We start from the raw sequence: 112,856 nt of genomic DNA, 5'->3' as shown, positions 1-112,856 counted from the left end.
AGCGTGAGCACGAATCCAGAGAGCACGAAGAACACCAGCACCGCCTCGTGCCCGGCGAACAGCAGGCGGAGCGGCGTGTGGAACAGCCACCATTCGAGGCTGAACGCCGCCGGGTTCACCTTGTCGACATACAGGGCCGAGATCGCGGGCACCACGAGGAGTGCGTGGTAGCCGATGACTACGAGGGATGCGACCCCTCTGAGTCCATCCAGCGACGCATATCGCTGTCCCTGAGTATTACTCACTTTGTCAGGATATCCCGCGCGCGGCCGAAACGCGCACCCCGAATCGGAGCCCGCGAATGTATTTTCTTGGAGCGTGTCGACCTTTTCGTCCACCGTTCGACACGATGGTAGGAGGGTGCGAGAGAAGCACCCCGGGACTGAGGGAGACACCCGTGAAGTACATGCTGATCATGCGCTCGAACGACGCCGCCAAGGAGGCCTACGAGGAGATGGACTTCAACGAGGTCATCGCCCGCATGGGCCAGTACAACGAGCAGCTCATCTCGGCGGGCGTCCTGCTCGCAGGTGATGGTCTCGCGGACGACGTGGCCACCACCGGTTTCGTCGTGGACTTCTCGACAACGCCGCCCGCGATCACCGACGGCCCCTACGGGGAGACGCACGAGCTGTTCAACGGCTTCTGGATTATCGAGGTCAGCTCGAAGGAGGAAGCGGCGGAGTGGGCCAGTCGCTGCCCGCTCGGGCCCGGATCCAAGCTCGAGGTGCGGCGCGTGACCGACGAGAGCGACTTCGCGGCCTACGCCGACAACGAGTGGATTCAGAAGGAGAACGAGTGGCGAGCCGCCGCAGACAAGGCGTGAGCGCGGCCAGGCTCGAGGCCAGAACACCGTGAACGGGATCCCGGCGCGGGTCGACGCCGTCTGGCGCATCGACGGGGCGCGCGTTATCGCGACCCTGGCGAAGGTGACGGGCGACGTCGTCCTGGCCGAGGATCTCGCTCAGGAGGCGCTGGTCGAAGCGTTGAGGCAGTGGCCGAGGGATGGGGTGCCCGACAATCCGGGCGGCTGGCTGACCGCCGTCGCCAAGCGCCGCGCGATCGACCACTGGCGCCGGCGGGAAGGCCTCGACGACCGCTACCGCGCGATCGCGGCGACGCTGGAGGAAGCGGCCGATGACCGGTGGGAGCCGATCGACGACGACGTGCTTCGCCTCGTCTTCACCGCGTGCCATCCGGCCCTCTCCCGGGAGGGGCAGGTGGCCCTGACGCTGCGCATCGTCGCGGGGCTGAGCACAGCAGAGATCGCGCGGATGTACTTCGTCCCGGTCGCAACGATCCAGCAGAGGATCGTGCGGGCCAAGAAGACCATCGCGGCGGCGCGCATCCCGTTCGCCTCCCCCGAGCCGTCCGAGTGGAAGGCGCGGCTCGCGGGTGCGCTCAGCGTCGTCTATCTGGTGTTCACGGAAGGCTACGCGGCGACCACCGGACGGGAGTGGATGCGGAGCGAGCTGGCGAACGAAGCCCTCCGCCTCGGCCGCACAGTGACGGCCCTGCTCCCCCGCGAGCCGGAGGCGCACGCCTTGGTGGCCCTGATGGAATTGCAGGCCGCGCGCTTTCCCGCACGTACCCGTGCCGACGGGACGCCTGTCCTCCTGACCGAGCAGGACAGGACGCGCTGGGATCGGGCGCAGATCGTCCGCGGTCGTGCCGCACTGGCCCGCGCCGACAGTCTCGGTCGCGGGCGTGGCCCGTACGCTCTGCAGGCGGCCATCGCGGAATGCCACGCGGTGGCCACGACGGCGGAGGACACCGACTGGGACCGGATCGTGGTGCTCTACGAGGCGCTCGGCCGGATCGCGCCGAGCGCGGTGGTCGAGCTCAACCGGGCGGCGGCCGTCTCGATGGCGACCGGGCCTGCGAGCGCGTTACGGATCGTGGATGCGCTGGTCGCGCAGGACGCGCTGCGCGGCTCGCACCTTCTCCCGAGCGTGCGGGGAGAGCTGCTGGCGCAGTTGGGACGAACCGACGAGGCGGTGTCGGAGCTGACCACGGCCGCCGGGCTCACCGCGAACGAGCGCGAGCGCGACGTCCTGCTCGCCAAGGCCGCCCACCTGCGCGACGCCTGACTCCGCGCGCCACGAACTCAGCCGGTGGGTGCGGGGCGTGGCTGGATGCCGTAGAAGGAGCGCTCGAAGACCTGGCGGGCGCGGCGCGTCACCGCGAGGTAGTCCTCCTCGAGGCGGCTCGCCGACCCGGGCGGGTACTCCATGAGCCGGGCGACCCCGTCGAGGGCGACACGGTCGGAGGGCAGCACGTCGGCCGTCTTGTCCGCCCACAGGGTCATGGCCGAGCGCGTCCGGGAGGCGAACAGCCAGGCATCGCGGAGGCGCGCCGCATCCTCCTCCGACACGAAGCCGTGCTCGGCGGCCGCAGCCAGCGCATCCAGAGTCGAGGTGGTGCGCAGCCCCGGGATGCCGGCGGCGTGCTCCAACTGGATGAGCTGGACGAACCACTCCACATCGCTCAGGGAACCGCGACCGAGCTTCAGGTGGCGGGACGGGTCGGCGCCCTGGGGCAGGCGCTCGTTCTCGACGCGAGCCTTGATGCGCTTGACCTCGCGCACCGCCTGCTCGCCGATGCTCTCCGGGTAGCGGACCTCGTCGGCGAGCTGCTCGAAGTCGGCGAGCAGCCCCGCATCGCCGGCCACACCGCGGGCGCGCAGCAGCGCCTGCGCCTCCCAGGTGAGCGACCAGCGGCGGTAGTAAGCGCGGTAGGAGTCGAGGGAGCGGACCGGCGGACCGTTCTTCCCCTCCGGGCGCAGCCCGATGTCGAGGTCGAGCGGGAGGCGATTGTCTTCGGTGAGGCGGTTCAGCTCCGACACGATCGCGAGCGCGGCACGGTTGGCCGCCTCCTGCTCAGCTGCGAGCGGTCGGAACACGTACATCACGTCCGCGTCGGAACCGAAGCCGAGCTCCCTGCCGCCGAACCGGCCCATCCCGATGACCGCGAACTCCAGCTCGTCGCCGTCGCCGCGGGCCAAGCGGATCGCCTGCAGCACGCCGGCGATGATGTTCTCGGTCACGTCGGTCAGACCGTGCGCCAGTTCCGTGATGGTGGCGAAGCCCAGGATGCCCGACAGCGCCAGCCGCAGCACCTCACGCCGGCGCATGGCCCGCAGCGCAGCGGCAGCCGTGTCGACCGACTCGTGCCGGCCGAGGATCGCCGCGGTCTCCTCCCGCAGCAGCGCCGCGGGGCGCGGGCGCAGGTCGTCCTCCGACTCGAGCCACGCGGCGGACTCGGGGATGCGACCCAAGAGCTCGCCCGCGAACCGGGAGCCCGACAGCACACGCGTCAGCCGCTCGGCAGCTCCGGTCGAGTCCCGCAGCATCCGCAGATACCAGTGCGTGCCGCCGAGCTCCTCGCTCAGCCGCCGGAAGGTCAGGAGGCCGTAGTCCGGGTCGGGACCGGCTGCGAACCACTGCAGCATCACCGGAAGCAGGTGCCGCTGGATGGTGGCGCGCCGGGACACACCGGAGGTGAGCGCCGCGATGTGGGCGAGCGCGCCGCGCGGATCGCGGAACCCGATCGCCGCGAGCCGCGCCTCCGCCTGCTCGCTGGTGAGGCCCGCTCCCCCGGCCAGCCGGGCGTCGTCCGCGGGCGCCGCGGCGACGGCGCTCAGGAGCGGACGGTAGAACAGCCGCTCGTGCAGGCCGCGGACGCGGTGCTTGATCGCGTTCCACTGGACCAGGAGCTGGTCGGCGTTCGCTGCAAGACCGGTCGACCGGGCGAGGATGCGCACGTCCGCCTCGTCGCGCGGCATCAGGTGCGTGCGGGTCAGCCGCCGCAGCTGGAGGCGGTGCTCCATCAGCCGCAGCGAACGGTAGTCGCGCGAGAAGGTGGCCGACTCCTCGCGGCCGATGTAGCCCTGGGCGGCCAGTGCCGCCAGCGCCGACAGGGTGTCGCGCTGACGGACCTGTTCGTCGGTCTGCCCGTGGACGAGCTGCAGCAGCTGCACGGTGAACTCGACATCGCGCAGGCCGCCCGGGCCGAGTTTCACCTGGTAGTGCACTTCGTCGTCAGGGATGTTGTCGGTGACGCGCTCGCGCATCCGCTGCACCGACTCGACGAAGTTCTCTCGGGAGGCGCTGCTCCAGACCTTGGGCGCGAGGGCGGCGACGTAACGCTCACCGAGGTCGAGGTCGCCCGCGAGGGGCCGCGCCTTGAGGAGCGCCTGGAACTCCCACCCCTTCGCCCAGCGGTCGTAGTAGGCGACGTGCGACTCAAGTGTGCGAACCAGCGCCCCGGCCTTGCCCTCCGGCCGCAGATTCGGATCGACCTCCCAGAGGCCCGGCTCGATCGCCGGCTCGTGGATGCCGCGCATCGTCAGCATCGCCAGTCGCGTCGCGATGTCGACCGCACGGCCCGGCTCGACGCCGGCCTCGGCGTCCCCCTCGGTGACGAAGATGACGTCGACATCGCTGAGGTAGTTGAGTTCGCGGGCGCCGGCCTTGCCCATCCCGATCACGGCGAATCGGGTCGCCCGCACCTGCTCCTCGGGGAAACGGCCGGGGCCGGTGCCGATAGTCATTCGCCGGGCGACGGCGAGTGAGGCTTCCAGGGCCGCGGCGGCGAGATCGGAGAGAGCGGCGGCGACCGCGTCGAAGCCCTCGACCGGATCCGGCTGCTCGAGGTCGAAGCTCGCCAGCTGCACGAGACGGCGCCGGTAGTGGATGCGCAGAGCGGCCCAGGCGGACTCCTCGCCGTTCACCGCGACGCCGTCCACCGCCCCGACCGCATCGAGGAGGTCTGCGCGAAACTCGTCGGCGGTGGGGAGGCCCTCGATCGGCGCCGCGAGCGCGTCCAGCTGCGCCGGCTGGCGGAGGAAGAACTCCCCCACACCCTCCGACGCGCCGATGACGCGGAACAGGCGCCGGGCCTCCTCCTCAGAGCCGAGCGCGGCCCGGGCATGCTCGGGCGCCTGGCGCAGTAGACGGAGGGAGAGCGCGAGCGCGGTGTCCGGGTCGGCCGCCGCCGACAGCGCTCCGATGAGCGCATCGGTCGATAGGCCGCTGAGCTCGGCCAGCTCATCCAGCTCGTCACGGACAGAGCTCAACCCCACGAACCCGGCACGCGCCAGGGCGGTGAGGGAGAGCTGCTGTCGGGTCACGACGAACGGGTCAGAGGATCTCGAGGTTGGTCCGCAGCTCGTACGGGGTGACCTGCGCGCGGTACTCGGCCCACTCCTTGCGCTTATTGAGCAGGACGTAGTTGAAGACCTGCTCACCCAGCGTTTCGGCGACGAGCTCGGAGTCCTCCATCAGCGAGATGGCGTGATCGAGGCTCGCCGGCAGCTGGTTGTAGCCGAGCGCGCGACGCTCGGCGTCGGAGAGCGCCCACACGTTGTCCTCCGCCTCCGGCGGCAGGTCGTACTGGCCTTCGATGCCCTTCAGACCCGCGGCGAGCAGCAGCGAGAAAGCGAGGTACGGGTTCGCCGCCGAGTCGATCGCACGGTACTCGACGCGCGAACTCTGGCCCTTGCTGGGCTTGTACAGCGGGACGCGGACCAGGGCCGAGCGGTTGTTGTGGCCCCAGCTCACGAAGCTGGGCGCCTCGTCGCCGCCCCACAGGCGCTTGTAGGAGTTGACGAACTGGTTCGTCACCGCGGTGATCTCGGGCGCGTGGCGCAGCAGACCGGCGATGAAGTGACGGCCGATCTTGGAGAGCTGGTACTGGGCTCCCGGCTCGAAGAAGGCATTGGTGTCGCCCTCGAACAGCGACATGTGGGTGTGCATCCCCGAACCCGGGTGGTCCGAGAGGGGCTTCGGCATGAAGGTCGCGTACACGCCCTGCTCGATCGCCACCTCCTTGATCACCGTGCGGAACGTCATGATGTTGTCGGCGGTGGTGAGCGCGTCGGCGTAGCGGAGGTCGATCTCGTTCTGGCCGGGGCCCGCCTCATGGTGGCTGAACTCCACCGAGATGCCGAGGTCCTCGAGCATCCGCACCGAGCGGCGGCGGAAGTCGTGGGCGGTGCCGCCGGGGACGTTGTCGAAGTAGCCGGCCGAGTCCACGGGCTCCGGGCCCTCTGCGCCGAACTGCGACGACTTGAGCAGGTAGAACTCGATCTCGGGGTGCGTGTAGAAGGTGAAGCCGCGGTCGGCCGCCTTCTCCAGCGTCCGTTTGAGCACGTTGCGCGGGTCGGAGACCGACGGCTGGCCGTCGGGCGTGGTGATGTCGCAGAACATGCGTGCGGTCGGGTCGATCTCGCCGCGCCACGGCAGGATCTGGAACGTCGTCGCGTCCGGCAGGGCCAGCAGGTCGGACTCGTAGGCCCGGGTGAGGCCCTCGATGGCGGAGCCGTCGAAGCCGAGGCCCTCGGAGAAGGCCCCCTCGACCTCGGCCGGGGCGATCGCGACGGACTTCAGGGTGCCGACGACATCGGTGAACCACAGCCTCACGAACTTGACGCCACGCTCCTCGATCGTACGAAGAACGAAGTCGCGCTGCTTGTCCATCCTGCCCCTTTCCTCGGCCGTTCCCAGACTAGTGGTTCACTAGACTGAGCCGCATGAGCGACCAGTCACCGGTGCCCTCCGTCCACCCCACGACCTCGTCGATGCAGGGGCTGAAGCGCGTGCGCACCCGCCACTTCCAGGCGGCGAAGGAGGAGGGGGCTCCGTTCACGGGCCTCACCAGCTACGACATGCTCACCGCGCAAATCTTCGACGAGGCGGGCATCGACTTCCTGCTCGTCGGCGATTCGGCCGGCAACAACGTTCTCGGCTACGACACCACGCTGCCCGTCACGGTTGACGATCTCATCCCGCTGACGCGCGCCGTCGCGAAGGCCGTCAAGCGCGCGTTCGTCGTCGCGGACATGCCGTTCGGCTCATACGAGACCGGTCCACTGGAGGCGCTGCACACCGCCGTGCGCTTCATGAAGGAGACCGGCGCCCACGCGGTGAAGCTCGAGGGCGGCCGGCGGAGCGCCGAGCAGATCCGGCGGATCGTCGATGCGGGCATCCCCGTCATGGCGCACATCGGCTTCACCCCGCAGAGCGAGCACGGCCTCGGCGGCCACCTCGTGCAGGGCCGGGGAGACTCGGCCGACGAACTCCTCGCCGACGCGCACGCGGTAGAGGAGGCCGGAGCCTTCGCGGTGGTGCTGGAGATGGTGCCGGCCGAGGTCGCCAAGCGCGTCACAGCCGAACTGCGCATCCCGACCGTCGGTGTCGGCGCGGGTCCGCACGTCGACGGCCAGCTGCTGGTGTGGACGGACTGGGCCGGCTTCACCACCGGCCGCGTGCCGCGATTCGTGAAGCAGTATGCCGACCTCAAGACCGTGCTGTCGGATGCGGCCCGCGCCTACAAGGCGGACGTGCAGGGCGGTTCGTTCCCGACCGACGAGCACAGCTTCTAGCGGTTGTCGGCGGCGTCCTCTTCGGCCCACTTGGCGGAGTTCGCGCGCAGCTTCTCGAGCGCGTGCTCGGCCTCGGCGCGGGTGTCGAATGGTCCGACGCGGTTCGGCGCCGGTGACAGGAAGCCCTGCTCGACCTCGCCGGTCTTCATGTTGTACCAGTACTTGTGCTCGGCGTCCTGCGTGATGCCGTGGTCATCGGTCGTCATAAGGTTGATGGTATGCCCAAGGATTCCGCCGGTCACCTGATCCCGGGCCGTGTCAGCCCCATGCGCACCGTGCCGAGCCGCATCGCCCGGCCCGAGTACGTTGGACGTCCGGGCCCGGCTCCCTATACCCGCGGCGACGTGTACACGCCCGACGAGGTGCAGCGCATCCGGGAGGCGGGGCGCATCGCCGCCCAGGCCATAGAGCGTGTCGGCCAGGCGGTCCGCCCGGGCATAACGACGGAAGAGCTGGATGCGATCGGCCACGAGTTCCTGCTCGCCAACGACGCCTACCCGTCCACCCTCGGCTACCGCGGCTATCCGAAGTCCATCTGCAGCTCGGTCAACGAGGTGATCTGCCACGGCATCCCGGACGACACGGTGCTGCAGGACGGCGACATCGTCAACATCGACATCACCGCCTACAAGGACGGCTTCCACGGCGACAGCAACCAGACCTTCATCGCGGGCACGGCGTCCGACGAGGTCACGCAGCTGGTCGACCGCACGCGCGAGGCGCTGAACCGCGGGATCAAGGCGGTCGCGCCGGGGCGCCAGGTCAACGTGATCGGCCGCGCGATCGAGTCGTACGCGAAGCGCTTCGGCTACGGCGTCGTGCGCGACTTCACCGGGCACGGCGTCGGCGCCGCCTTCCACTCGGGCCTCATCATCCCGCACTACGACGCCGCGCCCGCCTACGACGACGTGATGGAGCCCGGGATGGTGTTCACGATCGAGCCGATGCTCACCCTCGGCACGCACGAGTGGGAGATGTGGGCCGACGACTGGACGGTCGTCACCCGCGACCGCAGCATCACCGCCCAGTTCGAGCACACCCTGGTGGTCACCGAGCGCGGCGCCGAGGTGCTCACGCTCCCCTGACCCTTTCCGGTTGCGCGGCCGGGACGACCGGCGCAGGCGCGGCCTCCGCCGCCTTCGACCGGCCGGACGGGAGCACGAACGAGATCCCGACTCCCAGCACGGTCGCGCCGACCGCCACCCAGAAGGCGGTGTCGAAGGCGCTCGACAGGCTTGAGCCGCCCTGCACCGCGGCCTGCAGGAGCACGGCGAACAGCGCCGTGCCGAACGATCCGCCCAGTTGCTGCGCCGTCCTCGTCAGGATGCTGGAGTGGGCGATCTGTTCGCGCTCGAGCCCCTGGTACGAGGCGACCATCAGCGGCATGGTGATCGCGCCGAGGCCGAAGCCGCGCACGAACAGGGCGACCAGCAGGAGCGGGTCTGCGGCCGCCGTGGGGCCGAGCGCGAAGGGAATCGTGGAGACGGCGACGATCGCGAAACCGACGACCGTGATCCAGCGCGCACCGATGCGGTCGATCAGCCGCCCGGCGAGGGGACGACAGGCGAGCGTGCCGAGCCCCTGCGGGACCAGCAGGAGGCCTGCGCCGAGCGCATCCGTACCGCGCTGCTCTTGCCAGAAGAGCGGAAGCAGCAGCATCGCCCCGTAGAGCGCGACACCGGAGAGGAACAGCAGGATCGAGGCCGACCAGACGGTCCTGACCTTCAGGAGCCGGACATCCACCAGCGCGTCGCCGCGCTTCCGGAGCGCCCACAGCACGAACGCGGCGACGAGGACGGCGCCGACGACGAGCGGCAGCCACGCGTCGAGGCGGGCGAAGCCGCCGTTCAGCACGGAGTCGGACAGACCGAGCAGGAGGCCGGCGAGACCGGGAACGAGCAGCAGCACCCCGACGACGTCGAGGCGGCGGCGCGGGTCACGTCCGCGGTCGGAGGGCAGCATCCGCCACGCCAGGATCAGCCCCAGCACCGAGAAGGGGATGTTGACCCAGAACACCCAGCGCCAGTCGCCGAGGGCGAGGATGAGTCCCCCGACCACCGGTCCGAGAATGGGGCCCGCCATCGCAGGCAGTCCGACGACCGCTGAGACGCGGCCGAGCTGCCTCCCGCCGGCGACCTCCATCATCATCGTCATCATCACGGGCAGCATGAGGCCGCCCCCGACGCCCTGAATCACCCGGAACGCGATCAGCGACTCCGCGTTCCAGGCCAGCCCGGAGAGGATCGAGCCGGCGAGGAAGATCGCGAGGGCGACCATCCACACGCGTTTCCCGCCCCAGCGGGCCAGGCACCAGGCCGAGAGCGGGACGGTGGCGGCCAGCGCCAGCAGGTACCCGGTGGTCACCCACTGGATCTGCGCGACGCTCGTGTGCAGATCGGTCGCGAGCGTATGCAACGCGACGCTGAGGATGGTCGTGTCGAACACGACCGCCAGCGCTCCGATGACCAGCGCGGTCGCGGTGCGCACCACGGTCCGGTCGAGCTTCTCCGCCATGTCGACTCCTTAAGATGCGGGGATGTATCTAACAGGACGATACGCCGACCCGATAAGATGCGCAAATGGACTCTAATGAGACTCCAGCCCGCCGCCGACGAGGCGCCGAGCTCGAGAGCGCGCTGCTCGATGCGGCATGGGAAGAGCTCGACACCAACGGCTACGCGGCCCTGACGATGGAGGCGGTCGCCGCCCGCGCCGGCACCAGCCGGCCAGTGCTCGCCCGGCGCTGGGCCAGCCGCAGCGACCTCGCCCTTGCCGCCATCCGTCACCACTTCGCCGCCGACCCGCTACAGGTCCCCGACCACGGAAGCCTCCGCGAGGACACCCTCGACCTGCTCCGGCAGATGAGCACTCGGCGGCGCATCCTTGTCACCGAGGTGCTCATGCGCTTCTCGGGGATCATGACGGAGGCGGAGGGCGGTATCGCCGGCCTCCGCGACCGCATCATCGGACGGCAGCCCTCGCAGCTGCGCACCATCCTGGAACGCGCCGACCGCCGCGGGGAGATCGACCTCGAGCGGCTGCCCCCGGTCGTCGCCGAACTGCCCCTCACCCTGGTACGGCACGACATGCTGATGCGGCTGGTCCCCGCCGACGAGGAGACGCTGGTCTCGTTCGTCGACGACGTCTTCCTGCCGCTCGCTCTGGCGACCGCGAGGTGGACCGACGCCGATGCGCGGTAGATTCGTGGCATGACTTCGCAGAACCACGCGATCGGGATCGACATCGGCGGCACGGGCATCAAGGGAGGGCTGGTCGACCTGTCGACCGGCGAACTCATCAGTGACCGGGTGAAGCTGCCCACACCGGACGGCGGAAAGCCCGACGACATCGTCGAGACGACGAAGGAGATCGTCGACCGGCTGGCCACAGAAGAGCCGGATGCGCCGGTGGGCGTCTGCTTCCCCGCCATCGTCAGCCACGGAGTCACTCTGTCCGCCGCCAACGTCGCGAAGGACTGGATCGGGCTGCACGCCGAGGACCTGTTCGAAGCGGCACTCGGCCGCGACATCCACTTCGTCAACGACGCGGACGCAGCCGGCTACGCCGAGACGCGCTTCGGGGCCGCGGCGGGCAAGGACGGGCTGGTCATCATGACCACCCTCGGTACGGGGATCGGCTCCGCACTCATCTACGACGGCGTCCTCATCCCGAACGCCGAGCTCGGCCACCTGGAGGTCGACGGGCACGACGCCGAGTCCCGGGCCGCGTACTCGGCGAAGGAGCGCGAAGACCTCAGCTGGGAGAAGTGGGCGAAGCGCCTGCAGAAGTACTACTCGACGGTCGAGTTCCTCTTCACTCCCGACCTCTTCATCGTCGGCGGCGGCGTCTCCAAGCACTACGAGGAGTTCCTCCCGCTGCTGAAGCTGAAGACCCCGATCGTGCCGGCCGTGCACCGCAACAACGCGGGCATCCTGGGCGCGGCCGCCCTCGCGGTCCGCGGCGAGCGCCGCGACGCCGGCGAGCGTGGGCGCACCGCCGAGGTGCGCACGCCCGACGAAGCGCCGGCCACGACTGCCGGGTAGCGCCGCCTCCGGCGTCAGCGTCCCGCAAGGATTTCGCGGGCGCGCGTTAGGGACCCGTTAGGACGCGTCTCCCGCGCCTTCCACGGGTGTGGACTCTCTCCTGCCGTGACCGATCGGTCGCGGCGTCCTGAAGGATGGAGAGAGTCGTGCTCGACGTCGTCTACCTTCTCGTCGTGGCCGTGCTCGCGCTCTGCGTGGGTCTGGTCGCGCGGGGGGTCGAGAAGCTGTGATCGTGCTGACCGTGATCGCCGCGGTGCTGGCCATCGCCGCGATCGGCTACCTGCTGGTCGCCCTCGTGAAGCCGGAGCGGTTCTAGATGGCCGGCTGGGGTGACGGCGCCTGGTTCGCCGTCGCGCAGGTCGCCACGCTCGTCCTCCTCCTCGGGGTCGCGTACCGTCCGCTGGGCGACTACATGGCCCGCGTTTTCACCTCCGACCGCGACCTCGGGGTCGAGCGCGGCGTCTACCGCCTGATCGGTGTGGACCCGCGTTCCGGGCAGTCCTGGCCGGCATACCTCCGGGGCGTACTCGCCTTCTCGGTGGTCGGCATCGTGATCGTCTACGGTCTGCAGCGGCTGCAGCAGTTCCTCCCCTATGCGCTCGGACTGCCCGCAGTGCCCGAGGGGACCGCGTTCAACACCGCCGTCTCGTTCGTCACCAACACGAACTGGCAGTCGTACTCGCCGGAGGTGACCCTCGGCTACAGCGTCCAGGCGCTGGGACTCGTCGTGCAGAACTTCGTGTCGGCCGCGGTCGGCATCGCCGTCGCGATCGCCCTGGTTCGCGGCTTCGCGTCACGTTCCACCGGGACGATCGGCAACTTCTGGGTGGACCTGCTGCGCGCGACCGTGCGCATCCTGCTCCCCCTCTCCCTGATCGCTGCGGTCGTGCTGATCGCGGGCGGCGTCATCCAGAACCTCAACGGGTTTCAGGATGTGCACACCCTCGCCGGTGCCACGCAGAGCCTTCCGGGCGGTCCGGTCGCGTCGCAGGAGGCGATCAAGCTGCTCGGGACGAACGGCGGCGGCTTCTTCAACGTCAACTCGGCGCATCCGTTCGAGAACCCGACCGCGTGGACGAACCTGGTCGAGGTGCTGCTCATGCTCCTCATCCCGTTCTCGCTTCCGCGCACGTTCGGAACGATGGTCGGCGACCGGAGGCAGGGCTACGCGATCCTCGGGACGATGGCGCTGCTGTTCACCGTGTCGCTGGTCGCCATGACGCTGTTGGAGGCGTCGGCCGGGACGATGGAGGGCAAGGAGACGGTGTTCGGCCTCTTCGGCTCGACGCTGTTCGACACGACCAGCACCACCACCTCGACCGGTGCGGTCAACTCGATGCTCGACAGCTACAGTCCGCTCGGCGGGATGATGGCGCTGATCAACATGATGCTGGGCGAGCTCGTCCCCGGCGGTGTCGGGTCGGGGCTCTACGGCATCCTCGTCATCGCGGTCATCGCGGTGTTCATCGCCGGGCTGATGGTCGGACGGACACCGGAGTACCTGGGCAAGAAGCTCGGGACGCGGGAGATCAAGCTCGCGAGCCTCTACATCCTCACCACGCCCGCCATCGTGCTGCTCGGCACCGGGCTGACCTTCGCCATCCCGGCGATTCGGGCGGACGTCGAGAAGACCTCGATCCTGAACCCAGGGCTGCACGGCTTCACCGAGGTGCTCTACGCCTTCACCTCGGCGGGCAACAACAACGGCTCGGCCTTCGCGGGGCTCACCGCGGCAACGCCCTGGCTGAACACGGCGCTCGGTGCGGCGATGTTCCTCGGGCGGTTCGTGCCGATCGTGTTCGTACTGGCACTGGCGGGCTCGCTGGCGGCACAGGGCCACGTACCGGCCACCGCAGGAACGTTGCCCACCCATCGCCCGCAGTTCGTCGGGCTCCTCGCCGGCACGATCATCCTCGTCTCGGCTCTCACCTACTTCCCCGTTCTCGCGCTGGGTCCCCTCGCAGAAGGACTGAACTGACATGACCACCACCACTCTCCCGTCCACTCACCGGCCCTCGTCCGCGCCGAAGAGCGCTTTCTCGCCGGCGCAGCTGGGCGCCGCCCTCCCGGGCGCGCTCCGTAAGCTCGACCCCCGCTCGATGTGGCGGAACCCGGTCATGTTCATCGTGGAGGTCGGCGCGGCACTGACCACGGTGATCGCGATCGTGCAGCCGTTCGTCGGCGCGGGCAGCGCCGGCGGCGGTGCAGGCACCGCGACCCTCGCGTTCACCTGGAGCATCGCCGTCTGGCTCTGGCTGACCGTCGTCTTCGCCAACCTCGCCGAGTCCGTCGCCGAGGGGCGCGGGAAGGCACAGGCGGCGAGCCTTCGGCAGACCCGGTCCACCACTCTGGCGAACCGCGTCACCGGGTACGACGAGGGCGACCCGGATGCGCTTCACAGCACGATCGCCCCGGTCGCCTCGAGCGACCTCCGGCTGGGCGACGTGGTCGTGGTGACCGCGGGCGAGCTGATCCCCGGAGACGGGGATGTCATCCACGGCATCGCGACCGTGGACGAGTCGGCGATCACCGGAGAGTCGGCACCCGTGGTCCGCGAATCCGGTGGCGACCGCAGCGCCGTCACCGGGGGCACCCGCGTGCTCTCCGACCGCATCGTGGTGCGCATCACCAGCAAGCCGGGCGAGACGTTCGTCGACCGGATGATCGCCCTGGTCGAAGGAGCATCCCGCCAGAAGACGCCCAACGAGATCGCGCTGAACATCCTGCTCGCGAGCCTCTCCATCGTGTTCGTGATCGTCGTGCTGGTGCTGCCCCCGGTCGCCGGATACTCGAATGCCTCCCCCGCCGTCCCGGTGCTGGTCGCCCTGCTGGTGTGCCTCATCCCGACGACCATCGGCGCGCTCATCTCGGCCATCGGCATCGCCGGGATGGACCGGCTCGTGCAGTACAACGTGCTCGCGATGTCGGGCCGGGCCGTGGAAGCTGCGGGCGACGTCACCACGCTGCTGCTGGATAAGACGGGCACCATCACCTACGGCAACCGCCGGGCGACGGAGTTCACGGCGGTCGGCGCGACCACCGACGAGGCGCTGGTGAGGGCGGCCGCACTCTCGTCGCTCAGCGACCCGACTCCCGAGGGCGTCTCGGTGGTCGACCTGGCCTCGACCCTCGGCTACGACAGGCCGGAAGAAACCGAGGGCGTCATCGTGCCGTTCACCGCCCAGACGCGGATGAGCGGCCTCGACCTCCCCGACGGCTCGCAGCTGCGCAAGGGTGCGGCGAGCGCCGTCGTCGCCTGGGTGCGCGAGTCCACAGCGCCGTCCCCCACCGACCTCGAACAGCTGGATGCGGAGGTCGAGCGCATCTCGCGCTCCGGCGGCACCCCGCTCGCCGTGGCGCAGCGGTCGCCGGAGGGCGTCGCTTCGCTGCTGGGCGTCATCCACCTGCGGGATGTGGTCAAGACCGGGCTGGCGGACCGCTTCGCCGACCTCCGCCGGATGGGTATCCGGACCGTCATGGTCACCGGCGACAACCCGCTCACCGCGCAGGCCATCGCCACAGAGGCCGGCGTAGACGACTTCCTCGCCGAGGCGCGGCCCGAGGACAAGCTGGCCCTGATCCGGCGGGAGCAGGAGGGCGGCCGGCTGGTCGCCATGACCGGGGACGGGACGAATGACGCTCCCGCCCTCGCCCAGGCCGACGTCGGCGTGGCCATGAACACCGGCACCTCGGCTGCCAAGGAGGCCGGAAACATGGTCGACCTCGACTCCGACCCGACGAAGCTCATCGACATCGTCCGGATCGGCAAGCAGCTGCTGATCACTCGCGGCGCACTGACCACGTTCTCCATCGCGAACGATGTGGCCAAGTATTTCGCGATCATCCCGGCGATGTTCGTGGCGTCCTTTCCCGGCCTCGCCGCGCTCAACGTGATGGGGCTTCACTCTCCGGCCTCGGCCATCCTCTCGGCGGTGATCTTCAACGCCCTGGTGATCGTGCTCCTTATCCCGCTGGCGCTGCGCGGGGTGCGCTACCGACCGGTGTCGGCGTCGTCGTTGCTCAGCCGCAACCTCCTCATCTACGGGCTCGGCGGGATCATCGCCCCCTTCATCGGCATCAAGCTGATCGACCTCGTCGTGTCGCTGATCCCGGGCTTCTGAAGCCCGGCCCCGATTCTCTCCGACCCCTGAAAGGCACATCATGAACCCCCTCCGCGGCGCTTGGCGCCAGTACTGGGTGGCCCTCCGCGCGATGATCGTCCTCACCGTCGCGCTCGGCGCCGGCTACACCCTCGTCGTCACCGGAATCGGGCAGCTCGCGCTGAACGCGCCCGCCAACGGATCGACCCTCTCGCAGAACGGGCGGACGGTCGGGTCCTCCCTCATCGGACAGTCGTTCACCGACGCGAAAGGCGTGCCGCTCCCCCAGTGGTTCCAGTCGCGCCCGTCGGCTGCGACGGCGAACGCGCCGGCCGGCTACGACGCAGGCGCCTCGTCCGGCAGCAATCTCGCCGCGTCCAACCCGGAGCAGCAGAAGGCGATCGAGGAGCGGACGAAGACCATCGAGAAGACCGACGGCGTCACGGCCTCGCAGATCCCCGGGGATGCCCTCACGGCCTCCGGCTCAGGGCTCGACCCGCACATCTCCCCCGCCTACGCCCTGCTGCAGGTGAAGCGCGTCGCCGACGCGCGGGGCCTGCCGGAGGACGCCGTCCGATCGCTCGTCACGTCTAGGATTCAGGGACGGGACCTCGGCTACCTCGGGGAACCGACCGTGAACGTGCTCGAGCTGAACCTCGCCCTGGCGAAGCTCCAGCACTGACAGCAGATGGGCCGATAGATGCCTCGTGGTCACCTGCGTGTGATGCTCGGTGCCGCTCCGGGCGTCGGGAAGACCTACGCGATGCTCGAAGAGGGCAAGCGTCTGCAGTCGCTCGGCACCGATGTGGTGGTCGCGGTCGCGGAGACCCACGGCCGCGCCGCCACCGCGGCGATGCTGGACGGCCTCGAGGTCGTCCCGCGTCGTGAGGTCGAGCACCGCGGGGTCACGCTGACGGAGCTCGACCTGGATGCGGTCCTCCGCCGGGCGCCGCAGGTCGCCCTCGTCGACGAGCTGGCCCACACCAACGCCCCCGGCACCGAGCACGCGAAGCGGTGGGAGGACGTCGAGGCGATGCTGGAGGCCGGCATCGACGTGATGTCGACGGTCAACATCCAGCACATCCAGTCGCTGAACGATGTCGTGGAGCAGATCACCGGCGTGCATCAGCGGGAGACCATCCCGGATGCGGTGCTTCGGCGGGCGGACCAGATCGAGGTAGTCGACCTGGCACCGCAGGCGCTGCGCGACCGCCTCGCGGAGGGCGTCGTCTATCCCGAGGCCCGGATCGACGCGGCGCTCTCGAACTACTTCCGGCTCGGCAACCTCACCGCGCTGCGGGAGCTCGCGCTGCTGTGGCTCGCCGACGAGGTCGACAGCGCGCTGCAGCGGTACCGCGCCGAGCACGGGATCGCCGGATCCTGGGAGGCGCGCGAGCGCGTCGTCGTCGCGCTCACCGGCGGCCCCGAGGGCGATACGCTCCTGCGCCGCGGCGCGCGGATCGCGGCGCGCAGTTCGGGCGGAGAGCTGCTGGCGGTCCACGTCACCAGCGAGGACGGCCTGCGCGAGGCCGCGCCCGGCGCGCTGGCAGCCCAGCGCTCGCTCGTGGAGCAGCTGGGCGGGAGCTACCACCAGGTCGTGGGCAGTGACATCCCGAAGGCCCTCGTCGACTTCGCCCGCGGTGCCAACGCGACGCAACTGGTCATCGGCGTCTCACGGAGGAGCCGACTGGCCGCGCTGCTGACCGGGCCAGGGATCGGCGCGACCGTCATCCGCGAGTCCGGCGCCATCGATGTCCACATCGTGTCCCATGCCCGCGCCGGCGGCCGGTTCGCGCTTCCCCGGCCGACCGGCGGCCTCACCGTGCGCCGGCGCGTCTACGGGTTCGTCCTCGCGCTCATCGGCGGTCCCCTCCTGACGCTGCTCCTGACCAGCTTCCGCTCGCACGAGTCGATGACGGCGGATGTGCTCAGCTACCAGCTGCTCGTCGTCGTCGTGGCGCTGGTCGGCGGCATCTGGCCGGCATTATTCGCGGCGCTCCTGTCAGGTCTCACCCTCGACTACTTCTTCGTCGAGCCGCTGTACACGATCACGGTCGGCGAACCCCTGCACCTCCTCGCGCTCGTGCTCTACGTCGTCATCGCCGTGCTCGTCAGTCTCGTCGTCGACCAGGCGGCGCGCCGATCGCGCGCTGCGCAGCGGGCGGGTGCGGAGGCCGAGCTGCTAGCGACCGTCGCCGGCGGGGTGATCCGCGGCGAGGATGCGCTGCACGAGCTGGTCTCGCGGACCCGTGAGGCGTTCGGGCTCAGCGGCGTCCGGCTTCTGGTGCCCGTGCCCGGATCCCCCGAGCCCGAGGTGGTCGCGTCCTCCGGTGAGGCGGCGGACCCGCCGCGCATCCAGAACCTCCCGGTCGGGACGCGCGGCACGCTGGAGCTGTCCGGCCGCGACCTCGCCGCGGGCGACCGCCGGCTGCTCGCCGCGATCGTGGCCCAGCTGGATGCGGCGCTCGAGCACCGCGACCTGGCCGCCACGGCCTCCGAACTCGGTCCCCTCGCCGAGGCAGATCGTGTACGCAGCGCGCTGCTCGCCGCCGTCGGCCACGACCTGCGACGGCCGCTCGCGGCAGCGACCGCAGCGGTCACGACGCTGCGGCAGACCGACCTGCGCCTCAGCGACGACGACAGCGAGGCGCTGCTGGAGACCGCCGAGGAGAGCCTCGGCACCCTCGCCACGTTGGTCACCAACCTGCTCGACGTCAGCCGTGTACAGGCGGGTGTCCTCGGCGTCTCGCTCGCCCCGACCGGGGTCGACGACGTAGTGCTGCCGGCGCTCGACGAGCTGGGACTGGGACCGGCCGAGATCGAACTCGACCTGCCGCCGGACGTCCCTTCCCTGCTCGCCGATGGCGTCCTCCTCCAGCGGGTGCTGGTCAACCTGCTCGGAAACGCCCTCCGCTACAGTCCGCCGGGCGCTCGGCCGGTCGTCGCCGCCAGCACCTTCGCGGGCATGGTGCAGCTGCGCGTGATCGACCACGGCCCCGGCATCCCGAACGAGCGCCGCGAAGCCGTCTTCGTGCCGTTCCAGCGCCTCGGCGACACGGACAACGACACAGGGATCGGTCTCGGCCTCGCGCTCTCGAAGGGCTTCGTCGAGGGCATGGGCGGCACGCTCGACGCCGAGGACACTCCCGGCGGCGGCCTGACGATGGTGGTCTCCCTTCCGGCCGCCGGGGAGGAGAGGGCGTGAGGGTGCTCATTGCGGACGACGACCAGCAGATCCTGCGCGCGCTGCGCATCCTGCTGACCGCCCGGGGCTACGACGTGCTCACCGCGCGCACCGGCGCCGAAGCCGTGTCGCAGGCGGTGGAGCACCACCCGGACCTCGTCATGCTCGACCTGGGGATGCCGGAGCTGAACGGCATCGAGGTGATCGAGGGGCTGCGCGGCTGGTCGAGCGTCCCCATCCTCGTCGTCTCCGGTCGCACGGGCTCCGCCGACAAGGTGGATGCGCTCGACGCGGGCGCCGACGACTACGTCACCAAGCCGTTCGCCGCCGACGAGTTGCTCGCGCGCATTCGCGCCCTCACCCGCCGCCAGGCGCCGGTCACGGACGAGCCGGTCGTCACCTTCGGCGACGTCTCAGTCGACCTCGCCGCGCGTCAGGTCACCCGGCGCACCGGCGACACCACGGAGACCGTGCGCCTGACGCCGACCGAATGGGCCATCGTCGAGGTGCTGCTGCGCAACCCCCGCCGGCTCGTCACCCGCCAGGCCCTCCTGACGCAGGTGTGGGGCCCGCAATACACGAGCGACACCGGCTACCTGCGCCTCTACCTGGCGCAGCTGCGGAAGAAGCTGGAGCCGGTGCCCTCGCACCCGCGCTACCTGCTGACCGAGCCGGGGATGGGATACCGCTTCGTGCCCGACGGCGACAGCGCCGGCGAAGAAAGGGAATGGGCCGGCTGATACGCCGGGTTCTGTCGCGGTGCGTGCACCGCGGACGGCCATCTATCTCGGGACGACGTTGCCGCCGCCCTCCAGCGGTCTACCCGGGGACGAGACGAGCAGCCTCATGGTCCCCTGTGCGACCTTGCTCCGGGCGAGGTTTACCCAGCCGGCCGGGTCACCCCGGCCGCTGGTGGTCTCTTACACCACCGTTTCACCCTTACCGGCGGCCTTGCGGCCGCAGGCGGTCTGCTTTCTGTTGCACTTTCTCGCGGGTTGCCCCGGGTGGGTGTTACCCACCGCCTTGCTCTGCGGAGCCCGGACGTTCCTCGGCGGCCCGCTCTCGCGGACCGACGCGACCGTCTTGCCGACCCATTCCGGGCTCCACGATAGCGCAGCGGGAGGTGACGACAGGATGCCGGACGGGATGTGCGGCAGGCGTCAGAGCCCGGAGTCCTCGCCGCGCACCAGGATGGCGCCGCTGTCCGGGCACATCACGACATCGTCCAGCGCGGCGCGCCGGATGTCGGACAGGTCCGACTCGGTCAGCTTCACGTTGGAGCCCATCGACACACCACGGATGAGGGCGGCCGCTCCGATGCCGTAGCGGGCCCGCTGGCGCTCGTACAGGTCGACGAGATCCGCAGGGAGGGCCTCCGCGATGGTGGCGCGGTCGGTGGCGAGAGCCTTCCGCTGCGCCTCCAGCTTGCCCGCCTCCTCGTCGCGCTGCGCTTCGAGCACCTGGACGCGGTCATTCAGCTCGCCGCGCTCCGCCTCGACGGCGGCGAGCGCCTGCTCCAGACCCTCGACGCGCTCCATGACGGTCAGCTCGATCTCTTCGAGGTCGTCCTTGCGCTTCTTGAGGGAGGCGAGTTCCGCCTCCAGCGCCTGCACGTCCTTGACGGAGGCCGAGTGCTGCACGCGCTCGTTGTCACGTTTCGCGCGCGCATCCACGATCGCGACGTCCGACTCGACGCGCTTCAGCTCGGTGCGGGCGTCCTCCAGCTCACCGGTGGCGGCGATCCAGCGGGCGCGCAGCGCATCCACCTCCGGCTGGAGTTTCGTGAGTTCGACCGACTGCGGCAGGTTCTTCGCGGCATGACCGAGCTGGGCGATTCGGTTGTCGGCGGCCTGCAGGCGCAGGAGCTCGTTCTGGTCGGCGGGGCTGGCTTTCACGATGCGGTGCTTCCTTACGTACAGGGTCGGGTCATTGGAGGATGGCGAAATCCCAGGGGTCCGTGCGCAGCTCGCTCACCCGCACGTCCACCCCGGGAAGGGCCGCGCGTAGCTGCTCGGCCGCGGTGTCGAGCCACAGCCACTCGCTGGCCCAGTGGGAGACGTCGAGCAGCGCCGGGCCGCCGCCGAGCGTCGCCTGTTCGCGGGCTTCGGAGGCGGGATGGTGGCGCAGGTCGGCGGTGATGTAGACGTCGGCGCCGCGGACGGCGTCACTTCCGAGCAGCGAATCGCCGGCGCCGCCGCAGACCGCGACGCGGGTGACCGGCTGGTGGTACTCGCCCGCCGCCCGGACACCACCGGCCGTCGGAGGCAGGAGGTCGGCGAGCGCACGCGCGAGCTGGCCGAGCGTCGTGGGCTGCGGAAGGTCGCCCACCCGGCCGATGCCCGTCACGCCGTCCGGCGCCGGAGCGATCGGTGTGGTTTCGCGAAGTCCCAGTCGGGCGGCGAGCACGGCGCTGGTGCCGTCTTCGACCACGTCCGCGGTGGTGTGCGCGGCGTACAGCGCCACGCCGCCGCGGATGAGGCGTGCCAGCAGCGCGCCCTTGTAGCGGTCCTCCGCGACGCTCGTCACGCCGCGCAGCAGCAGTGGGTGGTGAGCGATCAGCAGGTCGGCGCGCTGCTCGACGGCCTCGTCGACGGTGGCGGCGACCGCATCCACGGAGAGCAGGATGCGCTCCACGTTCGCGGCGGGATCGCCGGTGACGAGACCCGGGGCATCCCAGCTCTCCGCGCCCGCGAGCGGCCAGAGGCGCTCGATGGTGTCACGGACGGAAGCGAGGGTGTGCGGCACGTCATTCAGCCTACGGGATGGGCCTCGACGCTCACCCGCTCGGCCGTCGCCACTTCCTGCCGGCGGACGGCGGGCACGCCGCTGACGAGCACGCCGACCAACCCGATGGCGAGCGCGACCAGCACTCCGATGTTGCTCGCCCCGATGCCGGCGTGCGGATCGATCCCGACAAGGCGGAAGAGGTACCCCTCCCAGGCCAGCCAAGGCAGCGGCGAGCTGACCGTCCCGAGCCCCACGATCGTCCCCGCCAGCAGCAGCCCGACATTCGTCCACCGCCAGTCCGGGTATACGCCGCCGCGAGCGACGAGCGACGGCTGGTGGAACCGCCGGGTGCGCAGCATCATCTCGCCCGAGAAGACGCCTACCCACGCGGCAACGGGCACGGACAGGGCGGTGGGGACACCGCGGATCACCGTGGAGAGGTCGGTCACGGTCGCCGCGAGCACTGCGCCGACGACGGCGATGGCCGCGCCCGCCACGAGCGTGCTCCACCGACGGCCGAGCCGCACGCCCGCCGCATCCAGCGTGAACCCGGCCGAGTACACCGTCAGCACAAGGGCGGAGATGAGGGACAGGCCGACGGCCAGCAGCAGCGGCACGGGATACCAGGCCGGCAGCCCGAGGCGCACGAGCCCTGCGACCGGGTCCCGGGCCAACTCGGCGGCGACGCCCGGGTCGGATGCGGCCAGCAGTCCCCCGTACGAGACCAGCACGAACGGTGGCACGCCTGCCCCGAAGGTCGCCCACAGCATCGCCGCCCCGCCGGAGGAAAGCGGCTGTTGGTACCGCGCGACCTCTGCGCTGCTCATTGCCCAGGCGAGGCCCACGTAGCTGAACACCAGCACGGCGCCCGTGACGACGTGCGTCCACAGCGCGTCAGGCACGGCGAGCGCCCGCGCCATGTCCACATGCCTCCAGGTCGCTGCGATCATCAGCCCGATCAGCACGGCGGAGGCGATGGTCAGCACGAGCTGGACGCGCGTCACCAGCGCGTACCCGAAGTACGCCACCGCGACAGCGACCAGCACCGTCACGCCGAGAGCCGCCGAGGTCGCGGCGGCGGCGCTGCCCGGCCAGTGCTCCGCAGTCGTCAGCGAGCCCGCCGCGGAGCCTGCCAGCCAGAGCAGCACCGCACCCCAGAACAGCTTGACGATCAGGGCGATCGCCGTCGGGAGGAGGTTGCCGAGCATCCCGAACGACGCCCGGGACACCACCAGGGTCGGCTGTCCGCTCCACTTGCCGGCGAGCGTGCCCAGCCCGAGCGGAAGGAAGGACAGGGCCACACCCACCAGCGTCGCCACGAGCAGCTGGCGGAGGCTCAGGCCCAGCACGAACAGGGTCGCGCCGACGCCGACGCTGATCAGGGACGAGGTTCCCGCGAACCAGAGCCAGAACATCCGGGAGGCACGCCCGACGCGAAGGTCGACCCGGGTCGGCTCGAGATCGGCGGCCTCCGGGACGAACAGGGGCTGCGCCCCGGGCCGGGAGCCGAGGAGGCCGGACACCACGCCGGTGCGCGGGGTGGCCAGGGGCGCCATCCCGGCGGCAGGGTCGTCGGACTCCTGAGTGTCGTCTGCATCGTCGGGCACGTCACGATCGATGGACGAGGGCGTCGAGGGTTCAGCACCGGCGCCGGTGATCGGCGCCGCTGTGCTCGGAACCGGCTCGACGGCCGCGGCCGCGAGGATCGGCACCGGCTCGGAGTCACGGGGCGCCAACTCCGCCGGCACGAGCCCGAGCGGTTCGGCGCGCGCGACCGGCCGGAACGCCGGCGGCGCGACGGGCTGCTCGGGTGCTTCCGGCTCATCGACGACCGGATCGCGGAGTGATTCGGGGGCGAGCGCGTGCCGAGGCCCGCGGCCGCGCCCCGGCTCGGGCTCCGGCTCTCGGCTCTCCTCCGGCTCCGCCCGCTGGATGGGGATCGCCGACGTCGCCACCCACGGGCTGAAGGTCGGCTCCAGCCCGGTCGGCTCGCGCCTCACCGGCAGGTCATCGAAGCTGATGACCTGCGTCGGAGGGCCGACCCAGTCGTCGTCCTCGTCCTGCTCCGGTTCCCCTTCGTGCACCTCTGCCACAGCATCCGGCTGCACCGCGTCCCGCTTCGGTTCGTCTTCGTGCACCTCTGCGACAGCGGCCGGGCGCACCGCATCCTGCACGGCGACCTGCCGGGGGGCGACGATCGGGATGGCGGAGGTGATGCGCGCGACCTCCTCCTCGAGAGCAGTCGCGAGCTCGTCGTCGCTGTGCCTCTCGGCGTCCGCTCCCCGCTCCATGACGCCAGACTACGACGCGCCGGTCCCCCACAGCAGAGGCTTCCGGACATGTGCGCCCGCGGGCAAGTAGCATCGAGGGTGTGAGCGAGATTGCGACCCCGTACGAGGACCTCCTGCGCGACGTCTTGGCGAACGGCGCCCACAAATCTGACCGCACCGGCACGGGGACGCGCAGCGTCTTCGGCCGTCAGCTGCGGTTCGATCTGGCCGACGGCTTCCCGCTCATCACGACCAAGCGCGTCCACTTCAAGTCGATCGCGTACGAGCTGCTGTGGTTCCTCCGCGGCGAGAGCAACGTGGGCTGGTTGCGCGAGAACGGCGTCACCATCTGGGACGAATGGGCCGACCAGGATGGCGAGCTCGGCCCGGTCTACGGGGTGCAGTGGCGGTCGTGGCCGACGCCCGACGGGCAGCACATCGATCAGATCCAGCAGGTCATCGACACGCTCCGGTCCGACCCGGACTCCCGCCGCATCATCGTCTCCGCATGGAACGTGGCCGACATCCCGAACATGGCGCTCGCCCCCTGTCACGCCTTCTTCCAGTTCTACGTCGCCGACGGCAAGCTGTCCTGCCAGCTGTACCAGCGGAGTGCCGACATGTTCCTCGGCGTCCCGTTCAACATCGCCAGCTACGCGCTGCTCACCCTCATGGTGGCTCAGCAGGTGGGCCTGGAGCCCGGCGAGTTCGTCTGGACGGGCGGCGACGTGCACATCTACGACAACCACGTGGAGCAGGTGACCGAGCAGCTGACGCGCGACCCGTACCCGGCGCCGCAGCTGCGCTTCGCCCGGAAGCCCGACAGCATCTTCGACTACCGCTTCGAGGACTTCGTGGTGGAGGACTACCAGCACCATCCCGCGATCCGCGCCGCGGTCGCCGTATGACCGTCGCACTGATCTGGGCCCAGGCCCACGACCGGGTGATCGGCGCCGGCGGGGTCATGCCCTGGCATCTGACGGAAGACCTACGTCACTTCCGCGCCCTCACCGGTACCGACCCGGTGATCATGGGACGACGCACCTGGGAGTCCCTACCCGAGCGGTACCGGCCGCTGCCGGGCCGCGACAACATCGTCGTCACCCGCCAGGCCGACTGGAGTTCGCCCGGCGCGCTCGTCGTGCACTCGGTCGACGAGGCGCTGGCGGCGGTGGCCGACGCATCCACGGCCTGGGTGATCGGCGGCGCCGAACTCTACCGGCAGACGCTCGCGGTGGCCGACCGGCTCGAGATCACCGAGATCGACCTGGAGGTCGACGGCGACACGCAGGCACCGGATCCCGGCACGGGATGGTCGGTCGAGGCCGGCGAGTGGCTCACGGGCGGCAACGGGATGCGCTACCGCTTCGTGACATACACCCGCTGACCTGGACTGGTGAGGGCCGCGTTCAGGTGAGCCCGGCCACCAGGTTCACCGTCGCCGCCACGATCACCGTGCCGAACAGGTACGACAGCAGCGTGTGCCGCAGCACTGTCGCACGGATGTACGCGTTCTGGATGTTCGTGTCCGACACCTGGAACGTCATCCCGAGCGTGAAGGCCAGGTAGGCGAAGTCGCTGTACTGCGGCTTCTCCTCCTGGTTGAAGTCGATGCCGCCGCCGGTGCGGTAGTAGATGCGCGCGTACCGGAGTGTGTAGACGGTGTGCACCAGCGTCCAGGAGAGGGCGACGCTCACGATGGCGAGCAGGGCGACGCTGAGCTGCGCTCCGCCCTTGAGAGATTTCGCATCCACCAGGATGAACACGACCGCGACGACGCTCGCCACGGACGCCAGGATGAGCACCAGATCGGTCGTGCGCCGTCCCGGATCCTCCAGCGTCGCATGACTCTTCGTGGCCGCGCCGTCGAGGCGCCAGACCGACGCCCACACCCACACGATGTACACGATGCAGGCAGCCGCCCATCCTGCGATGAGCGCGTAGTGCCAGGCGTTCAGGAGGCCGACGCCCACCGAGACGATCACCCCGGCTCCGATCGCGGTCGCCATCTTCGCGCGGGTCCGGCCGCGGCCGTGCTCCAGTTCGTCGGTCACACTCCGGATGTTCGCACACGACGCCTGAGCACGCCGTCCAGCACGCCGCTACGATCGATGACGTGACCCCCGCACCGATCTCGCCCTCCCCCCTGGCCGACTTCGACACCGCCTCCCTACGGGAGGCCCACGCGTCGTTCGCGCGCGCGTACGACGAGCTGAAGGCCGCGGGCCTGAAGCTCGACCTGACCCGCGGAAAGCCGTCGGCCGAGCAGCTGGACCTCTCCAACGACCTGCTCCACCTGCCCGACGGCCGCTACCGCGACGCCGCGGGCACCGACCTCCGCAACTACGGCGGAGCGACGGGCCTGCCCGAGCTGCGCGCGATCTTCTCCGACGCCCTGCGCGTCCCGGTGGAGCAGCTCCTCGCCCTGGGCAACTCGAGCCTGACGCTCATGCACGACACGATCGTGTTCGCGCTGCTGCACGGCGTGCCCGGCGGCGAGCTGCCGTGGAGCAGCCGGCCGATCAGCTTCCTTGCGCCCGTGCCCGGCTACGACCGGCACTTCACCATCGCCGAGCGGCTCGGCATCCGCCTCATCCCAGTCCCCTCCGACGAGAACGGGCCGGACATCGAGGCGGTGAAGACGCTCCTCGAGACGGACGACAGCATCCGCGGGATGTTCTGCGTGCCGGTGTACTCCAACCCGACCGGGGCGGTCTACACCGAGGAGGTCGTGCGCGCCCTGGTGTCGCTTCCCGCGGCGGACGACTTCCGCCTCATCTGGGACAACGCGTACGCGGTCCATCACCTCACCGACGAGCACCCCGAGCCGATCGACGTGCTCGCCCTCGCGGCCGAGGCCGGCAACCCGGACCGCCCGCTGGTGTTCGCCTCCACCTCCAAGGTCACCTACCCCGGGTCGGGCGTCTCGTTCTTCGGCGGCTCCCCCGCGAACATCGAGTGGATGCTGCACAACCTCTCCGCGCAGAGCATCGGCCCCGACAAGCTCAACCAGCTGCGTCACGTCGAGCTGCTGAAGGACCCCGACGGGCTCGCGGCGCACATGGAGAAGCACCGCGCCATCCTGGAGCCGAAGTTCGCCGCCGTCGACGCGGCATTCCGCGAGCGCCTGGTGCCGTGGGGCGGCGGGTCGTGGACGGCACCGGCAGGCGGCTACTTCGTCAGCCTCGACATCGCCGACGGCGCGGCCAAGCGCGCCGTCCAGCTCGCGAAGGAGGCCGGCATCGCGGTCACGCCGGCCGGCGCCACCTTCCCGTACGGCGACGACCCGCGCGACGCGAACATCCGGATCGCCCCGACCTTCCCGCCGCTCGACGAGCTGACGACGGCGCTCGACGGCCTCTGCACGGCGATCCTGCTCGCCTCGGCGGAGACCCTGCTGTCCGCGCGGGACTGACCGGATGACCGGCTGGGTCGTCCGCGCCAGCACCGAGGACGACTGGCAGGAGTACCGCGCGCTGCGGTTCGAGATGCTCCAGGATGCGCCGATCGCGTTCCTGGAGACGCTCGAGCAGGCGCGCGCGCATCCCGACGAGCACTGGCGGCGGCGCGCATCCAACATCGTGCCGACGAGCCGCCTCTTCGCCGCGGTGGCGGAGGACGGGCGCTGGCTCGGCAGCATGGGCGGGTACCAGTCCGCGGCCTCCCACGACCCGTTCCTCGTCGGCGTGTACGTCTCGCCACCGTGGCGCGGGCGGGAGCACGGGATGACGGACGCCCTCCTCGACGCGGTCATCGACTGGGCGCGCGGGCGCGGCGAGCGGCTGATGCTGGACGTCCACGAGGACAACGACCCCGCCATCCGCACATACCTGCGGCGAGGCTTCACGTTCACTGGCCGCACGCAGCCGTATCCGCTCGACCGGACCGCCGAGGAGCGCGAAATGTCGCTCCCGCTCCTCCCGCCCCTCCCGCCCCTCCCCTGATGCCCCAAGCCGACAGCTCCTGAGTTTTTCGCCTCGACGACGGCGTGTCGCGCGAAAAAGTCAGGAGCTGTCGGACGGGGTACGTGACCTCAGATCTCGTTGAAGCCGGAGTCGACGAGGGCGGCGAGCGCGTCGACGGCGGCGCGGCCGTCCGGGTCGTCGGAGACGATTCGTGCGGTCGAGCCGGCGGTGAGCCCGAGGGACATGATGCCCAGGAGGCTCTTCGCGTCCTTGCCGTTGACGGTCACCTTCACGGGGAACGTGTTCGCCAGCTTGACGAACTCGGCGGCGGGACGCGCGTGCAGCCCCTCCGGGTTGCGGACGAGCACCTCGCGTTCGTAAGGGCCGCCTGCGTCGGCGGCCTCCGCGGGCGCAGGCCCGGCGTCCGCTGCCGGAGCACCACCGCCTCCCGCACTCGACCCGGCCCAGGCGTCGACGGCGCCTTCGGCCGCGGCCACGACCGCGTCGAGGTCGCCGCCCGACTCCGCCGCCACCGCAGCCGCGACGCCGCCCTCCACGAACGGGACATCCACGACCCGGACCCGGGAGCGCTGATCCTCGTCGAGCATGTCGAGCACCGTCTCCGCGGTCAGCAGCGCAGAGCCGAGGTCGCTGACGACCACGACTCCGTCGCCGCTGTCCGCCTCCGACACACCCGACATGACCTTGGTGAAGCTGGTGCCGATCCCATCGTCGTCCGTGCCGCCGGCGGCGACGAGCCGCACGGAGCCCGCCATCTGACCGGCGAGCTGCACCATCCCCGCGGCGATCTGCGAGCTGTGCGAGACGAAGACGATGCCGATCTTCCCGGTCATCCCGCCGCCTCTGCCGTGCTTGCCGCTGCACGCAGCAGCAGCGCCGTCGACTGCGCCCCCGGATCGCGGTGCCCGGCCGAACGCTCGCCGAGGTAGCTCGCGCGTCCCTTCCGGGCGACGAGCGGCTCTGTGGCCTCCGCCCCCTTCTCCGCGGCGTCCGCCGCAGCGTCCAGGATGCCCGAGACCGAGGCCCCGGACTCCTGGGCCGCAGCGGCGGCATCCACGGCCGGCGTCCACGCGTCGATCATCGTCTTATCGCCCGGCGCCGCCTTCCCGCGGGACACGATCCCGTCGCGCGCAGCGCCAAGCGCCGCCACGACCGCCTTCTCGTCGATCGCGTCCCCGTCGCCGACGGGGTCCGCCATCTTGAGGAAGGCGGTCCCGTACAGCGGACCGGAGGCGCCGCCGACCGTCGAGATCAGGGTCATGGCGACGGACCGCAGGGCGGCGTTCGGCGTCGTCTCGCCGGGGAGCTTCCCCAGCGCTTCGACGGAGGCACGCAGGCCGCGGTCCATATTCTCGCCGTGGTCGCCGTCGCCGATCTCGCGGTCGAGCGTGTTGAGCTCGTGCTTGTGCTCGGCGATGGATGCGGCGGCCGCGGTGATCCACGACGTCACCCAGTTCGTGTCCAGCGTCATCGACGCCTCCTTCCTAGTCGTTCCGGTGTTCTACAGGCCCCAGCGGAGCGCAGCGGTGTGGACGGGTGCATCCCAGAGCTGGGTGAACTCGTCGTCGAGCTTCAGGACCGTGATGGAGGCGCCCTGCATCTCCAGCGAGGTCACGAAGTTGCCGACCAGCGACCGGCTCAGCGTGATGCCCCGCTCGTCGAGGATCTCGGCGGCGCGCCGGAACAGGATGTAGAGCTCCGACAGCGGTGTGCCGCCCATCCCGTTCACGAACAGCAGCACCGGCGAGCCGTCGAACGACAGGTCGCTGAGGATGGCGTCCATCATCCGGTCGACCAGGCGGTCGGCGGGCTCGAGCTTGATGCGCTCGCGTCCGGGCTCGCCGTGGATGCCCACGCCGAACTCGATCTCGTCCTCCGGCAGCACGAACCCGGGCTCCCCGGCGTGCGGGACGGTGCCGTCGGTCAGCGCGAGGCCGATCGAGCGGACGTTCGCGTTGACGCGCTCCGCCACGGCGGTGACCGCATCGAGGTCGTCGCCTCGGTCGGCCGCAGCACCCGCGATCTTCTCGACCAGGACGGTTCCGGCGACGCCGCGGCGACCCGCGGTGTAGAGGGAGTCCTGCACCGCCACGTCGTCGTTGATGACGACGGAGCGGACACTGATGCCCTCGGCGCCGACCAGGTCGGCCGCCGTCTCGAAGTTGAGCACGTCGCCCGTGTAGTTCTTGACGATGTGGAGCACGCCGGCGCCGCCGTCCGCGGCCTTGGTGGCCTCGACGATCGGCATGGGCGTCGGAGAGGTGAAGACTTCGCCCGGCACCGCGGCGTCGAGCATCCCCTTTCCGACGAAGCCGGCGTGGAGGGGCTCATGGCCACTACCACCGCCGCTGACGAGCCCGACCTTGCCCTGAACCGGACCATCGGCCCGGGAGACGAACTTCGGATCCTGCGACACCCGCACGATGTCGGCGTGAGCCCGGCCGAAGCCCGCGAGGGACTCGGTCACGACGTCGGGTACGTCGTTGATGAGCTTCTTCATCGAAACCCTTCCTTCCACTGCTGTCAGTGCGTCGCCGCCACCCACTGGTCGAGCTTCGTGGCCGCAGCCCCGGAGTCGATCGCGGCGGCAGCGACCGCCATTTGCGAACGGAACCGATCCAGGATGGATTCCTGGACCCTCGACGGGTCGGACGCGAGCTCGTAGGAAACGAGCCCGGCCGCCGCGTTGAGCAGGACGATGTCGCGCACGGGGCCTTCTTCGCCCGCGAGCACGGCACGCACGACAGCCGCGTTGTACGCGGCGTCCTTTCCGAGCAGATCATCGATCCGTGCGCGTGGGATGCCCAGATCGCGCGGATCGATGTCGTGCTCGGTGACGAGGCCTCGGGAGACCTCCCAGACGTGACTGTGACCGGTGGTCGACAGCTCGTCGAGCCCGTCGTCGCCGCGGAAGACCAGCGCGGTGGCGCCGCGGGTCTGGAACACGCCGACGATGAGCGGGATGCGGTCGAGCGTCGCGACGCCGACCGCCGATGCCTCGGGCCGCGCCGGGTTGCACAGGGGGCCGAGGTAGTTGAAGACGGTGGGGACGCCGAGCTGGGCCCGCACAGGACCGGCGTGGGCGAACCCGGGGTGGAAGGCGCTGGCGAAGGCGAACGTGATGCCGACCTGGTCGAGCACCTCGGCGACGCGCTCGGCCGAGAGGGTGAGGTCGATGCCCAGCGCCGCCAGAACGTCGGATGATCCGGAGGAGGAGCTCGCCGCGCGATTGCCGTGCTTGATGACCGGGACGCCGGCGGCCGCGGCCACGATCGAGGCGGTCGTCGACACGTTCACCGTGCCGAAGCGGTCGCCGCCCGTCCCCACGATGTCGAGCGCCATCGGGTCGACCGGCAGCGGGACGGCGTGGTCGAGGATGGCGTCGCGGAACCCGACGATCTCATCGACCGTCTCGCCCTTGGCACGCAGCGCGATGAGGAAAGCGGCCAGCTGCGCGTCCGTCGCCTCGCCCGTCATCACCTGATCCATGGCCCACGCCGCGTCCGCCACGCTCAGGTGCTCCCCGGCCAGGAGCGACGTCAGCACGGACGACCAGGACTGCGTGGAACTCATGTTGTGATCCTATCGGCGGGCGACACGCCACGGCGATACCGGCCCGACGGCCGCTTATAAGGCTGCCCTAACCGGAAATCCGGTCGATTCAAGCCCCTCAGGTGGGAAAACCACGGGTCCTTTTCAGCCATAATGGGTTACGTGACGAGCACCTCCATTTCTCCTGCAACGAGTGCGCCGGCGATCAACCGGCCCAACGTCGTGGCCGTCGGCACCATCGTCTGGCTCGGCTCCGAGGTGATGTTCTTCGCGGGTCTCTTCGCGATCTACTTCACTCTCAAGTCGACGTCTCCGGACCTCTGGGCAGCCGAGACGCAGCACCTGAACGTCCCGTACGCGCTGACGAACACGATCATCCTGGTCGCGAGCTCGTTCACGTGCCAGTTCGGCGTCTTCGCCGCGGAGCGCCTGCAGCCCCGCCGGACCGGCTGGAGCCCGGCCAAGTGGGGCATGGTCGAGTGGTTCACGCTCTCCTACCTGCTGGGCGCGATCTTCGTCTCCGGCCAGGTGCTCGAGTACGCCACGCTCGTCTCCGAGGGCATCTCGCTGAGCGCCAACGCCTACGGCTCGGCCTTCTACCTCACCACCGGCTTCCACGCCCTGCACGTGACGGGCGGGCTGATCGCCTTCCTGCTCGTCATCGGCCGCGCCTTCGCGGTCAAGACCTTCGGCCACAAGGAGGCGACCAGTGCCATCGTCGTCTCGTACTACTGGCACTTCGTCGACGTCGTGTGGATCGGCCTGTTCGCGGTCATCTACATCATCCGATAAGGAAACAGGAGCGTTCTTCACCCCATGCGTCCGAAAAACACCGGCACCGGCAAGCAGGCGACCAAGGCCAAGCCTGCCCGCAAGGGCGGCCGCCGTCACCCGCTGGCCACTGTCGCGCTTCTCGCGATCGGGCTGGGACTGACCGGCGGCGCCTACGCCGCGTTCACGACCACCACCGCTTCCGCCGACGAGCCGCAGGTCGCCGCCGCGAGCCAGAACTCGGTCGACGAGGGCAAGAAGCTCTTCCAGGCCAACTGCGCCACCTGCCACGGGCTCAACGCCCAGGGCAGCTCGGTCGCCCCGAGCCTGATCGGTGTCGGCGCCGCCGCCGTCGACTTCCAGGTCGGCACCGGCCGCATGCCCATGCAGATGCAGGGCCCGCAGGCGCAGGAGAAGCCGGTCCAGTTCACCGACGACCAGGTCAAGGCACTCGCCGACTACGTCGCCTCCCTCGCACCCGGCCCGTCCATCCCCGAGCAGAAGTACCTCGCCGGGAAGGGCGACGCCGCACACGGCGCCGAGCTGTTCCGCATCAACTGCGCGATGTGCCACAACGTCGCCGGTGCCGGTGGCGCGCTCACCGAGGGCAAGTACGCTCCGCCGCTGACCGGCGTCAGCGCCCAGCACATCTACGAGGCCATGGTCACCGGCCCGCAGAACATGCCGGTGTTCAACGACCTGAACATCACGCCGCAGGGCAAGGCCGACATCATCACGTACCTGAAGTACATCCAGAACAACCCGTCCCCGGGCGGCTTCGAGCTCGGCAACCTGGGCCCGGTGGCCGAGGGCCTCTTCCTCTGGATCTTCGGTCTGGGCGCCATCGTCGCCCTCACCGTGTGGATCACGGCGAAGTCCAACTAGGCCACCGCCGCACACGGTCACACAGAGTTAGTCGTAAGAAGGAGAGCAATGGCACAGGACGAGAACGGCGGTCGCGAGCTGACGCCCGCCAGTTCGTCTGAGGAGCACCGGACCGGCGACCCCGGAACGGCGCTGATCATCCGCGACGCCGTCGAGAACCCCGGCTTCCCGCCGCACCGCCCTCGCGTCACGGACCTCGACCCGCGCAAGGAGCGGCGCGCCGAGCGCGTCGTCTACACACTGTTCTACCTGTCGATCGCCGGCTCGGTATGGGCGGTCGCGGCCTACCTCGCCTTCCCGATCGTCGCCAGCGACCCGGGCTCTGTCCGCCTGAACAACCTGTTCATCGGCATCGGCGGCGCGCTCGCGCTCCTCGCCATCGGCATCGGCGCTGTCCACTGGGGCAAGGCGCTCATGCACGAGAAGGAGGGCGTCGACCTCCGCCACCCCGTCCGCGGGAGCGAGCCGACGACCGAACGCGCAGCGGAGATCTTCCGTCAGGCCGACGAGGAGTCGGGCTTCAGCCGTCGCACCCTCGTCCGCAACAGCCTCATCGGCGCGCTGATCGCCTTCCCCCTTCCCGCCGTCGTCCTGTTCCGCGGTCTCGCACCGGCGAACGAAGACCCGGTGGAGCTGCTCTCCAACACGATGTGGGCCAAGGGCGTGCGCCTCACCCGCGACCCGTCGGGAACCCCCATCAAGGCGTCGGATGTGACGCTCGGAAGCGCGTTCCACGTCATCCCCGAGGGCCTCAACGAGGCTCCCGATCTGCTGGAGCAGAAGGCCAAGGCGGCCGTGCTGCTCATGCGCCTCAAGCCCGAAGACCTGCACGTGTCCAAGGGCCGCGAGAACTGGAACTACGACGGCATCGTCGCCTACTCCAAGATCTGCACGCACGTCGGGTGCCCGGTGGCGCTCTACGAGCAGCAGACGCACCACCTGCTCTGCCCGTGCCACCAGTCGCAGTTCGACATCACGCACGAAGCGCAGGTCATCTTCGGACCGGCGAAGCGGCCACTGCCGCAGCTGCCGATCACCGTCGACGCCGATGGCTACCTGGTCGCCCGTAGCGACTTCCACGAGCCCGTCGGCCCAAGCTTCTGGGAGCGCCATTGAGCACCACGACCGCCGCACCCGCGGCAACGACGACGGCCTCGAAGGGCGGATTCACGGCGGCAGCCGCGAACTACCTCGAGGACCGCACCAGCATCTCAGGCGCCGTCAAGGAGTTCGGCCGGAAGATCTTCCCCGACCACTGGTCCTTCCTCCTCGGCGAGGTCGCGCTCTACAGCTTCATCGTGATCCTGCTGTCGGGCACCTTCCTCACGTTCTTCTTCCAGGCCTCCATGGCGGAGGTCGTCTACAACGGCTCGTACGTGCCGCTGAAGGGCATCGAGATGTCCTCGGCGATGCAGAGCACGCTGAACATCTCGTTCGAGGTGCGCGGCGGTCTGCTGGTCCGTCAGATCCACCACTGGGCGGCGCTGCTGTTCGTGGCCTCCATCGGCCTGCACATGCTCCGCATCTTCTTCACGGGTGCGTTCCGCAAGCCGCGTGAACTGAACTGGGTGATCGGCTTCGTGCTCTTCATCCTGGCGCTCGGTGAGGGCTTCACCGGCTACTCGCTGCCGGACGACCTGCTCTCGGGCAATGGCCTCCGCATCATCGACGGCATCCTCAAGGCGATTCCGGTCGTCGGCACCTGGATCTCGTTCCTGCTCTTCGGCGGTGAGTTCCCCGGTACAGCGATCGTCGGACGTCTGTACACCCTGCACATCCTGCTGCTGCCCGCGTTCGTCGTGGCGTTCATCGCGCTGCATCTGATGTTCGTCGTCATCCACAAGCACACCCAGTACGCGGCCCCCGGCCGCACGCAGGGCAACGTGGTCGGCTACCCGGTCCTCCCGGTGTACGCCGCCAAGGCCGGCGGCTTCTTCTTCATCGTCTTCGGCGTACTCGTGCTGATCGCCTCGTTCTTCACGATCAACCCGATCTGGACCTACGGCCCCTACGACCCGTCACCGGTGTCGGCGGGTACGCAGCCGGACTGGTACATCGGCTTCGCAGACGGCGCCCTGCGTCTGGTGCCGCCGGGCTGGGAGTTCGTGTGGCTCGACCGCACCTGGTCGTTCAACATCCTCATCCCGGTCGCGATCCTCGGCCTGTTCATCGTGACGGTCATGATCTACCCGTTCCTCGAGGCGTGGGTCACGGGTGACAAGCGTGAGCACCACATCCTGGACCGTCCGCGCAACGCGGCCAGCCGTACCGCCATCGGTGCAGCCGGTGTCACGTTCTATGCGGTCTTCTGGGCGGCGGCGAGCTCGGACCTCATCGCGACGCACTTCAAGCTGACGATGGAGGGTGTCATCCACGCTCTCCAGGCCCTGCTGTTCATCGGGCCGCTGATCGCCTACGTCGTTACGAAGCGCGTGTGTCTCGCACTCCAGAAGAAGGACCGCTCGATCGCCCTCCACGGCTACGAGTCGGGCCGCATCGTGAAGCTGCCCGGTGGCGAGTTCATCGAGGTGCACGAGCAGCTGAGCGACTACGAGCGCTGGCGTCTGGTCTCGTTCGAGTCGTACGAGCCGCTGATGCTACGTCCAAACCGTCGCGGCAAGATCACGGCGGCCAACCGGATGCGTGCTGGGCTGTCCCGCTGGTTCTTCGAGGACCGCATCCTGCCGCCCACACGAGGCGAGCTCGAGTCGGGCCACGACCACCACTGACGGTCATCCGTCTCCGTCGGAAGCGCCGGCGCGTTCATTCGCGTCGGCGCTTCCGCGTTTCCGCCGTCCGTCCGTCACTCTGCGAGGTGCCCACCGATGCCCGCTGACCTGAGCCGTCTGGCCTCCTGGTTGCGCTGCCCCGTGTGCTCCGCCGACCTGGAGCCGGTCGACGCCCTGACGCTCGGATGCGTGAACGGGCACCGTCATGACGTCAACAAGCGCGGGTACGTGTCGCTGCTCGGCGGTGGAAGCAAGCACCTGGGCGACACCACCGAGATGCTGGATGCACGCGACCGCGTGCTCGAGGGCGGTGCCTACTCCCCCATCGCCGACGCCGTCGCCGGTGCGGCCGGTGGTGGCCGGGTGCTGGATGCGGGCGCCGGCACGGGCCACTACCTCCGCGCGGCGCTGGCGGCCCTTCCGGCCGCGCTAGGGCTTGCGATGGACCTGTCGCCGCAGGGCGTGTCCCGGGCTGTGCGCGCATCCGACCGGGTGGATGGTCTGGTCGCGGACACGTGGCGGCCTCTGCCCGTCCGCACGGGAGCCGCCGACACCGTGCTGGACGTCTTCGCCCCCCGCAATCTCCCCGAGTTCCATCGTGTGCTGCGTCCGGGCGGCGCGCTGGTCGTCGTGGTTCCCCGCGCCGACCACCTCGGTTCGTTGCGGGCGGCCGGTTCGATGCTCGACATCCCGTCGGACAAAGCGGACGACGTCATTGCCGCCTCAGAGCCCCTGTACGCCCTGCAGGCGCGCGAATCCGTCGCGTACGACCTGGCGCTCACCGCCGAACTCGCCGCCGCTCTGACGGGCATGGGACCGTCGGCCCGCCACGCCGCCGCCGCCGGGGTGGGGACGCCCGCCGCCAACCCTTCCGCCACGCGCGTCTCCGTCGACGTCCTGCGCTTCGCCGCCCGCTGACCCGCACTCTTCATCGCCGCGACGGCCACCTTCCGCGCTCGAGTTGACGCAACACGCCGTCGGCGCAGCCGCCGCGACGGCGTGTCCCGTCAACTGGATCGGAGAGCGGGAGGGCCGCGCACGCCCGAGACGACCACCTCACGCCAGCTGGTGGTCCCGACACGCCGTGTCGCGAGGTGGCCACGCGGCGTGTTGCCTCCACTTGATCCATGACATGCAAAAGGGCCGCCTCCCGGAAGGAGACGGCCCTTTTCGCGTGCGGGTCAGCGGGCGAAGTAGCCGCGGTAGTACTCGTAGACCCAGCCGACGATGCAGATGAGGCTGAAGGCCACACCGATGTAGCAGATCCAGAAACCAACGGCGAGGCCGAGGATGACCAGACCCGCGCCGAAGGCGAGGGCGACCGGCCACCAGCTCCACGGGCTGAAGTGCCCGAGCTCCGGGTCGCCGTCATCGATGTTCGCGTCGAGGCGGTCCTCCGGCAGCTCCCCGCCCTGAGCGGCGTGGGAGCGGCCGACGTAGAACGCGATGAATGCGGCCAGGATCGCAGCGAGCAGCATGCCGACGGTGCCGACCCACTCCACGTTGCGGTGTGCCTGATCGAGCAGGTTCCACAGGGTGTAGACGATCGCCGACAGCAGGAAGAACGCGGACAGGATCCAGAACAGCAGGGCGTTAGCGCGCATGGGTTACTTCACCTCGTCCTTCGCGGTGTCGTGGACGGGAGCGTCCGGGGCGTCCTTCGCCGGGCCGATGCCGATCGGGATGCCGGCCTCGGGGTGGTTCAGGTCGAACGCCGGCGACTCCGAACGGATCCGCGGGATCGACGTGAAGTTGTGCCGCGGCGGCGGGCAACTGGTCGCCCACTCGAGCGAGCGTCCGTAGCCCCACGGGTCGTTGACGGTGACCTTCGGCGCGTTCCGCGCGGTCAGATACACGTTGACGAAGAACGGGATCATCGAGATCGCGAGGATACCGGCACCGATCGACGACACCTGGTTCATCCAGGTGAAGCCGTCCGACGGCAGGTAGGTCGCGTACCGGCGAGGCATGCCCACGACACCCAGCCAGTGCTGGATGAGGAAGGTCGTGTGGAACCCGATGAACAGCAGCCAGAAGTGCCACTTGCCCAGACGGTCGTTGAGCATCTTGCCCGTCCACTTCGGCCACCAGAAGTAGAACCCGGCGAACATGGCGAACACGACCGTGCCGAACACCACGTAGTGGAAGTGCGCGACCACGAAGTACGTGTCCGACACGTGGAAGTCGAGCGGCGGCGACGCGAGGATGACGCCGGTGAGACCACCGAACGTGAACGTGATCAGGAAGCCGATCGACCACAGCATCGGCGACTCGAACGTCAGCGAGCCGCGCCACATCGTGCCGATCCAGTTGAAGATCTTCACGCCGGTCGGGACCGCGATGAGCATCGTCATCAGCGAGAACCACGGCAGCAGCACCGAGCCGGTGACGTACATGTGGTGCGCCCAGACGGTGACCGACAGGGCCGCGATGGCAATCGTCGCGTACACCAGGGTCTTGTACCCGAAGATCGGCTTGCGGCTGAACACCGGGAAGATCTCGGACACGATGCCGAAGAACGGCAGCGCGATGATGTACACCTCGGGATGCCCGAAGAACCAGAACAGGTGCTGCCAGAGCAGAGCTCCGCCGTTGGCCGCATCGTAGATGTGCGCATCGAAGACGCGATCCGCCGCCAGGGCGAACAGCGCGGCCGCGAGGACCGGGAAGGCCATCAGCACGAGGATCGAGGTCACCAGCGTGTTCCAGGTGAAGATCGGCATCCGGAACATGGTCATGCCCGGTGCACGCATCGTGATGATCGTGGTGATGAAGTTCACCGCACCGAGGATGGTGCCGAAGCCCGAGAGGCCGAGGCCCAGTACCCAGAGGTTTCCGCCGATTCCTGGCGAGAACGTCGTACTCGACAGTGGCGCATAGGCGAACCAGCCGAACGACGCCGCCCCCTGCGGGGTGAGGAAGCCGGCCACGGCGATGAGCGAGCCGAACGAGTAGAACCAGTAGGCCAGCGCGTTCAGTCGCGGGAACGCCACGTCGGGCGCGCCGATTTGCAGCGGCATGAGCACGTTGGCGAATCCGGCGAACAGCGGCGTCGCGAACATGAGCAGCATGATCGTGCCGTGCATCGTGAACAGCTGGTTGTACTGCTCTTTGGTGGCCACGACGTTCAGACCCGGCTCGAACAGCTGGGCGCGGATGATCAGAGCCATCACGCCGCCGACGAGGAAGTAGATGAACGACGAGATCAGGTACATGTACCCGATCGTCTTGTGGTCCGTCGACGTGATGTAGTTCACCAGGATGTTGCCCTTACGAGCCGCACCGTTCGCGGTGAGGATCGTGGGCGCTGGCTTCGGAGCGGCGGTGGCTCCAGGAGCCGGTGCAGTCGTCGTCATCTTGCGTCCTACTCGTTGCCGCCCTGGGGGCCCGAAGGAGCTCCCCGTCCTGGCAGGTTCTGGTTGCGGTCGTACTCGGAGCCCAGCTGGCCTTCGTAGCCCTGGTCGCGGAGCTTCTGGATGTGGGCGTCGTACTCGGACTGCGACACGATCTTCACGTTGAAGAGCATCGCCGAGTGGTACTCGCCGCACAGCTCGGCGCACTTGCCGACGAAGGTGCCGGTGCGGTCGGTGGTCTCGAAGTACATGTAGTTGGTCTTGCCCGGGATGACGTCTTTCTTGTAGAGCATCGCCGGAACCCAGAACGAGTGGATCACGTCGCGCGAGTCGAGCTGGATCGTGATCTTCTTGTTCTCGGGGAGGTACAGGGTCGGGACCTCGCCCTCCTGGACCGAGCCGGGGGTGGCGCTGTTGTCATCCGGCTGGACCTGGATTCCCGGGTCGTAGACGTTGTCGGTGACGTAGTTGAAGTCCCAGGCCCACTGCTTCGCGTAGACCTGGATCTTGACGTCCGGATCGGCGTACGGCTTCTCGATGGCGTTCTGGTCGCGGGCGGTGAAGGCGAAGAAGCCGAGCACCAGGATGAGCGGAACGATCGTGTAGAAGATCTCGATCGGCATGTTGTACCGCAGCTGCACGGGGAGGCCGGTCTGGCCCTTCCGGCGGCGGTAGACGATGACCGCCCACAGTGTCAGACCCCAGACGACGATGCCGACGATGAGGAGCACGATCCAGCTGGTCACCCAGAGGCCGCTGATGCGGTCGGTGTGGTTCGTGACGGGCGGCTCGCCCTCCGCGAAGCCCGGGAGGAATCCGTGCAGCTGAGCCTGCGTGCAGCCCGCGAGAGCCACGACGAGCGTCGCAGCGATCGGGATGGCAGCCCATCGGAGACGGCGATTGTGACGCACCGGTGACCTTTCGAGTGACTACTGGGACAGTTCACATGTAACTGTATGTGGCTGTTTCTACCCTACTCCGACTGACACCCTGATCCGAACAAAAGGGCCGCCCTGTGGAGGGCGGCCCTGTGTGTTCTGGTGTGCTATACGACTCAGTGGAACGAGTCTCCGCACGCGCAGGAACCGGTCGCGTTGGGGTTGTCGATCGTGAAGCCCTGCTTCTGGATCGTGTCCTCGAAATCGATGGTCGCGCCGTCGAGGTACGGCACGCTCATCTTGTCGACGATGACCTCCACCCCGTCGAAGTCGACGGTCGCGTCTCCGTCGAGCATCCGCTCGTCGAAGTACAGCTGGTAGATCAGACCCGAGCAGCCACCGGGCTGGACGGCCACGCGCAGACGCAGGTCGTCGCGGCCTTCCTGCTCGAGCAGGCTCCTGACCTTGGACGCCGCGGTGTCGGTGAGGCCGACTCCGTGGGCCTTGGTCGCGGTCAGCGTTGTGTCGGTCATGGGGCTCCTCTTCAGGATGGTTCAGGCTTCGGAACGAAATCTGCGTCGATTGTACGTCGCTCTCCTGCGAATTCGGGAGAGCACGTCATCGACTCAGGACGCGGTGCGCGCGTTGAGGCGCGCGAGCAGCAGCGCTTCGGTGAGGATCGCCCGCTTGAACACCCCGAGGTGGAGCGACTCGTTGGGGCTGTGTGCGCGGGTGTCCGGGTCCTCTACGCCGGTGACGAGGATCTGTGCCGAGGGGAACTCGCGCACCAGGTCGGCGATGAACGGGATGGACCCGCCGATCCCCGTCTCCACTGCTTCCTTTCCCCACGCGTCGGTCATCGCGCGCTTCGCCTCGGTGGCCGCCCAGCCTGCCGTGTCGACCAGGAACGGGTCGCCGAGGTCCACGTCGTCGATGGCGATGTGCGCTCCGAACGGCGCGTACGCGCGCAGGTGGCGCTCGAGCGCCTCGTACGCCTCGCGCGCCGGCTGTCCGGGCGCGACGCGGGAGCTGATGCGCACGGCCACACTCGGAAGGAGCGTGTTGGAGGCATTGGCGACGCTGGGCGCGTCGATGCCGGTGACGGTGATGGTCGGCTGCGACCACATCCGCGACAGGATGGGGCCTCTCCCGATACTCGTGACTCCGGAGAGGAATGCGGCGTCCTCGGCGAGCTGCTCCTCGCTGAACGCGGGCGGCTCATCGGCGTCGGTGTACGAGGTCAGGCCGTCGACGGCGACCGCGCCGTCCTCGTCGTGCAGGGTGGCGAGCAGCTTCACCAGTGCGAGCATCGCATCCGGAGCGGCGCCGCCGTACATCCCGGAGTGCGAGGCGTGCTCGAGCGTCGAGACCGTGAGGCGGAAGGTCACGTTGCCGCGGAGCGAGACGGTGAGCGCCGGCGTGTTCACGTCGACGTTGTCGGAGTCGGCGACCACGATCACGTCGGCCGCCAGGGCGTCCTTGTTGTCCTCCAGGAAGTTGGCGAACGAACGCGAGCCGAACTCCTCCTCGCCCTCGATGAAGACGGCGAGGCCGACCTCCAGGTCATCCCCCAGCACCTGGGTGAGGGCGCGGACGGTGGCGACGTGGGTCATGACGCCCGCCTTGTCGTCGGCCGCGCCCCGCCCGTACAGGCGGTCGCCACGGACGGTCGGCTCGAAGGGCGAGGTCTCCCAGTTCGCCGCGTCGCCTTCCGGCTGCACGTCATGGTGCGCGTAAAGGAGGACGGTGGGCCGGCCGTTCTTCGCGGCCCGCGTGGCCAGCACCGCAGGCTGCCCGAGGGTTTCACCGTCGCCGATAGCCGCCAGCTTCACCTCGACGCGGTCGAAAGCGCCGGTCTCCGTCAGCAGCGCCGCGACCGCGTCAGCGCTCTTCCGGACGTTCTCCGGGTCGAACGCCGACCACGACACCGAGGGGATGCGGACCAGCTGCGAGAGGTCGGCGATCGCCGACGGCAGCCCGGCGTCGACCGCGGAACGCACCCGCGTCTCGACGGCGTCCGGCGTGTTCGGGTCGGCGGTGTCGCTGACGGGCGGAACGGGGGTCTCCTGGCTGTCTGTCATGCGGGTAATCTTAAGTCCACCCCACAAACGAAGGCTCGAAGTTGGCGAAACGACAGAACGCGGCGAGCGAGGCGGAGACGCCCGCACCGGAGACCCCCGAAGAGACCGCTGAACGTATTCGGCAGGGCAAGGGTGCTCCCACGCCCACCCGCCGCCAGCAGGAGGCCGCCCGCAAGCGTCCACTGGTCCCGACCGACCGCAAGGAGGCGGCCCGCGTCGCCCGGCAGAAGCAGGCGGAGGCCCGCGAGAAGGCGCGCCTCGGCATGGCAGCCGGCGACGACCGCTATCTGACCGCTCGCGACCGCGGCCCTCAGCGTCGCTATGTGCGCGACTACGTCGACGCCCGCTTCTCGATCGGCGAGTTCCTCATCCCGGTGATGCTGATCGTCATCATCCTGACCTTCCTCCCCGTGGCGGCCCTGCAGGTGTACGGCCTGTTCGCGCTGTGGGGCTTCTTCCTTATCGCCGTCATCGACTGCTTCGTGCTCGGATTCCTCGTCCGGAAGCGCCTCGCGGCGAAGTTCGGCGCGTCGAAGGTCGAGCGCGGCGTGCGCTGGTACGGCGCCATGCGTGCGCTCCAGCTGCGCGTGATGCGCCTGCCGAAGCCGCAGGTCAAGCGCGGCCAGTTCCCGAGCTGACGTGGCGATCGTCGCAGCGGCCGATGGCTCTGCCCTCGGCAACCCCGGCCCCGCCGGGTGGGCTTGGTATGTGGATGACGCGCACTGGTCCGCGGGTGGCTGGCCCCACGGCACCAACAACCAGGGCGAGCTGATGGCCGTCATCGACCTCCTCGAGGCGACGGCCCACCTCGGCGAAGACCTGCACATCTTCTGCGATAGCCAGTACGTCATCAATGCGGTGACGAAGTGGATGCCGGGTTGGAAGCGCAAGGGCTGGCGGAAGGCCGACGGCGCCCCGGTGATGAACCGGGAGCTGCTCGAACGGCTCGATCGTGCCCTGCAGGGCCGCCGCTACGAGTTCGAGTGGGTGAAGGGGCACGCCGGTCACGACCTGAATGAGGCGGCCGACGTACGCGCCCGCGCCGTCGCATCCGCGTACCAGAACGGCGAGCCGATCCCGATTGGCCCCGGATGGGGTGGTCATGCACCCAGCCTCACGGCCGCTCCCGAGGCTGCTGCGACTCCTGCTGCCGAGCCCATTTCAGCGCCGACTGCCGAGCCGAGCACCGACGCGCCGCTCGAGTTCGACCTGTTCGACAACCTGCCGCATGAGGAGTCGGACGAAGAGGTCGTCGCACGCCTGGAGCGCGAGCTGCTCGAGCCGGCCGTGCGTTCCGACGCTTCACGCCTGGCCGAACTGCTGCATCCGTCTTTCGAGGAGATCGGCCGGTCCGGCCGCCTCTGGGGCCGCGACGCGCTCGTCTCCGAGCTCGCCGACGAGGACGCTCCCGCTGCGGGCATCGAGGTGCTCGGAGTGGACCGCGTCTCCCCCGAGACGCTGCTCCTCACCGCCCGGACGATGGATGCGCGGGGCGCGACCCTGCGCAGCTCCCTCTGGGTGCGCAGCTCCGGCCGCTGGCGCCTACGCTTCCACCAGGGAACGCCGGAGGCGTAGCAGCCCGCGGTTGATCTGCCGCGCCCACAGCGGGCCGCGGTAGAGGAACGTCGTGTAGCCCTGCACGAGGGTGGCCCCGGCATCCAGGCGCTCCTGCACGTCCTCGGCCCTCTCGACACCGCCGACGGAGATGACGCAGAGCTCGGCCGGGACGACCGCGCGGATGAGACGCAGGACGGCGAGCGAGCGGGCCGCCAGCGGAGCACCGCTCAGTCCTCCGGCGCCCGCCGCCTCCACGACAGTGTGATCGGTGCGCAGTCCGTCTCGCGAGATCGTCGTGTTCGTCGCGATGATGCCCGCGAGCCCCAGTTCGACGGTGAGGCGTGCGATCCGCTCGACCTGCTCGTCGGTGAGGTCGGGTGCGATCTTCACCAGCAGCGGGGTCTCCCCCGCGACCTCCTTCACGGCGGAGAGCAGGGGGCTCAGGAGTTCGAGCTCCTGCAGGCCGCGCAGCCCGGGCGTGTTCGGCGAGCTGACGTTGACGACGAGATAGTCAGCGACGGGGGCGAGCGCCCGGGCGCTGGTGAGGTAGTCGGCCGTGGCGTCCTCGACCGCGACGACGCGCGACTTGCCGATGTTGACGCCGAGGACGGGGCGACGGTGGGAGCGACGGACGCGCAGCAGCCGGTCGGCGGCCCTCCCTGCTCCGTGATTGTTGAAGCCCATCCGATTGATCACGGCGCGGTCCGGGATCAGGCGGAACAGCCGCGGCTTGTCGTTGCCGGGCTGCGGGCGTGCCGTGATCGTGCCGACCTCGACGTGGCCGAACCCGAGCGCGCCGAGGCCCAGCACCGCCTCGCCATCCTTGTCGAAGCCCGCCGCGACGCCGAACGGCGAGTCGAAGCGCAGCCCGAGTGCCTCCACCGCAAGGGACGGGTCTGGCGCGGTGAACCGGCGCACGATCCTGCCGAGCCCCAGGGTCGAGAGGAGGCGGATCACCACGAAGGCGAGGTGATGGGCCCGCTCAGGATCGAGTCGGGAGAGGACGAGGGTGAAGAGTGCGCGATACATGCCGGTTAGAGAATACCCGCTGCATCCGCTGCCGGGCTCGCCTCCCGTTTACTTCGCCTCCGCCGGCTCCGGCTGGTGTGCCAGACGCAGCGAGCTGATGGCCGCCTCGAAGTCGTCGAGCGAGTCGAATGCCTGGTAGACGCTCGCGAAGCGCAGGTACGCGACCTCGTCGAGTTCGCGAAGTTCCGGGAGGATGGCCAGGCCGATGTCGTTCGCCTCGATCTGCGACGCTCCCGTCGAGCGGATCGTCTCCTCCACCTTTCCTGCCAGTACTGCAAGGTCGGAGTCCGTGACCGGACGGCCCTGGCAGGCCTTGCGAACGCCCAGCACGATCTTCTCGCGGCTGAACGGCTCCGCCACGCCGCTGCGCTTGATCACGCTCAGGCTCGCGGTCTCGGTGGTCGAGAAGCGGCGGCCGCACTCGGGGCACTGCCGGCGTCGGCGGATGGAGAGTCCGTCGTCGCTCGTCCGCGAGTCGATGACGCGGGAGTCGGGGTGACGGCAGAAGGGGCAGAACATGGTGGGATTCTATCGCTCAGCGGGTGCGGAACCGCTGGGTGACCGCTTCTCCGTGCGCCGGCAGGTCTTCCGCCGTCGACAGCGCCACGATCCGATCGGCCACGTCGCGCAGGGCGTCGCGGTCGTAGGCGACGACCTGCTGCGGCCGGAGGAAGGAGTAGGCGCCGAGGCCGGGCGAGAACCGCGCCTGGCCGCCCGTCGGCAGCACGTGGTTCGAACCGGCGAGGTAGTCGCCCAAGCTGACCGGCGACGTCGGCCCGAGGAAGATGGCGCCGGCGTTGTGGATGGACGCGAGCAGCCCCTCCGGATCGGCGGTCTGCAGCTCGAGGTGCTCCGGCCCGTAGGCGTTGCTGAACGCGGCCGCCGCCTGCAGGTCGTCGACGAGCACGATGGCCGACTGCGGTCCGCCGAGGGCCGTCTGCACCCGCTCGGCGTGCTTCGTCGCGGCGGCCAGCCGGTCGAGTTCGGCGACGACGCGCTCGGCGAACTGCGGGCTGTCGGTGACCAGCAGGGATGCGGCCGCCTCGTCGTGCTCCGCCTGGCTGACCAGGTCGGCGGCGACATACCCGGCATCGGCCGTGTCGTCGGCGATCACGAGAATCTCGGTGGTCCCCGCCTCCGAATCGATCCCGGCCTGGCCGCGGACGACGCGCTTTGCCGCCGCCACATAGATGTTGCCGGGCCCGGTGATGACCTGGACCGGCTCCAGCCCGATTTCCTCGACACCGAAGGCAAGGGCCCCGATCGCGCCGGCGCCACCCATCGCGTAGACCTCATCGATGCCGAGCAGCCCCGCTGCTCCGAGGATGACCGGGTGGACCGCTCCCCCGAACTCGCGCTGCGGCGGGCTGGCGAGCGCGACGGACGCCACGCCGGCGACCTGCGCCGGGACCGCGTTCATGACCACGCTCGACGGGTACACCGCCTTGCCGCCCGGAACGTACAGCCCCGCGCGCTCGACCGGCTGCCAGCGCTGCACGATCGTCGCGCCCGGACGGATCACGGTCTCGGCGGCCGGCGGAACCTGGGCGGCGGTCGCCTCGCGGACGCGTGCGATGGCCTCCTCAAGCGCTTCCCGCACGTCGGCTGGGAGCGCCGCGACGGCCGCGTCGATCTCGGACTGAGGGACGCGGACCGAAGCGGGCGCCGCACCGTCGAAGCGCTCGGCCTGCTCGACCAGCGCAGCAAGCCCCCGATGACGCACGTCTTCTATGAGCTCGGACGCCACGGACATCGCCACCTGCACATCCACGACGGGACGGGGCACGAGGCGCTGAAAAGCGGCGCGGGTAGGCTGGACACCGCGGAGATCGATGGTCTGGATCATGGCCAGACCAGCCTATCCCGCCCCGAATCCCCAGCCGCGCGACCCCTTCTCCGCTGTGGAGAAGGCGCGGCCTGTGGAATGTCCGCCGTCGATCGGAGCTTGTACAGGACGTATGAACAGCGCATCCCCCGACCCCACAGACGGCGCGCTCACCGACGCGACTCCCGACCTGGCGGCGTTCCGCCAGACGTTCCGTCGCCACGCCGCCGGTGTCGCCATCGTCACGGCGCAGCGCGACGACGGCACCCCTGTCGGGTTCACCGCGACCTCGCTGGCCTCACTCGCCGCGGTGCCGCCGCTCGCGACGTTCAACATGGCGCTGTCCGCCTCCAGCTGGCCGGCCATCGCGGAAACCGACCGCGTCGTCATCCACACGCTCGGGGTGCGCAACCGCGAGGTGGCGCAGACGCTCTCGGGCGACAACCAGCAGCGATTCATCGGCGACCACTGGTATCGCGGACCTCATGGACTCCCCGTCATCAGGGACACCACCGCATGGATGGTCGGGCGCATCATCGAGCGCGTGCAAGTGCACAACAGCGCCGTGGTGATCGTGCAGATCGAGGAGGGCGGCCTCGGCGAGGACGACGCGCCCCTGGTCTACCACGAGCGCACCTACTGGCGCCCCGGCACCCCCGTCTGACCGCGCGAGGTGCTCGTCGTTGCGGCCCGGCACGGCGTGTCGGCCGCAACAACGAGCACCTCGCGGTCAGACCAGGCAGTTCGGGCCGAGCAGGCCCTTCAGCTCGCCGTACAGGTCGGCGCTCACCTTCACGGGCTTCGGTACCTCGAAGACGCGCGCGACCTGGCCTTTCACCAGCCGCAGGCGCACCTCGCTCTCGCCGGGATGCCGGGCGAGCACCTCGCTCAGCGACAGCACCGTGTCGGTCGTCGCGCGCTGGTCCGGCATCGTGATCATCAGCATCCCGCCGGCGTCGTCGGCCTGCCCGAGGTCCGGAGTCATCAGCGAGAACGCGTGCAGGTTCATCCCGTCATCGCGGAGGCTCACCCGCCCGCGCACCACCACGATCGCGTCGCCCAGCAGCTGCGACGAGTACTCTTGGTAGGCCTTGCCCATGAACATGACGGTGAGTTCGCCGCCGAAGTCCTCGACCTGGATCATCCCGTACTGGTTGCCTGAGGCCTTCGCCACGCGGTGCTGAACGCTCGTCACGAGCCCCGCGATGGTCACGGTCTCGCCGTCCTGGATGTTGTCGGAGCTGACCAGCTCGGCGATCCCGGTGCTGGCGAGCTTCGCCAGCTGAAGCTCCAGCCCCGCGAGCGGATGGTCGGACACGTACAGACCGAGCATCTCGCGCTCGAACGCGAGCTTGTCGCGCTTGGCCCACTCCGGCCGCTGCGGGATGTGATGCTGCGTCTGCGCCGCCTCGTCCTCGCCCCACAGGCTGTCGAAGTCGAACCCGACGTCGCCGTTGGCCTCGTTGCGCTTGATCTTGACGGCCGACTCGACCGCATCCTCGTGCACCTCGACGAGCGCACGGCGCGTGTGGCCGAGCGAGTCGAAGGCTCCGGCCTTGATCAGCGACTCGACCGTCCGCTTGTTGGCGGCGTGGATGGGCACCTTGTTCAGGAAATCGTGGAACGACTCGAACCGGCCCTTGCTCTCGCGAGCGTCCCGGACGCCCTCCACCACGTTCGCGCCGACGTTGCGCACCGCGCCCATCCCGAAGCGGATGTCCTCGCCGACGGCGGCGAAGTACAGGTTCGACTCGTTGACATCCGGCGGCAGCACCTTGATGCCCATCCGGCGGCACTCGTTGAGGTACAGCGCCATCTTGTCCTTGGAATCACCGACGCTGGTCAGCAGCGCCGCCATGTACTCGGCCGGATAGTGCGCCTTCAGGTATGCGGTCCAGTACGAAATCACGCCGTACGCGGCCGAGTGGGCTTTGTTGAACGCGTAGTCCGAGAACGGGAGCAGGATCTCCCAGAGCTTGTTGACCGCGTCCATCGAGTAGCCGTTGTCCTGCATGCCCTGCGCGAAGCCCGCGAACTGCTTGTCCAGCTCGGACTTCTTCTTCTTGCCCATCGCGCGGCGCAAAATGTCTGCTTGACCGAGCGAGAAGCCGGCGACCTTCTGTGCGATCGCCATCACCTGCTCCTGGTAGATGATGAGGCCGTAGCTGGTGGAGAGGATCTCGGCGAGCGGCTCGGCCAGTTCCGGGTGGATAGGCGTGATCGCCTGCTGACCGTTCTTGCGCAGCGCGTAGTTGGTGTGCGAGTTCGCACCCATGGGGCCGGGCCGGTACAGCGCGATGAGCGCCGAGATGTCCTCGAAGTTGTCCGGCTTCATCAGCCGAAGCAGCGACCGCATCGGGCCGCCGTCGAGCTGGAACACGCCGAGGGTGTCGCCGCGCGACAGCAGTTCGTACGCCGGGCGGTCGTCGAGCTCCAGCTCCTCCAGCACCAGCTCCTCGCCGCGGTTGTCGCGGATGTTGTCGAGGGCGTCGTTGATGATGGTGAGGTTGCGCAGCCCCAGGAAGTCCATCTTGATCAGCCCGAGCGACTCGCAGGCCGGATAGTCGAACTGGGTGACGATCTGGCCGTCCTGCTCCCGCTTCATGATCGGGATGATGTCGATCAGCGGGTCGGAGGACATGATCACGCCCGCCGCGTGGACGCCCCACTGGCGCTTCAGGTTCTCGAGCCCCAGGGCCGTGTCGAAGACCGTCTTGGCTTCGGGGTCCGTCTCCACGACCGCGCGGATGTCGACGGCCTCTTTGTAACGCGGGTGGTCCTTGTCGAAGATCCCGGTGAGCGGGATGTCCTTGCCCATGACGGGAGGCGGCATCGCCTTGGTGAGCCGCTCACCCATCGAGAAGGGGAAGCCGAGCACGCGCCCGGAGTCCTTCAGCGCCTGCTTGGCCTTGATGGTGCCGTACGTGACGATCTGCGCGACGCGCTCCGAGCCATACTTCTCGGTCACGTACTTGATGACCTCGCCACGGCGACGGTCGTCGAAGTCGACGTCGAAGTCGGGCATGGAGACGCGATCGGGGTTGAGGAAGCGCTCGAAGATCAGGCCGTGCCGCAGCGGGTCGAGGTCGGTGATCCGCATCGCGTAGGCGGCCATCGAGCCGGCGCCGGAGCCACGCCCCGGCCCGACGCGGATGCCGTTGCGCTTCGACCAGTTGATGAAGTCGGCGACGACGAGGAAGTAGCCGGGGAAGCCCATCTGCGAGATCACGCCGATCTCGTAGTCCGCCTGCGCGCGCACCTCGGGCGTGATTCCGCCCGGGTAGCGCTGCTCGAGGCCCCGTTCGACCTCCTTCACGAACCAGGTCTGCTCCGTCTCGCCCTCGGGGACGGGGAAGCGCGGCATGTAGTTCGCGGCCGTGTCGAACTGCACGTCGCAACGCTCGGCGATCGCGAGCGTGTTATCGCACGCATCCGGGTAGTCGCGGAACAGCTGCCGCATCTGCTCCGGAGTCTTCAGGTAGAACTCGTCGGCGTCGAACTTGAAGCGGTTCGGGTCGTCGAGGGTGGAGCCGGACTGCACGCAGAGCAGCGCCGCATGGCTCTTCGCGTCCTCGGCGTGCGTGTAGTGGAGGTCGTTTGTCGCGACGAGCGGCAGCCCCAGGTCTTTGGCCAGCCGGATGAGGTCGGACATGATCCGGCGCTCGATGCCGAGCCCGTGGTCCATGATCTCCGCGAAGAAATTCTCCTTGCCGAAGATGTCCCGGTAGTCGGCGGCCGCGGCCCGTGCCGCCTCGTACTGGCCGAGCCGCAGACGCGTCTGCACCTCTCCGGACGGGCAGCCGGTCGTCGCGATGATCCCCTTCGAGTATGTGCTCAGGATCTCGCGGTCCATGCGGGGCTTGAAGTAGTAGCCCTCACGCGACGCGATCGAGGACAACCGGAAGAGGTTGTGCATCCCCTCGGTCGTCGCCGCCAGGAGCGTCATGTGCGTGTATGCGCCCGAGCCCGAGACGTCGTCTCCGCCGCCGTCGCCCCAGCGAATGCGGGTCTTATCGCTCCGGTGCGTGCCCGGCGTCAGGTAGGCCTCGGTGCCGATGATCGGCTTGATCCCGGCGTCGGTCGCCGAGCGCCAGAAGTCGAACGCGCCAAACATGTTGCCGTGGTCGGTGATGGCGACGCCGGGCATCCCCTGCGCCGCGGCGGCCTCGACCAGAGGTTTGACACGTGCGGCCCCGTCGAGCATCGAGTACTCGCTGTGGACGTGGAGGTGGACGAAGGAGTCGGACATCGATCTAAGCCTAAGGCCGTCCGCCGACGTTGCTTCTACGACTCTCGGAGCACATCCAGGGCGTGCTGCAGGTCGGCCGGATATGTCGTCGTGAAGGTGACCCACTCCCCCGTCCCCGGGTGGTCGAAGGCGAGCTGTACCGCGTGCAGCCACTGCCGAGTGAGGCCGAGCTTCGCGCTCAGGACGGGGTCGGCCCCGTACATCGCATCCCCGGCGCAGGGATGCCGCTGGGCGGCCATGTGGACGCGGATCTGGTGCGTGCGGCCGGTCTCCAGGTGGATCTCGAGGAGGCTGGCCGAGGGGAACGCCTCGATCGTCTCGTAGTGGGTGACCGACGGCTTGCCGCCAGCAACGACGGCGAACTTCCAGTCCGACCGGGGGTGACGGCCGATGGGCGCGTCGATCGTGCCGGTCAGCGGGTCCGGGTGGCCCTGGACGACCGCGTGGTAGATCTTCTCGACCGTGCGGTCGTGGAAGGCGCGTTTCAGCGCCGTGTAGGCGCGCTCCGACTTGGCGACCACCATCAGACCGCTGGTTCCGGCGTCGAGCCGGTGCACGATGCCCGCGCGCTCGGCGGCGCCGGAGGTCGAGATCCGGAAGCCCGCCGCGGCCAGGGCGCCGAGGACCGTCGGGCCCTCCCAGCCGACCGAGGGATGCGCGGCTACGCCGACCGGTTTGTCGATCACCACGATGTCGTCGTCGTCGTGCACGATCGTGAGCTCCGGGACGGGGATCGGGACGATCTCGACGTCGGACTTCGGCTGCCACGACACCTCGAGCCAGGAGCCGGCCGTGAGTCGGTCGGACTTGCCCGCCTCGCGGCCGTCCAGCGTCACCCCGCCGCTCTCCGCGATCTCGGCCGCGAAGCTGCGCGAGAAGCCGAGGAGCTTGGCGAGTCCCGCGTCCACGCGTGACCCGTCGAGCCCGTCCGGGATCGGGAAGCTGCGCGACTCCATCTAGCTCTGCGGCTTGTCGCGCGGATCCGTGGTGGTCTCCGCCTCGATCGGGTCGGCGGCAGCCTCGTCCGGCTCGACATCGTCATCGCCATCGTCGTCATCGTTCGTTCGCCGCCCGTCCAGCCCGACACCGCGCAGGGTCAGGATGAGGAACAGCACCATGCTCGACACGATCGCGACGTCGGCGAGGTTGAAGATCGCCGGCAGCAGCGGGATCTGTAGGAAGTCGACAACGTGGCCGACTCCGAAGCCTGGTGCGCGGAACAGGCGGTCGGTCAGGTTGCCCAGCAGGCCGCCCAGCAGGAGGCCGAACAGCACCGCCCAGGCCGTCGAGCGGATGCGCGGTGCGTACCAGATCACAAAGCCGAGGACGCCGATCCCGACGATGGAGAAGATCCACGTCGAGCCGCTGCCGATGGAGAAGGCCGCGCCCGCGTTCTTGACGAAGTGGAACTGGAGCAGCTGCCCCAGGACCTCGACCTGCTGGCCCTCGTACAGGTTCGAGACGACCAGGACCTTGGCGATCTGGTCGACGAGGTACACGCATAGCGCGACCACCGCCAGGACCGCCAAGGCCCTGATGCTGACCTTGGACCGGGAGGGACTAGCCTCCAAAACCGGGGAAGCCCGGGGCCTGGCCCTGGTTGCTCGAGTCGTCCGAGCCGCCCGCGGGGACCGGCGTCGGGACGGCGTTGCTGCCCGCGCTCACCGGCGCGGCCGAGCGGGAGCCGCCCTGACCGGACGCGCCACCGCCCTGGACGGGCGCGTCGAGGTCGTGGAGCTGGCTCTCGATGTAGTTCTTGAGGCCCTTGCGGTAGTCGCGCTCGAACGTGCGGAGCTCGTCGATGCGACGCTCGAGACCCGAGCGCTCCTGGTCGAGGGCGCTGATCTGCGCGCGCTGCTTCGACTCCGCCTCGGCGACGATGCGCGCGGCGGTGGCGTGGCCCTCGGCGATGAGCTGGTCGCGCTTCTCGACACCCTCACGAACGTGCTCCTCGTGCAGCCGGCGTGCGAGCTGGAGGAGGTTGTTGGTGGCGTTGGGGTCGTTCGCGTCGTCGGCGGGCGCCTGGTAGCCGGCGGCGGGAGCCGCAGCCTGCGACTGCTGGGCCTGCTCGGCCTGCTGCTTGGCCTGTGCGGCCTCCTGCTGCGCCTGGGCGAGGCGCTGCTTGAGCTCCTCGTTCTCGCGCTGCAGACGCTCGGCCTCGCCGTTGTCGGCGGCCGCAACCGCCGCTGCGGGAGCGGCTGCTGCTGCACCCTGCCCGCCGCTGCGCTGCAGTTCGGCGATCCGCGAGTCGGCGGCCACGAGGCGCTGCTTGAGCTCCTCGTTCTCCTGGTTCAGACGACGCAGCTCGACGACGACCTCATCGAGGAAGTCGTCGACCTCGTCCTGGTCGTAGCCCTCGCGGAACTTCGTCGGCTGGAACCGCTTGTTGACTACATCTTCCGGAGTCAGCGCCATGGTGAGCCACCTTCGTGAAATTGGAACAGAAACGCGTTCAGCCAACGCTAGCAAAGCGGGCGGGACTCGCGCACTCCGCCGTACGGTCGGCGCGTCGGCTCGTCAACGATACAACGGGCGGACCGCTGCGGCCGGGAGCAACGCTCAGCGGAATCCCAGCGTGACGTACAAGCCGATGATCACGACGAGCATGGTCAGGCTCCAGCCGAAGTCGATCGCGACCGGCCCCATCGACACCCGCGGGATGATCCGGCGGAAGAAGCGGATGGGCGGATCGGTCACCACGTAGGTGGACTCGGCGAGGAACAGGCCGACGCCGCGAGGGCGCCACTGCCGCGCGAAGACGCGTACCAGGTCCAGCACGAACCGCGCCCACAGCACGAAGAAATAGATCAGCAGCGCGTAATAGAGCACGGTCGCAAGGATCGAGACGACAAACACCCTCTCAGTATGTACGAAAGCGCACCGGCTCCCCTGGGAGACGGTGCGCTTCGTGCGTCGACGGGCCGCGGCCCGCTGAATCAGGCCTGGGCGAAGAAGGAGGCGTCGACCTCGGCGTCCTGGCCGCCGTGCTCGCCGGAGACCACGACGTGGCTGGGCGAGAGGAGGAACACCTTGGGAGTGACCCGCTCGATCTTGCCGTACAGACCCTGCGAGAGGCCGCTGGCGAAGTCGATGAGACGGCGGGCATCGCCCTCGCTCATCTGCGAGAGGTTGATGATGACCGGGATGCCTTCCCGGAACGACTCGGCGATCGCCTGAGCGTCGCGGTACTGGCGGGGGTGGACCGTGAGGATCTCGTTCATTTCCTGTACCGATGCATTCCGTGCGGTGGACGACTTGCGCAGCGGCGTGACCGGAGCGCGGCCGGCCGCGGGTGCGACCGGTGCGGGATGGGGGACGGCCTGCACCGGCGATGCCGCCGGCGTGTGGACCGGAGTCTCGCGGCGCGGCTGGTGGGCAGCCTGCTCTTGCGGCTGCTCCTCGAATTCCAGTTCCTCGTCGGCGAGGCCCAGGTAGACCATCGTCTTCTTCAGCGGGTTGCCCATGGCTTCCTCCGTACAGACCTGCGCGTCGACGCCTCGCCACGCACTCGAACTCTTCTTTTCGAGATTAACGAAGCTCTGGCCGATTCCCGGTAATGGCGGTCCCGATCCGAAGGTGTGTCGCGCCTGCCGCGATCGCTTCGCGGTAGTCCTGCGACATCCCTGCCGAGATCCTGGTGGCCTCGGGCGCGAGCGCCTGGACGCGCTCCGAGGCGGCCCGGACGCGCTCGAACGCGCGCGCGGGCTCCTCGTCCAAGGGTGCGACCGCCATCACGCCGAGGAGGCGAAGCCCGGGCGCGGCGAGGACGTGCTCGACGAGCGGCTCGAGGTCGCGATCGGCCACGCCGCCGCGTCCCGGGTCGTCGGTGAGGTTGAGCTGGACGAACGCGTCGAGCTCGCCGGACAGGTCACCCTCGCGGGTGGCCAGCGCATCCACCAGCGAGAAGCGGTCGATCGAGTGGATGACGGACGCATACCGCCGGGCCTGACGCGCCTTCTTGCTCTGCAGCTGTCCGACGAAGTGCCAGCGGAGGTCGAGGTCGGCGAGCTCCGCCGCCTTCTCCTGCGCCTCCTGGTGGCGGTTCTCCCCCACGTCGCGCACGCCCAGCCCGGCGAGCTCGCGCACGAGCGACGCCGGGTGGAACTTCGTCACGACGATCGTCGTCACCTCGTCCGGCGAACGGCCGGCGGCCCGGGCGGCGTCCGAGACGCCCTCCCGGACCGCGGCGAGCCGTTCGGCCAGACCGTTACTTGAGGAAGTCGGGGATGTCGAGGTCGTCATTCTCGTCGTCGAACGCCGGGTCCTTCAGGGGTGCGGCCTCGGTGACCGGGCTCTCGCCGGTCTGCCAGGCGTCGGTTGTGACCGGGGCGGGGATCTCGCCCGCCTCGACCTCGGCGGAGGAGGCGATCTGCGACTGCTCCGAGCCTGCCTCGACGTAGCTCGCGCGACGCGAGTCCGCCGTGACGGGACGCGAGTTCGGCTCGCCGCCGTCGAATCCTGCCGCGATGACGGTCACGCGCACCTCGTCGCCGAGGGTGTCGTCGATGACCGCACCGAAGATGATGTTCGCCTCCGGGTGCACCGCCTCCTGCACCAGGCGGGCGGCGTCGTTGATCTCGAAGATGCCGAGGTTGGAGCCACCCTGGATGGACAGCAGGACGCCGTGGGCGCCGTCGATGGATGCTTCCAGCAACGGCGACGCAACGGCCAGCTCCGCGGCCTTGATGGCCCGGTCGGCGCCCCGCGAGGAGCCGATGCCCATCAGGGCGGAGCCTGCACCCTGCATGACCGACTTGACGTCGGCGAAGTCGAGGTTGATGAGGCCCGGCGTGGTGATCAGGTCGGTGATGCCCTGGACACCGGCGAGGAGCACCTGGTCGGCGGTGGAGAACGCCTCCAGCATGCTGATGCCGCGGTCGCTGATCTCGAGCAGCCGGTCGTTCGGCACCACGATGAGGGTGTCGACCTCTTCCTTCAGGCGCTGGACGCCCGCCTCGGCCTGCTGTTGACGGCGCTTGCCCTCGAAGGAGAACGGCTTGGTCACGACACCGATGGTGAGAGCGCCGATGGACTTGGCGATGCGTGCGACGACCGGCGCGCCGCCCGTGCCCGTTCCGCCGCCCTCGCCCGCGGTGACGAAGACCATGTCGGCGCCGGCGAGCGCCTCCTCGATCTCCTCCGCGTGGTCTTCCGCCGCACGGCGACCGACCTCCGGGTCAGCCCCGGCGCCGAGGCCGCGGGTGATCTCACGGCCGACGTCGAGCTTGACGTCGGCGTCGCTCATCAGGAGCGCCTGCGCGTCCGTGTTGATGGCGATGAACTCGACGCCGCGGAGGCCGAGTTCGATCATGCGGTTGACGGCATTGACGCCGCCTCCGCCGATGCCGACGACCTTGATCACGGCGAGGTAGTTCTGTTGTGCTGTCACGTCCGGCCTCCACGGGAACCTTCAACCTCTAGCTGAGGCTTAAAGTCTTGCTGAGTATGCAATTCTCGATCCGACGTTAGGTGCGCCGTCGCCGCGCCTCGGTAACGCGGCAGGCGTGTCGGAAAAGTCGGGGTCACGACACGCCTAACCCGTCGTCACACTGTGCGGCGACGACACGTCGTAGCGCGATGATCCGGCCGCGCTCTTCAGGAGCGCCGCCAGATCTGCGGCCTTCAGCGACGAGTCCTCCGCGCTCCCCCAGACGACCGTCGCGTGGCTCTCGCGCAGGGTGAAACTCACGTCGTCCTTCGTCTTCGCTGCGATGGTGTCGACCTGGGCGAGGACGTCGGGCGGCAGAGCGCTCAGCACGCTCGCCGCCGCCGCGAACCCCGAGTCGGCGTCCACGTCGGCCGCCCCGCCGCTCGCGGCGATCATCGGATAGCCGTCCGGCCGCTTCTCGCTGCTCGAGATCGGCACCTTGGCCGCATCCACCAGCGTGTACACATTGCCCTGCTGGATGACGCCGACCGGCGCACGCTCCACCACGCGCACGATGATGGAGTCGGGCGGGTGACTCTCCACCGTGTAGCTGCGGATCAGCGGGAAGGCGGCCAGATCGCTGGAGATCCCCGCCTGGTCGAGCAGCGGCAGGGGGGTGCCGAGCTGGTCGGAGAGTTTCTTCTCGACCGTCGCCGCATCCAGCCGCGAGGTGCCCGTGACCTGGATGTGTTTCAGCGCCAGCAGCGGAGAGTACGCGACGAGCGCCACGGCGAGCACCAGCAGCGCGACGACGCCGGCCGCGGCGAGCCAGGCGAGCCGACGGCGCCGGGAGCGCTTGGTGAAGCGACGCACCTCGCCACGCTCCACTCGCTTCCGCTCGCGGCGGGCAGCTCGGAGGGCCTTGTCGATCTCTCGGTTGCTCGGGATGCGCGAGTACGGCGGAGCGTCGGCGTCGCGCTCGCGCGCAGGCGCGTCGAGGAGGGATGCAGGAGCACCATCCCCTGGCCGCACCACCGGGATGGGCTCGGTGACCGTCCCGACGGAACGCGAGCCTGCGGCCTGGCGCCGGTCCCCGCTCCGATCGCGCGCCTCCAGCTCGCGCGGCGCGGGGGCAGGCGCGTTCGCCGGCACCTCCTGCCGTTCGAAACCCTGGGGACGCTTCACCGACCGGCCCTGTTACTCCGCGGCGGCGTCCGGGTGCTCCCGGCGCAGTGAGTCGAGCAGCTGAGGGACGATGCGGTAGACGTCGCCGCAGCCGAGCGTGATCACGAAGTCGCCCTCACGCGCGATCTGCGCGGTGTGGTCGGCGGCCCGCTGCCAGTCGGCGATGAACGCCACCCGGTCGGGATGCTCGAAGCGGTCGGCGACGAGCGCTCCGGTGACGCCCGGCTCCGGGTCCTCGCGGGCTCCGTACACGTCGAGCACCACGGTCTCGTCGGCGTAGCGCTCGAGGGTCTCGGCGAACTCCTTCGCGAACAGGCGCGTCCGGCTGTACAGGTGCGGCTGGTGCACGGCGATGATCCGGCCGTCGCCGACGACGGTGCGCGCAGCCGACAGGGCGGCCGCGACCTCGGTCGGGTGGTGGGCGTAGTCGTCGTACACGCTGACGCCCGCGACCGTACCGTGCAGCTCGAAACGGCGTTCGGTGCCTCCGAACTCCGCGATAGCGGACAGCGAAGCGGCCGGATCGAAGCCGAGACCGGTCAGCACCGCGAAGGCGCCGCCGGCGTTGATCGCGTTGTGGCGACCGGGAACCCGCAGCTGCGCGGAGTACTCCTCGCCGCCGTAGCTGATCGAGAACGACACCGGACCGTCGGTGACGATCGAGTGGATGCGCACCTCCGCATCCTCTGCCTCGCCGAAGGTGACAATGCGCTTGTCGGGCGCCTGCTCTCGGAGCCGGTTGGTGACGTGGACCGCGCCGGCGTCGTCGGAGGACACGACGACGAACTCGTCCGCCTCGCGGGCGAAGGTCACGAAGGCGTCCTCGAAGGCCTCGAGGGAGCCGTAGTGGTCGAGGTGGTCGGGGTCGACGTTGGTGATCAGGGCGACCGCCGTGTCGTAGAGCAGGAACGAGCCGTCCGACTCGTCCGCCTCCACCACGAACAGCTCGCCGGTGCCGGTCTGCGAGCTCTTGCCGAGGGACGCGATCACGCCGCCGTTGACGAAGCTCGGGTCCTCACCGAGGCCCAGCAGGCCGGTGATGATCATGCCGGTCGAGGTCGTCTTACCGTGGGCGCCGGCGACGGCGACCAGACGGGAGCGGTTGATCAGCCAGGCGAGGGCCTGCGACCGGTGCAGCACCGGCAGACCCTTCGACAGCGCCAACTGGTACTCGGGGTTGTCCTGCCAGAGCGCGCCGGTCACGACGAGCGTGTCGGCGTCGCCCACGTTGGCCGCATCGTGGCCGATCGCGACGGTGGCGCCGAGCGCACGGAGGCTGTCGATATTGGCGGAGTGCCGCACATCCGAGCCGGTCACCGTGTAGCCGGCCTCCAGGAACAGCCGGGCGATGCCGCTCATCCCGGAACCGCCGATGCCGACGAAGTGCAGCTTCCCGAGGTCGTCGGGCAGGGTGAGGGTCGGGTCGGGCTTGATCGTCACAGGTACAGCTTTCGGTTACGCGAGAAGGACTCCATCAAGTATGAGGCTACGCGGCGATGGTGCGGATCGGCCCCAGGCTCACCGTTCGCTCTCAGCCGACCGGACGGGCACCGCGGATGAGCGCGACCATCCGGTCGGAGCCGTCGCGCACCCCCACGGAGGCGGCGCGCCGGCCCATCTCGGCGACGCGGTCGCGGTCGGCGAGCAGCGGCAGGAGCTGCGCATCCACCCACGTCGGCTGGAATTCGGCGTCGTCGACCAGGAGACCTCCGTCCGCCCGGAGGACGCCTGCTGCGTTATAACGCTGCTCGCCGTTCCCGATCGGGAAGGGCACGTAGACGGCCGGGATGCCCAGCGCGGCGAACTCGCACACGGTGGCGGCGCCCGCGCGGGCGACCGCGAGGTCCGCGATGGCGAGAGCCAGATCCATCCGGTCGCAGTAGTCGAGCAGGCGGTAGTGCTCGATGCCCGGATCGGTCAGCTCGCCGCGGCCGCCCTGGATGTGCAGCACCTGCCAGCCGGCCGCGGTCAGCTCCTGAGCACGGGCGGCGATGGTCTGGTTGATGCGGCGCGCCCCCAAAGACCCGCCGGTCACCAGCAATGTGGGCCGATCGGTCTCAAACCCGAACTCCGCAGCCGCCTGCGGTCGCGCGGCCGCGCGGTCGAGCTGCTCGATCTCCACCCGGAGCGGCATGCCGACAAAGGTGGGATGCGGCAGCGGCGTCCCCTCGAACGCCACGCCGACCCACGGGGTGTAGCGGGCGCCGAGGCGGTTCGCGAGCCCTGGGCGGGCGTTCGCCTCGTGGAGGATCAGGGGCACCCGCTCCGAGCGGGCCGCCGAGTACGCGGGAGCAGCGGCGTAGCCGCCGAAGCCGACCACCGCGTCGATGCCGCGCGAGCGGATGAGCTCACGGACACTGCGGATGGAGCGGCGGTACTCCCCCGGGAAGCGCAGGGCCGCGCCGTTCGGCCGCCGCGGGAACGGCAGCTTCGGGATGGTCGCCAGCTCGTACCCGCGCTGCGGGACCAGCCGCGCCTCCAGCCCCTCCTTCGTGCCCAGCACCAGCACCTCGGCTTCCGGGTCGTCACGGCGCAGCCGGTCGGCGACGGCGAGCAGGGGGTTCACGTGGCCGGCGGTGCCCCCGCCGGCGAGAAGGTAGCGCGTCATGCCCGGGGCCCCGCCGACCCGGTGTCGTGGGCGGCCAGGGAGTCACGATGCGACTGCCGCGCGAACGACAGCACGATTCCGATGGCGATCATGGAACTGATCATCGCAGTGCCACCCGCAGAGATCAGTGGGAGTGGCACGCCGAGCACCGGGATGACGCCGAGCACCACCGCGATGTTGACGAACGCCTGGCCGATCAGCCACACCATGATCGCGGCGGTCGTCACACGCGCGAACGGGTCGTCCGACGCGTGGATGATGCGGAGGAACACGATCGCAAGCATCACGAACAGCAGCAGGACGACGACCGCGCCGATGAGCCCGAGCTCCTCACCGATGATCGCGAAGATGAAGTCGGTGTCGGCGGCAGGCAGCCACGACCACTTGGAATGGGAGTTGCCGAGGCCCACCCCGAACACGCCCCCCGAGGCGAGCGCGTAGAAGCCGTTGTCGATCTGCCAGTTGACGTCCGGATTGGCCGCACTCGCACCGCCGAAGAGCGCGGCGATGCGCCCCAGACGGCTGGCGCTCGAAATCGCGACGAAGAAGGACATGATTCCGACGGCCACGACCCCGGTGAAGAGGAACCGCATCCGCACGCCGGCGAAGAACAGCGCGCCGAGGATCAGCGCCGCCATGATCATCGTGGTGCCGAGGTCGCCGCCGAGCAGCACCAGCGCGACCGCACCGCCCGCGATCGGGACCACCGGGATCGCGACGTGCTTCCACTGGTCCAGCACGTCCCGCTTGCGGGCCAGCACCACGCCGAGCCAGACGACGAGCGCGAGCTTGATCGCCTCGGACGGCTGCACGGTCAGCGAACCGATCTTGAGCCAGTTGCGGTTGCCGCCGATCTCCATGCCGAGCGGCGTCAGCAGCACGAGCACCTGGAGGAAGCACGCGGCGGCGAGGAAGAACCAGATCGTCTTCCGCCAGAACGCCCGCGGGATGCGCGACACCACGAACATCAGCGGCAACCCAACCAGCGTGTACGCGCCCTGCGACCAGAACCGCGAGAAGAAGTTGTCGCTGTCGTTGTGCGACTCGACTGCAGACGACGAGAGCACCATCACCAGGCCGAAGACCACCATGAACAGCGTGATCCCGAGCAGCAGGAAGTAGTTGGCCGACTCCGAGGTCATCGACCGGCCCAGCTGGATGCGTGTGGTCAGCGCGCCCAGGCGCGTCGAGGCCTGCGCGGCCTGCTGGTCAGCCCTGCTGCGGGTCGGGATGCGGGGCGGGCTCGTCATCCGCCTCACCTCCCAAGTACTCGTTCACCGCCGCCTGGAAACGGCGACCGCGCTCTGCGTAGTCGGCGAACTGGTCCATCGACGCCGCCGCCGGAGCCAGCAGCACGGTGTCGCCCTCGCGGGCGAGACCGCCGGCCAGCCGCACCGCCGTCGGCATGACCTGTTCAGTCTCGTCGGCGTCGACCTCCAGAACGGGAAGGTCGGGCGCGTGTCGCCGGAATGCCGCCAGGAGCGCCTCGCGGTCGACCCCGATCAGTACCGCACCGCGCAGGCGGCCGATGTGGCGGCCGACCAGCGCATCCACATCCACACCCTTCAAGAGGCCGCCGACGAGCCAGACCACCGAGGGGTACGCGCGCAGCGACGCGTCGGCCGCGTGCGGGTTCGTGGCCTTGGAGTCGTCCACCCAGTTCACGCCCGCGGCGACCCGCACCAGCTCGATGCGATGCGCATCCAGCCGGAACGCGGTGAGGACGTCACGGATGACCTGCGGCTCGACGCCCCACGAGCGCGCCAGGGCGCTGGCCGCGAGGATGTTCGCCACGACGTGCGGCGCTGCGAGGCCGGCCTCGAGCAGCTCATCGAGCGTGGTCAGCTCGATGGCCGAGTGCGCGCGATCCTCGAGGAACGCGCGATCGCAGAGGATGCCGTCCACGATGCCGAAGTCGCTCGGCCCCGGGACGCCGAGGCCGAAGCCGATGGCGCGGGCGCCCTCGACGACCTCCGCCTCCTCCACCATGTGCAGGGTGTTCTCGTCCGCCTTGTTGTAGACGCACGCCACCCGGGTGTTCTGGTACACCTTCGCCTTGGCGGCGATGTACGCCTCGAGCGAGCCGTGCCAATCGAGGTGGTCGTCGGCGATGTTGAGGCAGGCTGCCGAGAACGGAGAGAGCTCGCCGCTCGCGTTGCGATTCACCCAGTGCAGCTGGTAGCTGGAGAGCTCCACCACGAGCACGTCGAAGCCCTGCGGGTCGCGGATGGCGTCGAGCACCGGCACGCCGATGTTGCCGCAGGGGGCGACGCGGCTGCCTCCCGCTAGGATCATCGTCGCCGTGAGCTGCACGGTGGTGGTCTTGCCGTTCGTGCCGGTCACGCAGATCCACTCCGCGGGGCCGGCGACGCCGTCGGGCCGGGCGACCTTGTCGCGCAGCCGCCACGCCAGCTCGATGTCGCCCCACACTGCGGTGCCGCGCTCCTCGGCCCACAGCAGCAGCGGGTGGTCCCAGTGGAAACCCGGCGAGGCGATGACGAGTTCAGGATCGAACTCGCTGAGCCGCTCGGGCGGGGAGCTCAGGTCGGACTGCTCCAGCAGGTCGGCACCGATGACCTCCAGCAGCATCCGCCGCTCGTCGTCGGCCTTCGACGCGACCACGAGCACCTGCGCGCCGAGCTCTGCCAGCGTGTCCGCCACCGAGAAGCCGGTCACGCCGAGGCCGTACACGGCGACGCGCAGCCCGCTCCAGTCGGCGTGCCAGCTGCTGAGGGAGGCGAGTCTGTCCTCGAGCGCGGTCACGTTGCGAGCCACTCCAGGTAGAAGGAGCCGACGCCGGCGGCGACCAGCAGGCCCCCGATGATCCAGAACCGGACGACGACCGTCACCTCCGCCCATCCCTTCAACTCGAAGTGATGGTGGATGGGACTCATCAGGAAGATGCGTTTGCCGTGGGTGAGTTTGAAGTAGGCCCGCTGCAGGATCACCGACCCGGCCTCGATGACGAAGATGCCGCCGATCAGGACCAGCAGCAGCTCGGTGCGGCTCAGGATGGCGAGCGCAGCGACGGCGCCGCCGAGCGCGAGCGAGCCGGTGTCGCCGAGGAAGATCTGCGCGGGCGAGGTGTTCCACCACAGGAACCCGACGACGGCGCCGACGATCGCCGTCGCCACGATGGCGAGGTCGAACGGGTCGCGCACGTCGTAGCACTTCGCGACGTTCTCGGGGTTCAGGTTGATGCTCGCGCACGACTGGATCGACTGCCAGAAGCCGATGATGATGTAGGCGCCGATCGCCAGGATCGAGGCGCCCGAGGCGAGACCGTCCAGGCCGTCCGTGACGTTGACGCCGTTGGACGCGGCGGCGACCAGGAAGTTGATCCAGATCAGATACAGGCCGTAGCCGACCAGCACGCCGATCACGCCGAACTTCGTGATCGAGCCGAAGTCGATCGCCGGAAGGTCGCGGATGAACGAGACGCTCATCGATGCCGGCGTGGCGTCGTTGCCGTTCGGGAAGCGGATCGCCAGGAACGCCCAGACGGTCGCCACGACCACCTGGCCTGCGACCTTCGCCCAGCCCGTCAGGCCGAGGCTGCGTTCGCGGCGGGTCTTGAGAAAGTCGTCGATGAAGCCGACCACGCCGAGCCCGACCATCAGGAACAGGACGAGCAGGGCCGAGACGCTCGTCTCATCCCCGGTCAGCAGCAGCGCCGTGAAGTAGCCGAAGAGCGTGCCCAGGATGACGACGATCCCGCCCATGGTGGCGGTGCCGCGCTTCGCGTGATGGCTCTGCGGACCATCGTCGCGGATGAACTGCCCCCACTGGAGGCGGCGGAAGAGCCGGATGAACAGCGGCGTCAGGAACAGCGTGAACGCCATCGACAGCGCACCGGAGGTCAGCAGGGCTCTCACGAGAAGGATTCTCCCAGTCGGTCGCCGAGGAAGCGCAGCCCAGCCGAGTTGGAGGACTTCACGAGCACCGTGTCGCCCGGGCGCAGGGCGCCCTTCAGGTGGTCGAAGGCCGCATCCTGCGTGTCGAAGTAGAGGGACTCGCCATCCCACGAGCCTTCGTTGATCGCCGAGATGTGCATGCGGCGCGCGGCCGGGCCGACGATCACGAGCTGGTCTATGCCGAGGCGCACCGCGAGCAGGCCGATGCGGTCGTGCTCCTCGCCGGAGAACTCGCCCAGTTCGCTCATCTCGCCGAGGACGGCGATCGTGCGGGCGCCGGGCTCCGCGATCTGCGCCAGGGTCTTCAGTGCTGCGGACATGGAGTCGGGGCTCGCGTTGTACGCGTCGTTGATGACGGTGACCTCACTGCCGCCCATGACCTCCATCCGCCAGCGCTCGGCGGTCTTCACCGTCTGCAGCGACGCGACGATCGTGTCGATGTCCACATCGAGCGTGTACGCCGAGGCCGCGGCGGCCAGGGCGTTCATCACGTGGTGCTCACCGAGCACCTGGAAGCGAACGGGACGCGACGGGCCCTCGCCGCCGTCGCGCGACGGCAGGTGCAGCGTGAAGGACGTGCCACGACGATCGGAGACGATGTCGCTCGCGCGCACGTCGGCGCGGTCGTCGAGGCCGAACCAGAGCACGCGAGCCACGGTCTTGTCGGCCATGGAGGCGACGCGCGGGTCGTCCTGGTTGAGCACCGCGACGTCCGACTCCAGCAGGTCGGTGACCATCTCCGTCTTCGCCTGGAGGGTCTTCTCGATCCCGCCGAACTCGCCCGCGTGAGCGAGCCCGACCTTCAGCACGACGCCGACATCGGGTCGCGCCATGCGTACCAGCCGAGCGATCTCGCCGATGCCGCTCGCGCCCATCTCGGCGACGAGGAACTGCGTCTCCTCCGTCACCTGGAGCATCGTCACCGGAGCGCCGACCTCGTTGTTGAACGAGGCGCGCGGGGCGATGGTCGGGCCGACCTGTTCGAGCACGGCGCGGAGCAGGTTCTTCGTCGTGGTCTTGCCGTTGGAACCGGTGATCCCGACGATCTTCAGGAGCCCCAGGGCGCGCACCCGCGCGATGACCTCGGTCGCCAGGTCGCCGAGGGCGACAACGGTGTCCTCCACGAGAAGCTGCGGCACGGGAAGCTCGAGGGGATGGTCGACCACGACGAGCGCCGCGCCCGCCTCGACGGCCTGCGGTGCGAACAGGTGACCGTCGGTCACCTCGCCGGGCTTCGCGAAGAAGATGGTGCCGGGCACGACCTCGCGCGAATCCGTCGTGGAGAGCCCGGTGATCTCGGTCTCCGGTGAGACGTGGGTGCCGTCGAGCAGCAGCGTGCCACGGGTGGCCGCGGCGATCTCGGCCAGGGTCATCGCGATCATCAGAGCCACCCGGCCTCTCGCAGGGCGAGGCGCACGTCATCTCGGGCGGAGTACGGCAGCCGCTGGCCGGCGACCTCCTGGTAGTCCTCGTGGCCGGGCCCGGCGTAGAGCACGACGTCTCCGTCGCCCGCCAGCGACAGCGCGGTGCGGAAGGCGGCACGCGGATCGGGGACCTCGTACAGCTCCAGCTCCGGAACCGCGTTGCGCGCGCCCTCGAGCAGGGCGGCACGGATGCTCGCCGGGTCCTCCCAGCGCGGGTGGAAGTCGGTGATCACCACGGCGTCGGAGCCACGGGCGGCGATGGCGCCCATGTCGGTCCGCTTGGTGGTGTCGCGGTCGCCGTCGGCGCCGAACACCATGACGATGCGGCCGTCGGTGACCTTGCGCAGGGCGTTCAGGGTCGAGAGGAAGGCATCCGGGCTGTGCCCGTAGTCGATGAACACGACCGGGCCGCGGTCCCCGGAGAGCCGTTCGGCACGTCCCGGGATGTACGCGTCGATCCCGCCGTCGCGCTCCAGCGCCGCACCGATCGCATCGAGGTCGTACCCCGACTCGACGAGCATGACGATCGCGAGCGCCGCGTTTCCGGCGTTGTACGCACCCAGCAATGGGATGCGCGTCTCGAGCCGGCGGCCGTCGGGCCCCTCGAGCGCGAAGGAGGTGTGCGTCAGCGACTCCTCCAGCACGGTCAGCATCCACTCGGCATCCGTGCCCGGCGAACTGGTCAGGGTGGCGACCGGGATGCGCGACTGCTCGACCAGGGCGCGGCCCCACTCCGAGTCGACGGTGACGACGCCGCGGCGCGCGCGGTCGGGCTGGAACAGTTCCAGCTTCGCCGCGAAGTAGTCGTCCATCGCCGCGTAGTCGTCGAGGTGGTCGTGGCTGAGGTTCGTGAACCCGACGATGTCGAACACGATCCCGTCGACGCGACGGCGCGTGAGCGCCTGGGCCGAGACCTCGATCGCGACGGCGCGGACACCCTCCTCGCGCATGCGCGCCAGCAGGGCATGGAGCTCACTGGCCTCGGGCGTGGTGAGCTTGCTCGTGATCGCGGTGTCGCCGATGCGGCGCTCCGCGGTCGAGCTGAGGCCCGAGACGACGCCGAGCTGGCCGAGGATGGCGTTCAGCAGGTACACCACGCTCGTCTTGCCGTTCGTCCCGGTCACGCCGAAGAGCGTCGCCGAATTCTCGTCGGTGCGGTAGATCCAGGCGGAGACGGCGCCGAGCGCCGAGCGCGGGTCGGGCGTGACGATGACCGGCAGGCCGGACTCCGCGGCCAGCTCCGCGCCCTCCTCGTCGGTGAGCACGGCGACCGCTCCCGCTTCCGCCGCAGCGGTCGCGTAGCTCGCCCCGTGGGCGTTGCGGCCGGGCACGCCGACGTAGAGGTCTCCCGGCTCCACGGCCGAGCTCGCCAGCGCAGCGCCGGTGACCTCGACGCCGTCGAGATCGCCCCGGCTGTCCAGCCCGAACTCCGCTACCAGCTGGGCGAGCGGGCGGGCGACGGGATGCTCGGGGCGCAGAGAAGAAGGCGCCGGTCCTGTCACGGGGCTCACTTTCAGTAGTAGGGCGGATAGTCCGCCGGGCTGGACGTCGAAGGCTTCACCCGGTAGGTCTTCAGCACCTGACTCATGATCGTGTGGAACAGCGGAGCGGCGGCTGCCGACGAAGTAATGGTAGTCGGGAACCCGAGGTTGACCGAAACGACGTACTGCGGATCGTCGACCGGGGCGACGCCCATCACCGAGACGTAGTAGGAGGGCAGGTAGCCGCCTTTGCCGTCCGGCTGCTGGGCGGTTCCGGTCTTCGCGGCGATGCGGTAGCCGGGGATCTGCAGCTGCTTCTTCAGGTCGCCGGAGGTGACGACCGACTCCATCATGCCGAGCGTCGTGGCGGCCGCCTGGGGCGAGACGACCGCGGTCGGTTTGCCGCTCGGGACGTCGGTGAGCGAGCCGTCCGGGTGCTCGCATCCCTCCACCATCGACAGCGGGATGCGGGTGCCGCCGTTGGCGAGCGCCTGGTACGCGCCGACCATCTGCAGCTGGGTCGCCGAGACGCCCTGGCCGAACATGGTCGCGTACTTGGTCTGGTCGTCCCAGTCCTTCACCGGGTTCAGCTGCCCGGAGGACTGATCGGGATAGGGCAGCCCGGTGTCGCTGCCGATCCCGAACTTCTTGAGGTAGTCGTAGCGGGTCTGATCCGACAGCGCGCGACCGAGCTGCGACATCCCCGTGTTGGACGACATCATTAGCACGCCCGTGAGGGTGAGCCGCAGCGGATCGTGGTAGCCGGAGTCGTGCAGATCCGCACCGTTGCCCGATTTCCAGGAGTACGGCGCAAGCACCTGCGTGGTGGGTGACGCCTTGCCCTGGTCGATCAGCATCGCCGCTGTGAGCGCCTTGAATGTGGAGCCCGGTTCTCGCGGGTCGGTGAATGGCTGAAGGCGCCAGAAGGAGGGATCCGTCGCCTCGATGTTGTTCGGGTCGAGCGCCGGCCATTGCGCGACGGCCTTGATCTTGCCCGTCTTCGCCTCGGCGACGGTGACGTAGCCGAACTTGGAGCCGGTGGCGGCCACTTGCTGGGCCAGCGTCTGCTCCGCGAACCACTGGAGGTCGCCGTCGATGGTGAGCTTGAGCGTCCCGCCGTCCTTGGCCTGCTTCTGCACGACCGTGCTGCCGGGGATCGCGACACCATCGGCGCCGCGCTGATAGGTCTCTTCACCGTCGACGCCCGCGAGGCAGCCGTTCTCGCTCTCCTCCAGGCCCGCACTGCCGCCCTCGGAGAGGAAGCCGAGCAGGTTGCCGGCGACGGCGCCGTTCGGGTAGCTGCGCGCCTGCTTCTTGCTGAAAGTCAGCCAGGGATACGGCAGCTTGTCGAGCTTGTCGAACGTGCCGACATCCATCCCGGACTTGATAAGCACGTATTTGGACTTCGCGTCCTTCTTCAACGAGGCGTCCATGAGCGCGACGATCGCATCGCCGCCCTGGCCGGTGATCGCGCCGATCTTCGCGGCCGCTTCGATCATCTTGCTGCGACCACCTGCGATGGCGTCGGACGGGGAAGCGGCCGCCGTGTACGTGTAGATCGTCGTGGCCATGACGGTGCCGTCGGCGTCGACGATGTCACCGCGGTCGCCCAGTAGCGGCGTCGAGACCTCCTTGGCGGTCACCGACTTCTTCTGCAGGGCATCCGCCTGCACCACCTGGATGTCGACCAGCTTGGCCCCTAGGATGCCGACGGTCGCAGCGACGGCGAGGACCGTCACGGCAGTCCTCCGCCTCAGCATCTTCCTGCCGACCATGCCGCATCCGTCCCGTCGTCAGTGCGTCACCGGGGTCGGCAACGCTCCCTGCAACGGTACGGTCGGGGTGGTCCCGGATGCGGTAGCCGCACCCGAGGTTGTGGAATTCACAGCCGGAGGGGCAGAAGTCTTCGAGGTCGTCGGCGCCTGCGGCTGGGTGACCAGCGGGACGCCCGCGAGCAGCGAGTTCGGGACCAGGTTACCCTGGCTGCCCGTAACCGTCCCCGCGGCTCCGTTCGCCGCCAGCGGCGCACCGAGCACCGCGCCGTCGGACAGCCGGAGGTACGCCGGGCTACTGTTGCTCACCATCCCGAGCGCGTTGGCGTTCGCCGCGAGGTTCTGCGGCGACGAGACACGGTTGAGGTCTTCGGACACGGACTGGTACGACCGCTGCAGCCGGGTCTGCTGCGACTCTAGGGTCTGCAGCTGGTAGGCGCCCTGCGAGATCCCGATGCTCAGGAGCAACTGGGCCACGACGACGACCAGCAGCGTGGCGACGGCCACCCCTGCGTACAGGGCACGGGGACGGGCACGCCGCTGCGAACGGGTGGAGACGACCTCGAGGTGGGTGCGCTTCGGCGACTCCGCCGGCACTGCCGGCGCCGCCTCCGCCGGAAGCGCGCCGCCGTGCCACAGCGCCGCAGGACGCCGCCGCGGCGTCACCGGGATCGCTTCTGCCAAGTTGCTGGTCACGAACGCCTCCTCGTGTCGTCTTTCGTCGTCGCGGGGCGGATCCGCTCCGCAGCGCGCAGGCGCACCGGGGTCGCCCTCGGGTTCGCGGCCTTCTCGTCGTCGTCGGCCAGCTCGGCACCCCGGATCAGGAGCTTGAGCTCCGGGCGGTGCTCGGGCAGTTCGACCGGCAGCCCGGCCGGCGCACTCGATACGGACCGCGCCTGCAGCTCGCGCTTCACGATGCGGTCCTCGAGCGACTGGTACGCCTCCACGACGATGCGGCCACCGAGGGCGAGCGCATCCACCGCCGCGGGGATGGCGCGCTGCAGCACTGCGAGCTCCTGGTTGACCTCGATCCGGAGCGCCTGGAACACCCGCTTCGCCGGGTGGCCCTGCCGCTGCACCGCAACGGGGGTCACCTTGGTGATCAGGTCGACGAGCTGGCCGGAGCGCACCAGCGGCTCCTGCTCGCGCGCCTCGACGATCCGGGCGGCGTACCGGCGCGCCAGTTTCTCTTCGCCGTAGTCGCGGAAGATGCGGCGCAGGTCGGCCTCGGAGTACTCCGCGAGCACTGTCTCCGCCGTCAGCTCGCTGGTCGAGTCCATCCGCATGTCGAGCGGCGCATCCTTCGAGTACGAGAAACCGCGCTCGACACGGTCGAGTTGCAGCGAGGACACGCCGAGGTCGAAGAGCACGCCGTCGATCTCCGAATACCCGACGCTCTCGATCGCTTCCTGGATGCCGTCGTAGACGGTGTGGACGAGGTGGACCCGGTTGCCGAAGCGTTCGAGCCGCTCCCCCGCGATCGCCAGCGCCTCGGGGTCGCGGTCGAGCCCGATCAGCGTGACGTCCGGGAAACGTTCCAGGACGCCGGCGGAGTGGCCGCCCATCCCGAGCGTCGCGTCGACGAACACCGCGCCCGGCTTCGCCAGGGCGGGGCCGAGCAATTCGATGCAGCGCTCGAGGAGGACCGGGGTGTGGATGCGGGAGGAGTCGGAATCGGTCATGGTCGTTCGGGACGATCCGCCGGCCCTGATCCCGGATCCCCATCCATCCCGACCTGACACCGGGGAAGTGGTGTCAGGGCGTATGGCTGGGAGTCCGGCGTCAGGGACGCGCGGTCAGAAGAGTCCCGGGATCACCTCCTCCTCCGTGTTCGCGAATGCTGCTTCCTGTTCGGCCAGGTAGGTCTCCCAGGCCTGGGCGTCCCAGATCTCTGCGCGGCTGCCCGCGCCGATCACGACCAGGTCGCGATCGAGCCCCGCGTACGACCGGAGCGAGGCCGGGATGGTGACCCGGTTCTGCTTGTCCGGCAGCTCTGCGCTCGCCCCCGAGAGGAAGACGCGCAGGTAGTCGCGGGCCTGCTTGCTGGTCACCGGCGCCTGCCGGATCTTCTCGTGGAGCGACTCGAACTCGGCCTTCGAGAAGACGTAGACGCAGTGCTCCTGCCCGCGAGTCAGCACGAGCCCGGATTCGAGTTCGTCCCGGAACTTCGCCGGAAGGATGATGCGCCCCTTCTCGTCGAGCTTGGGGGCATGCGTACCGAGGAACATCGGCTGCCACCCCCACTCTCCTGGCCCAGGTTGCGGTGTAGCTCCACTTTACTCCACTTCCATCCACAGCGCAGCGCTTTGCAGCGAAATTGCCCCGAAATGGGTACGTCGCGCCGCGAAATCACGCGGGATTTGCGGGTGGAGGAAAGTGGAGTGATGGGGCACGCCCGCAGACACGAAAAAGGGCCGATCCGTGAGGATCGACCCTGAGTCGGTCAGATGGTGGAGCGGAGTGGAGCCTCTAGCTCTCGATGAGTACTAGCTCTCGCCGCCGTCGTTGCGCTTGTCCCAGCGATCGTTCATGCGATCCATGAAGCCGGCCTGCCCGCCGCGGGCCTTCGCCCGCTTCTGCTCCGGCGCACCCGGCTCGACGGCGACCCGCTTACCCGGGGCTATGGCCACCAGCACACCGGCGAACATGACGATGAAGCCGAGGATGCCGATGAGTGGCTGCTGATAGTAGACGCCGGCGATCAGTACGCCGACTCCCACCACCGCCAGGAGGATGCCGAGAACGATCGAGCGGTAGGCGGGTCTCTCCCGCTTGCCTCCGACCTTCGCGACGAAGTCTGCATCGTTTTGATACAGACTGCGTTCCATCTCTTCGAGGAGGCGCTGCTCGTGTTCCGAAAGCGGCATCTCAATCCCCCTCTTTCTCGCGGGTCGAGGCTTCAGTGAGGCTGATTCTAGACCTCACGTGTCTGGCTAGGCTAGGCGTGTGTCTGAAAGCATCCGATTCGTCGACCTCATCCAGTCAAGAATCGATGGATTCTTCGATGCGCGTGCCTCCATTCTCGTCTCCATCGCCGATGAGCTCTCTCCTGTGGCGGCGTTCTCAAGGGAATTTCTCAGCGGCGGCAAGCGCTTCCGGGCGCTGTTCTGCTTCTGGGGCTGGCAGGCGGTCCGAACGGCGGGCGAGGAGAGCGGCGACGACGACCTCGGTGCGATCGCGGCCGGCGGGGCACTCGACGCCGTCGTCTCGGTCTCGAGCGCTCTGGAGCTCTTCCACGCCGCTGCGCTCGTCCACGACGACCTGATCGACAACTCCGACACCCGTCGCGGAGCGCCTGCCGCGCACAAGCGGTTCGAGCGCCTGCACGACCAGGAGGGCTGGGGCGGATCGGGCGCCGCCTTCGGGACGGGCGCCGCCACCCTGCTCGGCGATCTGCTCCTCATCCTCAGCGACGAGCTCTTCGACGAGGGCCTGACGCAGGTGGTCAGCGCCGCGGCGCGCCGGGCCGCGCGGGCCGAGTTCAACAGGATGCGGATCGACGTCACGGCCGGCCAGTACCTCGACATCTTCGAGGAGATCGGCTGGGCCGGCCGGCCCGACGCCGACCAGCTCGCCCGCGCCGAGCGCGTGATCGTCTACAAGTCGGCCAAGTACTCCATCGAGTCGCCCCTGCTGATCGGTGCGAGCCTGGCCGGAGCCACCGTCGGACAGCTGGATGCGCTCCGCTCGTTCGGACTGCCGCTCGGCATCGCCTACCAGCTGCGCGACGACCTACTCGGCGTCTTCGGGGACGCCGAGGTCACCGGCAAGCCGAGCGGCGACGACCTGCGGGAGGGCAAGCGGACGGTGCTCATCGCGCTGACGCGCCAGGCCATCCCGTCGGGCGCTCGTGCGACCCTCGACGAACTTCTCGGCGACCCCGACCTGACCGCGGAGCAGGTGCGCACACTACAGCTGACCATCCGCGAATCGGGAGCGGTGGATGTGGTGGAGCGCATGATCGCGGAGAACGTCGGCCGGGCGATCGCGGCGCTCGACGCGGCGCCGCTGGGCGCCGCCGCCAAGGCGCAGCTGCGCGACCTGGCGATCACGGTGACGCGGCGGAGCGCGTAAGCCGCCGTCGGCAGTAAGGGCGTCCGACGCTCGTTGTAACGTTCGCTCGGGCGCGCGCAGCAGCGCAGGTGACAAACAGGGCAGGTGACAATCTGAGCACCGCGAGTCCTGAATACAGGACGCGCGGCGGTCAGGCCAGGGCTTGCGCCACCCGGCGGACCTCCGCCTTGCGGCCGGCGCGCAGCGCCACGATGGGCGACGTGCCGAGGCTCTCCTCCTCGGTCAGCATCCAGTCCACCGCCTCCTCGTCGCCGAACCCGTCGTCCGCGAGGACCATCAGGGTGCCACGGAGTTCGCTCAGCGGCTCACCGTCCTTCAGGAACAGCGCGGGGACCTTGAGGACGCCGTCGATGCGTTTCGCCCCCAGGTGGCGGTCCTCGATCAGTCGACGGACCCGGCTCACGCTCAGGCCCAACGTCTCGACGAGGTCGGGTACGGTCAACCACTCGGTGGTCTGCACGTGCTCGGTCACCCCTCCAGCGTGCCATGGAATGCGGGGATCCGAGAGCCGGTCCAATTGTTACGATCAGGTAAACTGCTTTCACATCCGTCACTCCTGTTGACTCCTCTATTACTGTGTGTCAGCGTGGGCGGGGATGTGTCACTCAAAGAGGGGGGTCTCATGGCTCTGGCAGACACCGGCAGGACGCGCGGCATTCTGGGAACGGTCCCGATAGCGGTCGCGAGTTCGCTCGCCGTGACCTTGAACCTCGTCACTCCCGCCCAAGCGGCGCCGCGCGAAGACCATGCCACCGACCACGCCGGCGACACCGGCGAAGTCACTCCGCTGGAGCGCGCCACCCTCGTCAGCACCATCGGCGCCGGGCGCGCCGCCAGCGAGACCTCCGCTGCGCAGACCACCGTGGCAGCTGCGCCCGCCTCGTACCGCGTGCAGTCGGGCGACACTGTGTCGGGCATCGCCGCCCGTTTCGGGCTGTCCACCGCGGCCGTCCTCGCCATGAACGGCCTGAGCTGGAAGAGCCTCATCTTCCCCGGCCAGGTGCTCGCCCTCGCCGGTCCGGCGGCTGCAGCCCCGGCACCAGCAGCCCCGGCACCAGCGCCGGCAGCACCCGCACCCGCTCCGGCACCCGCCGGCACGACGTACACCGTCGCCCGCGGCGACACCATCAGCGGGATCGCAGGCCGTTTCGGCGTCACCACCCGCGCCGTGCTCGCCGCGAACGGCCTGAGCACCTCCAGCCTGATCTTCCCCGGCCAGAAGGTGCGCATCCCGGGCATGACCACGGCGTCGCTGAACACGCCGATCGCCCCGGCCCCCGCACCGGCTCCCGCCCCTGTCGCCGCCCCCGCGCCCTTGCCGAAAGCCTCCGCCGGCCAGGTCGTGGCGCTCACCGACGAGATGCGGGGCAACGCCCAGCTCATCATCCGCATCGGCCGCCAGCAGGGCGTCCCCGACTACGGCATCGTGGTGGCGCTGGCTGCGGCGGCTCAAGAATCCGGGCTCCGCAATGTCCGCTATGGTGACCGCGACTCCCTGGGCCTCTTCCAGCAGCGTCCGAGCACCGGATGGGGAACCGTGGAGCAGGTGCTCGACCCGACGCGTGCCACCCTCGCGTTCTACGGCGGCGCCGCCAACCCCAACAAGGGCCGCACCCGTGGCCTGCTGGACATCCCCGGGTGGACGGCGATGAGCGTCACGCAGGCCGCCCAGTCCGTGCAGATCTCCGCCTACCCCGACGCCTACGGCAAGTGGGAGACGTCGGCGCGCACGTGGCTCGCCCAGCTCGGCTGAGCCCGAATGTCACAGCCCGATCACAGCCACCGCGTCCACCGGTGTTTTGCAGGGTTCTCGGCTGGGTCGTTCCCTAGACTCGATTCGTGACCACGAGCCAGACCGACCCGATGATCGGCCGTCTCATCGACGGCCGGTATCAGGTGCGCTCGCGGATCGCCCGTGGCGGCATGGCCACCGTCTACCTGGCCACCGACCTGCGCCTGGAGCGCCGCGTCGCCATCAAGATCATGCACGGCCACCTGGCCGACGACTCCACCTTCAAGAGCCGCTTCGTGCAGGAGGCGCGCTCGGCAGCGCGCCTGGCGCATCCCAATGTCGTCAACGTCTTCGACCAGGGCCAGGACTCCGACATGGCGTACCTGGTGATGGAGTACCTCCCCGGGATCACGCTGCGCGACCTGCTGAAGGACTACGGCAAGCTCACGCCCGAGCAGACCATCGACATCATGGAGGCGGTGCTCTCGGGCCTCGCCGCCGCGCACAAGGCGGGCATCGTCCACCGCGACCTGAAACCCGAGAACGTGCTGCTCGCCGATGACGGGCGCATCAAGATCGGCGACTTCGGACTCGCCCGCGCAGCCAGCGCGAACACCGCGACCGGCCAGGCACTGCTCGGGACGATCGCCTATCTCTCCCCCGAGCTCGTGACCCGCGGCGTCGCCGACGCCCGCAGCGACATCTACGCGCTCGGCATCATGATGTACGAGATGCTGACCGGCCAGCAGCCGTTCCAGGGCGAGCAGCCAATGCAGATCGCCTACCAGCACGCCAACGATTCGGTGCCCGCCCCGAGCGGCAAGAACCCGGCGGTCCCCGCGGAACTCGACGAGCTCGTGCTCTGGGCGACCGAGAAGGACCCGGATCGACGTCCGCGTGACGCACGGGAGATGCTCGACCGGCTCCTCGAGGCCGAGAAGGTGCTGCGCGGCGAGGCCGTGCTGCAGCCCACCATGGTCCTCCCGCCGGCGCTCGACCTCGACGCCGGCGACACCCAGATCATCAATCCGGCCATCCGGCAGCAGGTCGCGTCTGCGACGCCTGCCGCCACCGCGACGCTGACGAAGGCTGCCGCGAAGCGGCGGACGAAAGGATGGTGGCTGCTCGCGCTCGTCCTCGTGCTCGCAGGCGTCGCCGGGGGCACCGGCTGGTACTTCGGGGCCGGTCCCGGCTCGCTCGTGGCCGTCCCGAACGTGGTGAACACGGCGCCGGATGCGGCGGCCGTGAAGCTGCACAAGCTGGGCTTCACGACGAAGCAGGCACCGGAGTACAGCACGACCGTGGCGAAGGGGATGGTGTCGAGCACCGACCCTGCGGCCGGAGTCCCCGCCGGGCGCGGAAGTGCCGTGACGCTCCGAGTGTCGCAGGGGCCGAAACCGGTCACCATCCCGGCTCTCGCCGGCCAGACCGTCGATGCTGCGAAAGCGTCGATCACGGGCGTCGGCGCCAAGGTCGGCGACGTCGCACAGCAGTTCGACGCCAAGGTGCCGGCGAACACGGTGATCTCGGCGACCCGTGCCGACAACGGCGCGGACATCTCCGGGGGCGGCGACTACTTCGAGGCGGCGGCGGTCAACCTCGTCGTGTCGGCCGGCGCCATCCCGGATGTGGCAGGCAAGTCGGTTGCCGACGCCTCCGCCATCCTCACCAAGGTGGGGCTGCTGACCTCGGCCGGTCCGGAGAGCTACAGCGACACCGTGGCCGACGGGGACGTGATCTCGGCCCAGCCGCAGCACGATCCGGTGCGCCCGGGCGACACCCTGCTTCTCGAGACCTCGAAGGGCCCGGAGCCGGTCACGGTGCCGGAGGTGGTCGGCAAGAACTGGACCGACGCGAAGAAGGCGCTCACCGACGCCGGTTTCAAGCTGAAGTACAGCGCCATCGCCGACGTCGCGCCGTCCGCCTTCGTCGTCTCGAAGATCTCCCCCGGTTCCGGGACGCAGCAGCCCAAGGGCTCGACGATCACGATCAACTTCGCCGGGTTCTAAGCGGCGAAACGAAGAAGTCCGGCGACCCCGTGGGGCGCCGGACTCCTCCGTTAGTGTGAACGCGCGTCAGGCGTGGGACAGCTCCTCAGCCACCAGGAACGCCAGCTCGAGCGACTGCATGTGGTTCAGCCGCGGGTCGCACAGCGACTCGTACCGCGTCGCCAGGGTCTCCTCATCGATGTGCTCGGAACCGCCCAGGCACTCGGTGACGTCGTCGCCCGTCAGCTCGACGTGGATGCCGCCCGGGTTGGTCCCCGCGGCGCGGTGCGCCTCGAAGAAGCCCTTGACCTCATCCACGACGTCGTCGAAGCGGCGCGTCTTGTAGCCGTTCGGCGTGGTCAGTCCGTTGCCGTGCATCGGGTCGGTGACCCAGAGCGGCTTCGCGTCGGTCCGCTTGATCGCCTCGAGGAGGGGCGGAAGCGCATCCCGCACCGTGCCGGCGCCCATACGCGTGATGAAGGTCAGACGGCCGGGCTCGCGCTCCGGGTCCAGCTTGTCGATCAGGCGCAGCATGTCGTCGCGGGAGGTCGTCGGGCCGAGCTTGACGCCGATGGGGTTGCGCACGCGCGACAGGAAGTCGACGTGCGCGCCATCGATGTCGCGGGTCCGCTCGCCGATCCAGACGAAGTGCGCCGACGTGTTGTACGGCGTGCCCGTGCGGGAGTCGATGCGGGTCATCGGCCGCTCGTAGTCCATGAGCAGCGCCTCGTGGCTGGAGTAGAACTCCACCCGGGTCAGCTCGTCGAAGTCGGCACCCGCCGCCTCCATGAACTTGATGGCGCGGTCGATCTCCTTCGCCAAGCCCTCGTAGCGCTGGTTGGCCGGGTTCGCGGCGAAACCACGGTTCCAGCTGTGCACCTGGCGCAGGTCGGCGAAGCCACCCTGGGTGAACGCGCGGATCAAGTTCAAGGTGGATGCGGCGGTGTGGTACCCCTGCACCAGCCGTCGCGGATCCGCCTGACGGGATTCGGGCGTGAAGTCGTAGCCGTTGACGATGTCGCCGCGGTACGCGGGTAACGTGACGCCGTTGCGGGTCTCGCTGTCGCTGGAGCGCGGCTTGGCGAACTGCCCCGCCATGCGGCCCATCTTAATCACCGGGACGGAGGCGCCGTACGTCAGCACGACCGCCATCTGCAGTACCGTCTTGACGCGGTTGCGGATGGCGTCGGCGGTGGCGCCGGCGAACGTCTCGGCGCAGTCGCCGCCCTGCAGCAGGAACGCCTTGCCCTCGGCAGCCCGCGCCAGGCGCGTGCGCAGCTGGTCCACCTCACCGGCGAAGACGAGCGGCGGCAGCGTGGCGATCTCCGCGGACGCGGCAGCCGCGGCCTCGGGATCCGGCCAGGCCGGCTGCTGCTTAATCGGCAGCGTGCGCCAATACTCCAGGCCCTCGATCACGGACTCGTCAGGTCGCACGACGGGCTCTGTGGTCTGTAGCACTGGTCTTCCGCTCACTCAGATAGATCGGTGGATAGGTGGATAACCGAGCCTATCGCGCCGGGCGGCACGTTGGTCGCCGCGGGTCCTACCGTGACAGCGTCGCCCGCTTCTCCTTGACCGTGGTCGCGTAGACATCCATGTACTCCTGCGCACCGAGGCGCTGCAGCTCGTACATGATCTCGTCGGTGACCGAGCGCAGGATGAAGCGGTCACCCTCCATGCCGTCGAACCGGGAGAAGTCGAGCGGCTCGCCGACGATGATCCCGATGCGCCCGACTTTCGGAAGGCGCCTGCCGATCGGCATGATCTTCGCGGTGTCGACCATGGCGACCGGGACGACGGGCACGCCCGCCTCCAGGATCATGCGGGCGACGCCGGTGCGGCCGCGGTACAGCTTGCCGTCGGGGCTGCGCGTGCCCTCCGGGTAGATGCCGAGGATCTCGCCGCGCGCGAGGACGGCGAGCCCGGTGTTGAGCGACGCCTCCGACGCTTTGCCGCCCGAGCGGTCGATCGGCAGCTGGCCGGTCGCGTTCATGAAGGCCTTGGTCGCCCATCCCTTCAGTCCCCTGCGGGTGAAGTAGTCGCTCTTGGCGAGGAAGGAGACGTGCCGGTCGACCTCCAGCGGGAGGAAGACGGAGTCGATGAACGACAGGTGGTTGCTCGCCAGGATGACGGCGCCGTCGGACGGGATGTTCTCGAGGCCCACGACCCACGGCCGGAAGATCCCGCGCAGGATCGGCCCCACCACCACGTACTTCATCAGCCAGTAGAACATCGAACCGAAGCCTAACCCCGCAGGCCGCCTAGAGCGAGGATGCGTGCAGGCGCGCCAGGTCGGCGGCACCCACCACGCCGGCGTCGTTCACCAGCTCGGCGATCGTGAACTCGGGCTCCGGGTGGAAGCCGCGTGCCGGCAGGTTCTCGACGTAGGCGAGGCGGATCGGCTCCAGCAGCAGTTCGCCGGCCTGGGCGACGCCGCCGCCGAAGACGAAGAGCTGCGGGTCGAGGATGGCGCCCAGGCTCGCGCAGGCCTGGCCGAGCCAGTCGCCCAGCTGCCGCAGGGCCGCGAGCGCACCCGGGTCCCCCGCGGTGATCAGCGCGCTGATGTCGGTGCCCGTGAGCGTGCCGGTGCGGGAGCGGACATCCGCAAGACCCTGCCCGATACCTCCCGCATCCGCGAACTCGTTCGCCATGCGCTGCAGAGCGCGTCCCGATCCGTACTGCTCGATGCAGCCGTGAGCGCCGCAGCCGCAGGGCAGACCGCCGGGGACGACGCGCATGTGGCCGATCTCGGCGCCCGCACCGAAGCCGCCGCGGAACAGCCGGTCGTTGCTGACGATGGCCCCGCCGACACCGGTCCCGATGGTGAGGATCACCATGTCCGAGACCAGGCGACCTGCCCCGTACCGGAACTCCGCCCAGCCGGCGGCGTTCGCGTCGTTCTCGATGATCACCGGGATGTCGAGGCGCGCCTCGAGCTTCTCCCGGAAGGGCTCGTGGCGCCAGTTGATGTTCGGCGCGTAGTAGACGGTGGACTGAGCCGCGTCGATGAAGCCGGCGGCGGCGACGCCGGCGCCCGCGATCTCCTCCGGGCCGTCCGACAGCCGCTCGACCATCGCGACGACGGCGTTCTCGATCTCCGCCGGCCGGGTCGCGTCGGTCGGCACCCTGTCCTCGCGGACGATCGTGCCGAGCTCGTCGACGACGGCTCCGGCGATCTTCGTCCCTCCGATGTCGATGCCGATGGCGTGCACGTGTGGCCTTTCGGAGAGAGGACGTGAGGGAGCGGCCGCCAGAGCCGGTCAGGAGACCCGCGGGAGGACCATCTAGAGTGTAATCAACCGAATCGGCCGAGGCCATTCGGCAGTACGCCCGCCCGCCGGTATCGAGGGAGCTACCGTGAAACAGATCGAAACACCCGTGATCGTCCCGCTCGACCCGGAGGCGAACGCCACCGACCTGCTGGTGCAGCGCGTGGCCCTGACGCCCGATCAGCCGCTGTTCAGTCTGCCCGACGGCGCCGGCTGGAAGGACGTCACCGCAGCCGAGTTCCACCGCCAGGTGATCGCGCTGGCGAAGGGCCTCGTGGCCGCGGGGATCGAGCCGGGCGACAAGATCGGCCTCATGTCGAAGACCCGCTACGAGTGGACGCTGATCGACTTCGCCGTCTGGTTCGCCGGTGCCGTCCTCGTGCCGGTCTACGAGACCTCCTCCCCCACGCAGATCCAGTGGAACATGTCCGACTCCGGCGCCATGTCGGTGATCCTGGAGACGGCGGAGATGCATGCGCGCTTCGACGAGGTGCACCCGGAGCTTCCGCTCGTCCGCAACGTGTGGCAGCTGCACCTGGGCGACCTCGACAAGCTGGTGGCCGGCGGTGTGGATGTGCCCGACGGCGAGATCGAGCGCCGGCGCAACCTCGCCCGCGGCGAAGACATCGGCACCCTCATCTACACCTCCGGCTCGACCGGGCGGCCGAAGGGATGCGTGCTCACCCACTCCAACTTCGTCGAGCTGTCTCGCCAGTCGGCCGAGGCGCTGAAGGAGGTCGTGCAGCAGCCGGGGGGCGCATCCACTCTGCTGTTCATCACCACCGCGCACATCTTCGCGCGCTTCATCGCCGTGCTCTGCATCACCGGCGGCGTGCGGGTAGGTCACCAGGCCGACACCAAGCAGTTGCTTCCGGCGCTGGCGAGCTTCAAGCCGACGTTCCTCCTCGCCGTGCCGCGCGTGTTCGAGAAGGTCTACAACTCGGCTGAGCAGAAGGCGGAGGCCGGCGGCCGGGGCAAGATCTTCCGCGCCGCAGCCGAGGTCGCCGTCGAGCATTCCAAAGCGGTCGAAGCGGGCTCCGTTCCGTTCGGCCTGAAGCTGAAGTTCGCGCTCTACGACCGGCTGGTGTACTCGAAGCTGCGCGCCGCCATGGGCGGCCGCGTGAAGTTCGCCGTCTCGGGCTCCGCCCCACTCGGGTCGCACCTGGGCCACTTCTACCACAGCCTCGGCATCAAGATCCTCGAGGGCTACGGCCTCACCGAGACCACGGCTCCCGCGACGGTGAACCGCGCGGACAAGTTCAAGATCGGCACCGTGGGGCCGGCACTGCCCGGCGTCGACCTGCGTCTCGCGGACGACGGCGAGATCCAGGTGCGCGGCATCAACGTCTTCAAGGAGTACTGGAAGAACCCGGAGGCCACGGCCGCCGCGTTCGAGGATGGCTGGTTCCGCACCGGCGACCTCGGATCGTTCGATGCGGACGGGTTCCTCACCATCACCGGCCGCAAGAAGGAGATCATCGTCACGGCCGGCGGCAAGAACGTCTCCCCCGCGGCCCTCGAGGACCCCATCCGCGCGAACCCGCTGGTCAGCCAGGTGATCGTCGTCGGCGACCAGAAGCCGTTCATCTCCGCCCTCGTGACGCTCGACACCGAGATGCTGCCCACCTGGCTCGCGAACAACGGCGAGGACAAGGACATGACGCTCGCCGAGGCGTCCGTGAACCCGGCCGTCCACGCCGAGATCCAGCGCGCGATCGACCACGCGAACGCCGGTGTGTCCCGGGCCGAGAGCGTGCGGAAGTTCGTCGTGCTCGCGACGGAGCTGAGTGAGGCGAGCGGCCACCTGACGCCGAAGCTGAGCATCAAGCGGAACGTCATCCTCGAGGACTTCGCCGACGTGATCGACGGCATCTACAGCGACAACCCGCGCACCGAGGGTTTCTCGCTGGCCCACTGACGGAGATTGCCCTCATGTACATTTGCATTGTTCCGATGTACAATTGGTCTCATGGACATCGTCAGTGCCGCTGAAGCGCGCAACCACCTCGCCGAAGTGATCGAGCGTGCGTCGCACGCACCCGTGGCCATCGAACGTCGAGGCGAGCGCGCGGCCGTCATCGTCAGCCCGCAGGAGTATGACCGGCTCATGGAGGCGCTCGAGGAGATCGAGGACGCCGCCGCCTATGACACAGCCATGGCCGAAGAAGGGCAGAACATCCCCTGGGATCAGGTGAAAGCCGACCTCGGTCTCGCATGAGCTACCGGATCGAGCTGCGGCCGGCCGCTGTTCGCGCGCTCCGGAAAGTGGATCGGCAACAGCTCCCTCGGCTGCAGGGTGCGATCGCACTGCTGGCGCAGGACCCGAGGCCACCGGGGGCGACGGCGATGCGCGGGCGGCCTGGCTTCCGGGTGCGCGTCGGCGACTACCGCATCCTGTACACCGTCGAGGACGACGTCCTGCTGGTGGTCGTCGTCGACCTCGGGCATCGCCGCGAGGTCTATCGGTGAGCTACACCTCGTCGCGCCAGGAGTGCTCTGGGGCGTAGCCGAGGATGCGGCGGGCCTTGTCGATCGAGAGGAGGGTGTCGTTGACGCCCAGCTCCCGCTTCAGCGGCACGCCCGGGAACACCTCTGCGACCAGTTGGTCGTTCGGCCGGCTCATCACGGTGTCGGCTGCGGCGATGATGAACCGGTCGAAACCGGTGGTGTCCCACTCCAGCGCCCGGCGGATGGCCTGCGCGCCGTCGCGCGCGTCGATGTAGCCCCACAGGTTCCACTTGCGCGCGAACGGGTCGTCGTCGAAGGCGGGGAACGCGGCGTAATCCTCCGGGTCCATCACGTTGGAGAAGCGCAGCGCCACGATCTTCAGAGCCGGATCCCAGCGCACCAGCTCGATGGCCATCTGCTCCTCGAGGTGCTTCACCAGCGAGTAGGTGCTCTCCGGACGCGCCGGGTAGTCCTCGTCGACCGGGATGTACGGCGGCGGCACATCGAACGGCAACCCCAGCACGGTCTCGCTCGACGCGTAGACGACGTTGCGAATCCCCGCGCGGCGGGCCGCCTGGAACACGTTGTACGTCACGCGGATGTTGTTGTGGAACGTCGCCACATCGCTCGCCATGCCCGGGGCGGGAATCGCCGCCAGGTGCACGATCGCGTCGAGGCCGTCGTGCTTGTCGTTGACGCCGAAGATCGCATCCACCGTCTGGCCGTAGTCGGTCAGGTCGACGCGGACGAAACCGGAACCGCGCTCCCCCGCCGCATCCAGGACGACGACGTCGTCCCCCGACTTCCGCAGCTCGCGCACGACCGTGCGTCCGAGCTTGCCTGATCCTCCGGTGACCGCAATACGCATGCGGTCAGTCTACGAGGTGGCCGGGAGGCCGGGCGTCAGAACCAGTCGGACTCGCGGACCTGCTTCATCGCCTCGCGGCGCGACTCCTTGTCGAGGCGGTCCAGGTACAGCTTTCCGTCGAGGTGGTCCGTCTCGTGCTGAAGCGCCTGGGCCAGGACACCGGTCCCGGACACCTCGATCTCGTTGCCCTCGAGGTCGGTGCCCGTGACACGCGCGAAGGGATACCGCAGCGTCTTGAACCAGAGGCCCGGGACGGACAGGCAGCCCTCGTCCATGAGTTCCGGCTCGCCGGACACCTCCACGAGCACCGGGTTGATGACGTATCCGACCTGTCCGTCGACGTTGTAGCTGAACGCCCGCTCGTTGACGCCGATCTGCGGGGCGGCAACGCCCGCGCGGCCGGGCGGCAGGACGCTGTCCACCAGGTCTTCGACGAGGCCCCGCACACCGTCGTCGATCGTGCCGATCGGATCGGACGGGGTCTTCAGCACGGGGTCGCCGAACAGGCGGATCTGACGTTCGGTCACGGGTACTCCTCGAGAGAACAGACGGGCGGTCGGGCGGGCTCAGTCGCGCTCGGCCGGAAGGCCCTCGACCACGAGGGCGGCCAGCGTGCGCGCCGAGAGGCGGGTGAGCGGCTTGAGGTCCTTCCACGACACGACCGAACCGGCGGCGAGCTGCGGGTCGTACGGCACCCGGACGATCTCACGCACCCGCGACCGGAAGTGCGCCTCGATCTCGTCCAGCTTCACCAGATTGGTGGCGTGCGTCGCCGTGTTGAGGGCGACGACGGCGTTGCGGACGAGTTCGCCGTAGCCGTTGGCCTCCAGCCAGGTCAGGGTCTCGGAGGCGAGGCGCGCTTCATCCACGCTGCCGCCGGAGACGATCACCAGCGAGTCGGCCCGCTGGAGCGTCGCACGCATCACCGAGTGCACGATGCCGGTGCCGCAGTCGGTCAGCACAATTGAGTAGTACCGGGCCGACAGGTCGGCGACGACGTTGTAATCGTTCTCATCGAACGCCTCGGACAACATGGGATCGGTGTCCGACGCGAGGATGTCGAGGCGCGTCTCATCGCGTGACACCAACGTCGAGAAGTCGGTGAAGCCGCCGATGCTCGCGGCCTTGTGCACCACATCCCGAACCGTCGACCGGGTCTGCCGTGGCACCCGCTCGGACAGCGTGCCGCGGTCGGGGTTCGCGTCGATCGCGATGATGCGGTCCTCTCGGGCCGACGCCAGCGCCATCCCGAGCAGCGTGGTGACCGTGGTCTTGCCGACGCCTCCCTTGCGGGTCAGCACGGGCACGAACCGCGCACCGCCCTCCAGATGCTTCTGGATGCGGTGATCGAGCTCCTTGCGCGCCCGTACCTTGGCGGAGTCGCCCAGGTTCACGGTGCGGAAGGTCACGTTGTAGACGAAGCGCTGCCACGGACCCTCCGGGCCCGGACGCGTCTTGCGGTTGACCTCGAGCAGACGGTCCGCTGTCAGCATCGCGGCGGGTTCCGGCTGCGCGGACTGCTCACCGCGCAGGCGGTCGCGACGCGAGCCGGCGAACGCCTCGGCGGCCGGGAGCGGCGGCACGTCGTCTGTGGGCGTCTCGGCCGCGGCATCCGGCTTCTGGGCAAGGCGGGAGGCGACGATCGCGACCGACATGGTGGTCGGCTCGGCGGGTGACGCGACGAAACCGGGGTCGACCGGCACGTCGTCGATGGCCACAGCCGCCTCGTCCTCCGGGATCTCGGGCGGAGGTGCGGGCGGCAGGTCGACGGCGATGCTCAGCGTGGACTGCACATCCAGCGTGGACTGCACATCCAGCGCGGATTCGACATCCAGCGTCGACGCCTCATCCAACGACGGTGTCGTCTCGAACGAGCGCGCGGGCGTCAGCTCGTCGTCGGCCGGCACGAGGTCGCGCGGTTCGCGCGCCTCCGGCGTGTCGGCGTCGGGCCTGTCTGCCACGTGTACTCGTTCTCCTTCGTCCGCGGGAGGGTCCCGCGACTCGTCATTGTAGGCCGCCCCGTCACCGGGGCGCCCGTTCTCCACAGGTCAGGAGGGCTGGATGACCACGAGCAGGTCGCCCGCGTCGACCTGCTGGGTCTTCGGGATGGCGAGCCGCTCGATGGTTCCGGCGACCGGAGCCGTGATCGCGGCCTCCATCTTCATCGCCTCGATGGAGGCGACGGCCTGGCCCGCGGCGACCGAGTCGCCGACGCTCACCTGCAGGGTCACGACGCCGGAGAACGGCGCGGCCACCTGCCCCGGCTTGGCGGTGTCGGCCTTCTCGGCGGCCTTCGCCTCGACGACGATGCTGCGGTCGCGCACGAACACCGGCCGCAACTGGCCGTTGAGCGTGGTCATGACGGTGCGCATGCCCTTCTCGTCGGCCTCGCCGATCGCCTCCAGCCCGACGTACAGGCGGACTCCACGGCTGAACTCCACGACGTGCTCCGAGCCCTGCTTGAGGCCGTAGAGGTAGTCGAGGGAGTCGACGACCGAGAGGTCGCCGAACAGCTCGCGCATCTGCTCCTGGATGCGGGTGGGCGCAGGGAAGAGCAGGCGGTTGAGCGTCGAGCGGCGCTCCTCGCTGGAGCCCTCCAGCGCGCTGGCGTCGTCGGCGCTGAGGTCCTCGACACCGATCTTGACGGTCTTGCCAGCGAGGACCTTGGTGCGGAACGGCTCCGGCCATCCACCGGGCAGCTCGCCCAATTCGCCGGCCATGAACCCGACCACCGAGTCGGGGATGTCGTAGTTCTGCGGGTTCTCGGCGAAGTCGTCCGGGTCGGCCTTGACCGCCGCGAGGTGCAGCGCGAGGTCGCCGACCACCTTCGACGAGGGAGTCACCTTGGGGATGCGGCCGAGGATGCGGTTGGCCGCGGCGTACATGTCCTCGACGAGCTCGAAGTCCTCGGCAAGGCCCAGTGCCTTCGCCTGCTGGCGCAGGTTGGAGAGCTGGCCGCCCGGGATCTCGTGCTTGTAGACACGGCCCGTGGGGCCGGGCAGGCCCGACTCGAACGGGCGGTACACCTGACGCACGGCCTCCCAGTACGGCTCGAGGTCCTCGACCGCGCTCAGGGAGATGCCGGTGTCGCGCTCGGTGTGGGCGAGGGCTGCGACGAGGGCGGAGGCGCTCGGCTGGCTGGTGGTGCCGGCCATGGGCGCGCTCGCCACATCCACCGCATCCGCACCGGCACGGGATGCCGCGAGCAGCGTGGCGAGCTGGCCACCAGGGGTGTCGTGGGTGTGGACGTGGACCGGCAGGTCGAACCGCTCACGGAACGCGGCCACGAGCTTCTCCGCGGCCGACGGGCGCAGCAGGCCCGCCATGTCCTTCACCGCGAGGATGTGCGCTCCCGACTCGACGATCTGCTCGGCAAGACGAAGGTAGTAGTCGAGCGTGTAGAGGTCCTCAGCCGGGTCGAGCAGGTCCCCGGTGTAGCAGACGGCGACCTCGGCGATGGCGGAACCGGTCGCGAGGACCGACTCGATCGCCGGACGCATCTGCGAGACGTCGTTGAGGGCGTCGAAGATGCGGAAGATGTCGACGCCCGTGGAGGCGGCCTCACGAACGAAGGCATCCGTCACCTGGGTCGGGTACGGCGTGTAGCCGACGGTGTTGCGGCCGCGCAGCAGCATCTGGATGTTGATGTTCGGCAGCGCCTCGCGCAGCGTGGCCAGGCGCTCCCACGGGTCCTCGCCGAGGAACCGGAGCGCCACGTCGTACGTCGCGCCGCCCCAGGCCTCGACCGAGAGCAGTTCTGGCGTCATCCGGGCGACATAGGGTGCCACCGCGACCAGGTCGCGGGTGCGGACGCGGGTCGCCAGCAGCGACTGGTGCGCGTCGCGGAACGTCGTCTCGGTGACCGCGAGCGCCTTCTGCGCCCGCAGTGCCTCCGCGAAGCCCTTCGGTCCGAGCTCCAGCAGGCGCTGACGCGAGCCGGCCGGGGCCGGCGCGGTGAGGTCGATCTTGGGCAGCTTCTCGGAGGGGTCGGCGCTCAGCGGTCGGGGACCGTTCGGCTGGTTGACCGTGACGTCGGCGAGCCAGTTGAGCACCTTGGTGCCGCGGTCCTTCGACTCGCGGCCCTTGAACAGTTCGGGCCGCTCCTCGATGAAGGAAGTCGAGACGTTACCGGCGATGAAGTCGGGGTCTTCGAGCACCGCCTGCAGGAACGGGATGTTCGTGGAGACGCCGCGGACGCGGAACTCGGCCAGTGCACGACGGGCACGCAGCACGGCGGCCGGGAAGTCACGGCCGCGGGTGATGAGCTTCGCCAGCATGGAGTCGAAGTGCGGGCTGATCTGGGCGCCCGGGTTGATCGTGCCGCCGTCGAGGCGGATGCCCGCGCCGCCCGGCGAGCGGTACGTGGTGATCTTGCCGGTGTCGGGACGGAAGCCGGCCGTCGGGTCCTCCGTCGTGATACGGCACTGCAGCGCCGCGCCGCGGACGTGGACCGTCTCCTGGCTGAGGCCCAGGTCGGCCAGGGTCTCCCCCGCCGCGATGCGCATCTGCGACTGGACGAGGTCGACGTCGGTGATCTCCTCCGTGACGGTGTGCTCGACCTGGATGCGCGGGTTCATCTCGATGAAGACGTGCTGGCCGGCGCGCTCCCCGGCGGTGTCGAGCAGGAACTCGACGGTTCCGGCGTTCTCGTAGCCGATCGAGCGCGCGAAGGCGACGGCGTCGCGGTAGAGCGCCTGACGGATGTCGTCGGAGAGGTTGGGGGCCGGAGCGATCTCGACCACCTTCTGGTGGCGGCGCTGCACCGAGCAGTCGCGCTCGAACAGGTGCATGGTGTCGCCGGTCGAGTCAGCGAGGATCTGCACCTCGATGTGACGCGGACGCAGCACAGCCTGCTCGAGGAACATGGTCGGGTCGCCGAAGGCGCTGTCCGCCTCCCGCATGGCCTCCTCGAGGGCGGGACGCAGCTCGGCCTTCGTGTTCACCCGGCGCATGCCGCGTCCGCCGCCGCCGGCGACAGCCTTCGCGAAGATCGGGAAGCCGATCTCATCCGCCTCGCTCAGCAGCTGCTCGATGTCACGCGAGGGCTGCGATGACTTCAGCACCGGGACGCCCGCGGCGATCGCGTGCTCCTTCGCGGTGACCTTGTTGCCGGCCATCTCCAGCACCTCGGCGCGCGGGCCGATGAAGGTGATGCCGGCAGCGCGGGCCGCCTCGGCCAGCTCCGGGTTCTCGGACAGGAAGCCGTAGCCCGGGTAGATCGCGTCGGCGCCGGACTCCTGAGCGACGCGGATGATCTCCTGCACATCCAGGTAGGCGCGGACCGGGTGGCCGGGCTCGCCGATCTGGTACGCCTCGTCGGCCTTCAGGCGGTGCATCGAGTTGCGATCCTCGTACGGGAACACGGCGACGGTCTCGGCGCCGAGCTCGTATGCGGCCCTGAAGGCCCGGATGGCGATTTCACCGCGGTTGGCAACGAGGATCTTTCGGAACATGGGGACCTTTCGAGCAGGGGTCGACACCACACAGCAAACGGTTAGGTTCTCTAAGACTAGTAAAGGTAACGTGGCTCTCGTGCACGTACTCAGCGTTAGCTCCCTCAAGGGCGGTGTCGGAAAGACGACGGTGACGCTCGGACTTGCCTCGGCGGCGTTCGCGAAAGGCCTTCGCACGCTGATCGTGGATCTCGACCCCCAGTCGGATGTGTCCACCGGCATGGACATCCAGGTCGCCGGCCACCTCAACGTGGCCGATGTGCTCGCCTCCCCCAAGGAGAAGATCGTGCGCGCGGCCATCGCCCCCTCGGGCTGGACGAAGGGCCGCTCCGGCACGATCGACGTCATGATCGGCAGCCCGTCCGCCATCAACTTCGACGGCCCGCACCCCAGCATCCGCGACATCTGGAAGCTCGAGGAGGCCCTGGCGAACGTCGAGCACGACTACGAGCTCGTGCTGATCGACTGCGCCCCCTCGCTCAACGCGCTCACCCGCACCGCGTGGGCCGCGAGCGACCGCGTCGCCGTGGTGACCGAGCCCGGCCTGTTCTCGGTGGCGGCCGCCGACCGTGCGCTGCGCGCGATCGAGGAGATCCGCCGGGGACTGTCGCCTCGCCTCCAGCCGCTCGGGATCATCGTGAACCGGGCGCGCGTGCAGTCGCTGGAGCACCAGTTCCGGATCAAGGAGCTGCGCGACATGTTCGGGCCGCTCGTGCTGTCGCCGCAGCTGCCGGAGCGCACGTCGCTGCAGCAGGCGCAGGGCGCGGCGAAGCCGCTTCACGTGTGGCCGGGCGAGAGCGCGCAGGAGATGGCGCACAACTTCGACCTGCTGCTGGAGCGGGTTCTGCGCACCGCCCGCATCGGGGAATACGCGGACGCTTCGTCCTGACGCTCGGGTCGAGGATCCCGTCTCGGGTTCCGGCTGCTCACCCCGTCCTGTATTCAGGACGGCGTTTTCAGGACCTGTATTCAGGAGATCGAGGCTTCCTGGTGCAGCCATGTCCTGAATAGGAGGAGATTCGGCGGCCCCGCATCCCGAATCTCCTGAGAACAGGAAGGCGGCAGCCTCCTGAAAACAGGGCGCGCGGGCGTCCTGAAAACAGGGCGGGACGTCCTGAATTCAGGACGGAGGCACAACGAAAACGCCCGACGTGCGGGCGTTTTGTGCGGAGGGCGGCGGGCGCGCGGCCTTACGACGCGCGGGTCCGCGCCGCGCGACGGGCGGCGAGCTCGTCCATGGCCTCGGCCTGCGTGTCCAGTTCGACGAGGCTCGACTCGACCTCGCGGAGGACCTTGCCGACGGCGATGCCGAAGACGCCCTGGCCGCGGCTGACGAGGTCGATGACCTCGTCGTTGGAGGTGCACAGGTAGACGCTCGCGCCGTCGCTCATCAGCGTGGTCTGGGCGAGGTCGCTGACGCCCGACTCGCGGAGCTGGTTGACCGCGGTGCGGATCTGCTGCAGCGAGATTCCGGTGTCGAGGAGTCGCTTCACGAGCTTCAGGACGAGGATGTCGCGGAAGCCGTACAGGCGCTGCGAACCGGACCCGGCGGCGCCGCGGACGGTCGGCTCGACGAGGCCCGTGCGGGCCCAGTAGTCGAGCTGGCGGTACGAGATACCCGCAGCGCGGGCGGCGACGGCACCGCGGTAGCCGTTCACGTCGTCCATCTCAGGGAGGCCGTCGGTGAACAGAAGCCCGAGGTCGTACCGGGCGGCGCCGTCTTCACGACTCAGTTCGCTCATGTTCGTCGCCTCTCACCCCGGGTTGCGGATCGCGCGTCGCATCCGCGTCGCTTCATCAACGGTACCCATGCGGACCTCGCCGGGCAACGACATCCGCTGTTTCGGTTCCGGCGTGTCGAGCCTCGGGCCCCGGTTCACGGACGAAGCCGCGCGATGGATGAGCGGATGATGCTGCCGCGCACCACGTCCAGCTGTGCCGCGATCTCCCGCGCGAGCTCGGCCGTGCGCGCTTTGCTGCTGACGTCGTTGCGCCGCGCGATCGGCACCAGGGCGGTCTCGATGAGGCCGATCTCGCGCTCCGCCGCCGCTCGGAAACCGCGCAGGTGCCGCGGCTCGATGCCGCTGCGTCGCAGCTCCGCGAGGGCGCGGAGCACCGTCAGGGCTTCCTCGCCGTACACGTCCGACGCGGCGATGAGGGAGGTGCTGATCGCCTCCTGCAGGAGCTCGGCGTCGGCGCTGGCCTCACGCAGCAGCTCGTCGCGTCGGTACCGCCGCGACCCCGACAGGATGGACCCGGCGGGCGCCGTTCCCGGGAATGCCGGCTCGAGCCCCGCATCCACGTCGGCGAAGTACTTCTTGATGACCTTGAGCGGGAGGTAGTGGTCGCGCTGCATGGCGAGCACCGCGCGCAAGCGCTCCACGTCGGTCGACGAGAACTTGCGGTACCCGGAGGCGGTGCGCGACGGTGACACGAGCCCGCGCTCCTCCAGGAAACGCAGCTTCGACGACGACAGGTCGGGGAACTCGGGGGTGAGCCGAGCGAGGACCTGACCGATGCTGAGCAGGGCCGGAGCGCCCCCCGCGGCCCTGGTGGCCGGCCGGGCCACTAGCCGTTCGCCGCTGCGGCGAGGTCGTGACGCGAAGCGTAGAACGTGAGCCGGAATTTGCCGATCTGCACCTCGGCGGAATCGGAGAGCAGCGCGCTCTCGATCCGCACGCCGTCGTAGTACGTGCCGTTCAGCGAGCCCAGGTCGCGGACCTCGAAGGAGATGCCGCGGCGCGTGAACTCCGCGTGGCGGCGCGACACGGTCACGTCGTCGAGGAAGATGTCGGCGTTGGGATGGCGACCAGCGGTCGTCACGTCGGCGTCGAGGAGGAAGCGGGCACCGGAGTTCGGGCCGCGTCGCACGATCAGCAGGGCGGAGCCGGAGGGCAGAGCCGCGATGGCCTCCTGCTCTTCCGGCGAAACTTCGCCCGAGGGGTACATCTTCGAGATGAACTCCTCGCCGAAACGCGCGGTCGTGTCCTCATTGCCGGCCGCATCCCGCAGGGGGCCCCGGGCGGCGTCGTCGGCTCCGCCGGCTGGACCGTTCGGGTTAATGTCTTCAGGCACCGTCAACCTCCTTGCCGTCCAGCGTATCGGATCGGACGCCGGTGTCATCGGCCGGAAGGCGGATTACCCGCGACGTCTCCCGGATGTACACGATCCCGGCCCACCAATAGAGGAACGCGCCCCAGAGCGCGAAGGCCCAGCCGAGCGGCAGCGAGAAGGGTGCGAGGGGCGCGAACGCCTCGCCCAGCATGAGCAGCGGAAGGGCCACGAACAGGCAGAAGGTGGCGACTTTCCCCAGGTGGTGCACCGGAAGCGGGCCGAAGCCGTGGTTCGCGAGGATGACGCCGAGGACGGCGAGCATCACATCCCGCGCCACGATCACGATGAACAGCCACCAGGGGATCACCTCGCGCCAGCAGAGCCCGATGAGGGCGGCGAAGATGTACAGGCGGTCGGCGGCCGGGTCGAGCAGCTGCCCCAGACGCGAGATCTGATTCAGGCGGCGGGCGAGGTAGCCGTCGAGGAAGTCGGTGACGCTGGAGAAGACGAGGACGAGCAGCGCCAGTCCGTCCTGGCCCGTGACCACGAGCCAGAGGAAGACAGGCACGAGCGCGAGCCGGAAGAAGCTCAGCACGTTCGGGATCGTCCAGACCCGCGCGCTCACGGCAGCGCTCTCACCCTCCACGCCTTCGAGTCTAGTGAGCGTCCTCAGTGCACACGGGGCGTCCACTCCGCGAGCCGGTCGCGCAGCCCCATGGCGTCGTACGGGGCGCGGACCTTCACATCGTTGTCGAAGTAGGCGTACACATCCCGGCCCGCCGCCAGCCACCCGCCGAATTCCGCGGCCCACCGGTCGAGCGACTCGTCGGTGTACCCGCTGGTGTAGAGCTCCTCGTCGCCGTGCAGGCGCACATACGCGAAGTCGGCGGTGAGCTCCCGGATGACCGGATAGCGGCCAGCAGTGTCCGCCAGCACGATCGCGATACTGTGCGCCCGAGCCAGCGCCGCGAATTCGGGCACGTCGAAGGAGGCGTGCCGCACCTCGACGGCGTGCCGCAGCGGCCGGTCCTCGGTCACGGCGGTGTGGGTGCGGTCCTCGTCGAGGGTCGCCTCCCCCGCCAATGCCGCCGCCTCGGTCGTGGTGCGCGGCAGCATCCCGAGGAACGCATCCACCGCCTCCGGCTCGAACTGCAGGGTGGGCGGCAGCTGCCAGAGCAGCGGACCGAGCTTCGGGCCGAGCGCCAGCACGCCGGAGGCGAAGAAGTTGGCGACGGCGGTGCGGGCGTTCTTCAGTCGCAGGATGTGCGTGATGTACCGGCCGCCCTTCACGGCGAACACGAACTCGTCCGGCGTGTGCTCCGCCCACGTGCGGTAGCTCGTCGGCCGCTGCAGGGAGTAGAAGCTGCCATTGATCTCGATGGAGTCGAGCCGCTCGGAGGCGTACTCGAGCTCCAGGCGATGGGGCAGCTTGGGCGGATAGAAGACGCCTCGCCAGGGTGCATACGTCCAGCCCGAGATGCCGACGCGAGCCAGCGCCATCAACGTCCCCGGAGCTGTTCGAGCAGGCGGCGCTCCCGCTTCGTCGGCCTGCCGGCACCACGCTCGCGCAGCACGGCCGCGGGCGTCTCGGTGCGCGGCGGGGGCGGCGGAGTGCGGTCCTCGAAGCAGTCGGCGGCCATCGCCGCGCTCACCCGCTTGGTGATCAGCCGCCGGGCGATATAGATGCGTTCGACGTCTCCGACGAACGCGCGCACCTCATCCCCCACTTTCACCGGCTGCGCGGGCTTCGCGCGATCACCGTTCACCTTCAGGTGCCCGGCCTTGCAGGCGTCCGACGCGGCCGACCGGGTCTTGAAGAGCCGCACCGCCCAGGCCCAGGAGTCGACGCGGACGCTGCCCGGACCGGATGCGCCGGATGAGCCGGATGAGCCGGATGCGCCGGGCTTCGCAGGGGTTCCGGGCATCTCACACCGCCTCTTCGGCCAGCGACGCCTTCCACTTCACCAGGCTGCGCACGGTTCGGCTGCGGTCGGACGCGAGCTTCTCCATCACGTCGGACGGCACGAAGTAGTTCACGGCCACCCAGCCGCGGACGGTCTCCGAGCGGTCCTCGGCGAGCTCGCGGAGGAGGTCGCAGGGGGTCGCCTCGTTCTTCGCCACGCAGCCGCGCACGCCCTCGTCCGGATCCTTCGCGAGCGTCGCGATGACGTCCTCCGGGGTGTTGTAGCTGCTGGCGACCGCCTCCCGGATCTTCGGGTTCGGGTCGGTCGCGAGGAGCCGCAGCCGGCGGATCTTGCTCTCGGTCACCTCGGGCGCGGGATGCAGCGCGGCGGCCTGCTCAGCGGTGAGCATCGCAGGCCGGTGGTCCCGCATGGCCTGGCGCTGGGCAGGAGTGTTGAACCGGATGCACGACATGCTTCTACGGTAGCCCCGGAGGGCTGTCAGCTCGACTGCGACCGCACGCGTGCCGCATCCCCGCGTCCCGGGAACCACGGCACGACCGGCGAGGTGCGCGCCTGGTACTCCGCGTACTCCGGGTAGCGGCCGCGCGTGATGCTCTCCGTGAACACGGTGGAACCGACGAAGAGGCCGGTCAGCAGCAGCGGGCCGATGACGGTCCACTGCAGGATCGATCCAGCGGCGACGCAGCCGAAGAGGAACACCACCCACCACTGCGCCTGCTCGAAGAAGAAGTTGGGGTGGCGGGAGAACCGGAAGAGCCCCGACTGCAGGAAGCGCGGCGAGGGCTCGCGGCCGGCCGCCGCCTCGGCGTGCTTCCACTGGTGGAACCGCCACTGCTGCTGATCGGCGATCGTCTCGCCTGTGAGGAACGCGACGAAGATCGCGGCCAGGATGATGTCGAGCGGGTTGAGCGGCGTCCGGTGCTGGTACGCGGTCCACGCCGGCAGCGTGATCAGAAGGAGCAGCACGTTCTGGTAGATGACGATGAAGAACAGGTTGAACAGCTGGAATCCCGCCGGGCGCATCCGCCCGCGCAGCACCACCCAACGGTAGTCCTCGCCGCCAGGCCGGTAGCCGCCCTTGCGCGCGAAGTTGAACGTGAGGCGGGCGCCCCACAGGGTCACGAGCACGGCGATCAGGTCGAGGCGGGCATCGGCGAGTCCGGCGGCACCCGCGAAAACCCAGACGTACACCACCGGCACGATCGACCAGATGCGGTCCACCCAGGAGTGCTCGTTCGTGATGAGCGAGAGCACCCAGGTGGCGGCACAGGCGACGCCCAGTACCCAGAGACAGACGATGAAGGGCTCCACGTGCACATCCTAGGGCCCCGCACGCTCGCTGCCAGGGAGACGTAAGGCACCTGGGAAGACGCCAATGGGGGGTCGCAGTCTGTCACGTGCGCGCTTAACGTATTGAGGTGCCGTATTCAGAGTCTCGGACGTTCCGGGCTGTCCTCCTCCGCGATGACGAGGAAACCCCGCGGGTCCTGACGCTGCCACGGGACGTCGACGTGCCGCCCAGCCGCATCCGGGTGCCGTCCGAGTTCGCTGGCGCGTCAGCCTTCGACGTCTATGAACTGGCCGATGACCGAGGCTGGCCGGAGGAGGCGACGTTCCAGCTCCAGTCGACGGTCCCCCGTTCCACAGACGACCTGCCGGCGCGGAGTCGCGACGACGCACGCGATTTCGACAGCGACGACGAACGGGCCTGACGACGAACTCGTCCGGCGCGACCACCCGCGCTCAGTTCTGGAGCACCGAGAGCACGTTCCCGGCCGGGTCGCGGAACCAGGCGATGTCGGGCCCGCGGTCGGCCGACCGGCCGCGCAGCACGCCCTTGGCGTCGGTCGGCAGTTGCGGGTCGTCGTAGATGGCCGTGGTCACACCTCGGGCGTTGAGGTCGTCGACGGCCGCGTCGATGTCCTCCACCACGAGGTTCAGGATGGTGAACGACGCGGGCGTGTGATCCGGCTTCGGGTAGATGAAGACGTGACCGCCGGCCGGGAGCTCGAGGTCGAGGTTGCCCATGGGGCCGTCGGAGACGCGCAGACCGAGCGTCTCGCCGTAGAAAGCCTTCGCCGCGGGGATGTCGTCCACGCTGAAGCCGCTGAAGATGTCGAGTGGGGTGACCATGGCCTCCACTCTGCTCGCCCGGGAGCCGCGGTGTCTAGAGCGCGCCGCCAGTCAGCTCGCCTGCGCTCCGGCTAGACGAAGCGCACGGCCTCCTGCAGGCGCGTCCGCAATTCGAAGGCGCGGTCGACGCTCTCGCGGCCGGCGGCGTTCGCGCCGTCGCGCAGCACGCGGGGCAGCAGGGAGCGGCGCACCAGGAGGGAGCCGGTCAGCCGGCCGCGCCGGACGACGTCGAACGGGACCTCGAGGTCGTCGTCGGGGACGACCACGATGTAGCCGGTGAACCGCACCCCCGCCTGCCTGCCGAAGCTCTTGGCGGCGCGGTAGAGGTCGTGGAACGGCTCCTCGTCCGGCCCGATGCCGTCGCCGACGATCTCGCCCTTGGCGAGCTTCACCGGGGCGCCCCAGTCGGCCGAGCGGATCGCGAAAAGGCCGGCCGGCCCCAGCACGATGTGGTCGATCTTCGCGTCGGTCGAGGGATGCACGGCCACGTCGTTCCAGATCGTGAAGCCGATGCCGAGCCCGGCGACCGCGCGCGCGGTCGCCTCCTCGGCGAGCGCCACGGCGAGCAGCTGGCGGATCTCGCGCGGGGCCGAGCGCACGAGGCCGGGATCGTACGGATCGCGGTCGTCGGTGCCCCGGCCCATCCACTCGCGCATGAGTGACAGGAAGCGCTCGCGCGACCGGCCGCCGGGGTGTCCGTAGCTGCGGGCGCGGACGGTGGCGCCGCCGGAGGAACCGCCGGAGGACGAGCGAGCGGAGTGGAAGGTCGCGCTGAAGCCGCCGGCCGCCGAGTCGCCCGAGATGTCGGCGACGCCGACGCTCTCGCCGCGGTCGTAGCGGGCGCGGTCCTCCGGGTCGCCGATGAGCTCCCACGCCTGCTGGACCGCCTGGAACGCAGCGGCCGTGCCGCCGGTGTCCGGGTGCGTCTCGCGCAGCAGCCGGCGGTAGGCCCGGCGGAGCTCGTCGTGGCCCACGTCCGGACGGACGCCGAGCACCTCGTAGGGACTCGGGGCGGCCGGGGAGTCGCTCATCGCTGGGGAATCGCTTTCGGTACGGGCGGGGTCAGGAATATGACGATATCGCGCGCATCCGCGAAATCGCCGAATTCTCATTGCGGCCGGAAAGTGACCGGATTCGCTTCTACGCTGGAGACAACCGAACACGAAAGGCGGTCACCATGACCATCAGCGACTGGCGCATCGAGCTCATCATCGTCCCCGTCACCGACGTCGACCGTGCGAAGGCGTTCTACGTCGACGCCCTCGGCTGGAACGCCGACCACGACCAGCGCGTCTCGCCCGAGCTGCGCTTCGTGCAGGTCACTCCTCCCGGATCCGCCTGCTCGATCGCCTTCGGCGAGGGCCTGACGGACATGGCGCCCGGCACCATGAAGGGCCTGCAGATCGTGGTGCCGGATGCGGACGCCGCCCTGGCGCACCTCACCGAGCACGGCGTCGATGCCCGGGGTGTCTCGGACCTCGCTTGGGGCCGCTTCGTCGACTTCACCGACCCGGACGGCAACGCCTGGACATTGCAGGAGCTGCCCGCACGTCCCTGACGCTCGCCGCCGGCGACCGGCGGTGCTACTGACCCGCCACCGCGCTGCCGGTGAGTTCGTGGCGCGAGAACGTGTAGACGATGCAGTAATACGAGCGGTCGCCGGTCGCCCACTTCTCGCTGGTGTCCGGGTAGCGGAGGTCCAGCTGGACATCCTCGCCCCAGATCGCGACCCAGTGCCAGTTCAGGAAGGGTTCGCAGAGGTCGCTGACCTGGCTGTCCAGCGCGGCCGTGCCGGGGAAGCTCGCTCCTGCGGCCTGGGCGAGCGTCCCCGACGCCAGCAGCTGCGCGATGTGCGGCGCAGAGCAGTCGACCACCGGGTAACCGTCCGCCCACTTCGAGTCGTAGGTCTGCAGGCAGTCACCGTCCGTGAGCGACCCGATGGGCTGCGAGGGGACGGTGGCGACAGGGGTCTTGGTCGGTCGCGGAGGGAGTCCCAGCCGTCTCGGCGCCGTCTCCATGTCCGGAGTGTGGCGCGGGGCGGCCGGAGATGCTGACGGCGCGGCCGCTCGGGCCCCGGTGATAACACCCGTCGCCATGACCGCGACGACCAGGAGGACGACGCCCACCACGGCGGTGGCCGCGACGAGCAGGAGCCAGCCGCGGCGTGACAGGCCCACTAGCGAACCACCGCCCAGAGGATGAGGAGCATCGTCACGGCGAAGCCGCAGGCGTAGTTGATCCACAGGAAGCGGCGCCAGCCCCGGTTGGCGCCGCTTGCCCGCTCATCCGGCACTGACCAGAACGGCGCCGCCGTGGCGATGTACGGAAGAGCGAGCAGCGCGGCGAGCGGTCCTGGCCACGGGGTGAACAGCATTGCGACGCCGGCGAGCGCCCACGCGCCGATGGCCAGACGTACGGTCGCTGCGGCGCCGATCGCCGTGGCGACGGAGGAAATCCCGCCCTCGCGGTCGGGCACCACATCCTGAACTGCCCCGAACGCGTGGCTGCCGACTCCCCACAGGAAGAAGGCGAGGAGCACGAGCCAGAGCGCTGGCGTGAAGGTCGCCCCCGCGAGGACCAGCCCGTAAAGGGCCGGGCTCACGAAGTGGACGCTGGAGGTCGCCGAGTCGAGGAACGGCACCTCTTTGAAACGCAGACCCTTGACCGAGTACGCGACGACAGCGAAGAGGGAGCCGGCCAGCACCAGCCACGACAGCGGGGACCCGACGATCACCAGATAGACCACGAACGGGATGGTCGTCACCGCGGCCGCGATCAGCGTACGGCGGTGCGCCGACCGGTCGAGCAGCGCGCCCTCGGCGCCGCCCTTCCGCGGATTGCGGAGGTCCGACTCGTAGTCGAAGACGTCGTTGATGCCGTACATCGCCAGGTTGTAGGGGATCAGGAAGAAGATCGTCCCGATCACGAAGGTCGCATCGACCCGCCCGGCGGTCAGCAGGTAGGCAGCTGCGAAGGGGAACGCCGTGTTGATCCAGCTGAGCGGCCGGGATACGAGGACGAGCTGGCGGAAGGGCGCAGGCGCCACGGTGGTCACGACCTGCTCCCCCGGCGGGTCAGCAGCCACAGCGCGGGCAGGAGCAGGAGCCCGGCCAGCGGGTAGGCGAAGTCCTCCACCGGGACGAGGCCCAGCCGGGCGCCGCTGATCCGCACCTCGTCGTAGGTCATGAAGCCCACGCCGATCATCAGGTTGTCGAACACGGCGGTCAGTACGAGCACGACGACCGCGGCGATCAGGACCGGCGCCCACCAGCGACGGATCAGCGACGCGCGGTCGCGCGCGGTCGCCAGCGCGACGACGAGCACCAGCGCGGCCACGCCGAGGAAGACCGCGCTCAACAGGGCGTAGGTCATCGGTCGGCCTCCCGCTCGGCCGCGGGCACCCGGTCGGGCATCCGGCCAGGCATCCGGTCGAGCACCCGGCGCGCGCCGAAGACGAGCACGAGGATGAGATAGCAGAGGAAGGCGAGGAAGAAGACCTCCTCCAGGGGCAGTTCGGGCGCCAACTCGACACCGGTCATGAGCGGCGACTCCCCCCGTGCGAACACGTGGAGCAGGATACCGGCCGCATCCCACGCGAGAAAGAACACGAGGCCCCCGGCCAACACGATCGTCGCGCGCCGCGCATCCCGCCAGAACACCAGCCGGAACCGCGCATCCAGCGCCACCATCGCCGCGAGCGACACCAGCAGGCAGCCGAGGTACAGGAACGTCACGTCACCCGCTCCGCCTGCGGGGCGGGCAGCGGTTCGGGGAGAGGACCGGAGCTGCCGTCGCCGCGCAGCCGCTTCAAGACGAGTTCCGCGCTGATCAGGCACATCGGGAGGCCGATGCCGGGGATCGTGGAGCAGCCCGTGTAGAGGAGCCCGTCCACCTTCTTGGACGCATTGCCCGGGCGGAAGAAGGCGCTCTGCCGCAGCGTGTGGGCCGGGCCGAGCGCCCCTCCGCTCCACGCGTTCAGGTCGGTCGCGAAGTCCTCGGGGCCGACGGTCCGGCGCACGACGATCCGGTCGGCGAGGTCCGGGATGCCCGCCCACGCCGAGATCTGCGCGATCGCCGCGTCGGCGGCACGCTCGATCGCCCGGTCGCCCGCGCCGTTCATCCCGCCGGAGCCGAGGGACACATCGGCGGGCACGGGGATGAGCACGAACAGGTTCTCGTAGCCCTCCGGCGCGACCGTCGGGTCGGTCTCGCTGGGCTTGCAGACGTACAGCGACGCGGGGTCCGGGATGCCGGGATCCGGCCCGTAGATCGTCTGGAAGTTCGCCTCCCAGTCGGTGGTGAAGAACAGGTTGTGGTGGGTCAGCTGCGGCAGCGGGCCCCGGATTCCGAGCATCGCCAGGACGACCCCCGGGCCGGGATCGCGTTTGTCCCACTTCTTCTCGGGATGCGTGCGGAGCTTCTCCGGCAGGAGCGCGGTCTCGGTGTGGTGCAGGTCCGCCCCGGACACCACGACATCGGCGTCGACCGTGTGGATGCGGCCGGCCGCATCCACGTACTCCACACCGGTGGTGCGGGCACGCGGTGAGGCGTCGACCGTTCGGATGGCGGTGACCCGGGCACCGAGGACGAGCCGGGCGCCCGCATCCTCGGCGAGTGCGACCACCCGGTCGATGAGGGCGGCGAACCCGCCCAGGGGGTAGCGCACGCCGTCGTCGAGGTCGAGGTGGCTCATCAGGCTGTACATGCTGGGTGCGCGATCGGGCGACGTCCCCAGGAAGACGGCGGGATAGCCCAGCACCTGCCGGAGGCGCACATCCCGAACGAAACCCGCCGTATAGCGGTCGAGCGGTTCCAGCAGCAGGCGCGCCAGCCGCGGGAGGCGTCGCAGCAACTCCGGGGCGATCATCGGCCGGAGGTCGGCGAAGGTGCTGTAGAGGAAGCGGTCGACCGCCATCCGGTAGGTCTCGGCGGAGCCGTCGAGATACCGGTCGAGGGCCGCGCCCGCACCAGGCTCCTCCCGCTCGAACGCGTCGCGGTTCAAGGCCCCGTCGGCACGGATGTCGAGCGGCGCACGGCCGTCCTCCGAGAAGACGCGGTAGCCGGGGTCGAGTGTGACCAGGTCCAGCTGCTCCGCGGTGGAGGTACCCATCAGCTTGAAGAAGTGGTCGAACACCTCGGGCATGAGGTACCAGGACGGGCCGGTGTCGAAGCGGAAGCCGTCGTGCTCCCACGACCCGGCGCGGCCTCCCAGCATCGTCCGCTGCTCCAGCAGCGTCACCGCGTAGCCCTCGCGGGCGAGCAGCGCCGCGGAGGCGAGCCCGGCGATCCCGCCCCCGATGACGACGACCCGCCGCCCGGTCATCAGGGCGCTCCGGTGCGCGCGACCGCCCCTGTGGGCCGGGGCAGAGCCGCCGTTACGGTGGCCCGGGCCAGGATGGCGAGCTTCACCCGCGTCGGCACGCTGATGCGACGGTTCAGCAGTTCGGTGGCCGGCGTCGCGCGGATGCGGTCGCTCAGCTCCCCGAACAGACCATGAGCCGCGATGATGGCCCGGCGGCAGTTGTCGGGCAGTTCGGGGATGACATCCGCCGCGGCCCCCAGGTCGCAGTCGATGTCGACGACCAGGGCCAGCTTCTGCCGGTCGGTCAGCCGGGCCGGGTCGATGCCCGGGAAGTAGCTGCGGCCGAGCTCCGTCCAGTCGACGGCCAGGTCGCGCAGGAAGTTGATCTTCTGGAAGGCCGCCCCGAGCCTCCGGGCGCCGGCCTCGAGACGCAGTCGCACGTCCTCGGGAACTGGGCGATCCGCCAGGAACACCTTCAGGCACATCAGCCCGATGACCTCGGCCGAGCCGTAGATGTAGGCGCGGAGTTCGTCGCCGCGGAAGTCCACCGGGCTGAGGTCGCGGCGCATCGAGGCGAAGAACGGCCGGGTCAGTTCCGGCCCGATCCCGGTCGTGCGAGCGGTCACCGCGAACGCGTGCACGACCACGTTGGCGCTGTAGCCGGTGCGCATGGCGCGCTCGGTGTCCGCCTCCAGCGCGTCGAGCAGCTCGCGCTGATCGTCGAGGCTCAGGCCTGCCTCGGTCGCCGCGCCGTCGACGATCTCGTCGGCGACGCGCACGAGCGCGTACACGTCTTCGACCTGCGGCCGGATCTGCGGCGCCAGCAGTCGCGTGGCCATACCGAACGAGGTGGAGTACGCGTGGATGATGGTGGCGGCGCCGGCGTGGGCGGCATCGGAGTAGGTGGTGAGGTCGGTCGGCGCGGTGCCCGTCGGCGCCTCGGGTGCACGGGTCATGCGATCCTCCCAATGCACGAGCGTGCCACGTCCCCCAGCGGTACGGCTAGAGAGCGTGGGATGGACGGGGTGTCGAGCACCGCGACGGCCGCGTCGACATGCTGCGCGAGCAGGTCCTCGACGAAGCGACGTGCGCCGCACTCCTGGAGCACGGTGGCAAGGCGGTTGGCCTCGTGCGGGTCGAGATCCGTACGGCCGAGCGAGAGGGCGACCTCCCGCCAGCGGGCGGTGCCGCGCGCGTAGGCGATCAGCGAGGTCTCCTTGCCCTGCCGGAGGTCGCTGACGATGCTCTTGCCGGTCACATCCTCGGACCCGAAAACGCCGAGGAGGTCGTCGCCCAGCTGGAACGCGATGCCCACGAGCCGACCGTACTCGGCGAGCGGGGTCAGCACATCCTCACTGCCGCCGGCGAGCAGGGCGCCGGTCATCAGCGGGCCTGCCACCGAGTACTCGGCGGTCTTGTGCTCCGTCATGGCCAACACGTCCTCGAGTGCGGGGTCCTCGGCGCCCAGCCGCTCGGCGAGGGCGACGTCGGCCAGTTCGCCGGCCGCGGTGACGAAGACGCCGTGGTCGAGGATGTCGAGCAGCCGCTCCCGCGTCCACTCGTCGGTGTCGATGCGGGCGAGCACCGTGGAGGCGGCGTGCAGCAGCAGATCGCCGGCCAGGATGGCCCCGGCCTCGCCCCAGCGGCGAGCGCGGTCAGCACTCGTCCCCCGGGCTTCGGCGGCGGCGGCGAACCCGCCCGCCACGTTCGGCCGGCCGCGACGGACGGTGTCTCCGTCGATGACGTCGTCGTGGAGGAGGAAGGCGGTGTGCAGCAGCTCGTACGCGACCGCGGCCGTGCAGGCGACGTCGGGCTCCGTGCCGCCGAGTCCGCGGTAGGCGGTCAGGACGAATCGCGGGCGGATGCGCTTCCCGCCATTCGCGGCGTCGCGGGCGCTCTCCCACAGTCGCCGGTAGGAGGCGTCGTAGGCGGCGGCCGCGGTGATCCGCGCGGAGAAGAAGCGGTGGAGGCGCTCCTCGACGGAGGCGAGGTCGCTGGTCAGGTCGCCGGCGAGGTCGTCGCTCGACTCGTTGGTGACATCCCGCTCGACAGGACTCCGTGTCTCAGGGTGCAGCTGTGTCATGCGCGAAGCTCCCTTGTCTAGCTTGGATAGCAAATAACTTAGCACGATTCTTACAGATAGGAATAGGATGTGCTCATGACACCGGCCGGAGATGCGCGCGGCGACGCGCGACGTGACGCACGGCGCATTTCGGAATCCCTCACCGACCCACGCGTCATCGATCCGCGGCAGGAACTCGTCCGCCACGACGACCTCAGCGAAGAAGAGCTGGAGCAGATCGTGCGACTGTTGGCCGCCATGCGCGAATGGCGCGACGCCGACCAGCGGCTCAGCTTCGAATCCCGCACGCACATGAAGCTCAACGAGACCGACATGCGTGCGCTGCGCTACATCATCGCGTCGATGAACTCCGACGTGCCGGTCACGGCCGGAGCCCTCTCCGACCACCTGCACATCTCCACCGCATCCACCACCAAGCTCCTCGACCGCCTGGAGCGGGCCGGACACGTCGTGCGCCGCCCGCACCCCACCGACCGCCGGGCCGTCACGGTCGAGATCACCCCCGAGACGCACCGCGAGGTGCGCCGGACGATGGGACTCCAGCACGCGCGCCGGTTCGAGGTGGTCCGGGCGCTCAGCCCGCAAGACCGCGACACCGTGACGCGGTTCCTGCACGCGCTCAGCGAGACGACGCTGACGACGGTTGGTGCTCCCGCGACGGAGTCGGATTCGGCTCCGTCGGCGGCCGCGCCACTCGGCTAGCCGCCTTCGGGTGCTCCGCCTCGTAGACGATGCGGTTCGCCATCCCGTTGAAGATCACGCCGTGGAACGGCAGGATCGCGAACCAGTACAGCCGGCCGCTCAGTCCGCGCGGGAAGAACACCGCGCGCTGGCGGTACTCCGAGCCGCCACCCTCCCGCGGGCGGACCGACAGCTCCAGCCACGCGCGGCCAGGGACGACCATCTCGGCGCGCAGCCGCAGGCTCCTCCCCCGTTCGATCCGCTCCACCCGCCACCAGTCGAGCGCGTCGCCCGTGTTCAGGTGGTCCGCATCCCGGCGGCCCCGGCGAAGCCCTACACCGCCGACGAGCTTGTCGGCCCAGCCCCGCAACGCCCAGGCCAGCGGGAACGAGTACCACCCGCGTTCCCCGCCGATCCCCTCGACGACGCGCCAGAGCAGCTCCGGATCGGCCGACGACGCCCGCTCGCGCAGGTCCGTGTAGACGGTGTGCCCCGACCACTCGGGGTCGCTCGGCAGCGGATCGCTCGGGGCTCCGGCAACGGAGGCGTCCTGCCAGCTGGTCTCCACCTGACCGGAGCGCTCCCGCGCCAGGGCCAGCCGCACGGAGCGGCGGTAGCCGGTCAGGCCGTCGGGCGGCGGCGGGATCACCCCGTCGATGTCGTGCTCGCGCGCCACGCAGTCGTACTGCAGCGACTCGATGATCGGCACGGCGAGGCTCCGCGGGATGGGCGTGACCAGATTCACCCACTGCGACGCGAGCCACGGGGTGAACACCGGGAGGCTGGCGATGGGACGCTGCGGCAGCCCCGCCTCCAGTGCGTACGCGTTCATCATCTGGCCGTAGCGCAGGATGTCGGGCCCGCCCAGATCGAAGGCACGGGACACCTCCGGCGGCAGCTCGGCCGCCTCGAGAAGGTAGTGCAGCACATCCCGGATCGCGATCGGCTGGATGCGGTTGCGCACCCAGCGCGGCGCGGGCATGTACGGCAGCACCTCTGTGAGGTGCCGGATCATCTCGAACGACGCGGACCCGGACCCGATCACGACGCCGGCCTGGAACACCACCGTCGGCACCCCGGAATCCAGCAGGATGCGGCCGACAGCCACCCGCGAACGGAGATGGCGCGAGAGTTCCCCCTCTGGATGCAGGGCGCCGAGGTACACGATGCGGCCGACGCCGGCCGTGCGCGCGGCATCCGCGACAGTCCGGGCCGCCGCCGACTCCTCCTCGTCGAAGTCGCCGCGGGCGCGCATCGAGTGCACCAGGTAGTAGACGACATCCACGTCCGCCACGGCCCGGGCGACCGCCTCGGGGTCGTGCAGATCGCCCTCGACGACCTCCACGTCGCCTGCCCACGGCACATCCGTCAGCTTCTGCGGCGATCGCGCCAGCACCCGGACGGTGTAGCCGCGGGCCAGCAGCCGCGGCACCAGCCGGCCGCCGATGTAGCCGGTCGCGCCGGTGACGAGGACTCGGGAGGGGCTCATGGGCCGAACACTACGCTCGCCTGCGAACAGTGGGGTGCGACGCGAACGAACGCTGGTGCGGGGGACGACCGAACGTCCTGTACGTTTTTTGTATGGGCAAGCTCATTTACGGCGGGACCACCGAGATCGGTTTCGAGGACCGGGTCCTGGCGCATCTGCAGATCGTGATCGGGCTCAAGCTGCGCCGGAAGGAAGGGTTCTTCTTCTCCTGGCGCGATGAGCAGAGCGTCGGGGACGGTCGCAGCGCGATCTGGGTCGACCCGGCCATCCCGCTGCTGTTCCGCTACAGCGGAGGACGCAGCCCGCGGATCAACAAGGCCTGGCTCGAGCAGCTCACCCTGTCCTCCAACAGCGCCCAGGGCCTGCAGCTCACCGAGGAGATCGGCGCGCTCGGCGCGGATGAGGTCGACGCGGACTCGCCCCCCGGGCGCTGAACGCAGCCACGCGAAAAGGACCCCGCACCTTTATCGGTGCGGGGTCCTTCGCTCGTTGCCGAGCCCTTAGCGGAGGTACTCGAGAAGCTCCGGGCAGCGGAGGCGCTTCAGGCTGCGGGTCTCCAGCTGACGGACCCGCTCGCGGGTGATGCCGTAGACCTCGCCGACCTCGTCGAGCGTCATCGGCTTCTGGCCGTCGAGGCCGAAGCGCATGCGCACGACCTTCGCGTCGCGCGGCGGCAGCTCGCGGAGGCGCTCCTCGAGGTCGCGGTGACGGAACTCCACCTCGACGGCCTCGGGCGGGCCGGCGAAGTCGCCGTCCTCGATCAGGTCGCCGAGCTCGGCGCCCTCGTTCTCGCCGACCGGTACGGCCAGCGACACGGTCTCCGAGTCGCTCATCTGCAGCTTGTGGACTTCGGCGGGGTCGAGGTTCGACGCCTCGGCCATCTCCTCTAGCGTGGGCGTGCGGCCGAGCTCGCCACCGAGGTCGCGGCGGATGCGGTCGAGCTTGTCGATCTTCTCCACGGTATGCACCGGGATGCGGATCAGGCGTGCGGTGTCGGCGATGCCGCGCAGGATCGACTGGCGGATCCACCACGTGGCATAGGTGGAGAACTTGTTGCCGGTGCGGTAGTCGAACTTCTCCACCGCGCGGACGAGGCCCAGGTTGCCCTCCTGGATCAGGTCCATGACGGGGAGGCCGCGGCCCGCGTAGCGCTTGGCGATGCTCACCACCAGTCGGAGGTTCGCTTCGATGAAGCGCTCGAACGCACGCTTGCCGTCATCGGCGAGGTACTGCAGTTCGCGCTTCTCGCGGGGGGTCAGGTTGGGCCGGATCGCCAGCCGCTCGCCGGCGAGCACTCCCACCTCGATCCGCTTGGCGAGGGCCACTTCTTCGTCGGCGGTGAGGAGCCGGGTGCGGCCGATCGAGTTGAGGTAATCCCGTACCGGGTCGCTGGTCACTTCGAGCGTCGTCATCGTTTCATCCCATTCAGCCCGTGTACTCACGGGCACTGCCGTTGGTGCTCTCAGTTCGGGTGTTCCACTGTCTTGTGGACGAGTAGTTCGTTAGCCACGATAAGCAATGGCCCCTACTCCCCAACAAGGGGTTGACAGTTGCGCTCCGCGTACGCTACCGGCGCTGCAAGCGTGTTTGGCACGATTTGTCAAGGCTCTGCCGGGAGACTTACAGCCCTCCTACAGTCACACGAGTGACTGCGCACACTTCAGATAAAGCGGCGTCGCTGAAGACGATCCGCACGACAATCCCTGCCCGCATGGACCGGCTCCCCTGGTCCCGCTTCCACTGGCTCGTCGTCATCGGGCTCGGGACGGTGTGGATCCTCGACGGGCTCGAGGTCACCATCGTCGGCGCGATCGGCAGCCGGCTCACCGAGCCGGACAGCGGCCTCGGACTGACCACCGCCCAGGTCGGCCAGGCCGCGGCCGTCTACGTCGCCGGCGCCTGTGTCGGCTCGTTGGTGTTCGGCTACCTCACCGACCGGTTCGGCCGGAAGAAGCTGTTCATCATCACCCTGGGCCTCTACCTGGTGGCGACGGTGCTGACCGCTTTCTCATTCACTCCGTGGATGTTCTTCCTGTTCCGGTTCTTCACCGGCGCGGGCATCGGAGGCGAGTACGCGGCCATCAACTCCGCCATCGACGAGCTGATCCCGGCCCGCCGCCGGGGGCTCGTCGACCTCGCCATCAACGGGTCGTACTGGCTCGGTACGGCCTTCGGAGCCGTCCTCACCGTCTTCCTCCTCAACACGGACAACTTCCCGGCCGACATCGGCTGGCGCATCGCCTTCGGCCTCGGAGCGGTGCTCGGCCTCGTCATCCTGCTGGTCCGCCGCAACGTACCCGAATCGCCCAGGTGGATGTTCATCCACGGCCGCGACGAAGAGGCCGAGAAGCTGGTCGGCGAGATCGAGGAGGGCGTCGAGGAGAACACTCACCAGCACCTCGAGAAGGTGCCGGACGACCGCGGGATCGAGATCCACCAGCGCCGCTCCACCGGTTTCGGTGAGATCGTCCGCGTGGCGCTCGGGCAGTATCCCAAGCGCTTCGTTCTCGGACTCTCGCTGTTCATCGGCCAGGCGTTCCTCTACAACGCCGTGTTCTTCACGTACTCGCTGGTGCTGACGAAGCTCCTCGGCGTGCCCGACGACGTGGCGCCGTGGGCGCTCGTCCCCATCGCGATCGGCAACTTCCTGGGGCCGTTCCTGCTGGGGCACCTGTTCGACACGGTCGGTCGCCGCTTCATGATCACGCTGTCCTACGTCGGCAGCGGCATCCTGCTGGTGGGCACGGCCCTCCTATTCGGCTCCGGAGCGCTCGACGCGTTCTGGCTGACGGCGTGCTGGATGGTCGTGTTCTTCTTCGCGTCGGCGGGTGCGTCGGCCGCCTACCTGACCGTGAGCGAGATCTTCCCGATGGAGACGCGAGCCATGGCGATCGCGTTCTTCTACGCGGTCGGCACCGGCATCGGTGGCATCATCGGCCCGATCCTGTTCGGAAACCTGATCGAGGGCGGCATCCCCGCCGTCACGATCGGGTACTTCATCGGGGCGGGCCTGATGATCGCGGCCGGTCTCGTGGAGCTGTTCCTGGGCGTGGATGCCGAAGGCAAGTCCCTGGAGGACATCGCCGCCCCGCTCTCCGCGAGCACCCCGTCCCAGTCCCCCACCCGCTCCCGCTGACCACCTCTCGCTCCCTCCCTCCTCACAAGCCAACAGCTCCTGAGTTTTTCGCCTCCGCCACGGCGTGTCGGCGGAAAAACTCAGGAGCTGTTGGCGTGGGTCTGGTGGGAGTGGGTTAGCTGGTCGAGAGGAGTTCGAGGAGGGCGGGCTCGGGGGCGCGTCCACCGGACGTGTCGATGACCTCACCGCTGCGGTAGCGGTCGAAGATGCGCGGGTCGATGTAGCTGTTGCGCGCGATCGCGGGCGTGTTGCCGAGAGCTGCAGCCGCCTCGTTGACGGCGGCGCTGATCCGCTTCTTCCTCTGGGAATCGGTCCCCGCGATACCGAGGTCGGCGAGCGCTTCGGCCGCGACGATCGTGCCGTGCAGAGTCCGGAAGTCCTTCGCCGTGAACTCGCCGCGCGTCTGCCGGCGGATGTACTCGTTCAAGGAGGCTGGGCGGATCGTGTGCCAAGTGCGGTCCTTCCACGACAGCAGCCGCGACCGCTGGCCCCGCAGCGCCTGGATCTGCCGGAGCAGCTCCGCGAGGTCCGGGTCGGTGATCGTGCTCGTCCATTTCTGAGCGGACTTCGCCGGGAAGGTCAGCGTGATGTCGTCGTCCTCGATCCGGGCGTGACGGCACAGCAGCGTCGTCAGGCCCCGGCTGCCGTTCGCGTGGAGGTACTCCTCGCTCCCGATCCGGACGCTGCCGAGGTCGATGATGCGGAACGCCGCGGCCAGGATCCGGTCGCGACCGAACCCCTCCTGCCGCAGGTCCATCGTCACCTTGCGCCGCGCCGACGGCAGGGTCTCGGCGAGGAGCGACGCCCGCTCGAACTTCACGCGGTCCTGGTGCAGCCTCCACGAGTCGTGATACCGGTACTGGCGGCGTCCTGCCTGGTCGGTGCCGACCGCCTGGATGTGACCTCGGGCGTCGGGAGAGATCCACACGTCCTGCCACGCGGGAGGGATGACGAGCGAGCGGATGCGCTCCAGCTCCCGCTCGTCGACGATTGTGTTGCCCGCTTCATCCTCGTAGGTCGGTCCCGAGTCGGTCATGGTGCGGTGGTACCCCGGGCCGGACGGGTTGCTGCGCTTGAGCCGCGTCACGCAGGCTTCTTCGCGGACTTCTTCGCCGGAGCCTTACGGGTCGTCTTCGAGGAGGTGGACTTCGCGGCCGGTTTCTTCTCAGACGACGACGTCGAGCCGGACTTCGAGGACCGGCTGCGCTCCACGCTCCGCTGCAGCGCCTCCATCAGGTCGATGACCTCGCCGCCGCCCTTGGCCGCTTCCTCCTCCTCGCCGAAGGTGGCCGCGGTGTCGACGCTCTCGCCCTGTTCGAGCTTCGCGTCGATCAGCTTGCGCAGCTCCTCCTGGTAGTCGTCGCTGAATTTCTCCGGCTCGAAGTCGCCGGCGAAGCTCTCCATCAGCGCGCTCGAGAGTTGGAGTTCGCGGTCGGTGATCCGCGGCGTCTGGTCGAGCGACGGGAAGTCCGCCTCCCGGATTTCGTCGTGCCAGAGCAGCGTCTGCAGCACCAGGAGATTGCCGCGCACGCGCAGGGCACCGAGCCGGGTCTTCTGGCGCAGCGCGAACTCCACGATCGCCGTGCGCTCCTCGTCCTCCAGCGTCTTGCGCAGCAGCGCGTAGGCCTTGAGCGACTTGGAGTCCGGCTCCAGGTAGTAGCTGCGGTCGAACATCAGCGGGTCCAGCTGGTCGTTGGGCACGAACTCCACCACGTCGATCTCGCGGCTGCGCTCGGCGGGCAGCGACGCGAGGTCCTCCGCGGTCAGGATCACCGTGCGCTCACCGTCGTCGTACGCCTTCACGATGTGCTCGTACGGGATCACCTTGCCGTCGATCTCGCAGCGGCGCTGATAGCGGATGCGGCCGCCGTCCGCGTCGTGCACCTGGTGCAGCGGGACGTCGTGATCCTCGGTTGCGCTGTAGACCTTCACCGGCACATTGACCAGTCCGAAGGTGATGGCGCCCGTCCAAATGGCCCTCATGTGCCCATCGTGTCCGGAGATCAGCGCCTTTTCAAGCAGTGATCAGGGAATGCGCGGCTTGCGGGCACCTCCGGGCGTACGGTGTGGCTATGGCCGCCCAGGACACCGAGGTCGTCGAGATCGACGGTCACCGCCTCAAGCTGACCAATCTCGACAAGGTGATGTACCCCGAGACCGGGACCACCAAGGCCGACATCTTCGGCTATTACAACGCCGTCGCCGAGGCGATAATCCCGCACGTGCGCGACCGGATCGCCACCCGTAAACGCTGGGTGCACGGGGTCGGAACCCCCGACGACCCGGCCGAGGTGTTCTTCCAGAAGAACCTGGATCCCGCATCCACGCCGGACTGGGTGCGCACGGCCTCGATCACCCACAAGACGAGCAGGAACAGCTACCCCCTGGTGAACGACCGGGCGACGCTGATCTGGCTGGCGCAGATCGCCTCCCTGGAGATCCACGTGCCGCAGTGGCGGGTGAACCCGGGAGGCGAGCGGCAGAACCCCGACCGGCTGGTGCTCGATCTGGACCCAGGCGAGGGCGTGACCCTGACGGACTGCGCGGAGGTCGCGCGGCTCGCCCGCGCCATCCTGAGCGACATGGGTCTCGATCCGATGCCAGTCACCTCCGGGTCCAAAGGCATCCACCTCTATGCGGCGCTCGACGGCTCGCAGACCAGCGATCAGATCTCGGCGGTCGCCCACGAGCTCGCCCGGGCGCTTGAGGCGGACCATCCGGACCTCGTCGTCAGCGACATGAAGAAGTCGCTGCGGGCGGGGAAGGTGCTCGTCGACTGGAGCCAGAACAACGGCAACAAGACCACCATCGCGCCGTACTCGCTGCGCGGGCGGTTCCAGCCGACCGTGGCAGCGCCGCGCACCTGGCGGGAACTCGCGTCGAAGGACCTGCAGCATCTCGACTACCGGGAGGTGATGCAGCGGCTGAAGCGGCGCGGCGACCCGCTGGCGGAGCTGTCCGCGGGACACGGCGGGCATGCGTCCGCCGGCCACGCCTCCGAACCGGACCGCCTCTCCACCTACCGCTCGATGCGCGACGCCAAGAAGACTCCGGAGCCCGTACCGGAGGACCGGCCGGCGGCGCGGGAGGGACGCTCGTTCGTCATCCAGGAGCACCACGCCCGGCGCCTGCACTGGGACTTCCGGCTGGAGAACGACGGCGTCCTGGTCAGCTGGGCGCTGCCCAAGGGCCCGCCGACCGACACCAAACAGAACCACCTCGCCGTGCACACAGAGGACCACCCGCTGGAGTACGGGACCTTCGCCGGCGACATCCCGCACGGCGAGTACGGCGCGGGCCACGTCGACATCTGGGACCACGGGGACTACGAACTCGAGAAGTGGCGCGACGACGAAGTGATCGCCACGCTCCACGGCCAGGCCGACGGCGGGCTCGGCGGGGAGCCGCGGAAGTTCGCGCTGATCCGCACCGCGCAGGGCGGGGACGAGAAGAACTGGCTGATCCACCTGATGAAGGCGGAAGGGGCGCACGACGGGAACGCGGAAGCGTCGGCGGGTGCCGCGCCACGGGCCTCCGCATCCCGGAGCACCGCATCCCGCAGCTCCGCATCCCCCGGCACCGGCGCTCCGATCACGGGCGACCCGGTCTCCCCCATGCTCGCCACGCTCGGCTCGCAGGCGGAGATCACGGACGAGGACGAGTGGGCGTTCGAGATGAAGTGGGACGGCATCCGTGCCGTCGCCGAGATCCGCGGCGGGCGGCTGCGCCTCACCACGCGCAACGGGAACGACGTGACGGTCACCTATCCCGACCTCGCCGGCCTCACGGGCCTCGCCGGCGACCACGACCTCGTCCTCGACGGCGAGATCGTCACCCTCAACACGCAGGGCCGCCCCGACTTCGGCCTGCTGCAGACACGGATGGGGCTGACCCGTCCGGGCGATGTGCAGTCGGCGCTCAAGCGGGCGCCCGCGCACTACATGGTGTTCGATGTGCTCGAAGTCGACGGTGCGAAACACACCCGCGACACCTACGACGAGCGGCGGGAACTGCTCCTCGAGGTTGTGCGGCCGGGGCGCAACGACCCCGTGCAGGTGCCGCCGGCGTTCGACGGCGACCTCGAGCACGCCATCGCCTCCAGCAAGCAGCTGGGCCTCGAGGGCGTCATGGCAAAGCGGCGCGACAGCACCTACTCCATCGGGCGGCGCTCCCGCTCGTGGATCAAGATCAAGCACCACCAGACCCAGGAGGTGGTCATCGGCGGGTGGACGCCCGGCAACGGCCGCCGCGCGAACACGATCGGCGCACTGCTGCTCGGCATCCCCGACGGCGACACGCTCCGCTACGTGGGCAAGGTGGGCACCGGCTTCACCGACCGCGTGCTGGACGACCTCGCGGCCAAGCTGGGCGCGCACGAGCGGAAGACGAGCCCCTTGGAGGGCGTGCCGTCGGCGGACGCCCGCGGCGCCCACTGGGTGCGGCCGGAGCTCGTCGGCGAGGTCGAGTTCGCCGAATGGACCGGCCCCGGCCGGCTACGCCAGCCGTCCTGGCGAGGGCTGCGGCCGGACAAGCGACCCGATCAGGTGGTGCGGGAGGGCTGACCGCCTCCCGCGTGGCTTCCTGTCAGGGGGTCGGCGCGAGCGCGTCGTAGCGGAGGAAGGACCGCTGGATGCGGACCACGACGGCGACCAGGACCACGATCACGAGACCCCCGAGCAGCGGTGGGAACCACAGTGCACCGGTGAGCGCCAGCACGCCGATGTAGAGGTCGCCGAGGCGCGGCCCACCCGTCACGACGACCGTGAACACGCCCTGCAGCCGGCCGCGCATCACGTCCGGTGCCGACGCCTGCAGGATCGTCATGCGGAAGATCGAGCTGACGTTGTCCGCCGCTCCGGACCCGGCGAGCAGGACGGTCGCGATCAGCAGTGCAGGCAGGTTGGCCTGCGCGAGGGATGCGCCACC

General features: G+C 69.4%; 108 protein-coding genes, 1 other RNA gene and 1 pseudogene (2 of these 110 only partly in view). 37 read left to right on the top strand and 73 right to left on the bottom strand.

Going from position 1 to position 112,856, the window contains the following annotated elements; all coding sequences use genetic code 11:
- Positions 1–245, bottom strand: the start of a protein-coding gene (locus AB4Z18_RS07015; RefSeq protein ID WP_441781971.1) for an acyltransferase family protein. 943 nt of this gene lie to the left of the window's left edge; the window shows 245 of its 1,188 coding nt (coding positions 1–245); the start codon lies at positions 243–245; its stop codon lies beyond the left edge, outside the window.
- Positions 246–397: 152 nt separating this feature from the next.
- Between AB4Z18_RS07015 and AB4Z18_RS07010 the strand changes: the two genes are divergently transcribed.
- A complete protein-coding gene (locus AB4Z18_RS07010) occupies positions 398–826 on the top strand; it encodes a YciI family protein (RefSeq protein ID WP_441781970.1) in 429 nt (142 codons plus the stop codon).
- 28 nt (positions 827–854) lie between these two features.
- Positions 855–2,090, top strand: coding sequence for an RNA polymerase sigma factor (locus AB4Z18_RS07005; protein ID WP_441781969.1), 1,236 nt, complete (start codon positions 855–857; stop codon positions 2,088–2,090).
- A 17-nt stretch (positions 2,091–2,107) separates the two neighbouring features.
- Here AB4Z18_RS07005 and AB4Z18_RS07000 read toward each other — a convergent pair whose 3' ends face one another.
- Together AB4Z18_RS07000 and glnA are read right to left on the bottom strand one after the other, a co-directional pair.
- Positions 2,108–5,131 carry a bifunctional [glutamine synthetase] adenylyltransferase/[glutamine synthetase]-adenylyl-L-tyrosine phosphorylase gene (locus AB4Z18_RS07000; RefSeq protein ID WP_441781968.1) on the bottom strand — a complete coding sequence of 1,008 codons (3,024 nt, stop codon included), beginning with the start codon at positions 5,129–5,131 and terminating at the stop codon, positions 2,108–2,110.
- Between the two features lie 10 nt (positions 5,132–5,141).
- Positions 5,142–6,479: a type I glutamate--ammonia ligase gene (glnA, locus tag AB4Z18_RS06995; protein ID WP_441781967.1), complete on the bottom strand. Its 1,338-nt coding sequence runs from the start codon at positions 6,477–6,479 to the stop codon at positions 5,142–5,144.
- A gap of 53 nt (positions 6,480–6,532) precedes the next feature.
- On the opposite strand from glnA, the gene panB reads away from it, so the two are divergent.
- Positions 6,533–7,384 carry a 3-methyl-2-oxobutanoate hydroxymethyltransferase gene (gene panB, locus AB4Z18_RS06990; RefSeq protein WP_441781966.1) on the top strand — a complete coding sequence of 284 codons (852 nt, stop codon included), beginning with the start codon at positions 6,533–6,535 and terminating at the stop codon, positions 7,382–7,384.
- Here the strand turns inward: panB and AB4Z18_RS06985 are convergent.
- Positions 7,381–7,590 carry an SPOR domain-containing protein gene (locus AB4Z18_RS06985; protein WP_441781965.1) on the bottom strand — a complete coding sequence of 70 codons (210 nt, stop codon included), beginning with the start codon at positions 7,588–7,590 and terminating at the stop codon, positions 7,381–7,383. The genes panB and AB4Z18_RS06985 overlap by 4 nt on opposite strands.
- 12 nt (positions 7,591–7,602) lie before the next feature.
- Between AB4Z18_RS06985 and map the strand changes: the two genes are divergently transcribed.
- Positions 7,603–8,469, top strand: a complete 867-nt coding sequence (gene map, locus AB4Z18_RS06980) for a type I methionyl aminopeptidase (protein WP_441781964.1) — start codon at positions 7,603–7,605, stop codon at positions 8,467–8,469.
- Here the strand turns inward: map and AB4Z18_RS06975 are convergent.
- Positions 8,456–9,898 carry an MDR family MFS transporter gene (locus tag AB4Z18_RS06975; protein ID WP_441781963.1) on the bottom strand — a complete coding sequence of 481 codons (1,443 nt, stop codon included), beginning with the start codon at positions 9,896–9,898 and terminating at the stop codon, positions 8,456–8,458. The two genes, map and AB4Z18_RS06975, sit on opposite strands and share 14 nt — an antisense overlap.
- 65 nt (positions 9,899–9,963) lie before the next feature.
- Between AB4Z18_RS06975 and AB4Z18_RS06970 the strand changes: the two genes are divergently transcribed.
- The 8 genes and pseudogenes from AB4Z18_RS06970 to AB4Z18_RS06935 form a co-directional block, all read left to right on the top strand.
- Positions 9,964–10,584 carry a TetR/AcrR family transcriptional regulator gene (locus AB4Z18_RS06970; protein WP_441781962.1) on the top strand — a complete coding sequence of 207 codons (621 nt, stop codon included), beginning with the start codon at positions 9,964–9,966 and terminating at the stop codon, positions 10,582–10,584.
- A gap of 9 nt (positions 10,585–10,593) precedes the next feature.
- On the top strand, positions 10,594–11,427 hold the full coding sequence (gene ppgK / locus AB4Z18_RS06965; RefSeq protein WP_441781961.1) for a polyphosphate--glucose phosphotransferase: 834 nt from the start codon (positions 10,594–10,596) through the stop codon (positions 11,425–11,427).
- A gap of 226 nt (positions 11,428–11,653) precedes the next feature.
- Positions 11,654–11,743, top strand: a complete 90-nt coding sequence (locus AB4Z18_RS06960; RefSeq protein WP_441781960.1) for a potassium-transporting ATPase subunit F — start codon at positions 11,654–11,656, stop codon at positions 11,741–11,743.
- A complete protein-coding gene (gene kdpA, locus AB4Z18_RS06955; protein WP_441781959.1) occupies positions 11,744–13,405 on the top strand; it encodes a potassium-transporting ATPase subunit KdpA in 1,662 nt (553 codons plus the stop codon).
- Between the two features lies 1 nt (position 13,406).
- Positions 13,407–15,548, top strand: a complete 2,142-nt coding sequence (gene kdpB, locus AB4Z18_RS06950; RefSeq protein ID WP_441781958.1) for a potassium-transporting ATPase subunit KdpB — start codon at positions 13,407–13,409, stop codon at positions 15,546–15,548.
- Between the two features lie 40 nt (positions 15,549–15,588).
- Positions 15,589–16,209, top strand: a complete 621-nt coding sequence (gene kdpC / locus AB4Z18_RS06945) for a potassium-transporting ATPase subunit KdpC (RefSeq protein WP_441781957.1) — start codon at positions 15,589–15,591, stop codon at positions 16,207–16,209.
- 18 nt (positions 16,210–16,227) lie between these two features.
- Positions 16,228–18,732 carry a DUF4118 domain-containing protein gene (locus AB4Z18_RS06940; protein WP_441781956.1) on the top strand — a complete coding sequence of 835 codons (2,505 nt, stop codon included), beginning with the start codon at positions 16,228–16,230 and terminating at the stop codon, positions 18,730–18,732.
- Positions 18,729–19,412: pseudogene (locus AB4Z18_RS06935) on the top strand (response regulator); the annotation flags it as partial. The gene AB4Z18_RS06940 and the pseudogene AB4Z18_RS06935, both read left to right, overlap by 4 nt.
- 23 nt (positions 19,413–19,435) lie before the next feature.
- Here the strand turns inward: AB4Z18_RS06935 and rnpB are convergent.
- The 4 genes from rnpB to AB4Z18_RS06915 form a co-directional block, all read right to left on the bottom strand.
- Positions 19,436–19,805, bottom strand: an RNA gene (gene rnpB, locus AB4Z18_RS06930) — RNase P RNA component class A.
- Positions 19,806–19,871: 66 nt separating this feature from the next.
- A complete protein-coding gene (locus AB4Z18_RS06925) occupies positions 19,872–20,606 on the bottom strand; it encodes a zinc ribbon domain-containing protein (RefSeq protein ID WP_441781955.1) in 735 nt (244 codons plus the stop codon).
- 31 nt (positions 20,607–20,637) lie between these two features.
- Positions 20,638–21,456, bottom strand: a complete 819-nt coding sequence (locus AB4Z18_RS06920) for a Nif3-like dinuclear metal center hexameric protein (RefSeq protein ID WP_441781954.1) — start codon at positions 21,454–21,456, stop codon at positions 20,638–20,640.
- 5 nt (positions 21,457–21,461) lie between these two features.
- On the bottom strand, positions 21,462–23,729 hold the full coding sequence (locus AB4Z18_RS06915) for a cytosine permease (protein WP_441781953.1): 2,268 nt from the start codon (positions 23,727–23,729) through the stop codon (positions 21,462–21,464).
- A gap of 80 nt (positions 23,730–23,809) precedes the next feature.
- On the opposite strand from AB4Z18_RS06915, the gene AB4Z18_RS06910 reads away from it, so the two are divergent.
- Positions 23,810–24,616 (top strand): thymidylate synthase, encoded by an 807-nt coding sequence (locus tag AB4Z18_RS06910; RefSeq protein ID WP_441781952.1) that lies wholly within the window; start codon positions 23,810–23,812, stop codon positions 24,614–24,616.
- Positions 24,613–25,095: a dihydrofolate reductase gene (locus AB4Z18_RS06905; RefSeq protein ID WP_441781951.1), complete on the top strand. Its 483-nt coding sequence runs from the start codon at positions 24,613–24,615 to the stop codon at positions 25,093–25,095. Before AB4Z18_RS06910 ends, AB4Z18_RS06905 begins: the two co-directional genes overlap by 4 nt.
- Before the next feature lie 22 nt (positions 25,096–25,117).
- On the opposite strand, the gene AB4Z18_RS06900 is transcribed toward AB4Z18_RS06905, so the two are convergent.
- Complete coding sequence (locus AB4Z18_RS06900) at positions 25,118–25,717, bottom strand: DUF1345 domain-containing protein (RefSeq protein ID WP_441782988.1); 600 nt, start codon at positions 25,715–25,717, stop codon at positions 25,118–25,120.
- Between the two features lie 107 nt (positions 25,718–25,824).
- Here AB4Z18_RS06900 and AB4Z18_RS06895 point away from each other — a divergent pair, with 107 nt between their 5' ends.
- Both AB4Z18_RS06895 and AB4Z18_RS06890 read left to right on the top strand, forming a co-directional pair.
- Complete coding sequence (locus AB4Z18_RS06895; protein WP_441781950.1) at positions 25,825–27,123, top strand: aminotransferase class I/II-fold pyridoxal phosphate-dependent enzyme; 1,299 nt, start codon at positions 25,825–25,827, stop codon at positions 27,121–27,123.
- A gap of 4 nt (positions 27,124–27,127) precedes the next feature.
- A complete protein-coding gene (locus tag AB4Z18_RS06890) occupies positions 27,128–27,652 on the top strand; it encodes a GNAT family N-acetyltransferase (RefSeq protein WP_441781949.1) in 525 nt (174 codons plus the stop codon).
- An 89-nt stretch (positions 27,653–27,741) separates the two neighbouring features.
- Here AB4Z18_RS06890 and dhaM read toward each other — a convergent pair whose 3' ends face one another.
- The 4 genes from dhaM to trpD are packed head-to-tail and all read right to left on the bottom strand — an operon-like array spanning position 27,742 to position 31,207.
- The gene (dhaM, locus tag AB4Z18_RS06885) at positions 27,742–28,467 is read right to left on the bottom strand and encodes a dihydroxyacetone kinase phosphoryl donor subunit DhaM (protein ID WP_441781948.1); all 726 of its coding nucleotides are present in this window, start codon (positions 28,465–28,467) and stop codon (positions 27,742–27,744) included.
- Entirely contained in the window at positions 28,464–29,105 is a 642-nt protein-coding gene (dhaL, locus tag AB4Z18_RS06880) for a dihydroxyacetone kinase subunit DhaL (protein WP_441781947.1), read from the bottom strand. The genes dhaM and dhaL overlap by 4 nt, the downstream gene beginning before the upstream one ends.
- Positions 29,106–29,135: 30 nt before the next feature.
- Positions 29,136–30,134 (bottom strand): dihydroxyacetone kinase subunit DhaK, encoded by a 999-nt coding sequence (dhaK, locus tag AB4Z18_RS06875; protein ID WP_441781946.1) that lies wholly within the window; start codon positions 30,132–30,134, stop codon positions 29,136–29,138.
- Positions 30,135–30,157: 23 nt separating this feature from the next.
- The gene (gene trpD / locus AB4Z18_RS06870; RefSeq protein ID WP_441781945.1) at positions 30,158–31,207 is read right to left on the bottom strand and encodes an anthranilate phosphoribosyltransferase; all 1,050 of its coding nucleotides are present in this window, start codon (positions 31,205–31,207) and stop codon (positions 30,158–30,160) included.
- 132 nt (positions 31,208–31,339) lie between these two features.
- Here trpD and ctaE point away from each other — a divergent pair, with 132 nt between their 5' ends.
- The 5 genes from ctaE (at position 31,340) to AB4Z18_RS06845 (ending at position 36,489) form a co-directional block, all read left to right on the top strand.
- Entirely contained in the window at positions 31,340–31,978 is a 639-nt protein-coding gene (gene ctaE / locus AB4Z18_RS06865) for an aa3-type cytochrome oxidase subunit III (protein WP_285116373.1), read from the top strand.
- 24 nt (positions 31,979–32,002) lie between these two features.
- Positions 32,003–32,842 (top strand): cytochrome bc1 complex diheme cytochrome c subunit, encoded by an 840-nt coding sequence (gene qcrC / locus AB4Z18_RS06860; RefSeq protein WP_441781944.1) that lies wholly within the window; start codon positions 32,003–32,005, stop codon positions 32,840–32,842.
- Between the two features lie 48 nt (positions 32,843–32,890).
- The gene (gene qcrA, locus AB4Z18_RS06855; protein ID WP_441781943.1) at positions 32,891–33,958 is read left to right on the top strand and encodes a cytochrome bc1 complex Rieske iron-sulfur subunit; all 1,068 of its coding nucleotides are present in this window, start codon (positions 32,891–32,893) and stop codon (positions 33,956–33,958) included.
- Entirely contained in the window at positions 33,955–35,571 is a 1,617-nt protein-coding gene (qcrB, locus tag AB4Z18_RS06850; protein ID WP_441781942.1) for a cytochrome bc1 complex cytochrome b subunit, read from the top strand. The genes qcrA and qcrB overlap by 4 nt, the downstream gene beginning before the upstream one ends.
- Before the next feature lie 96 nt (positions 35,572–35,667).
- Positions 35,668–36,489, top strand: coding sequence for a methyltransferase domain-containing protein (locus tag AB4Z18_RS06845; protein WP_441781941.1), 822 nt, complete (start codon positions 35,668–35,670; stop codon positions 36,487–36,489).
- Positions 36,490–36,752: 263 nt separating this feature from the next.
- Here AB4Z18_RS06845 and AB4Z18_RS06840 read toward each other — a convergent pair whose 3' ends face one another.
- The 5 genes from AB4Z18_RS06840 to AB4Z18_RS06820 all read right to left on the bottom strand — a co-directional run bounded on the left by AB4Z18_RS06840 (position 36,753) and on the right by AB4Z18_RS06820 (position 41,883).
- Positions 36,753–37,175 (bottom strand): cytochrome c oxidase subunit 4, encoded by a 423-nt coding sequence (locus AB4Z18_RS06840; protein ID WP_441781940.1) that lies wholly within the window; start codon positions 37,173–37,175, stop codon positions 36,753–36,755.
- Positions 37,176–37,178: 3 nt separating this feature from the next.
- On the bottom strand, positions 37,179–38,927 hold the full coding sequence (gene ctaD, locus AB4Z18_RS06835; protein ID WP_441781939.1) for an aa3-type cytochrome oxidase subunit I: 1,749 nt from the start codon (positions 38,925–38,927) through the stop codon (positions 37,179–37,181).
- A gap of 8 nt (positions 38,928–38,935) precedes the next feature.
- On the bottom strand, positions 38,936–39,835 hold the full coding sequence (gene ctaC / locus AB4Z18_RS06830) for an aa3-type cytochrome oxidase subunit II (RefSeq protein ID WP_441781938.1): 900 nt from the start codon (positions 39,833–39,835) through the stop codon (positions 38,936–38,938).
- 143 nt (positions 39,836–39,978) lie between these two features.
- Entirely contained in the window at positions 39,979–40,335 is a 357-nt protein-coding gene (gene erpA / locus AB4Z18_RS06825; protein ID WP_441781937.1) for an iron-sulfur cluster insertion protein ErpA, read from the bottom strand.
- A gap of 93 nt (positions 40,336–40,428) precedes the next feature.
- Positions 40,429–41,883 (bottom strand): dipeptidase, encoded by a 1,455-nt coding sequence (locus AB4Z18_RS06820; RefSeq protein WP_441781936.1) that lies wholly within the window; start codon positions 41,881–41,883, stop codon positions 40,429–40,431.
- 41 nt (positions 41,884–41,924) lie between these two features.
- Here AB4Z18_RS06820 and AB4Z18_RS06815 point away from each other — a divergent pair, with 41 nt between their 5' ends.
- Positions 41,925–42,521, top strand: coding sequence for a DUF3043 domain-containing protein (locus AB4Z18_RS06815; RefSeq protein WP_441781935.1), 597 nt, complete (start codon positions 41,925–41,927; stop codon positions 42,519–42,521).
- Between the two features lies 1 nt (position 42,522).
- A complete protein-coding gene (locus tag AB4Z18_RS06810) occupies positions 42,523–43,458 on the top strand; it encodes an RNase H family protein (RefSeq protein WP_441781934.1) in 936 nt (311 codons plus the stop codon).
- Here AB4Z18_RS06810 and AB4Z18_RS06805 read toward each other — a convergent pair.
- The 3 genes from AB4Z18_RS06805 to hisD are packed head-to-tail and all read right to left on the bottom strand — an operon-like array spanning position 43,426 to position 46,315.
- Entirely contained in the window at positions 43,426–44,469 is a 1,044-nt protein-coding gene (locus AB4Z18_RS06805; RefSeq protein WP_441781933.1) for a quinone-dependent dihydroorotate dehydrogenase, read from the bottom strand. The two genes, AB4Z18_RS06810 and AB4Z18_RS06805, sit on opposite strands and share 33 nt — an antisense overlap.
- Before the next feature lie 48 nt (positions 44,470–44,517).
- A complete protein-coding gene (gene nrdR, locus AB4Z18_RS06800; protein ID WP_441781932.1) occupies positions 44,518–44,988 on the bottom strand; it encodes a transcriptional regulator NrdR in 471 nt (156 codons plus the stop codon).
- 16 nt (positions 44,989–45,004) lie between these two features.
- Entirely contained in the window at positions 45,005–46,315 is a 1,311-nt protein-coding gene (gene hisD / locus AB4Z18_RS06795) for a histidinol dehydrogenase (protein ID WP_441781931.1), read from the bottom strand.
- A gap of 112 nt (positions 46,316–46,427) precedes the next feature.
- Here hisD and AB4Z18_RS06790 point away from each other — a divergent pair, with 112 nt between their 5' ends.
- A complete protein-coding gene (locus tag AB4Z18_RS06790) occupies positions 46,428–46,958 on the top strand; it encodes a flavin reductase family protein (protein WP_441781930.1) in 531 nt (176 codons plus the stop codon).
- A gap of 66 nt (positions 46,959–47,024) precedes the next feature.
- Here the strand turns inward: AB4Z18_RS06790 and dnaE are convergent, their stop codons facing one another.
- The 21 genes from dnaE to AB4Z18_RS06685 form a co-directional block, all read right to left on the bottom strand.
- Positions 47,025–50,543, bottom strand: a complete 3,519-nt coding sequence (gene dnaE, locus AB4Z18_RS06785) for a DNA polymerase III subunit alpha (protein WP_441781929.1) — start codon at positions 50,541–50,543, stop codon at positions 47,025–47,027.
- 35 nt (positions 50,544–50,578) lie between these two features.
- Positions 50,579–51,499, bottom strand: coding sequence for an RluA family pseudouridine synthase (locus AB4Z18_RS06780; RefSeq protein ID WP_441781928.1), 921 nt, complete (start codon positions 51,497–51,499; stop codon positions 50,579–50,581).
- Positions 51,500–52,072 (bottom strand): signal peptidase II, encoded by a 573-nt coding sequence (lspA, locus tag AB4Z18_RS06775; RefSeq protein WP_441781927.1) that lies wholly within the window; start codon positions 52,070–52,072, stop codon positions 51,500–51,502.
- A gap of 31 nt (positions 52,073–52,103) precedes the next feature.
- Positions 52,104–52,958: a DivIVA domain-containing protein gene (locus tag AB4Z18_RS06770; RefSeq protein ID WP_441781926.1), complete on the bottom strand. Its 855-nt coding sequence runs from the start codon at positions 52,956–52,958 to the stop codon at positions 52,104–52,106.
- 144 nt (positions 52,959–53,102) lie between these two features.
- Positions 53,103–53,399, bottom strand: coding sequence for a YggT family protein (locus tag AB4Z18_RS06765; RefSeq protein ID WP_441781925.1), 297 nt, complete (start codon positions 53,397–53,399; stop codon positions 53,103–53,105).
- Between the two features lie 80 nt (positions 53,400–53,479).
- Positions 53,480–54,007, bottom strand: a complete 528-nt coding sequence (locus AB4Z18_RS06760) for a cell division protein SepF (RefSeq protein WP_441781924.1) — start codon at positions 54,005–54,007, stop codon at positions 53,480–53,482.
- Between the two features lie 64 nt (positions 54,008–54,071).
- The gene (locus AB4Z18_RS06755) at positions 54,072–54,785 is read right to left on the bottom strand and encodes a YggS family pyridoxal phosphate-dependent enzyme (RefSeq protein ID WP_441781923.1); all 714 of its coding nucleotides are present in this window, start codon (positions 54,783–54,785) and stop codon (positions 54,072–54,074) included.
- Positions 54,751–55,932, bottom strand: a complete 1,182-nt coding sequence (gene ftsZ / locus AB4Z18_RS06750) for a cell division protein FtsZ (RefSeq protein ID WP_441781922.1) — start codon at positions 55,930–55,932, stop codon at positions 54,751–54,753. The genes AB4Z18_RS06755 and ftsZ overlap by 35 nt, the downstream gene beginning before the upstream one ends.
- A 144-nt stretch (positions 55,933–56,076) precedes the next feature.
- Positions 56,077–57,096, bottom strand: a complete 1,020-nt coding sequence (locus AB4Z18_RS06745) for an FtsQ-type POTRA domain-containing protein (RefSeq protein ID WP_441781921.1) — start codon at positions 57,094–57,096, stop codon at positions 56,077–56,079.
- Positions 57,097–57,108: 12 nt separating this feature from the next.
- A complete protein-coding gene (murC, locus tag AB4Z18_RS06740; protein ID WP_441781920.1) occupies positions 57,109–58,536 on the bottom strand; it encodes a UDP-N-acetylmuramate--L-alanine ligase in 1,428 nt (475 codons plus the stop codon).
- A 91-nt stretch (positions 58,537–58,627) separates the two neighbouring features.
- Entirely contained in the window at positions 58,628–59,704 is a 1,077-nt protein-coding gene (locus AB4Z18_RS06735; protein ID WP_441781919.1) for a UDP-N-acetylglucosamine--N-acetylmuramyl-(pentapeptide) pyrophosphoryl-undecaprenol N-acetylglucosamine transferase, read from the bottom strand.
- Positions 59,701–60,954, bottom strand: coding sequence for a putative lipid II flippase FtsW (gene ftsW / locus AB4Z18_RS06730; RefSeq protein WP_441781918.1), 1,254 nt, complete (start codon positions 60,952–60,954; stop codon positions 59,701–59,703). The genes AB4Z18_RS06735 and ftsW overlap by 4 nt, the downstream gene beginning before the upstream one ends.
- Positions 60,914–62,467: a UDP-N-acetylmuramoyl-L-alanine--D-glutamate ligase gene (gene murD, locus AB4Z18_RS06725; protein ID WP_441781917.1), complete on the bottom strand. Its 1,554-nt coding sequence runs from the start codon at positions 62,465–62,467 to the stop codon at positions 60,914–60,916. Before murD ends, ftsW begins: the two co-directional genes overlap by 41 nt.
- Entirely contained in the window at positions 62,464–63,579 is a 1,116-nt protein-coding gene (mraY, locus tag AB4Z18_RS06720) for a phospho-N-acetylmuramoyl-pentapeptide-transferase (protein WP_441781916.1), read from the bottom strand. The genes murD and mraY overlap by 4 nt, the downstream gene beginning before the upstream one ends.
- Positions 63,576–65,000, bottom strand: coding sequence for a UDP-N-acetylmuramoyl-tripeptide--D-alanyl-D-alanine ligase (locus AB4Z18_RS06715; RefSeq protein WP_441782987.1), 1,425 nt, complete (start codon positions 64,998–65,000; stop codon positions 63,576–63,578). The genes mraY and AB4Z18_RS06715 overlap by 4 nt, the downstream gene beginning before the upstream one ends.
- A complete protein-coding gene (locus tag AB4Z18_RS06710) occupies positions 65,000–66,544 on the bottom strand; it encodes a Mur ligase family protein (RefSeq protein ID WP_441781915.1) in 1,545 nt (514 codons plus the stop codon). The genes AB4Z18_RS06715 and AB4Z18_RS06710 overlap by 1 nt, the downstream gene beginning before the upstream one ends.
- An 11-nt stretch (positions 66,545–66,555) precedes the next feature.
- On the bottom strand, positions 66,556–68,262 hold the full coding sequence (locus tag AB4Z18_RS06705; RefSeq protein ID WP_441781914.1) for a peptidoglycan D,D-transpeptidase FtsI family protein: 1,707 nt from the start codon (positions 68,260–68,262) through the stop codon (positions 66,556–66,558).
- 54 nt (positions 68,263–68,316) lie between these two features.
- Entirely contained in the window at positions 68,317–68,991 is a 675-nt protein-coding gene (locus tag AB4Z18_RS06700) for a hypothetical protein (RefSeq protein ID WP_441781913.1), read from the bottom strand.
- A complete protein-coding gene (gene rsmH / locus AB4Z18_RS06695) occupies positions 68,988–69,977 on the bottom strand; it encodes a 16S rRNA (cytosine(1402)-N(4))-methyltransferase RsmH (protein ID WP_441781912.1) in 990 nt (329 codons plus the stop codon). The genes AB4Z18_RS06700 and rsmH overlap by 4 nt, the downstream gene beginning before the upstream one ends.
- Before the next feature lie 114 nt (positions 69,978–70,091).
- A complete protein-coding gene (gene mraZ / locus AB4Z18_RS06690) occupies positions 70,092–70,523 on the bottom strand; it encodes a division/cell wall cluster transcriptional repressor MraZ (protein WP_441781911.1) in 432 nt (143 codons plus the stop codon).
- 258 nt (positions 70,524–70,781) lie between these two features.
- The gene (locus tag AB4Z18_RS06685) at positions 70,782–71,162 is read right to left on the bottom strand and encodes a DUF3040 domain-containing protein (RefSeq protein WP_441781910.1); all 381 of its coding nucleotides are present in this window, start codon (positions 71,160–71,162) and stop codon (positions 70,782–70,784) included.
- Between the two features lie 79 nt (positions 71,163–71,241).
- Between AB4Z18_RS06685 and AB4Z18_RS06680 the strand changes: the two genes are divergently transcribed.
- Positions 71,242–72,369 (top strand): polyprenyl synthetase family protein, encoded by a 1,128-nt coding sequence (locus AB4Z18_RS06680; RefSeq protein ID WP_441781909.1) that lies wholly within the window; start codon positions 71,242–71,244, stop codon positions 72,367–72,369.
- A 130-nt stretch (positions 72,370–72,499) separates the two neighbouring features.
- Here AB4Z18_RS06680 and AB4Z18_RS06675 read toward each other — a convergent pair whose 3' ends face one another.
- A complete protein-coding gene (locus AB4Z18_RS06675) occupies positions 72,500–72,841 on the bottom strand; it encodes an Rv2175c family DNA-binding protein (RefSeq protein ID WP_441781908.1) in 342 nt (113 codons plus the stop codon).
- 150 nt (positions 72,842–72,991) lie between these two features.
- Between AB4Z18_RS06675 and AB4Z18_RS06670 the strand changes: the two genes are divergently transcribed.
- Both AB4Z18_RS06670 and pknB read left to right on the top strand, forming a co-directional pair.
- A complete protein-coding gene (locus AB4Z18_RS06670; RefSeq protein WP_441781907.1) occupies positions 72,992–74,122 on the top strand; it encodes a LysM peptidoglycan-binding domain-containing protein in 1,131 nt (376 codons plus the stop codon).
- 86 nt (positions 74,123–74,208) lie between these two features.
- Positions 74,209–76,110 carry a Stk1 family PASTA domain-containing Ser/Thr kinase gene (gene pknB / locus AB4Z18_RS06665; protein WP_441781906.1) on the top strand — a complete coding sequence of 634 codons (1,902 nt, stop codon included), beginning with the start codon at positions 74,209–74,211 and terminating at the stop codon, positions 76,108–76,110.
- Between the two features lie 66 nt (positions 76,111–76,176).
- Here pknB and AB4Z18_RS06660 read toward each other — a convergent pair whose 3' ends face one another.
- The 3 genes from AB4Z18_RS06660 to AB4Z18_RS06650 form a co-directional block, all read right to left on the bottom strand.
- Complete coding sequence (locus AB4Z18_RS06660; RefSeq protein WP_441782986.1) at positions 76,177–77,505, bottom strand: class II 3-deoxy-7-phosphoheptulonate synthase; 1,329 nt, start codon at positions 77,503–77,505, stop codon at positions 76,177–76,179.
- A gap of 127 nt (positions 77,506–77,632) precedes the next feature.
- Complete coding sequence (locus AB4Z18_RS06655; RefSeq protein WP_441781905.1) at positions 77,633–78,322, bottom strand: lysophospholipid acyltransferase family protein; 690 nt, start codon at positions 78,320–78,322, stop codon at positions 77,633–77,635.
- Positions 78,323–78,350: 28 nt separating this feature from the next.
- Positions 78,351–79,301, bottom strand: coding sequence for an ROK family glucokinase (locus AB4Z18_RS06650; RefSeq protein ID WP_441781904.1), 951 nt, complete (start codon positions 79,299–79,301; stop codon positions 78,351–78,353).
- Between the two features lie 145 nt (positions 79,302–79,446).
- Between AB4Z18_RS06650 and AB4Z18_RS06645 the strand changes: the two genes are divergently transcribed.
- The 3 genes from AB4Z18_RS06645 to AB4Z18_RS06635 are packed head-to-tail and all read left to right on the top strand — an operon-like array spanning position 79,447 to position 81,827.
- Positions 79,447–81,276 (top strand): AMP-dependent synthetase/ligase, encoded by a 1,830-nt coding sequence (locus AB4Z18_RS06645; protein WP_441781903.1) that lies wholly within the window; start codon positions 79,447–79,449, stop codon positions 81,274–81,276.
- 51 nt (positions 81,277–81,327) lie between these two features.
- Positions 81,328–81,576 (top strand): type II toxin-antitoxin system Phd/YefM family antitoxin, encoded by a 249-nt coding sequence (locus tag AB4Z18_RS06640; protein WP_441781902.1) that lies wholly within the window; start codon positions 81,328–81,330, stop codon positions 81,574–81,576.
- Complete coding sequence (locus AB4Z18_RS06635; RefSeq protein WP_441781901.1) at positions 81,573–81,827, top strand: type II toxin-antitoxin system RelE family toxin; 255 nt, start codon at positions 81,573–81,575, stop codon at positions 81,825–81,827. The genes AB4Z18_RS06640 and AB4Z18_RS06635 overlap by 4 nt, the downstream gene beginning before the upstream one ends.
- A 1-nt stretch (position 81,828) precedes the next feature.
- Here the strand turns inward: AB4Z18_RS06635 and AB4Z18_RS06630 are convergent, their stop codons facing one another.
- The 4 genes from AB4Z18_RS06630 to AB4Z18_RS06615 all read right to left on the bottom strand — a co-directional run bounded on the left by AB4Z18_RS06630 (position 81,829) and on the right by AB4Z18_RS06615 (position 88,127).
- Positions 81,829–82,674 carry an NAD-dependent epimerase/dehydratase family protein gene (locus AB4Z18_RS06630; protein ID WP_441781900.1) on the bottom strand — a complete coding sequence of 282 codons (846 nt, stop codon included), beginning with the start codon at positions 82,672–82,674 and terminating at the stop codon, positions 81,829–81,831.
- A gap of 35 nt (positions 82,675–82,709) precedes the next feature.
- Entirely contained in the window at positions 82,710–83,201 is a 492-nt protein-coding gene (gene def, locus AB4Z18_RS06625; protein ID WP_441781899.1) for a peptide deformylase, read from the bottom strand.
- A 39-nt stretch (positions 83,202–83,240) separates the two neighbouring features.
- The gene (locus AB4Z18_RS06620; RefSeq protein WP_441781898.1) at positions 83,241–84,635 is read right to left on the bottom strand and encodes a nucleotide-binding protein; all 1,395 of its coding nucleotides are present in this window, start codon (positions 84,633–84,635) and stop codon (positions 83,241–83,243) included.
- Between the two features lie 87 nt (positions 84,636–84,722).
- Entirely contained in the window at positions 84,723–88,127 is a 3,405-nt protein-coding gene (locus tag AB4Z18_RS06615; protein ID WP_441781897.1) for a pyruvate carboxylase, read from the bottom strand.
- A 79-nt stretch (positions 88,128–88,206) separates the two neighbouring features.
- Between AB4Z18_RS06615 and AB4Z18_RS06610 the strand changes: the two genes are divergently transcribed.
- Complete coding sequence (locus AB4Z18_RS06610) at positions 88,207–89,016, top strand: ParA family protein (RefSeq protein ID WP_441782985.1); 810 nt, start codon at positions 88,207–88,209, stop codon at positions 89,014–89,016.
- Between the two features lie 301 nt (positions 89,017–89,317).
- Here the strand turns inward: AB4Z18_RS06610 and AB4Z18_RS06605 are convergent, their stop codons facing one another.
- The 8 genes from AB4Z18_RS06605 to AB4Z18_RS06570 form a co-directional block, all read right to left on the bottom strand.
- The gene (locus tag AB4Z18_RS06605; protein ID WP_441781896.1) at positions 89,318–89,869 is read right to left on the bottom strand and encodes a MerR family transcriptional regulator; all 552 of its coding nucleotides are present in this window, start codon (positions 89,867–89,869) and stop codon (positions 89,318–89,320) included.
- Positions 89,870–90,003: 134 nt separating this feature from the next.
- Complete coding sequence (gene ftsR / locus AB4Z18_RS06600) at positions 90,004–90,696, bottom strand: transcriptional regulator FtsR (protein WP_441781895.1); 693 nt, start codon at positions 90,694–90,696, stop codon at positions 90,004–90,006.
- Positions 90,696–91,202 (bottom strand): FHA domain-containing protein, encoded by a 507-nt coding sequence (locus AB4Z18_RS06595; RefSeq protein WP_441781894.1) that lies wholly within the window; start codon positions 91,200–91,202, stop codon positions 90,696–90,698. The genes ftsR and AB4Z18_RS06595 overlap by 1 nt, the downstream gene beginning before the upstream one ends.
- The gene (locus AB4Z18_RS06590; protein ID WP_441781893.1) at positions 91,195–91,827 is read right to left on the bottom strand and encodes a CDP-alcohol phosphatidyltransferase family protein; all 633 of its coding nucleotides are present in this window, start codon (positions 91,825–91,827) and stop codon (positions 91,195–91,197) included. Before AB4Z18_RS06590 ends, AB4Z18_RS06595 begins: the two co-directional genes overlap by 8 nt.
- A 23-nt stretch (positions 91,828–91,850) precedes the next feature.
- Entirely contained in the window at positions 91,851–92,681 is an 831-nt protein-coding gene (locus AB4Z18_RS06585) for a DUF72 domain-containing protein (protein WP_441781892.1), read from the bottom strand.
- The gene (locus AB4Z18_RS06580) at positions 92,681–93,106 is read right to left on the bottom strand and encodes an RNA-binding S4 domain-containing protein (protein ID WP_441781891.1); all 426 of its coding nucleotides are present in this window, start codon (positions 93,104–93,106) and stop codon (positions 92,681–92,683) included. The genes AB4Z18_RS06585 and AB4Z18_RS06580 overlap by 1 nt, the downstream gene beginning before the upstream one ends.
- Before the next feature lies 1 nt (position 93,107).
- Positions 93,108–93,557 carry a hypothetical protein gene (locus AB4Z18_RS06575; RefSeq protein WP_441781890.1) on the bottom strand — a complete coding sequence of 150 codons (450 nt, stop codon included), beginning with the start codon at positions 93,555–93,557 and terminating at the stop codon, positions 93,108–93,110.
- Between the two features lie 26 nt (positions 93,558–93,583).
- Entirely contained in the window at positions 93,584–94,417 is an 834-nt protein-coding gene (locus tag AB4Z18_RS06570) for a DUF1295 domain-containing protein (RefSeq protein ID WP_441781889.1), read from the bottom strand.
- A 107-nt stretch (positions 94,418–94,524) separates the two neighbouring features.
- Here AB4Z18_RS06570 and AB4Z18_RS06565 point away from each other — a divergent pair, with 107 nt between their 5' ends.
- Positions 94,525–94,818 carry a hypothetical protein gene (locus tag AB4Z18_RS06565; RefSeq protein ID WP_441781888.1) on the top strand — a complete coding sequence of 98 codons (294 nt, stop codon included), beginning with the start codon at positions 94,525–94,527 and terminating at the stop codon, positions 94,816–94,818.
- Positions 94,819–94,849: 31 nt separating this feature from the next.
- On the opposite strand, the gene AB4Z18_RS06560 is transcribed toward AB4Z18_RS06565, so the two are convergent.
- Both AB4Z18_RS06560 and AB4Z18_RS06555 read right to left on the bottom strand, forming a co-directional pair.
- The gene (locus tag AB4Z18_RS06560) at positions 94,850–95,239 is read right to left on the bottom strand and encodes a VOC family protein (RefSeq protein ID WP_441781887.1); all 390 of its coding nucleotides are present in this window, start codon (positions 95,237–95,239) and stop codon (positions 94,850–94,852) included.
- Positions 95,240–95,310: 71 nt separating this feature from the next.
- The gene (locus AB4Z18_RS06555) at positions 95,311–96,270 is read right to left on the bottom strand and encodes a DnaJ domain-containing protein (RefSeq protein WP_441781886.1); all 960 of its coding nucleotides are present in this window, start codon (positions 96,268–96,270) and stop codon (positions 95,311–95,313) included.
- Between the two features lie 146 nt (positions 96,271–96,416).
- Here AB4Z18_RS06555 and AB4Z18_RS06550 point away from each other — a divergent pair, with 146 nt between their 5' ends.
- On the top strand, positions 96,417–96,797 hold the full coding sequence (locus AB4Z18_RS06550) for a glyoxalase superfamily protein (protein WP_441781885.1): 381 nt from the start codon (positions 96,417–96,419) through the stop codon (positions 96,795–96,797).
- Between the two features lie 25 nt (positions 96,798–96,822).
- On the opposite strand, the gene AB4Z18_RS06545 is transcribed toward AB4Z18_RS06550, so the two are convergent.
- The 7 genes from AB4Z18_RS06545 to AB4Z18_RS06515 are packed head-to-tail and all read right to left on the bottom strand — an operon-like array spanning position 96,823 to position 102,624.
- Positions 96,823–97,416: a septum formation family protein gene (locus AB4Z18_RS06545; protein WP_441781884.1), complete on the bottom strand. Its 594-nt coding sequence runs from the start codon at positions 97,414–97,416 to the stop codon at positions 96,823–96,825.
- Positions 97,416–98,324: a prenyltransferase gene (locus AB4Z18_RS06540; RefSeq protein WP_441781883.1), complete on the bottom strand. Its 909-nt coding sequence runs from the start codon at positions 98,322–98,324 to the stop codon at positions 97,416–97,418. The genes AB4Z18_RS06545 and AB4Z18_RS06540 overlap by 1 nt, the downstream gene beginning before the upstream one ends.
- Positions 98,291–98,611 (bottom strand): lycopene cyclase domain-containing protein, encoded by a 321-nt coding sequence (locus AB4Z18_RS06535; protein ID WP_441781882.1) that lies wholly within the window; start codon positions 98,609–98,611, stop codon positions 98,291–98,293. The genes AB4Z18_RS06540 and AB4Z18_RS06535 overlap by 34 nt, the downstream gene beginning before the upstream one ends.
- Complete coding sequence (locus AB4Z18_RS06530) at positions 98,608–98,973, bottom strand: lycopene cyclase domain-containing protein (protein WP_441781881.1); 366 nt, start codon at positions 98,971–98,973, stop codon at positions 98,608–98,610. Before AB4Z18_RS06530 ends, AB4Z18_RS06535 begins: the two co-directional genes overlap by 4 nt.
- Positions 98,970–100,562, bottom strand: a complete 1,593-nt coding sequence (crtI, locus tag AB4Z18_RS06525) for a phytoene desaturase family protein (protein ID WP_441781880.1) — start codon at positions 100,560–100,562, stop codon at positions 98,970–98,972. The genes AB4Z18_RS06530 and crtI overlap by 4 nt, the downstream gene beginning before the upstream one ends.
- Positions 100,562–101,497, bottom strand: coding sequence for a phytoene/squalene synthase family protein (locus AB4Z18_RS06520; protein ID WP_441781879.1), 936 nt, complete (start codon positions 101,495–101,497; stop codon positions 100,562–100,564). Before AB4Z18_RS06520 ends, crtI begins: the two co-directional genes overlap by 1 nt.
- The gene (locus AB4Z18_RS06515; protein ID WP_441781878.1) at positions 101,494–102,624 is read right to left on the bottom strand and encodes a polyprenyl synthetase family protein; all 1,131 of its coding nucleotides are present in this window, start codon (positions 102,622–102,624) and stop codon (positions 101,494–101,496) included. The genes AB4Z18_RS06520 and AB4Z18_RS06515 overlap by 4 nt, the downstream gene beginning before the upstream one ends.
- A 75-nt stretch (positions 102,625–102,699) precedes the next feature.
- On the opposite strand from AB4Z18_RS06515, the gene AB4Z18_RS06510 reads away from it, so the two are divergent.
- A complete protein-coding gene (locus tag AB4Z18_RS06510) occupies positions 102,700–103,326 on the top strand; it encodes a MarR family winged helix-turn-helix transcriptional regulator (RefSeq protein ID WP_441781877.1) in 627 nt (208 codons plus the stop codon).
- Here AB4Z18_RS06510 and AB4Z18_RS06505 read toward each other — a convergent pair.
- Positions 103,244–104,794 carry an SDR family oxidoreductase gene (locus AB4Z18_RS06505; protein ID WP_441781876.1) on the bottom strand — a complete coding sequence of 517 codons (1,551 nt, stop codon included), beginning with the start codon at positions 104,792–104,794 and terminating at the stop codon, positions 103,244–103,246. The two genes, AB4Z18_RS06510 and AB4Z18_RS06505, sit on opposite strands and share 83 nt — an antisense overlap.
- A 92-nt stretch (positions 104,795–104,886) precedes the next feature.
- Here AB4Z18_RS06505 and AB4Z18_RS06500 point away from each other — a divergent pair, with 92 nt between their 5' ends.
- Complete coding sequence (locus tag AB4Z18_RS06500; protein WP_441781875.1) at positions 104,887–105,228, top strand: DUF7882 family protein; 342 nt, start codon at positions 104,887–104,889, stop codon at positions 105,226–105,228.
- A 66-nt stretch (positions 105,229–105,294) separates the two neighbouring features.
- Here the strand turns inward: AB4Z18_RS06500 and AB4Z18_RS06495 are convergent, their stop codons facing one another.
- Positions 105,295–106,206, bottom strand: a complete 912-nt coding sequence (locus AB4Z18_RS06495) for a sigma-70 family RNA polymerase sigma factor (RefSeq protein WP_441781874.1) — start codon at positions 106,204–106,206, stop codon at positions 105,295–105,297.
- A 299-nt stretch (positions 106,207–106,505) separates the two neighbouring features.
- Between AB4Z18_RS06495 and AB4Z18_RS06490 the strand changes: the two genes are divergently transcribed.
- Positions 106,506–107,930, top strand: a complete 1,425-nt coding sequence (locus tag AB4Z18_RS06490) for an MFS transporter (protein ID WP_441781873.1) — start codon at positions 106,506–106,508, stop codon at positions 107,928–107,930.
- A 115-nt stretch (positions 107,931–108,045) separates the two neighbouring features.
- Here the strand turns inward: AB4Z18_RS06490 and AB4Z18_RS06485 are convergent, their stop codons facing one another.
- Both AB4Z18_RS06485 and ku read right to left on the bottom strand, forming a co-directional pair.
- Positions 108,046–109,017 (bottom strand): DNA topoisomerase IB, encoded by a 972-nt coding sequence (locus tag AB4Z18_RS06485; RefSeq protein ID WP_441781872.1) that lies wholly within the window; start codon positions 109,015–109,017, stop codon positions 108,046–108,048.
- On the bottom strand, positions 109,014–109,913 hold the full coding sequence (gene ku / locus AB4Z18_RS06480; protein ID WP_441781871.1) for a non-homologous end joining protein Ku: 900 nt from the start codon (positions 109,911–109,913) through the stop codon (positions 109,014–109,016). The genes AB4Z18_RS06485 and ku overlap by 4 nt, the downstream gene beginning before the upstream one ends.
- Positions 109,914–110,002: 89 nt before the next feature.
- Here ku and AB4Z18_RS06475 point away from each other — a divergent pair, with 89 nt between their 5' ends.
- Positions 110,003–112,492 carry an ATP-dependent DNA ligase gene (locus tag AB4Z18_RS06475; protein WP_441781870.1) on the top strand — a complete coding sequence of 830 codons (2,490 nt, stop codon included), beginning with the start codon at positions 110,003–110,005 and terminating at the stop codon, positions 112,490–112,492.
- A 22-nt stretch (positions 112,493–112,514) separates the two neighbouring features.
- Here AB4Z18_RS06475 and AB4Z18_RS06470 read toward each other — a convergent pair whose 3' ends face one another.
- Positions 112,515–112,856 carry the 3' portion of an MFS transporter gene (locus AB4Z18_RS06470; protein WP_441782984.1) on the bottom strand. 993 nt of this gene lie beyond the right edge of the window, so 342 of the gene's 1,335 nt are visible here — the last part of the coding sequence; its start codon lies off the right edge, out of view; it ends in the stop codon at positions 112,515–112,517.

This window comes from Leifsonia sp. 2TAF2 (assembly GCF_052115085.1).
Taxonomy (GTDB): domain Bacteria; phylum Actinomycetota; class Actinomycetes; order Actinomycetales; family Microbacteriaceae; genus Leifsonia.
Note: the sequence above shows the minus strand (reverse complement) of the source record. Positions and strands in the feature narration are given on the sequence as shown.

Coding starts and splice junctions, on each gene's coding strand:
- glnA (WP_441781967.1), bottom strand. CDS start 6,479: ATGGACAAGCAGCGCGACTTCGTTCTTCGTACGATCGAGGAGCGTGGC.
- panB (WP_441781966.1), top strand. CDS start 6,533: ATGAGCGACCAGTCACCGGTGCCCTCCGTCCACCCCACGACCTCGTCG.
- AB4Z18_RS06985 (WP_441781965.1), bottom strand. CDS start 7,590: ATGACGACCGATGACCACGGCATCACGCAGGACGCCGAGCACAAGTAC.
- map (WP_441781964.1), top strand. CDS start 7,603: ATGCCCAAGGATTCCGCCGGTCACCTGATCCCGGGCCGTGTCAGCCCC.
- AB4Z18_RS06975 (WP_441781963.1), bottom strand. CDS start 9,898: ATGGCGGAGAAGCTCGACCGGACCGTGGTGCGCACCGCGACCGCGCTG.
- AB4Z18_RS06970 (WP_441781962.1), top strand. CDS start 9,964: ATGGACTCTAATGAGACTCCAGCCCGCCGCCGACGAGGCGCCGAGCTC.
- ppgK (WP_441781961.1), top strand. CDS start 10,594: ATGACTTCGCAGAACCACGCGATCGGGATCGACATCGGCGGCACGGGC.
- kdpA (WP_441781959.1), top strand. CDS start 11,744: ATGGCCGGCTGGGGTGACGGCGCCTGGTTCGCCGTCGCGCAGGTCGCC.
- kdpB (WP_441781958.1), top strand. CDS start 13,407: ATGACCACCACCACTCTCCCGTCCACTCACCGGCCCTCGTCCGCGCCG.
- kdpC (WP_441781957.1), top strand. CDS start 15,589: ATGAACCCCCTCCGCGGCGCTTGGCGCCAGTACTGGGTGGCCCTCCGC.
- AB4Z18_RS06940 (WP_441781956.1), top strand. CDS start 16,228: ATGCCTCGTGGTCACCTGCGTGTGATGCTCGGTGCCGCTCCGGGCGTC.
- AB4Z18_RS06915 (WP_441781953.1), bottom strand. CDS start 23,729: ATGGAGCGGGGAGCGGACGCCGAGAGGCACAGCGACGACGAGCTCGCG.
- AB4Z18_RS06905 (WP_441781951.1), top strand. CDS start 24,613: ATGACCGTCGCACTGATCTGGGCCCAGGCCCACGACCGGGTGATCGGC.
- AB4Z18_RS06900 (WP_441782988.1), bottom strand. CDS start 25,717: ATGGCGACCGCGATCGGAGCCGGGGTGATCGTCTCGGTGGGCGTCGGC.
- AB4Z18_RS06890 (WP_441781949.1), top strand. CDS start 27,128: ATGACCGGCTGGGTCGTCCGCGCCAGCACCGAGGACGACTGGCAGGAG.
- dhaM (WP_441781948.1), bottom strand. CDS start 28,467: ATGACCGGGAAGATCGGCATCGTCTTCGTCTCGCACAGCTCGCAGATC.
- dhaL (WP_441781947.1), bottom strand. CDS start 29,105: ATGACGCTGGACACGAACTGGGTGACGTCGTGGATCACCGCGGCCGCC.
- dhaK (WP_441781946.1), bottom strand. CDS start 30,134: ATGAAGAAGCTCATCAACGACGTACCCGACGTCGTGACCGAGTCCCTC.
- trpD (WP_441781945.1), bottom strand. CDS start 31,207: ATGAGTTCCACGCAGTCCTGGTCGTCCGTGCTGACGTCGCTCCTGGCC.
- ctaE (WP_285116373.1), top strand. CDS start 31,340: ATGGGTTACGTGACGAGCACCTCCATTTCTCCTGCAACGAGTGCGCCG.
- qcrC (WP_441781944.1), top strand. CDS start 32,003: ATGCGTCCGAAAAACACCGGCACCGGCAAGCAGGCGACCAAGGCCAAG.
- qcrA (WP_441781943.1), top strand. CDS start 32,891: ATGGCACAGGACGAGAACGGCGGTCGCGAGCTGACGCCCGCCAGTTCG.
- AB4Z18_RS06845 (WP_441781941.1), top strand. CDS start 35,668: ATGCCCGCTGACCTGAGCCGTCTGGCCTCCTGGTTGCGCTGCCCCGTG.
- AB4Z18_RS06840 (WP_441781940.1), bottom strand. CDS start 37,175: ATGCGCGCTAACGCCCTGCTGTTCTGGATCCTGTCCGCGTTCTTCCTG.
- ctaD (WP_441781939.1), bottom strand. CDS start 38,927: ATGACGACGACTGCACCGGCTCCTGGAGCCACCGCCGCTCCGAAGCCA.
- erpA (WP_441781937.1), bottom strand. CDS start 40,335: ATGACCGACACAACGCTGACCGCGACCAAGGCCCACGGAGTCGGCCTC.
- AB4Z18_RS06820 (WP_441781936.1), bottom strand. CDS start 41,883: ATGACAGACAGCCAGGAGACCCCCGTTCCGCCCGTCAGCGACACCGCC.
- AB4Z18_RS06805 (WP_441781933.1), bottom strand. CDS start 44,469: ATGTATCGCGCACTCTTCACCCTCGTCCTCTCCCGACTCGATCCTGAG.
- nrdR (WP_441781932.1), bottom strand. CDS start 44,988: ATGTTCTGCCCCTTCTGCCGTCACCCCGACTCCCGCGTCATCGACTCG.
- hisD (WP_441781931.1), bottom strand. CDS start 46,315: ATGATCCAGACCATCGATCTCCGCGGTGTCCAGCCTACCCGCGCCGCT.
- AB4Z18_RS06790 (WP_441781930.1), top strand. CDS start 46,428: ATGAACAGCGCATCCCCCGACCCCACAGACGGCGCGCTCACCGACGCG.
- dnaE (WP_441781929.1), bottom strand. CDS start 50,543: ATGTCCGACTCCTTCGTCCACCTCCACGTCCACAGCGAGTACTCGATG.
- AB4Z18_RS06780 (WP_441781928.1), bottom strand. CDS start 51,499: ATGGAGTCGCGCAGCTTCCCGATCCCGGACGGGCTCGACGGGTCACGC.
- AB4Z18_RS06770 (WP_441781926.1), bottom strand. CDS start 52,958: ATGGCGCTGACTCCGGAAGATGTAGTCAACAAGCGGTTCCAGCCGACG.
- AB4Z18_RS06760 (WP_441781924.1), bottom strand. CDS start 54,007: ATGGGCAACCCGCTGAAGAAGACGATGGTCTACCTGGGCCTCGCCGAC.
- AB4Z18_RS06755 (WP_441781923.1), bottom strand. CDS start 54,785: ATGACGACCTCGACATCCCCGACTTCCTCAAGTAACGGTCTGGCCGAA.
- AB4Z18_RS06735 (WP_441781919.1), bottom strand. CDS start 59,704: ATGACGCGCTACCTTCTCGCCGGCGGGGGCACCGCCGGCCACGTGAAC.
- ftsW (WP_441781918.1), bottom strand. CDS start 60,954: ATGACGAGCCCGCCCCGCATCCCGACCCGCAGCAGGGCTGACCAGCAG.
- AB4Z18_RS06715 (WP_441782987.1), bottom strand. CDS start 65,000: ATGATCGCGATGACCCTGGCCGAGATCGCCGCGGCCACCCGTGGCACG.
- rsmH (WP_441781912.1), bottom strand. CDS start 69,977: ATGACCGATTCCGACTCCTCCCGCATCCACACCCCGGTCCTCCTCGAG.
- mraZ (WP_441781911.1), bottom strand. CDS start 70,523: ATGTTCCTCGGTACGCATGCCCCCAAGCTCGACGAGAAGGGGCGCATC.
- AB4Z18_RS06685 (WP_441781910.1), bottom strand. CDS start 71,162: ATGCCGCTTTCGGAACACGAGCAGCGCCTCCTCGAAGAGATGGAACGC.
- AB4Z18_RS06670 (WP_441781907.1), top strand. CDS start 72,992: ATGGCTCTGGCAGACACCGGCAGGACGCGCGGCATTCTGGGAACGGTC.
- AB4Z18_RS06655 (WP_441781905.1), bottom strand. CDS start 78,322: ATGTTCTACTGGCTGATGAAGTACGTGGTGGTGGGGCCGATCCTGCGC.
- AB4Z18_RS06640 (WP_441781902.1), top strand. CDS start 81,328: ATGGACATCGTCAGTGCCGCTGAAGCGCGCAACCACCTCGCCGAAGTG.
- AB4Z18_RS06635 (WP_441781901.1), top strand. CDS start 81,573: ATGAGCTACCGGATCGAGCTGCGGCCGGCCGCTGTTCGCGCGCTCCGG.
- AB4Z18_RS06630 (WP_441781900.1), bottom strand. CDS start 82,674: ATGCGTATTGCGGTCACCGGAGGATCAGGCAAGCTCGGACGCACGGTC.
- AB4Z18_RS06615 (WP_441781897.1), bottom strand. CDS start 88,127: ATGTTCCGAAAGATCCTCGTTGCCAACCGCGGTGAAATCGCCATCCGG.
- AB4Z18_RS06605 (WP_441781896.1), bottom strand. CDS start 89,869: ATGAGCGAACTGAGTCGTGAAGACGGCGCCGCCCGGTACGACCTCGGG.
- AB4Z18_RS06585 (WP_441781892.1), bottom strand. CDS start 92,681: ATGGCGCTGGCTCGCGTCGGCATCTCGGGCTGGACGTATGCACCCTGG.
- AB4Z18_RS06580 (WP_441781891.1), bottom strand. CDS start 93,106: ATGCCCGGAACCCCTGCGAAGCCCGGCGCATCCGGCTCATCCGGCTCA.
- AB4Z18_RS06575 (WP_441781890.1), bottom strand. CDS start 93,557: ATGTCGTGCATCCGGTTCAACACTCCTGCCCAGCGCCAGGCCATGCGG.
- AB4Z18_RS06560 (WP_441781887.1), bottom strand. CDS start 95,239: ATGGTCACCCCACTCGACATCTTCAGCGGCTTCAGCGTGGACGACATC.
- AB4Z18_RS06555 (WP_441781886.1), bottom strand. CDS start 96,270: ATGAGCGACTCCCCGGCCGCCCCGAGTCCCTACGAGGTGCTCGGCGTC.
- AB4Z18_RS06550 (WP_441781885.1), top strand. CDS start 96,417: ATGACCATCAGCGACTGGCGCATCGAGCTCATCATCGTCCCCGTCACC.
- AB4Z18_RS06535 (WP_441781882.1), bottom strand. CDS start 98,611: ATGACCTACGCCCTGTTGAGCGCGGTCTTCCTCGGCGTGGCCGCGCTG.
- crtI (WP_441781880.1), bottom strand. CDS start 100,562: ATGACCGGGCGGCGGGTCGTCGTCATCGGGGGCGGGATCGCCGGGCTC.
- AB4Z18_RS06520 (WP_441781879.1), bottom strand. CDS start 101,497: ATGACCCGTGCACCCGAGGCGCCGACGGGCACCGCGCCGACCGACCTC.
- AB4Z18_RS06515 (WP_441781878.1), bottom strand. CDS start 102,624: ATGACACAGCTGCACCCTGAGACACGGAGTCCTGTCGAGCGGGATGTC.
- AB4Z18_RS06510 (WP_441781877.1), top strand. CDS start 102,700: ATGACACCGGCCGGAGATGCGCGCGGCGACGCGCGACGTGACGCACGG.
- AB4Z18_RS06505 (WP_441781876.1), bottom strand. CDS start 104,794: ATGAGCCCCTCCCGAGTCCTCGTCACCGGCGCGACCGGCTACATCGGC.
- AB4Z18_RS06500 (WP_441781875.1), top strand. CDS start 104,887: ATGGGCAAGCTCATTTACGGCGGGACCACCGAGATCGGTTTCGAGGAC.
- AB4Z18_RS06495 (WP_441781874.1), bottom strand. CDS start 106,206: ATGACGACGCTCGAAGTGACCAGCGACCCGGTACGGGATTACCTCAAC.
- AB4Z18_RS06490 (WP_441781873.1), top strand. CDS start 106,506: ATGGACCGGCTCCCCTGGTCCCGCTTCCACTGGCTCGTCGTCATCGGG.
- ku (WP_441781871.1), bottom strand. CDS start 109,913: ATGAGGGCCATTTGGACGGGCGCCATCACCTTCGGACTGGTCAATGTG.
- AB4Z18_RS06475 (WP_441781870.1), top strand. CDS start 110,003: ATGGCCGCCCAGGACACCGAGGTCGTCGAGATCGACGGTCACCGCCTC.